This is a genomic window from Kribbella sp. NPDC048928 (assembly GCF_043197975.1).
Taxonomy (GTDB): domain Bacteria; phylum Actinomycetota; class Actinomycetes; order Propionibacteriales; family Kribbellaceae; genus Kribbella.
Window position 1 is genome coordinate 1 of sequence record NZ_JBICUC010000014.1, and the last position, 100928, is coordinate 100928.

At 67.6% G+C, this 100928-nt stretch carries 104 protein-coding genes and 2 pseudogenes; 64 read left to right on the forward strand and 42 right to left on the reverse strand.

Annotation, left to right across the window (positions count from 1 at the left end):
• A pseudogene (locus tag ACGFI6_RS40185) lies at nt 1-724 on the reverse strand (hypothetical protein); the annotation flags it as partial.
• A gap of 219 nt (nt 725-943) precedes the next feature.
• Between ACGFI6_RS40185 and ACGFI6_RS40190 the strand changes: the two are divergent.
• The 5 genes from ACGFI6_RS40190 to ACGFI6_RS40210 all read left to right on the forward strand — a co-directional run bounded on the left by ACGFI6_RS40190 (nt 944) and on the right by ACGFI6_RS40210 (nt 4142).
• Nucleotides 944-1093, forward strand: coding sequence for a hypothetical protein (locus ACGFI6_RS40190; protein WP_393127964.1), 150 nt, complete (start codon nt 944-946; stop codon nt 1091-1093).
• Nucleotides 1094-1149: 56 nt separating this feature from the next.
• Nucleotides 1150-1314, forward strand: coding sequence for a hypothetical protein (locus tag ACGFI6_RS40195; RefSeq protein ID WP_393127965.1), 165 nt, complete (start codon nt 1150-1152; stop codon nt 1312-1314).
• 283 nt (nt 1315-1597) lie between these two features.
• Nucleotides 1598-2710, forward strand: a complete 1113-nt coding sequence (locus tag ACGFI6_RS40200; protein WP_393127966.1) for an SAM-dependent methyltransferase — start codon at nt 1598-1600, stop codon at nt 2708-2710.
• Complete coding sequence (locus ACGFI6_RS40205) at nt 2707-2901, forward strand: hypothetical protein (protein WP_393127967.1); 195 nt, start codon at nt 2707-2709, stop codon at nt 2899-2901. Before ACGFI6_RS40200 ends, ACGFI6_RS40205 begins: the two co-directional genes overlap by 4 nt.
• A 323-nt stretch (nt 2902-3224) precedes the next feature.
• Nucleotides 3225-4142 (forward strand): hypothetical protein, encoded by a 918-nt coding sequence (locus tag ACGFI6_RS40210; protein WP_393127968.1) that lies wholly within the window; start codon nt 3225-3227, stop codon nt 4140-4142.
• 213 nt (nt 4143-4355) lie between these two features.
• Here the strand turns inward: ACGFI6_RS40210 and ACGFI6_RS40215 are convergent, their stop codons facing one another.
• A complete protein-coding gene (locus ACGFI6_RS40215; RefSeq protein WP_393127969.1) occupies nt 4356-4655 on the reverse strand; it encodes a hypothetical protein in 300 nt (99 codons plus the stop codon).
• 89 nt (nt 4656-4744) lie between these two features.
• On the opposite strand from ACGFI6_RS40215, the gene ACGFI6_RS40220 reads away from it, so the two are divergent.
• Entirely contained in the window at nt 4745-5860 is a 1116-nt protein-coding gene (locus ACGFI6_RS40220) for a calcium-binding protein (protein WP_393127970.1), read from the forward strand.
• 344 nt (nt 5861-6204) lie between these two features.
• Here the strand turns inward: ACGFI6_RS40220 and ACGFI6_RS40225 are convergent, their stop codons facing one another.
• Nucleotides 6205-10887 (reverse strand): hypothetical protein, encoded by a 4683-nt coding sequence (locus ACGFI6_RS40225; protein ID WP_393127971.1) that lies wholly within the window; start codon nt 10885-10887, stop codon nt 6205-6207.
• Nucleotides 10888-11604: 717 nt separating this feature from the next.
• Between ACGFI6_RS40225 and ACGFI6_RS40230 the strand changes: the two genes are divergently transcribed.
• The 8 genes from ACGFI6_RS40230 (at nt 11605) to ACGFI6_RS40265 (ending at nt 22753) form a co-directional block, all read left to right on the forward strand.
• Nucleotides 11605-12606 (forward strand): LacI family DNA-binding transcriptional regulator, encoded by a 1002-nt coding sequence (locus tag ACGFI6_RS40230; protein ID WP_393127972.1) that lies wholly within the window; start codon nt 11605-11607, stop codon nt 12604-12606.
• Nucleotides 12607-12853: 247 nt separating this feature from the next.
• Nucleotides 12854-13762, forward strand: a complete 909-nt coding sequence (locus ACGFI6_RS40235) for a carbohydrate ABC transporter permease (RefSeq protein ID WP_393127973.1) — start codon at nt 12854-12856, stop codon at nt 13760-13762.
• Nucleotides 13759-14670 (forward strand): carbohydrate ABC transporter permease, encoded by a 912-nt coding sequence (locus tag ACGFI6_RS40240; RefSeq protein WP_393127974.1) that lies wholly within the window; start codon nt 13759-13761, stop codon nt 14668-14670. Before ACGFI6_RS40235 ends, ACGFI6_RS40240 begins: the two co-directional genes overlap by 4 nt.
• Nucleotides 14671-14681: 11 nt before the next feature.
• Nucleotides 14682-16034, forward strand: coding sequence for an ABC transporter substrate-binding protein (locus ACGFI6_RS40245; RefSeq protein WP_393127975.1), 1353 nt, complete (start codon nt 14682-14684; stop codon nt 16032-16034).
• 97 nt (nt 16035-16131) lie between these two features.
• Nucleotides 16132-17874, forward strand: a complete 1743-nt coding sequence (locus tag ACGFI6_RS40250) for a glycoside hydrolase family 35 protein (RefSeq protein ID WP_393127976.1) — start codon at nt 16132-16134, stop codon at nt 17872-17874.
• 66 nt (nt 17875-17940) lie between these two features.
• The gene (locus ACGFI6_RS40255) at nt 17941-19911 is read left to right on the forward strand and encodes a family 43 glycosylhydrolase (RefSeq protein WP_393127977.1); all 1971 of its coding nucleotides are present in this window, start codon (nt 17941-17943) and stop codon (nt 19909-19911) included.
• A 405-nt stretch (nt 19912-20316) separates the two neighbouring features.
• Nucleotides 20317-21381, forward strand: coding sequence for a recombinase family protein (locus ACGFI6_RS40260; protein WP_393127978.1), 1065 nt, complete (start codon nt 20317-20319; stop codon nt 21379-21381).
• 40 nt (nt 21382-21421) lie between these two features.
• Nucleotides 21422-22753, forward strand: a complete 1332-nt coding sequence (locus tag ACGFI6_RS40265) for a helix-turn-helix domain-containing protein (RefSeq protein ID WP_393127979.1) — start codon at nt 21422-21424, stop codon at nt 22751-22753.
• A gap of 131 nt (nt 22754-22884) precedes the next feature.
• On the opposite strand, the gene ACGFI6_RS40270 is transcribed toward ACGFI6_RS40265, so the two are convergent.
• Nucleotides 22885-23292: a hypothetical protein gene (locus tag ACGFI6_RS40270; RefSeq protein WP_393127980.1), complete on the reverse strand. Its 408-nt coding sequence runs from the start codon at nt 23290-23292 to the stop codon at nt 22885-22887.
• A 350-nt stretch (nt 23293-23642) separates the two neighbouring features.
• Between ACGFI6_RS40270 and ACGFI6_RS40275 the strand changes: the two genes are divergently transcribed.
• Nucleotides 23643-23846 carry a hypothetical protein gene (locus ACGFI6_RS40275; protein WP_393127981.1) on the forward strand — a complete coding sequence of 68 codons (204 nt, stop codon included), beginning with the start codon at nt 23643-23645 and terminating at the stop codon, nt 23844-23846.
• Nucleotides 23847-23884: 38 nt separating this feature from the next.
• Here ACGFI6_RS40275 and ACGFI6_RS40280 read toward each other — a convergent pair whose 3' ends face one another.
• Nucleotides 23885-24499: a hypothetical protein gene (locus ACGFI6_RS40280; RefSeq protein ID WP_393127982.1), complete on the reverse strand. Its 615-nt coding sequence runs from the start codon at nt 24497-24499 to the stop codon at nt 23885-23887.
• A 95-nt stretch (nt 24500-24594) separates the two neighbouring features.
• Between ACGFI6_RS40280 and ACGFI6_RS40285 the strand changes: the two genes are divergently transcribed.
• Nucleotides 24595-24759 carry a hypothetical protein gene (locus ACGFI6_RS40285; RefSeq protein WP_393127983.1) on the forward strand — a complete coding sequence of 55 codons (165 nt, stop codon included), beginning with the start codon at nt 24595-24597 and terminating at the stop codon, nt 24757-24759.
• Here the strand turns inward: ACGFI6_RS40285 and ACGFI6_RS40290 are convergent.
• From ACGFI6_RS40290 to ACGFI6_RS40310, 5 genes are all read right to left on the reverse strand, one after another.
• On the reverse strand, nt 24756-25052 hold the full coding sequence (locus tag ACGFI6_RS40290) for a DUF6372 family protein (protein ID WP_393127984.1): 297 nt from the start codon (nt 25050-25052) through the stop codon (nt 24756-24758). The two genes, ACGFI6_RS40285 and ACGFI6_RS40290, sit on opposite strands and share 4 nt — an antisense overlap.
• Nucleotides 25049-25675, reverse strand: coding sequence for a bifunctional DNA primase/polymerase (locus tag ACGFI6_RS40295; RefSeq protein ID WP_393127985.1), 627 nt, complete (start codon nt 25673-25675; stop codon nt 25049-25051). The genes ACGFI6_RS40290 and ACGFI6_RS40295 overlap by 4 nt, the downstream gene beginning before the upstream one ends.
• Nucleotides 25672-25941 carry a hypothetical protein gene (locus ACGFI6_RS40300; protein WP_393127986.1) on the reverse strand — a complete coding sequence of 90 codons (270 nt, stop codon included), beginning with the start codon at nt 25939-25941 and terminating at the stop codon, nt 25672-25674. The genes ACGFI6_RS40295 and ACGFI6_RS40300 overlap by 4 nt, the downstream gene beginning before the upstream one ends.
• 569 nt (nt 25942-26510) lie before the next feature.
• Nucleotides 26511-26999, reverse strand: coding sequence for a hypothetical protein (locus tag ACGFI6_RS40305; RefSeq protein ID WP_393127987.1), 489 nt, complete (start codon nt 26997-26999; stop codon nt 26511-26513).
• A 334-nt stretch (nt 27000-27333) separates the two neighbouring features.
• Nucleotides 27334-27684 (reverse strand): hypothetical protein, encoded by a 351-nt coding sequence (locus ACGFI6_RS40310; protein WP_393127988.1) that lies wholly within the window; start codon nt 27682-27684, stop codon nt 27334-27336.
• On the opposite strand from ACGFI6_RS40310, the gene ACGFI6_RS40315 reads away from it, so the two are divergent.
• From ACGFI6_RS40315 to ACGFI6_RS40325, 3 genes are all read left to right on the forward strand, one after another.
• Nucleotides 27683-28243 carry a hypothetical protein gene (locus ACGFI6_RS40315; RefSeq protein ID WP_393127989.1) on the forward strand — a complete coding sequence of 187 codons (561 nt, stop codon included), beginning with the start codon at nt 27683-27685 and terminating at the stop codon, nt 28241-28243. The two genes, ACGFI6_RS40310 and ACGFI6_RS40315, sit on opposite strands and share 2 nt — an antisense overlap.
• Nucleotides 28244-28594: 351 nt before the next feature.
• Nucleotides 28595-31906 (forward strand): helicase-related protein, encoded by a 3312-nt coding sequence (locus tag ACGFI6_RS40320; protein WP_393127990.1) that lies wholly within the window; start codon nt 28595-28597, stop codon nt 31904-31906.
• Nucleotides 31903-34689, forward strand: a complete 2787-nt coding sequence (locus tag ACGFI6_RS40325; protein ID WP_393127991.1) for a class I SAM-dependent DNA methyltransferase — start codon at nt 31903-31905, stop codon at nt 34687-34689. Before ACGFI6_RS40320 ends, ACGFI6_RS40325 begins: the two co-directional genes overlap by 4 nt.
• A gap of 128 nt (nt 34690-34817) precedes the next feature.
• Here the strand turns inward: ACGFI6_RS40325 and ACGFI6_RS40330 are convergent, their stop codons facing one another.
• Nucleotides 34818-35630, reverse strand: a complete 813-nt coding sequence (locus ACGFI6_RS40330; protein ID WP_393127992.1) for a recombinase family protein — start codon at nt 35628-35630, stop codon at nt 34818-34820.
• 397 nt (nt 35631-36027) lie between these two features.
• Here ACGFI6_RS40330 and ACGFI6_RS40335 point away from each other — a divergent pair, with 397 nt between their 5' ends.
• Nucleotides 36028-36243: a hypothetical protein gene (locus ACGFI6_RS40335; RefSeq protein ID WP_393127993.1), complete on the forward strand. Its 216-nt coding sequence runs from the start codon at nt 36028-36030 to the stop codon at nt 36241-36243.
• The gene (locus ACGFI6_RS40340) at nt 36240-36989 is read left to right on the forward strand and encodes a hypothetical protein (protein WP_393127994.1); all 750 of its coding nucleotides are present in this window, start codon (nt 36240-36242) and stop codon (nt 36987-36989) included. Before ACGFI6_RS40335 ends, ACGFI6_RS40340 begins: the two co-directional genes overlap by 4 nt.
• Here ACGFI6_RS40340 and ACGFI6_RS40345 read toward each other — a convergent pair.
• The 12 genes from ACGFI6_RS40345 to ACGFI6_RS40400 form a co-directional block, all read right to left on the reverse strand.
• Nucleotides 36986-37600, reverse strand: coding sequence for a hypothetical protein (locus ACGFI6_RS40345; RefSeq protein WP_393127995.1), 615 nt, complete (start codon nt 37598-37600; stop codon nt 36986-36988). The two genes, ACGFI6_RS40340 and ACGFI6_RS40345, sit on opposite strands and share 4 nt — an antisense overlap.
• Before the next feature lie 15 nt (nt 37601-37615).
• Nucleotides 37616-37915 carry a hypothetical protein gene (locus tag ACGFI6_RS40350; RefSeq protein WP_393127996.1) on the reverse strand — a complete coding sequence of 100 codons (300 nt, stop codon included), beginning with the start codon at nt 37913-37915 and terminating at the stop codon, nt 37616-37618.
• An 89-nt stretch (nt 37916-38004) separates the two neighbouring features.
• Nucleotides 38005-38709: a hypothetical protein gene (locus ACGFI6_RS40355; protein WP_393127997.1), complete on the reverse strand. Its 705-nt coding sequence runs from the start codon at nt 38707-38709 to the stop codon at nt 38005-38007.
• 190 nt (nt 38710-38899) lie between these two features.
• Nucleotides 38900-39868 carry a hypothetical protein gene (locus ACGFI6_RS40360; RefSeq protein ID WP_393127998.1) on the reverse strand — a complete coding sequence of 323 codons (969 nt, stop codon included), beginning with the start codon at nt 39866-39868 and terminating at the stop codon, nt 38900-38902.
• A 53-nt stretch (nt 39869-39921) separates the two neighbouring features.
• A complete protein-coding gene (locus ACGFI6_RS40365; RefSeq protein ID WP_393128067.1) occupies nt 39922-40998 on the reverse strand; it encodes a transposase in 1077 nt (358 codons plus the stop codon).
• Between the two features lie 1015 nt (nt 40999-42013).
• Nucleotides 42014-42880 carry a DUF4158 domain-containing protein gene (locus ACGFI6_RS40370; RefSeq protein ID WP_393127999.1) on the reverse strand — a complete coding sequence of 289 codons (867 nt, stop codon included), beginning with the start codon at nt 42878-42880 and terminating at the stop codon, nt 42014-42016.
• Between the two features lie 194 nt (nt 42881-43074).
• Complete coding sequence (locus ACGFI6_RS40375; protein ID WP_393128000.1) at nt 43075-43338, reverse strand: hypothetical protein; 264 nt, start codon at nt 43336-43338, stop codon at nt 43075-43077.
• Nucleotides 43335-43574, reverse strand: coding sequence for a hypothetical protein (locus ACGFI6_RS40380; protein ID WP_393128001.1), 240 nt, complete (start codon nt 43572-43574; stop codon nt 43335-43337). The genes ACGFI6_RS40375 and ACGFI6_RS40380 overlap by 4 nt, the downstream gene beginning before the upstream one ends.
• A gap of 3 nt (nt 43575-43577) precedes the next feature.
• Nucleotides 43578-44078: a hypothetical protein gene (locus ACGFI6_RS40385; RefSeq protein ID WP_393128002.1), complete on the reverse strand. Its 501-nt coding sequence runs from the start codon at nt 44076-44078 to the stop codon at nt 43578-43580.
• Nucleotides 44079-44118: 40 nt separating this feature from the next.
• The gene (locus ACGFI6_RS40390) at nt 44119-44613 is read right to left on the reverse strand and encodes a hypothetical protein (protein WP_393128003.1); all 495 of its coding nucleotides are present in this window, start codon (nt 44611-44613) and stop codon (nt 44119-44121) included.
• A 50-nt stretch (nt 44614-44663) separates the two neighbouring features.
• Nucleotides 44664-45218 (reverse strand): hypothetical protein, encoded by a 555-nt coding sequence (locus tag ACGFI6_RS40395; RefSeq protein ID WP_393128004.1) that lies wholly within the window; start codon nt 45216-45218, stop codon nt 44664-44666.
• Nucleotides 45218-46675 (reverse strand): hypothetical protein, encoded by a 1458-nt coding sequence (locus ACGFI6_RS40400; RefSeq protein WP_393128005.1) that lies wholly within the window; start codon nt 46673-46675, stop codon nt 45218-45220. Before ACGFI6_RS40400 ends, ACGFI6_RS40395 begins: the two co-directional genes overlap by 1 nt.
• A 996-nt stretch (nt 46676-47671) precedes the next feature.
• Between ACGFI6_RS40400 and ACGFI6_RS40405 the strand changes: the two genes are divergently transcribed.
• The 4 genes from ACGFI6_RS40405 to ACGFI6_RS40420 all read left to right on the forward strand — a co-directional run bounded on the left by ACGFI6_RS40405 (nt 47672) and on the right by ACGFI6_RS40420 (nt 50408).
• Nucleotides 47672-47905: a hypothetical protein gene (locus tag ACGFI6_RS40405; protein ID WP_393128006.1), complete on the forward strand. Its 234-nt coding sequence runs from the start codon at nt 47672-47674 to the stop codon at nt 47903-47905.
• Nucleotides 47905-48840, forward strand: coding sequence for a helix-turn-helix domain-containing protein (locus ACGFI6_RS40410; RefSeq protein WP_393128007.1), 936 nt, complete (start codon nt 47905-47907; stop codon nt 48838-48840). Before ACGFI6_RS40405 ends, ACGFI6_RS40410 begins: the two co-directional genes overlap by 1 nt.
• Before the next feature lie 184 nt (nt 48841-49024).
• Nucleotides 49025-49702: a hypothetical protein gene (locus tag ACGFI6_RS40415; RefSeq protein WP_393128008.1), complete on the forward strand. Its 678-nt coding sequence runs from the start codon at nt 49025-49027 to the stop codon at nt 49700-49702.
• A 136-nt stretch (nt 49703-49838) separates the two neighbouring features.
• Nucleotides 49839-50408, forward strand: coding sequence for a hypothetical protein (locus ACGFI6_RS40420; RefSeq protein WP_393128009.1), 570 nt, complete (start codon nt 49839-49841; stop codon nt 50406-50408).
• A gap of 189 nt (nt 50409-50597) precedes the next feature.
• Here the strand turns inward: ACGFI6_RS40420 and ACGFI6_RS40425 are convergent, their stop codons facing one another.
• From ACGFI6_RS40425 to ACGFI6_RS40435, 3 genes are read right to left on the reverse strand one after another with little or no spacing between them, the layout of a single operon-like run.
• Complete coding sequence (locus ACGFI6_RS40425; protein ID WP_393128010.1) at nt 50598-51275, reverse strand: HAD family hydrolase; 678 nt, start codon at nt 51273-51275, stop codon at nt 50598-50600.
• Between the two features lie 46 nt (nt 51276-51321).
• The gene (locus ACGFI6_RS40430) at nt 51322-52419 is read right to left on the reverse strand and encodes a zeta toxin family protein (RefSeq protein ID WP_393128011.1); all 1098 of its coding nucleotides are present in this window, start codon (nt 52417-52419) and stop codon (nt 51322-51324) included.
• The gene (locus tag ACGFI6_RS40435; protein ID WP_393128012.1) at nt 52419-52778 is read right to left on the reverse strand and encodes a hypothetical protein; all 360 of its coding nucleotides are present in this window, start codon (nt 52776-52778) and stop codon (nt 52419-52421) included. Before ACGFI6_RS40435 ends, ACGFI6_RS40430 begins: the two co-directional genes overlap by 1 nt.
• A 142-nt stretch (nt 52779-52920) precedes the next feature.
• On the opposite strand from ACGFI6_RS40435, the gene ACGFI6_RS40440 reads away from it, so the two are divergent.
• From ACGFI6_RS40440 to ACGFI6_RS40465, 6 genes are all read left to right on the forward strand, one after another.
• The gene (locus ACGFI6_RS40440) at nt 52921-53205 is read left to right on the forward strand and encodes a type II toxin-antitoxin system Phd/YefM family antitoxin (protein ID WP_393128013.1); all 285 of its coding nucleotides are present in this window, start codon (nt 52921-52923) and stop codon (nt 53203-53205) included.
• Nucleotides 53202-53453, forward strand: coding sequence for a type II toxin-antitoxin system RelE/ParE family toxin (locus ACGFI6_RS40445; RefSeq protein ID WP_393128014.1), 252 nt, complete (start codon nt 53202-53204; stop codon nt 53451-53453). The genes ACGFI6_RS40440 and ACGFI6_RS40445 overlap by 4 nt, the downstream gene beginning before the upstream one ends.
• A gap of 352 nt (nt 53454-53805) precedes the next feature.
• On the forward strand, nt 53806-54342 hold the full coding sequence (locus ACGFI6_RS40450; protein WP_393128015.1) for a hypothetical protein: 537 nt from the start codon (nt 53806-53808) through the stop codon (nt 54340-54342).
• The gene (locus ACGFI6_RS40455; RefSeq protein WP_393128016.1) at nt 54318-54623 is read left to right on the forward strand and encodes a hypothetical protein; all 306 of its coding nucleotides are present in this window, start codon (nt 54318-54320) and stop codon (nt 54621-54623) included. Before ACGFI6_RS40450 ends, ACGFI6_RS40455 begins: the two co-directional genes overlap by 25 nt.
• 513 nt (nt 54624-55136) lie before the next feature.
• Nucleotides 55137-55772: a hypothetical protein gene (locus tag ACGFI6_RS40460; protein WP_393128017.1), complete on the forward strand. Its 636-nt coding sequence runs from the start codon at nt 55137-55139 to the stop codon at nt 55770-55772.
• A 106-nt stretch (nt 55773-55878) separates the two neighbouring features.
• A complete protein-coding gene (locus ACGFI6_RS40465; RefSeq protein WP_393128018.1) occupies nt 55879-56106 on the forward strand; it encodes a hypothetical protein in 228 nt (75 codons plus the stop codon).
• A 210-nt stretch (nt 56107-56316) separates the two neighbouring features.
• Here the strand turns inward: ACGFI6_RS40465 and ACGFI6_RS40470 are convergent, their stop codons facing one another.
• Nucleotides 56317-57564, reverse strand: coding sequence for an IS256 family transposase (locus ACGFI6_RS40470; protein WP_393128019.1), 1248 nt, complete (start codon nt 57562-57564; stop codon nt 56317-56319).
• 451 nt (nt 57565-58015) lie between these two features.
• Here ACGFI6_RS40470 and ACGFI6_RS40475 point away from each other — a divergent pair, with 451 nt between their 5' ends.
• The 3 genes from ACGFI6_RS40475 to ACGFI6_RS40485 all read left to right on the forward strand — a co-directional run bounded on the left by ACGFI6_RS40475 (nt 58016) and on the right by ACGFI6_RS40485 (nt 61374).
• Entirely contained in the window at nt 58016-59236 is a 1221-nt protein-coding gene (locus ACGFI6_RS40475; RefSeq protein ID WP_393128020.1) for a DUF932 domain-containing protein, read from the forward strand.
• A 522-nt stretch (nt 59237-59758) separates the two neighbouring features.
• Entirely contained in the window at nt 59759-60703 is a 945-nt protein-coding gene (locus ACGFI6_RS40480) for a hypothetical protein (RefSeq protein WP_393128021.1), read from the forward strand.
• A gap of 131 nt (nt 60704-60834) precedes the next feature.
• Nucleotides 60835-61374, forward strand: coding sequence for a MucR family transcriptional regulator (locus ACGFI6_RS40485; protein WP_393128022.1), 540 nt, complete (start codon nt 60835-60837; stop codon nt 61372-61374).
• 192 nt (nt 61375-61566) lie between these two features.
• Here the strand turns inward: ACGFI6_RS40485 and ACGFI6_RS40490 are convergent, their stop codons facing one another.
• Complete coding sequence (locus tag ACGFI6_RS40490) at nt 61567-61734, reverse strand: hypothetical protein (RefSeq protein WP_393128023.1); 168 nt, start codon at nt 61732-61734, stop codon at nt 61567-61569.
• 340 nt (nt 61735-62074) lie between these two features.
• Between ACGFI6_RS40490 and ACGFI6_RS40495 the strand changes: the two genes are divergently transcribed.
• The 13 genes from ACGFI6_RS40495 to ACGFI6_RS40555 all read left to right on the forward strand — a co-directional run bounded on the left by ACGFI6_RS40495 (nt 62075) and on the right by ACGFI6_RS40555 (nt 74809).
• On the forward strand, nt 62075-62368 hold the full coding sequence (locus ACGFI6_RS40495; protein WP_393128024.1) for a hypothetical protein: 294 nt from the start codon (nt 62075-62077) through the stop codon (nt 62366-62368).
• Between the two features lie 548 nt (nt 62369-62916).
• Nucleotides 62917-64284: a ParB/RepB/Spo0J family partition protein gene (locus ACGFI6_RS40500; RefSeq protein ID WP_393128025.1), complete on the forward strand. Its 1368-nt coding sequence runs from the start codon at nt 62917-62919 to the stop codon at nt 64282-64284.
• Entirely contained in the window at nt 64281-65072 is a 792-nt protein-coding gene (locus ACGFI6_RS40505; protein WP_393128026.1) for a ParA family protein, read from the forward strand. The genes ACGFI6_RS40500 and ACGFI6_RS40505 overlap by 4 nt, the downstream gene beginning before the upstream one ends.
• Nucleotides 65073-65511: 439 nt before the next feature.
• Nucleotides 65512-66267, forward strand: a complete 756-nt coding sequence (locus ACGFI6_RS40510; RefSeq protein ID WP_393128027.1) for a hypothetical protein — start codon at nt 65512-65514, stop codon at nt 66265-66267.
• A 472-nt stretch (nt 66268-66739) separates the two neighbouring features.
• Nucleotides 66740-67819: a hypothetical protein gene (locus ACGFI6_RS40515; RefSeq protein ID WP_393128028.1), complete on the forward strand. Its 1080-nt coding sequence runs from the start codon at nt 66740-66742 to the stop codon at nt 67817-67819.
• Between the two features lie 101 nt (nt 67820-67920).
• A complete protein-coding gene (locus ACGFI6_RS40520; RefSeq protein ID WP_393128029.1) occupies nt 67921-68151 on the forward strand; it encodes a hypothetical protein in 231 nt (76 codons plus the stop codon).
• A 299-nt stretch (nt 68152-68450) separates the two neighbouring features.
• A complete protein-coding gene (locus ACGFI6_RS40525; RefSeq protein ID WP_393128030.1) occupies nt 68451-70439 on the forward strand; it encodes a hypothetical protein in 1989 nt (662 codons plus the stop codon).
• A gap of 122 nt (nt 70440-70561) precedes the next feature.
• A complete protein-coding gene (locus ACGFI6_RS40530) occupies nt 70562-70723 on the forward strand; it encodes an Arc family DNA-binding protein (RefSeq protein WP_393128031.1) in 162 nt (53 codons plus the stop codon).
• Between the two features lie 88 nt (nt 70724-70811).
• Nucleotides 70812-71147, forward strand: a complete 336-nt coding sequence (locus tag ACGFI6_RS40535; protein ID WP_393128032.1) for a hypothetical protein — start codon at nt 70812-70814, stop codon at nt 71145-71147.
• Nucleotide 71148: 1 nt separating this feature from the next.
• Nucleotides 71149-71379, forward strand: coding sequence for a hypothetical protein (locus ACGFI6_RS40540; RefSeq protein WP_393128033.1), 231 nt, complete (start codon nt 71149-71151; stop codon nt 71377-71379).
• Between the two features lie 85 nt (nt 71380-71464).
• Nucleotides 71465-72217 carry an HNH endonuclease family protein gene (locus ACGFI6_RS40545; RefSeq protein ID WP_393128034.1) on the forward strand — a complete coding sequence of 251 codons (753 nt, stop codon included), beginning with the start codon at nt 71465-71467 and terminating at the stop codon, nt 72215-72217.
• Between the two features lie 216 nt (nt 72218-72433).
• Nucleotides 72434-72670 (forward strand): hypothetical protein, encoded by a 237-nt coding sequence (locus ACGFI6_RS40550; RefSeq protein WP_393128035.1) that lies wholly within the window; start codon nt 72434-72436, stop codon nt 72668-72670.
• A 432-nt stretch (nt 72671-73102) separates the two neighbouring features.
• Complete coding sequence (locus tag ACGFI6_RS40555) at nt 73103-74809, forward strand: ParB/RepB/Spo0J family partition protein (protein WP_393128036.1); 1707 nt, start codon at nt 73103-73105, stop codon at nt 74807-74809.
• Nucleotides 74810-75037: 228 nt separating this feature from the next.
• Here ACGFI6_RS40555 and ACGFI6_RS40560 read toward each other — a convergent pair whose 3' ends face one another.
• Both ACGFI6_RS40560 and ACGFI6_RS40565 read right to left on the reverse strand, forming a co-directional pair.
• Nucleotides 75038-75820, reverse strand: coding sequence for a hypothetical protein (locus ACGFI6_RS40560; protein WP_393128037.1), 783 nt, complete (start codon nt 75818-75820; stop codon nt 75038-75040).
• A 276-nt stretch (nt 75821-76096) separates the two neighbouring features.
• Nucleotides 76097-76438 carry a hypothetical protein gene (locus tag ACGFI6_RS40565; protein WP_393128038.1) on the reverse strand — a complete coding sequence of 114 codons (342 nt, stop codon included), beginning with the start codon at nt 76436-76438 and terminating at the stop codon, nt 76097-76099.
• A 296-nt stretch (nt 76439-76734) separates the two neighbouring features.
• Between ACGFI6_RS40565 and ACGFI6_RS40570 the strand changes: the two genes are divergently transcribed.
• From ACGFI6_RS40570 to ACGFI6_RS40580, 3 genes are read left to right on the forward strand one after another with little or no spacing between them, the layout of a single operon-like run.
• Nucleotides 76735-77121, forward strand: a complete 387-nt coding sequence (locus tag ACGFI6_RS40570; RefSeq protein WP_393128039.1) for a plasmid mobilization protein — start codon at nt 76735-76737, stop codon at nt 77119-77121.
• Nucleotides 77121-79454, forward strand: coding sequence for a relaxase/mobilization nuclease domain-containing protein (locus ACGFI6_RS40575; RefSeq protein ID WP_393128040.1), 2334 nt, complete (start codon nt 77121-77123; stop codon nt 79452-79454). Before ACGFI6_RS40570 ends, ACGFI6_RS40575 begins: the two co-directional genes overlap by 1 nt.
• An 8-nt stretch (nt 79455-79462) precedes the next feature.
• On the forward strand, nt 79463-80812 hold the full coding sequence (locus ACGFI6_RS40580) for a hypothetical protein (protein WP_393128041.1): 1350 nt from the start codon (nt 79463-79465) through the stop codon (nt 80810-80812).
• A gap of 68 nt (nt 80813-80880) precedes the next feature.
• Here ACGFI6_RS40580 and ACGFI6_RS40585 read toward each other — a convergent pair whose 3' ends face one another.
• On the reverse strand, nt 80881-81024 hold the full coding sequence (locus ACGFI6_RS40585; protein WP_393128042.1) for a hypothetical protein: 144 nt from the start codon (nt 81022-81024) through the stop codon (nt 80881-80883).
• A 203-nt stretch (nt 81025-81227) separates the two neighbouring features.
• Between ACGFI6_RS40585 and ACGFI6_RS40590 the strand changes: the two genes are divergently transcribed.
• The gene (locus ACGFI6_RS40590) at nt 81228-81692 is read left to right on the forward strand and encodes a helix-turn-helix domain-containing protein (RefSeq protein WP_393128043.1); all 465 of its coding nucleotides are present in this window, start codon (nt 81228-81230) and stop codon (nt 81690-81692) included.
• Nucleotides 81693-81797: 105 nt separating this feature from the next.
• Here the strand turns inward: ACGFI6_RS40590 and ACGFI6_RS40595 are convergent, their stop codons facing one another.
• Nucleotides 81798-81995, reverse strand: coding sequence for a hypothetical protein (locus tag ACGFI6_RS40595; protein WP_393128044.1), 198 nt, complete (start codon nt 81993-81995; stop codon nt 81798-81800).
• Nucleotides 81996-82164: 169 nt separating this feature from the next.
• Here ACGFI6_RS40595 and ACGFI6_RS40600 point away from each other — a divergent pair, with 169 nt between their 5' ends.
• The gene (locus ACGFI6_RS40600; RefSeq protein WP_393128045.1) at nt 82165-82947 is read left to right on the forward strand and encodes a sigma factor-like helix-turn-helix DNA-binding protein; all 783 of its coding nucleotides are present in this window, start codon (nt 82165-82167) and stop codon (nt 82945-82947) included.
• Nucleotides 82948-82979: 32 nt separating this feature from the next.
• Here the strand turns inward: ACGFI6_RS40600 and ACGFI6_RS40605 are convergent, their stop codons facing one another.
• Nucleotides 82980-83348 (reverse strand): hypothetical protein, encoded by a 369-nt coding sequence (locus ACGFI6_RS40605; protein ID WP_393128046.1) that lies wholly within the window; start codon nt 83346-83348, stop codon nt 82980-82982.
• Between ACGFI6_RS40605 and ACGFI6_RS40610 the strand changes: the two genes are divergently transcribed.
• Nucleotides 83340-83840, forward strand: coding sequence for a sigma-70 family RNA polymerase sigma factor (locus ACGFI6_RS40610; RefSeq protein ID WP_393128047.1), 501 nt, complete (start codon nt 83340-83342; stop codon nt 83838-83840). The genes ACGFI6_RS40605 and ACGFI6_RS40610 overlap by 9 nt on opposite strands.
• Nucleotides 83841-83881: 41 nt before the next feature.
• Here the strand turns inward: ACGFI6_RS40610 and ACGFI6_RS40615 are convergent, their stop codons facing one another.
• Complete coding sequence (locus tag ACGFI6_RS40615; RefSeq protein ID WP_393128048.1) at nt 83882-84211, reverse strand: hypothetical protein; 330 nt, start codon at nt 84209-84211, stop codon at nt 83882-83884.
• Between ACGFI6_RS40615 and ACGFI6_RS40620 the strand changes: the two genes are divergently transcribed.
• Together ACGFI6_RS40620 and ACGFI6_RS40625 are read left to right on the forward strand one after the other, a co-directional pair.
• Nucleotides 84204-85376 carry a hypothetical protein gene (locus ACGFI6_RS40620; RefSeq protein ID WP_393128049.1) on the forward strand — a complete coding sequence of 391 codons (1173 nt, stop codon included), beginning with the start codon at nt 84204-84206 and terminating at the stop codon, nt 85374-85376. The two genes, ACGFI6_RS40615 and ACGFI6_RS40620, sit on opposite strands and share 8 nt — an antisense overlap.
• Nucleotides 85373-85597 carry a hypothetical protein gene (locus ACGFI6_RS40625; RefSeq protein ID WP_393128050.1) on the forward strand — a complete coding sequence of 75 codons (225 nt, stop codon included), beginning with the start codon at nt 85373-85375 and terminating at the stop codon, nt 85595-85597. The genes ACGFI6_RS40620 and ACGFI6_RS40625 overlap by 4 nt, the downstream gene beginning before the upstream one ends.
• 66 nt (nt 85598-85663) lie before the next feature.
• On the opposite strand, the gene ACGFI6_RS40630 is transcribed toward ACGFI6_RS40625, so the two are convergent.
• The 3 genes from ACGFI6_RS40630 to ACGFI6_RS40640 all read right to left on the reverse strand — a co-directional run bounded on the left by ACGFI6_RS40630 (nt 85664) and on the right by ACGFI6_RS40640 (nt 87976).
• Complete coding sequence (locus tag ACGFI6_RS40630; RefSeq protein ID WP_393128051.1) at nt 85664-86338, reverse strand: hypothetical protein; 675 nt, start codon at nt 86336-86338, stop codon at nt 85664-85666.
• A 236-nt stretch (nt 86339-86574) separates the two neighbouring features.
• Nucleotides 86575-87618, reverse strand: coding sequence for an NlpC/P60 family protein (locus ACGFI6_RS40635; RefSeq protein WP_393128052.1), 1044 nt, complete (start codon nt 87616-87618; stop codon nt 86575-86577).
• Between the two features lie 7 nt (nt 87619-87625).
• A complete protein-coding gene (locus ACGFI6_RS40640) occupies nt 87626-87976 on the reverse strand; it encodes a helix-turn-helix domain-containing protein (protein WP_393128053.1) in 351 nt (116 codons plus the stop codon).
• A gap of 123 nt (nt 87977-88099) precedes the next feature.
• Here ACGFI6_RS40640 and ACGFI6_RS40645 point away from each other — a divergent pair, with 123 nt between their 5' ends.
• The 8 genes from ACGFI6_RS40645 to ACGFI6_RS40680 are packed head-to-tail and all read left to right on the forward strand — an operon-like array spanning nt 88100 to nt 96740.
• Entirely contained in the window at nt 88100-88762 is a 663-nt protein-coding gene (locus ACGFI6_RS40645; RefSeq protein WP_393128054.1) for a DUF6668 family protein, read from the forward strand.
• Nucleotides 88759-89100: a hypothetical protein gene (locus ACGFI6_RS40650; RefSeq protein WP_393128055.1), complete on the forward strand. Its 342-nt coding sequence runs from the start codon at nt 88759-88761 to the stop codon at nt 89098-89100. The genes ACGFI6_RS40645 and ACGFI6_RS40650 overlap by 4 nt, the downstream gene beginning before the upstream one ends.
• On the forward strand, nt 89100-89894 hold the full coding sequence (locus ACGFI6_RS40655; protein ID WP_393128056.1) for a hypothetical protein: 795 nt from the start codon (nt 89100-89102) through the stop codon (nt 89892-89894). Before ACGFI6_RS40650 ends, ACGFI6_RS40655 begins: the two co-directional genes overlap by 1 nt.
• Nucleotides 89891-91354, forward strand: coding sequence for a hypothetical protein (locus tag ACGFI6_RS40660; RefSeq protein ID WP_393128057.1), 1464 nt, complete (start codon nt 89891-89893; stop codon nt 91352-91354). Before ACGFI6_RS40655 ends, ACGFI6_RS40660 begins: the two co-directional genes overlap by 4 nt.
• Before the next feature lie 43 nt (nt 91355-91397).
• Complete coding sequence (locus tag ACGFI6_RS40665) at nt 91398-92894, forward strand: SCO6880 family protein (protein WP_393128058.1); 1497 nt, start codon at nt 91398-91400, stop codon at nt 92892-92894.
• Nucleotides 92891-94486 (forward strand): ATP/GTP-binding protein, encoded by a 1596-nt coding sequence (locus ACGFI6_RS40670; RefSeq protein WP_393128059.1) that lies wholly within the window; start codon nt 92891-92893, stop codon nt 94484-94486. The genes ACGFI6_RS40665 and ACGFI6_RS40670 overlap by 4 nt, the downstream gene beginning before the upstream one ends.
• Before the next feature lie 2 nt (nt 94487-94488).
• On the forward strand, nt 94489-96255 hold the full coding sequence (locus ACGFI6_RS40675) for a type IV secretory system conjugative DNA transfer family protein (protein ID WP_393128060.1): 1767 nt from the start codon (nt 94489-94491) through the stop codon (nt 96253-96255).
• A complete protein-coding gene (locus tag ACGFI6_RS40680) occupies nt 96252-96740 on the forward strand; it encodes a DUF4913 domain-containing protein (RefSeq protein ID WP_393128061.1) in 489 nt (162 codons plus the stop codon). Before ACGFI6_RS40675 ends, ACGFI6_RS40680 begins: the two co-directional genes overlap by 4 nt.
• A gap of 744 nt (nt 96741-97484) precedes the next feature.
• Here ACGFI6_RS40680 and ACGFI6_RS40685 read toward each other — a convergent pair.
• Entirely contained in the window at nt 97485-98048 is a 564-nt protein-coding gene (locus tag ACGFI6_RS40685; RefSeq protein WP_393128062.1) for a hypothetical protein, read from the reverse strand.
• The gene (locus tag ACGFI6_RS40690; protein ID WP_393128063.1) at nt 98041-98196 is read right to left on the reverse strand and encodes a hypothetical protein; all 156 of its coding nucleotides are present in this window, start codon (nt 98194-98196) and stop codon (nt 98041-98043) included. The genes ACGFI6_RS40685 and ACGFI6_RS40690 overlap by 8 nt, the downstream gene beginning before the upstream one ends.
• Before the next feature lie 87 nt (nt 98197-98283).
• Here ACGFI6_RS40690 and ACGFI6_RS40695 point away from each other — a divergent pair, with 87 nt between their 5' ends.
• A complete protein-coding gene (locus ACGFI6_RS40695; protein WP_393128064.1) occupies nt 98284-98526 on the forward strand; it encodes a hypothetical protein in 243 nt (80 codons plus the stop codon).
• 64 nt (nt 98527-98590) lie between these two features.
• Here ACGFI6_RS40695 and ACGFI6_RS40700 read toward each other — a convergent pair whose 3' ends face one another.
• The 3 genes and pseudogenes from ACGFI6_RS40700 to ACGFI6_RS40710 all read right to left on the reverse strand — a co-directional run.
• The gene (locus ACGFI6_RS40700) at nt 98591-99229 is read right to left on the reverse strand and encodes a hypothetical protein (RefSeq protein ID WP_393128065.1); all 639 of its coding nucleotides are present in this window, start codon (nt 99227-99229) and stop codon (nt 98591-98593) included.
• A gap of 89 nt (nt 99230-99318) precedes the next feature.
• Complete coding sequence (locus ACGFI6_RS40705; protein WP_393128066.1) at nt 99319-100065, reverse strand: SDR family NAD(P)-dependent oxidoreductase; 747 nt, start codon at nt 100063-100065, stop codon at nt 99319-99321.
• Between the two features lie 133 nt (nt 100066-100198).
• Nucleotides 100199-100928: pseudogene (locus ACGFI6_RS40710) on the reverse strand (XRE family transcriptional regulator); the annotation flags it as partial.

The following is a 100928-nucleotide window of genomic DNA, read 5'->3' on the forward strand; positions in this document are numbered from 1 at the left end:
TCAGTACGTCGGCGCGCAGCCACCAGGCGCCTGCCTGTTCGGCGTACCGAAGCCCGACCCGGAAGTACTGGTCGGCCTCGGCGTGACAGCCGGCGTCGAACTGCGACCAGCCGATGACGTTCGCGAGGCGGCCGACCGCGACCTGCATCGCGGTCTGGGTCGCCCGGTCGGCCTTGGCGTCCAGCAGGCGCAACGCGTGCTGCAGTTGCGCGGCCATCGCGACACTGGAGACGGGGTGCCCGGCGTGATCGGCGGCCCGGAACACATTGGCCAGCTGGGTGACCTGATAGACGTCCTCGGGGCCGATCCTTTGCGGGACGACCGGGTTCGCGGGTCCTGGGGACCTGGTGCTGGCGATCGCCGGCGGAAGCCCGACCGCGGTCGGGGTCGAGGTCAGGCTGCGCAGGAACTCGACCCTGCGGAGATTCTCGTCGTCGGCTTCGCTCTCGAGCTCGGGGCGTGGCCCGGAGCGTTTCGGCCGGAAACCGGCCTCGGGTGGCGTCACGCCGAACACGGCGCAGATCGCTTCCCGGTACGGGCGGTGCGGCCAGGTCACCTCGCCGCGGACCAGGCGGCGGATGAGCTCCTCGCGGTAGCGGCCGGGGCGGCCGGTGATGCGCTCGTACTCGGCGTTGATCAGCTCGGCGGCGCGCGCCTGGGTCCATCCCTGCTCGGCGATCAGCCGCTGCAGCCGGACGTTCGGCACTGCCACTTCGGAAGGCATCGGATTCCCTCCCCGGGTCTTCGCTCACCGTCAACGCTAAACCACGATCCGTACAGCCGGTGGAGCGTGGAGGGCTGGAAAAGGGGGGTTTTTCGGGGGGTTGACTGTCCTGTCGGGCATGCGTGTAGAGCCGCGAGGATCGGTATCGAAGTGGTGAGGACCAGATTCCGCCTTTGAGGTGAGCAGGCAACAGCTCGCCGGACAACGGGGAGAAACACCATGCTCTACTGGGAGATCGTCAGCCGTACGGCAGCCCACGCTGCCGGGATGCCGGCGTGGATGGTCGTGCTCTACGCGCTGGTCGCGACGTCCGTCGTCGCGTACGCGCAGATCCTGCGCGAGATCAACGCCGAACTGGCCGGCCGCTGATGTCGACCGCCGTAGAAACCGGCGGCGCCGGCGCTGGGGCTGGGGGCGGGCGCCGCGTGCGGGTGTGGCTCGGCGAGCACGCGTTCATCGACTACCCCGCCGTCGACGCGAGCAACGCCGCATGGTTCGAGGCGGCGATGCGCCGCCAGTTCCGTGCCTGCAGGGTCACCAACGATCCGGATCCGGCCGTCGGCACCGTCGCGGTCGCCGGCAGCACCTAGACCGGGGGCGGGATCGGCGGGTCTCCTCACCCGCAGTCGTCCAACTGGCTCGGTGGCCACCTCACCCGCTGAGCACGGTCCCTCCCCCTGCCGGGGTCCTCGGCCCAGGCCAGCCAGCCCTCAAAGGCGAGCTGGTCCCTCCCCCGAGGGTCGAGGACTCCTCCCCTGCCGGCGCGGCGGGCGTACGAGCACCTGCCTCGGCGTCCGTCGCGCCGCACCACTTCCCCAACCCCCGTTTCCCCACCCGATTGGCCGACTCCGTCCGGTCCGAGAGGAGAACCACGTGGCCCCGGCCAGCACCCCCACACGGCGCAGGCGCGCGGAAGGCAGCGGCCAGGACGATCGGCTGAACTGGGCGCACTTCCGCGAGGCCGCGCTCGGAGGAAAGGACGCCCGGGCGGTGGAGCGCGAGCTCGTGGCGAAGCTCGAGAAAGAATTCCCCGAGCAGCGGCGGATGTTTCGGCGCATCGAGGCCGGCCAGGCCCAGGCCGTCGCCCGGCTCGCTCGTGATGCCCGGCTGCGGCAGTGGATCCACTGCGGACCCGGATACCCCATGACCGCCGCAGCGGAAGACACCCACGAGCTCGTGCTGCCGCGGCACCCGCGCCGCAAGGTGCTCTACGTGACCGACGACCAGGTCATCGCGGCCCACAGCCGCGCCCTCCGCAAAGTCGGCGAACCTGACCAGATCCGGGTGATCAGCGCCGACCTCGGGCAGCCCGAGGAGATCCGCCGGCATCCCGAGATCGACGGCTGGCTGGACTGGTCCCAGCCGATCGTCTTGCTGCACGGTGACGCCTGGATCCACTACGCCGGCACCGGCGAACAGGCAGCAGGCATCATGCAGCGCTGGGTCGACCAGCTGGTCAACGGCTCGTACACCGTCTCGACCCATCTCCTGCGCCCCGACGACGAGACCGCGAGCAGACGTGCCGCCGTACTGACCGAGAGGCTCGAAGGCACCCCGGTCGACACGCTGCAGTTCCGGACTCGCGAGGAGATCGCGGCCCTGTTCCCGAAACAGGAGATGCCCGCCGGACTCAGCCACGATCTCGACACGCGCCTGCGGCGCGGTCCCAGCGTTCAGTCGATGCTCGACGCGTGGGTCGTCGACGGCGTCGGGCACGTCACGGAATCGGTCGCGCCGGAGCCCGCATCGCACTGGATCGGCACCGACGAGGCGTCCCGGATCACCGGCTACACCAAACGCCAGCTGGCCTCGCTGGCGCGCAAGGGGCTCGTGCCGTCGAGCAGAGATCCCCGCGGCCGCTACGAGTTCGACCCCGACGAACTCCTCGAGCTCGTCGCGAGCTGGAAGCAGCTTGCCGCCCAGAACCTCAAACCTCCCGCACCACTCCCCCAGCCCGCCCCGGCGCCCACCGTGGATCGTGCATGACCGACGCCGACAAAGGTGCCGAGGTCAACCACATACTTGACGACCCCGACAGGACGCCCGAACAGAAACTCGACGCCATCCGCGAGGTCCTGCGGCCCCGGCAGTCCAGGATCCGCGGAGACTGGAACCCCGACGACGACCCGGCTGCCAGCGGCCGAGGCCGAGCCTGGCGGCCACCGCACCAGATCTAACCGTCCAGAGACACGATCGGGCCGGCCTACGGCCGCTAGACGTGCCGACGTCGTCGGCGCTGCGAGAAGCGTTGTTTCGCCCCCTCCTGGCTCCTCCATCATGACCCGACGCGGCCAGGGGTCAACCGGCTGCTTCCCCGGGCGTGTGTTCTCCGCTCCACGCTCCTACGCTGCGCTCCGGTGCGCTCCCGCGGAGCCCACACGGTCGCCGCCGGTGGACCCCTGGCCGCTTACGGCTCAGGACTCCGTCTCGCCAGGAGGGGGCGGGAAACGGTCGGGCACCACAGTCCGACGGCCCACCATCCGGCGTCAGGAGCACCTTCATGTCCACTTCCACAACCGGCCAGATCTACCCGCTGAACCGCGACCAGTCCGCCGAGCTCGTACGCCTGAGCACAGCCGCTGTGGCTGCAGCCGGGATCGCGGTCACCTGGGACGGAGGACACACGCTCGAGACGACCGACGAGGGCGGGCCGGTTCTGGGCCTGAGCAACCTGGCCCGGACCCTCGCGAGCCAAGACAAGAAGGACTGGCCTGGCCTGGTTGTCGAGCACTTCGCCGTCGTCTTGGAGCAGCTTCGTCAAGGCGCGCCCGCGGCACCGGCCGATCCCGAGCGTCAGCTGATCCAGCGCCTCATCCCCCGCGCCGCGCTGCCCGCCGACTGGACGGCCGACCGTCCCGACTTCGTGCCCGGCCTGGTGTCGGTTCCCTCGGTCGTATCCGAGAGCAGCGTGACGATGTACCTCGACCCCCCGGCCGGCCTCGGCCTGACCTGGTCTGCTGCCGAAGGGTTCGGTCTGGCCAACCTGCGTGGTCTGACCTGCGACGTCGAGTACATCGATCACGACGACATGCGGGTCGCCGTGGTCACCGGTTCGCCGTCGGCCGCGTCCAAGGCGCTCACTCTGGACGACGTCTTGGAGAACTGCCTGAACGTGGATGCCTCGAAGTACGGCGTTCTCGCGGCGCTGCCCGCCCGAGACGCCCTGATGATCCACGTGATCGAGGACCTGACCGTCATCCCGGCCTTGGGGTTCCTGCTGGGCGCCGCGACCCGCTACTTCCACGCCGCACCCAGCCCATTCACCCCGGACGTCTACAGGGTCACTCCCGACCAGACATGGCACCCGGCCACCGCCACCCGGCCAGGCCGCGCCACGCAACTGCTGTCCGCACACATGGCCGATCTCGTCCAGGAGATCGCGGCCCGGGAGGCAATGAACGCGGCTTGGCGCGAATGACGATCAGCAGTTAGCAGCAGGGCCGGGACGTCCGAAGCGTCCCGGCCCTGCTGCTTCGGACACTACTCCCCCAACCATCGGTCGGTGCCCGGTGTCGTACTCGTCGGGCGGGGCCACGGTTGAGGGGGCGTCGAGCCCCTCAACCGCGCAGTATCGGGTCCTCAGGGCATCGAGCCCTTCGGATCCGTGCTGTCGCGCAGGTGGCCAGGTTGGTCAGACGCTGACCGACACGATCGTGAGCGGCCCCACAGCAACGATGCCCTGACTGCCGAGGGTCGACAGCACCGCCGCCGTGCAACGCTCGACCTCGGCCTTTGTATCGGCGTGCAGCTCGAGGTAGGCCGTCACCGGCCCCTCGTGTCCGGCCGGCACGTCGAGGGGCCGGCTGAGGGACGGCTCGCGTGGAACGCTGACACTGTTCGCGGCCAGGGCTTTCTGCAGCGCCAGTACGGCCGCCGCGTCGTCGAGACCCGACGTCCGCAGCGGCACCGTCACGGTGTACTGCCGGCTCATAGGTCGACGGTAGCCGATCATCCGCGCGGGCCCTGTAGCTGATTGGTCACCGACGGTAGGCTGCGGCGCAGTGGCCGGCGAACGGGGCGATGGTGCACAAACTGCGACTGCTCGGGGTCCTCTCCGCGCTGCTCCTCGCAGCCGCGGTCGCGTCCTGCGGCCCGACAAACCCCAAGGCAGGAACCCCCAACACGACCGGCACGGCCACGAGCTCGTCGACGACCAGGCCGACCGATCCGGGCTGGACACCGCCAGCAACCGGCGGCACGTTCAACCCGCCCCGAACCTCGCCGGCCCCGACCACAGGAGCCGAGACCGAGCAGCCGACCGATCACCAGTACGGCCCGTGCGAGCAACACAAGGACTGGAAGAACTACAACCGCCACGTGATCATCGGCACCGAAGGCGACGACGTCATCAACGGGACCGCGGGCGACGACGAGATCTGCGGCATGGGCGGCAACGACACCATCAGCGGAGGCGGGGGCAACGACCTGATCTGGGGCGGACCGGGCGACGACGTGATCCACGGAAGCCCCGGCGTCGACACCCTCGAAGGCAACGACGGCAACGACCTCATCTACGGCGGCAACACCAGCCTCCGCGGCGAGTACGACACGATCTACGGCGACACCCACGACCTGTACGGCCGGTACGCCGACACCGGCGACGACGTCCTCATCGGCGGCACCCTCTCCCTCGGCGAACTCATGTGGGGCGGCCCAGGCAACGACATCCTGATGCCGACCGCGATCCGGACGCTGTCGAACTTCCTCAACGGCGGCGACGGCAAAGACGTCCTGATCGCCCTCAACTTCAGCACCGGGCCCAACACCGACCACGTCGACCCCGACGGCAAACCGGACACCACCGTCACGGCCAAGCTCACCAACAAGTGCAAGGTCAAACGGCAACTGTCCTACGACCCGAACGCCAACCAGGCAGCCGGATCGGTCGACTGCGACATCCCCTGGCCGTCCCGCTTCACCAAGCTCAAACGCCTCCTGCCAATCGCCGGCTCCATCGACACCAAAGGCCACCTCTCGCTCGACATGACGCTCTACCAAGGCCTCGCGAAACTGTCCGTCGATAGCTGGCACAACATGGTCGCCTGGCAAGCCACGCTCGTCGATGACGCCTGCATCTGCGACCCCGTCACCGAGATCCCACCCGAAGACCCCCGCGAGCCGTACGACGTCCCGTAGGCGGACCGAATGCATTGATGCGGACCGAATGCATTGATGCGCACCGAATCGACCAGCTTGATGTCGGTTGGCAGGAACCGACGGTTCCTCACGAACCCATTTGATCGCCAGGCCGGCCAGCGTGCTCGCGCCACGGAGCCTTCTCGTCAGCGCGAGTGTCGAGCATGAACTCGCACCACCCATTGGATGTGTTCCAAGACCCGGTTCTGATTCGGCCTTCCGGGTGGGTGGCGCCGCGGCGTGGGTGTGAAAGCAGTCGGCACCCGGAGCTTGAGGGAGCCACGGGTGCCGAGCGCTGGTTTCCAGTTGTGGAGCTAATTAGTCAACTTGACGGGCGTCCTGGGCTACTTGCCTCCCTTGACCAGCTTGGCTGCGGCTGCGTGCAGGTTGGCTGCGGCTGTGTCCGCCCGTTGTTGTGTCTGCGGGTGCTTCTGGACCTTTAGAGCCTGGTCCAGGGCGAGAGCGAACGGTCGCCATGAGATTGCGGTGTAGTCGGCGGGCGTCTGCGTCTGAGCTGCGGCGTTGGTCGCGTCCAGCTTCGTGGTGTCGATGGCGGCCGGCGCGCCGGGCTTCTCCTTGAGCGCAGCGATCGCGTCGGTGATGGCCTTGGTGGCGCGATCGATGTCCTTCTGCTTCTTGGCTGTCTTGACTACCGCCTTGCCCTTGTCGACGGCCGACTGCAGCTTCTTGACCGACGGTTTCGTGTAGTTCGAGGAGTCGGCCAGCTTCGCTTCGCCGGCCTTGATCGCGGCGTTCAGTGCCGAGAATTCGAGCGATGGCACCGAGCCCCTCGGGATCAGTCCGTTGATCGCTGCGTCGAGCTTGGAGCTCGCCGTGTCGATTTCGCGCTGGGTGTGTGTGGTGGCCTGCCCCTCCGTCAGAAGTGCTTTGTACAGATCCTGTGCGGGTACGAGCGCATCGTTCAGCTTCAGGAGACTCGCCGCCGTGTACCTGTCGAAGAAGGTTGCCAGGACCTCGGCCTGGTTGATGTTGTTCACCAGCGCCGTGACGTTCAGGCCGGTCTTGACGGTCTTGGTGGCGCTGACTGTCATCTCGTAGAGGCCCCGCGACCAGGCTTGTCCAGTCTTGCCGTGCGCCATGTCGACGTTATCGCTGTTCTCCCACTTGATGTAGCGGTAGCTGACGCCGTCCAGGTTGTGCCCCTGGAAACCGGGGGTGTTGTTCTGCTTGTTGTTGACGATGGCCTGCCAGTTGGTCGGGTTGCCGTTGGCGTCCACGTCGTTCGTGGCGTAGATGCCGTAGCGGTGCGCGTTGTCGGAACCACCCACCGACTTGAACGACAGGCCGATCGTCTTGAGGTCGCGCTGCTGTCCGAGGTCCAGCGTGATGTACATGTTGTTGCCGGTGCCCTGGTACAGCTCCTCGTTGCCGTCGTAGTTGTCCAGATCCCAGTCCTTGCCGTCGAACGCGGTCTTGATGCTGTAGTTGCGGACGATATTTGCGTCCTTCAGCGACGACCGCTTGATCAGCGACTGGTCAGCAACCTGGCTCGGGTCACGGATGAGGTTCCCGTTGGCGTCCTTGAGGGGTTGCCCGTCGGTGCCTAGCAGGTAGCCGGCCCCGGTGGTCCAGGTGGCTGCGTCCGCCTTGCTGGTACCGGACGTACCGTCGTAGCAGGTCTGCCAGCCGCCGGTGTTGGGGATGTCGCATTGCTGCGGGGAGTACTGCTGCTCCTGCTGGTAGCCGATGACGCGCGGTGTGTGGTTGTCGGGATTGGCCTTGAACTCGGGCGTCTGCAGGTCGGCGTAGGTGTTCGGGACGTCGAACTTGATGTTCTCCTCGGTCGGGTCCGTGGTGACCTTGCCCTTACCGTCCGCGTCCAGCGTGATGAACACCTTGCCGCTGTACTTGACAGTGACGCGTCCCTTGTCGGATTGATACACCGGGAAGCTCGACGTCGCGGGTTTGCCTTGATCGCCGACGCCAGCGACGCTGACCAGCTGGTCCGAGGCCTGCGAGCCGGGGCCGTCCGCGTCATCGTCGATCGTCAGCGGCAACCAGATCGTGAAAGAGTCCTCGAGATCGCCGACGACCCAGTGGCTGCCGCTGAACAAGTAGTTCGGTTCGTCCTTCGTGCCCAGGTTGTAGACGCCGCCGACCTGACTGTTGTAGGTGGTGTCGTCAGCGAAGGGCTGCAGATTGGTCCAGGCGCCGCCGCCGTCGCGGTAACCGTACTGGTTGCGTGGGAACTTCGAGTTGTCGAAGCCGTCCGAAATGAAGTTGCCCTTCGTCCGCTGGTACTGCGCCTGGTTCTTGTACCAGCCCGACTGGCCCGACGTCAGCATGTAGAGATGTGTACCGTGAGGCCCTCGGATCAGCTGCGGCGCTTCGCGGTGCTTGCCGATGTCGAGGTCGTACTCCTTGTTACTGACGACGGCGGTCATGTTGTCGTTGAGCTGCCAGACACGCATGAACTGGTCGTCGGCCGCAGTGACGAAGTAGGCCTTGCCGTCGCCGCCGGACGCAACGGTGTCGTTGATGAGCGTGTAGTCGCGGCTGCCGTAGCCGAGGTTCTGACCGTAGCGAGCCGGGGTCGGGGTGGAGCCGTCCATCGTGTAGTACACCTCGGTGCCGTACGTCGGCTCGAAGACCTTGACCTCCTGGTAGCCAGGGAAGTTCTTGTAGCTGCCGGCAGGATGCGACGACACCGGCTTGAAGATCGGAACGCTGTCGTATTCGGCCGTTCCCTGCTTCGCGTACCGGAAGGTCTGCGAGACCACGCCCGAGTACTTCAGGTCGCCGGTGTCCGTGCTGCCCGTCTGAGCGGCAGCCTTGATCGTGAACTGCCCGTCTACCAGGGAAGTGCCGTTGTTGCCCTGGGTCACAACGATCGGATACGGGTTCCACCGTGAGTTGTAGGCAATGCGGTTCGCGTTGCTGGGGTCGGTGGGATCTGAGCCGTCGTTCGTCAGCCAGATCGTGCTGTCGTACGTAGCCGGGGTCGTGTTCGTCGCGTAGATCGCGTCCGCCTTCTGCGGGTCAGAGTTGCCGCGCAGCACCAGGACGCCGTCGGTGTTGTTCTCACTCAGCTGGGGCGAGAGCAGTGGAGCCGCGGGCTTGGCGGCGTCGGAGCCGTCAGACGGCTTGCTGGTGTCGAAGGACACCACGTTGCTCATCGTTGTGGAGGCGTCGATCGGACCGACCTCGGGGAAGATGCTGTCCTTGACGTTCGGGTCGTAGGCGCCCGCACCCGAGGCGTCCTTCTTCGCGAAGCTGACCGTGTACGTCTTCACCAGGGAGCCGTCGGCGCTTTTCACGGTGATCGTCGCGACATAGTTGTTGGCTTGCGTCGGCTGATCGACCGTCGCCGTGCCCTGCGGGTTGACTGCCTTGACCTCACCGATGGACGTCAAATCAGCGACGGTGACCTTGTAGGTGAGCGTCGACGGGTCGAACCCGGGGACCGAGGTCGCATCGGCGCCGTAGGTGATGCCGGCAACAGACACCGGACCGATGGCCGTGGCGCCCGAGAAGGTGATCTCATCCGCCTTCATCCACTGACCCTGCATGGTCACCCGGGCCTGGTCGAAGGCGATCGAGGGATCCAGGGTGACGTCGTACGTGCCGAGCTTCTTCGCGACACTCGTGGTGCCGACCTGCTTCCACTCACCACTTGCCGTGAGCCCTTCGACGAGAATTCCGTCAGGTGCCTGCTCCGAGAAGTGCACGGTAGTCTTGCCGCCCTTGACGTATCCCTGCCCGAACTTGAAGGTCGCCGCGGCATTCGCCTGCGGGTAGGTCGACCATCGCGACGAGTCGGTGTCGATCCCGTCACAGACGAGGTTGCCGGAGGTGCCCTCCTGGTAGGACACGTTGTAGGACAGGTTCGCATCTCCGGCGCACTTCGTGAAGGTCAACGGACCCGAGCCGCCGCCGGGAGGAGGAGCATCCTGCGGGTAGACGACGGCATCGACCCCGTCTGTCGTCTTACCCACGTAGCCGCCACCGTCGACGCCTGCCGCGAACCGTCCTACGTCGGCCGGGTTGTCGGTCTTCACGGCCGGGTAGCGCTGAACATACGTGCCGGTGGACAGATTGCCGTTGCTTCCGTTCGGGTCCTTCTTCGCCTGAGCAGCCGTCCAGGCGCTGGTGTCCCATCCGGTCATCCGCACGGCACGGGCGTTGAGGTAAAGCGGGTCCTTGAGGTCGTTGAGCTGGTAGGTCCACCAGTTGCCGGCGCCGCCGGTGGCGGCGGTGCCGAAGGACGCGTCGCCCGAGAGGTTCCAGCCGGCCTTGGTCGCCCACGTCACCGGGCTGACGCTGCTGCCGCTGACCTGCGGGCTGCCGCCGTTGCTGGTGTTGTAGAGCTTCATGGCCTCCGGGTAGCTGGCCTGTGCTGGCTTCTCGAGCTTGTTGCCATCGGCCCCGACTGTGTACGGGTCGGCGATGAGCTTGCCCTGCCTGTCACCGAACGCGTCGGCGTTGTCCGTGTTGAGGTCTGCGGCAGGCAGGACGCTCTCGTCGAGGCTCTTGACGTTGTGGCCCCCGTCGGCGTCCACCGAGCTTGCCCCCGGGCGCTGATGGTTCTGATACACCCGGTACGGCCCGGTGACCTGGTCGGCAATCAGGCCGAGGGTCTCGGAGGCGTTGTAGTCGGCGTTCATCTCCCAGTGCACCCATACGATGAACTTGCCGTTCGGTGTCTGCGAGAAGGCAACACGCTCGGTCTTCGCATTGGCGAACGGGTGGATCTCATCACCGGTGTTCGGATCGGTCAGGTGCGTGTCCGGCCCGGCAATGACGATCTCCTTGCCGTTCGCGTCCAGGACCGGTTTCTTGTTCGTCCAGTTCTTGCCGCCGTACAGCACCAGATTCGACGACCCCCCGGCCGAAGCAGCGATTGCGCTGCCACCGATCGAGTAGTAGGTGTCCCCGACCTTCACGCCCGGCGACGCCATCGGAGCGCCGTCCTGGGTCTTGCCGGTCGAGTTGTCGACGACGAACGTCTGTCCGGTGCCATCGACAGGGACCGATGCCTGTGCGAAGGACGCCAGCGGCACGGTCATCACCAAACCTGAGAATGCCGCGATGCTTGTTTTGACGAACCGAGCCCTCGGCCGTCGGTCACGTATGGACTGATGACTCACCGTGGTTCCCTTCCTCAATTCCAGTGAACGAATGCAGCGCAACGGACCGCTGAATCGCAGAGCGACGACGCCGTCCGGCCCCCGGGGATCGCCGTGCGCCCTGTGGCGCCCGGCTTCGGTGGGACCTCCCTTCGGTGGCGCTGGACGTAGTTGTGTTGGTTCCGGTGGATCCGTCCTCTTGAGGACGTCTCCGCCTTACGTGAACGTCAGGTGCACGGCACGTCTTCGCACGCCTGGGCGCGACGACCGGGCTGGGCAAGGGATCGCTGAGGTGCACGAGCACCTCAGCGTCGACCAGTCGGCGACCGCGGCAGAACTGCAACGACACCTGTCGTCAGCATCACGGCAGCCTCACCGACATGGTCACCTCACGACGATTCTTGGTTACGTAAACATTCCGGTCAGTTTTGCCAATACGAACCGAACGTTTACGCAAACATCGTGGGGCGCGCCAACAGGGTTGTCAATACCTCGGGAACCCAAGCTGTGCCTGGCCGTCGAGTCGAGAGGCATCGAGAAACTCTCCAGCGAGAGTGGACTGGATACCCCACCTATGCTGACTTCATGTCGAACGAGACTAGGCCACAGCCCCGGGGCGTGAAGGGCCACCCAAAGTCGGGCCCCTCCATCGGAGACGTGGCCCGGTTGGCGGGAGTCTCGGCTCAGACGGTGTCTCGAGTGTCCACCGGCTCGGAGCCGGTGCGCCCTGAGACGCGGGAACGGGTGCTCGATGCCATGGGCCAACTTGGGTACGCGCCGAACCTCGCGGCGCGAGCACTCCGACACGGGAACTTCCGTTCGATCGGCCTGATCGCTCACCAGGTCATCCGCACTGGCGAGTCAAAGACCATCGAAGCAGTGATCGAGGCCGCGCGACGGGAGGGATACTCGGTAAGTCTGGTCGACGTGCAGAGCCCCTCGCCGGGCGATGTCCGTGATGCAGTACAGCATCTGAGTCACCAAGCGATCGACGGACTGATCATCATCCGCGCCGAGACCGCGACGCCGGCGACATTGGCACTGCCATCAACCTTGCCGGTCGCAGTCTCGGATTCTCGCTTCATCGGACATCACCCGGCCATCGGTGCTGACCAAGTCGGAGGCAGCCGGGCCGCAGTCCAGCACCTTCTCGACCTTGGGCACACAACCGTTCACCACATCGCCGGCCCCAGTGACTCCGGCCCCGCGGATCTGCGCGCCATGGCGTGGAAGGACACCTTGCGTACCGCTCGCCGCAGAGTACCGGCCATCCTCAGGGGCGACTGGTCCGCGGACTCCGGCTACGAGCTCGGACGACGCCTGGCGGGGCGCAGCGACGTCACCGCAGTGTTCGCGGCGAACGACGAGATGGCGTGCGGGCTGCTCCACTCGCTGCACGAAGCCGGCCGAGAGGTCCCCTACGACGTGAGCGTCGTAGGCTTCGACGACATCGAGGTCGCCAGGCATCTCTGGCCGCCGCTGACGACCGTCCGGCAGGAGTTCCAGGAAATCGGCAAGGAGCTCGTCGAGCTCATCATGCGACAGATGCGAGACCGGACAACGATGGTCGACTATCACGGGACGGTTCCCGCGCCCCTCATCATCCGCGGGAGTAGTGCGCCGCCGAGAGGTTTCGCTATGCGCGCAGCGGGCGCCTGAGCCCGTGCCTGAGATCGTTGGCAACACCCCAGATCGCCTCGTCGCCAGGGCCGGATGAGCCTCCGCCGCTGATGTCAACGATGTAGTCAACCTGCCGCCCGGGCGGGTATGGACATGGCCAGGCAAACGAGCTACCGTCACGCCATTAATGTTTACGTAAACAGGTGATAGGAGGTCATCGGAGATGGCGGAGTCGGTGGCCCAAGCGGAGAGTGCGGGCCTAGTGACAGCACCAGCGGCGCATGGGTTGCCCCGGCCTCATCGGGACCGAGGCCGGAGAGGACGGGGCGCGGCGTGGGACGGCAAGGGCTGGCTGTTCGTCGGCCCGTTCCTGGCCGTGTTCGCGCTGACGTTCCTGGCCCCGATCGGGTACGCGATTTATCTGAGCCTGTATCGCAACCAGGCCTTCTTCGGTGGCAGCGTGTTCGTGGGGCTGGACAACTACACCGAGGCGCTGCAGGACCCGAAGTTCTGGGAGGCGTTCGGGCGTGTGGCGGTGTTCCTCGTGGTCCAGGTGCCGATCATGCTCGGGCTGGCGCTGCTGGCCGCGCTCGCGATCGACAGTGCACGGCTGCACGCAGCCGGCTTCTTCCGGATCGTGATCTTCCTGCCGTACGCCGTCCCGGGCGTGGTCGCCGTTCTGATGTGGGGCTACATCTACGGCGACAACTTCGGTCTCGCCGCGAACCTCAACCACCTGCTCGGCACGACCGCGATCAAGCCGCTCAGCAGCAGCTGGATCCTGCCGTCGATCGCCAACATCGTCACCTGGGAGTTCGTCGGCTACAACATGCTGATCTTCTACTCGGCCCTGCGCACGGTGCCGGGCGAGCTGTACGAAGCTGCCGCGATCGATGGTGCCGGGACGTTCCGGACGATCCGGGCGGTCAAACTTCCGGCGCTGCGCGGCGCGATCGTGATCGCGACGATCTTCTCAATCATCGGCAGCTTCCAGCTGTTCAACGAGCCGAACATCCTGCGCACGCTCGCACCGAACGTGATCACGACGTACTACACGCCCAACATGTACGCCTACAACCTGTCCTTCGCCGGGCAGCAGTTCAACTACTCCGCCACGATCGCGATCGTGATGGGCGTCATCACCGCGATCATCGCCTACGTCGTCCAACTCCGCGGATCCCGGGAGGCATTGTGACGACAACTGTGGACAGGCCCCGCGGCACCGCGACTCGCATCGCCAAGAGGAGCGGGACGTCACCGTTGCGGCCGAAGCGGTCGTCGCTGCTGACCGGCGTGATGGTGCTCTACCTGATCTACACCCTCGTCCCACTGGTGTGGCTGGTGCTCAGCGCGACGAAGACGCAGGACGACCTCCTGTCGACGCCCGGACTGTGGTTCGGTAAGAGCTTCGCGTTCTTCAGCAACATCCAAGACACGCTGACCTACAACGACGGCATCTTCCTGCGATGGCTCGGCAACACTGTTCTATACGTGGTCGTCGGCGCCGGTGGTGCGACGCTGCTCGCGACCGCAGCCGGCTACGGGCTGGCGAAGTACAAGTTCGCCGGACGGCGCGCCGTGTTCGCCGTCCTGCTCGGAGCGGTCGCAGTCCCCGGGACCGCGCTCGCCGTGCCAACCTTCCTGATGTTCTCCAACCTCGGGCTGACCAACACAGTCTGGGCGATCATCATCCCGTCCCTGGTCAGCCCCTTCGGCCTGTACCTGATGTGGGTCTACTCGACCGAAGCGGTCCCGCCGGAACTGCTGGAAGCAGCCCGGATCGACGGCGCCGGCGAGGTCCGGACCTTCTTCACGGTGGCGCTGCGGCTGCTCAGCCCCGGCATCGTCACCACCTTGCTGTTCGCGATGGTCTCGACCTGGAACAACTACTTCCTGCCACTGATCATGCTCAGCAAGCCGAACCTGTACCCGCTCACCGTCGGGCTCACCCAGTGGAGCAACCAGGCGACCGGAGTGGGCGCCCGCCCCATCTACAACCTGGTGATCACCGGATCGTTGCTGACGATCGTCCCGTTGGTGATCGCCTTCCTCCTTCTCCAGCGCTTCTGGCAATCGGGCCTGAGCGCCGGCAGTGTGAAGTGAAAGGAAAGAGCATGAAGTCACACCTTCACGGCCTCCGACAGTTGGTGGTTGCCGGAGCCGCCCTGATGGCACTCGCGGTCGTCGCGGCGTGCGGCGGCGGGTCGTCCAACGACAACGCGAGCGGTGGCACGTCCACCGGCTCGGCCGACGCGGTCGACGCTGCGCTCAAAGCCGGCGGCGAGCTCACGTACTGGAGCTGGACGCCGTCGGCGCAGGCCCAGGTCGCCGCGTTCATGAAGCAGTACCCGAACGTGAAGGTGAACTACGTCAACGCCGGGACCGGCAACGACCACTACACCAAGCTGCAGAACGCGATCAAGGCCGGCTCGGGCGCACCGGACGTCGCGCAGGTCGAGTACCAGGCACTCCCCCAGTTCGCACTGCCGGGCTCCCTCGTGGACCTGAACCAGTACGGCTTCTCGCAGTACGAATCGGCATACACGGCCTCCACCTGGGCATCGGTGCACGCAGGCGGCGGACTGTACGGACTGCCGCAGGACTCCGGGCCGATGGCGCTGTTCTACAACAAGGAGGTCTTCGCCAAGTACGGCATCGCTGTACCGAAGACCTGGGACGAGTACGTCGCGGCCGCCAAGAAGCTGCACGCCGCCAACCCGAAGGCCTGGATCACCAACGACTCCGGTGACGCCGGCTTCACCACCAGCATGATCTGGCAGGCCGGCGGACAGCCGTTCAAGACCGACGGCAAGAACGTCAGCATCAACCTGCAGGACGACGGCTCGAAGAAGTGGACCGCCACCTGGAATCAGCTCGTCGAGGGCGGCCTGGTGTCGAGTATTCCAGGTTGGACCGACGAGTGGTTCAAGGCCCTCGGCGACGGCACCATTGCGACTCTGGCGACCGGCGCGTGGATGCCCGGCGTGATGGAGTCCTCGGTCAAGGCCGGCGCCGGCAAGTGGGCGGTCGCTCCCCTGCCGACGTACGACGGGCAACCGGCCACCGCGGAGAACGGCGGCAGCACCGAGTCCGTGCTCAAGCAGAGCAAGAACCCGGCACTCGCCGCGGCCTTCGTGCGCTGGCTGAACCACGATGAGGGGGTCAAGCCGTTCCTCGCCAGCGGCGGCTTCCCGGCGACCACGGCCGACCTCAAAGACCCGGCATTCGTTGACAAGGCGAGCACATACTTCGGCGGCCAGAAGATCAACCAGGTCCTCACGGGCGCGGCCGGCAACGTCGTGAAGGGCTGGACCTACCTGCCGTACGAGCTGTACGCGAACAGCATCTACGGCGACACCGTCGGCAAGGCGTACCAGTCGAAGTCCGACCTGAACGCCGGTCTCACGGCGTGGCAGGAGGCCCTGGTTACCTACGGCAGCCAGCAAGGCTTCAAGGTCAACAGCTGACCGGTTCCGACCAGGTGGCAGTGGCTGGGTCCCGACCGGCCACTGCCACCTACTCCATTTTCCGCCTGCAGCACCCTCTGCCCAGAGACGAGATCCCATGCCTGACTTTGCGATCGGTGAAGCCGACTTCCTCCTGGACGGCCGTCCCTTCCAGATCATTTCCGGTGCGCTGCACTACTTCCGGGTACACCCGGACCACTGGTCGGACCGGATCGAGAAGGCGCGGCTGATGGGGCTCAACACCATCGAGACCTACGTCCCCTGGAACCTGCACAGTCCGAGTCCCGGTGTCTTCGACACCTCCGGAATGCTCGACCTGGGCCGATTCCTTGACGAGATCGCCGCGGCCGGGCTGTATGCGATCGTCCGACCGGGGCCTTATATCTGCGCTGAGCTGGACAACGGGGGCCTGCCCGCATGGCTCCTCCGTGACGAGGGCATCGGCGTACGTCGGTACGAGCCGAAATTCATGGCCGCAGTCACGCAGTACCTGCGGGATGTACTGGAGATCGTCTGGCCGCTACAGATCGACCAGGGCGGGCCGGTGCTGCTCGTCCAGGTCGAGAACGAGTACGGCGCGTTCGGGAATGACCAGACCTACTTGAAGGCCCTGGCCGACGTCATCCGGACCGAGGGCACGACAGTTCCCCTCGTCACCGTCGATCAACCGACCGACGCGATGCTCGAAGCCGGCGGACTGGACGGCGTTCTGCATACCGGATCGTTCGGATCCCGTGTCACGACGCGGCTCGAGACACTCCGTCGGCACCAGCCGACCGGACCGCTGATGTGCATGGAGTTCTGGGACGGCTGGTTCGACTACTGGGGTGGACGACACCACGCCACCAGCGCCGCCGACGCCGCCGCGGAACTCGACGCACTGCTCGCAGCCGGAGCCTCAGTCAACATCTACATGTTCCATGGGGGAACGAACTTCGGACTAACCAGCGGCGCCAACGACAAGGGCGTGTACCGCGCGACGGTGACGTCGTACGACTACGACGCACCGCTCGACGAGGCCGGCAATCCGACAGAGAAGTACCACGCCTTCCGCGCGGTGATCTCGCGGTACGCACCCGTGCCGGAAACCTTGCCGTCACCGGCCCCACCTGTCCCAGCGCTCAGCGCGGCGCTTGCCGATCCCATCCCGCTCCTCACGAATCCGGGCGGAACCTGGTCGGAGTATCACCAGTTGCCGACCCTTGATGCCCTGGACGCCCGGCTGGCGATCTTTCGCGTCGAGCTGCGTCAGGGCGGTCCGTCGGTGCTGACCTTCGGCGAGGTGCGCGACCGCGTCCAGGTGTTTCTGAACGGTGCACCGGTAGGCATCCTCGAGCGCGAACGTCACGAGCGGACGATCATGCTCCCGCACAGCCAAGGACGACTCGAGCTCGTGGTCGAGGACCAGGGACGCGTGAACTACGGCCCGCGCATCGGTGAACCCAAAGGCTTGATCGGCCCGATCCTTCTGGGGCCGGACGAGCTCACCGGATGGTCAGCCTGCGCAATCGACCTCGACAGGCTACCCTCCGCGTGGAATTCGGCCCGTCCGACTCCGTCCGCCCTCGACATCGGGCCGCACGCGTGGCGCGCGACCTTCGAGACCGACGGGCAGTCCGACCTGTTCCTGCGAACCGATGCCTGGGGCAAGGGCTTCGCCTGGATCAACGGCTTCTCCCTCGGCCGGTACTGGCGCCGCGGCCCCCAGCACACGCTATATGTCCCCGCGCCCGTCCTCGTCAATGGCTCCAACGAACTCGTGGTACTCGAGCTGGAAACCCTCGAAACCCCGACCGTCACCTTCGCCCCCGGCCCCTGGCTTGGCCACACCGACCTGTAACGGAGTTCCTGCAGCTCGGTGTCCGGGCCAGGGATCAAGGCTCGCTGAACCTGAAAGGACGATGCAATGAGACCCAAATCTCGCAAGGGCTGGAGCCATCTCGTGGCGGGCGTTGCGCTCGGCACCCTCGGCCTCAGTCTGCTGGCTGCACCGGCGGACTCATCGCCGCCACCAGCGAACAGCAGGTACAACTCCTTCCGACCCGGACAGCCTTGGCTGGATACGAGCGGCAAGGCGGTCCAGGCCCACGGCGGACAGGTTGTACCGGCCAAGGACCAACGCGGTAGACGCATCTACTACTGGTACGGAGAGGACCGCAGCAACGGGTACTACAACAGCCCAGGCGTACACCTGTACTCGTCGTACGACCTCTACAACTGGAAGGACGAAGGCCTCGCGTTACGGGCGATGAGCTCGGTCGACCAGTTCAAGAACGACAAGTACTTCGCCAAGCTCTACAAGAAGTACACCCCCGAACAGAAGGACATCGTCTGGCGCGACCTGTCGACCAACAACGTCCGCACCGACGGATGGGCGACGTCATCGATCCTCGAACGCCCCAAGGTCATCTACAACAAAGCCACCCGCAAATGGGTCATGTGGGTCCACTCCGACGGCCCGTCATCACCGACCAGCACCTCGAACTACGCCCGCGCCGAAGCCGGCGTGGCGATCGCCGACTCCCCCAAGGGCCCGTTCCGCTGGATCGACTCCTACCGCCTGGACCACGTGCCGAGCGACTCCGTCCCGTGGTGCGGGACCGATCCGGCGTTCGACCCGGCAGGAGGGATGGCGCGCGACATGAACCTGTTCGTGGACGACGACGGTACGGCGTACATCATCTACTCCTCCGAGGAGAACCGCACGATGTACATCTCCAAGCTGAACAAGTCCTACACGTACCTGTCCGCGTCGCCCGACAACGCCGTCCAGGGCAAGGACTTTGTTCGCACGCTGGCGTGCAACCAGCGCGAAGCGCCGGCGATGTTCAAGTCGGAAGGCACCTACTACCTGGTGACGTCGGGAGCCACCGGCTGGGATCCGAACCCCGCGCACTACGCGACCTCGCAGAACATCCTCGACCAGTTCACCGATCGCGGAGTCCCAATTACCGGTGACGGCGCCGCGACCACCTACCACTCGCAGAGCACCAACGTGATCGCGGTCGACCAGAAGCAGAACAAGTTCATCTTCATGGGCGACCGCTGGACCCCGGACGATCTCGCGAACGCGCCGTATATCTGGATGCCGATGAAGTTCGGGGAAGGCGGCGCGCTCGCCATCGGCCCGGACACCGAATGGACCCTGAAGGACCTGACGCCGTACAAACGCTGGACCGTGACGAGCACCATCCCGAACCACGTGTGGCTCAACGACACGAGCACGCTTCCGGCCACCGTCACGGTGACGACCGCACAGGGAACCACACAAGCCGCGGTCACCTGGGACGCCGCGAGCATCGCGCACCCAGGGCCGGCGACACTGCGTGGCACACTGGCAGACGGCCGGACATTCACCCGCTCGGTCGCGGTCGTGCCGCACGGTTTGCGGTACGCCGTGAACGCCGGCGGGACCGCGACGCCCGACTGGACCCGCCTCATCCAGGTCGCGGCGACCGAAATGCCACTGCTCAACTCGGCGCCGGAACAACCGTTGGGAACCGACCCCGGCACCGGAGCGACATGGGGCTACACAGGTGCGAGCGGGACGGAAGGCACCGCGGCCGGCGATCTCTACACCACGCTGCGGTGGGCGAAGAACCACGAACCGCTCATCTACACCTTCGGCGGCCTCGAGCCCGGCACCTACACAGTCCACGCGGGCTACTACGACCCATGGCCCTGGGCAAATCGCGCGGCGCAGGTAACGGTGAACGGCTCGGTGGTGGATCAGCAGCGCCTGTTCACTAGTACCGGAGTCGCGGCATCGTACGGCGGCATCCAGGTCGGCCCCGACGGCAAGGTGAGCGTCTCCATCGCACCGACGCGTTCGCCCGACATCCAAGTCAGCTGGCTGATGGTTGCCCGCAACAGCTAGACCCAGCCACCAATGGCCCGTGCCGCCACAGCGGCATGAGCCTCACCCGCCTAAGCGCTACTCGACGAATCAGCCGTGCACCACTCACCACCTTGCCGTCCGACGACGTCGTACACCGAACGGTTGGTCGCGTCGGCTCAGCCTTCCAGGATCCAACCCCAGCAGACCGCCCTCGAAACCCAGCCCGGCCGCGATCATGAGCACGTCGAGAGGCTTCACCCGCCGCCGCAACTCCTACTGCGCCTTCGGCATCCAATGGCCGTGTAGAGAAATGATCGATTCTCAACACCCCACCCCTTCAAGCCGGCCGGACCTCGACACGCCACGCTCCAGGTGTCGAAAAACGTGTTGCAAACTCGGAGTGTCCAACAACTCCGAGCACACCGTTTTTCATACAGTCGGGGCATGACGACCACCGAGCTCGACCGCCGGCCCGCCCTGTCGCTCGATCCGGACCCGCTCGGCGTCATCGGCGGCGGCATGCAGCTCGGGTATGCCCGGGTGTCCACCCGGGAACAGAACCTGCACCGCCAGCTCGACGCCCTCACCGCGGCCGGCTGCGACCGGATCTGGCAGGAGAAGCTCAGCGGCAAGAACGTCGACCGTCCGGAGCTGCAGGACTGCCTGGGGTTCGCGCGGCCCGACGACGTCGTCGTCGTGACCGAGCTGTGGCGGCTCGGCCGCAACTTCCAGGACCTGATCCAGATCGTCAGCGGGCTGCGCCAGCGCGAGATCGGGTTCAAGTCGTTGCACGAGGCCCTCGACACGACCACGCCCGGCGGGCGGATGATCTTCCACGTCTTCGCCGCGCTCGGCGAGTTCATCCGCGAGATGATCGTCCAGGGCACTCGCGAAGGTCTCGACGCCGCGAAGGCCCGCGGCACTCGCCTCGGCCGGCCACCGGCGATGTCCCCGGAGCAGGTTCAGCACGCCAAGGACCTGCTCGGCAACCCGGACAACACCGTGTCGTCGATCGCCCGGCTGCTCGGCGTCAGCCGCGCCACGATCTATAAATACGTCCCCGAGCTCCGCTCCCCCGCCGTACCGGCTGGACCGGTTCTGCCCGAGCTCCAGGGCGCCGCGGAGTCGGGCGGTACGGCGGAGAAGCCGTTGCCGATGCCGAAACCACCACGTGCGGCCGCGTGCCCAACCTGCGGCCACCGGCCATCGAGCAAGCACGAGCTGCAACTGCACCGCGAAGGCCTCGAAACCGTCTGGCTCCTCCCCGACCCTGACTATCCCGGTACGGCGGTCGTCGAGCGCTGGCACTGCGAACGATGCCAACCCCACCAGGCGCGCATCATCATGTGCGATCTGTGCAGCTCGACGGTGATGCTCGGCGGCGAACTCGCGGCCGACCCGGCACGAACCGCCGAGGCCGTCGTACTGTGGCTCGGCAGCCGCGGATGGAGCCGCGCCGGCGAGCGATGGGTGTGTGGGGGACACGGCCAGGAGGTTCCTCATCCGTAGCCAGTCCGACGAATCAGTGCTGGGCAGGAAAGGACGAAGCGTGTCGGTTCTCAGGTCACGCCGGCTCGAGCAGGTCTTCGGGGTACCCCTTGACGCAGTCGGTGCGGAGCATGTTGAGGCCCTCGTCGACGACAGCGTCCAGGAGGCCCTCGATCTGGAATTCAAACGCGAACTCCTGACTGACGGCACCAAGCTCGCGACAGTGGTCGCCGCGCTCGCCAACACGGCCGGCGGAGTGATCGTCTTCGGGATCGATGAGGAGAACGACGGCCAAGGCCGCGCCAGATCACACCCCGGCGTACCGGTGAGCGACGCCGAGGAACGTCGGATGCGGCAAGCGATCGCCGCCAACGTCTTCCCCCTACCCCGATTCGACATCATCGCGGCCCCGAACGCGCCCGGCTCCGTCACCGGCTACTTCCTGGTCGTCGTTGCCGCGGACGGGAACACCCCGCACGCGGTATCGGCCGGCGCCGGTTTCCGGTACCCGCGACGCAACGGCGCCTCCACGCTCTACTTGTCCGAGGCGGAGATCGCAGCGGCCTACCGCGATCGGTTCCGCAGCCGTGGCGAACGGACCCTGCGCCTGGCCGATGCGACCGCGGAAGCAACCCAGCAACTCGATCCTGAGTCGCCGTGGATCGTGGTCGCTGCTGTGCCCGACGTCGCTGGCGACGTCACCATCACCAACGAGGTGTTCCAGGAATTTGAACGCGAGTGGCGCGGCCGCCAGCCGTGGCCATTCGGCCCACGACGCGACTCGCTGCACTTCGGCCACTGTCGCGTCGGCTTCGGCAAACTGCACGCCGACGATGCCAGGACCGAGGTAGGCAAGCCCGCGAAACGTGCACTGGCGGAGTTGCACACCGACGGCGCCGGCGTCCATGCCCTCGCCATCACCTACGCCATGCCCAGCGGCGGCACCGGCCAGATCTTCACTGTCATCCCCCAGGAGCAACTGTTCTTCGGGATCGCGCTCGGCCTGCACCAGCTCGGCCTGCACGCGCAGAACCGAGTCGGCACTACCGGGCCGACGACCGTCACCGCCACGCTCAATCCAGCCGTTCTCGCCTTGTCTCCAGGCCAACCACCCCGAAAGGTGCCGATGGTCCTGTCCGGAACCCGGGCCGTCGGCGACACCGACCTCGCCAACCTCGCCATCACAGGTCCCACGCCGACGGCGGTCACCGTCGCTGACCTTGACGACCTTGCCGCACCGGCCGGGCCGCTGCTCGCAGTTGCTGGGCGGCTGGCAGACCAGATCGCCAACGTGTTCGGTACGCCGGAGCTGAACGTCGTGAACCGCGAGGGACAGATTCAGCTCTTGCCTCTCGACGAATGGCGCCAGGGATTCGAAGCCTGGCTCCAGTGAGGCCTGACCAGACCCAGCAGCCGGGCGTCAGGCGTCGGCTGGAAACCTCACTGCAGGGCGCCGGCCCGTGAGCAGGAGCGCATCATCTGATCCAACTCCCGGACGTGGACCACTGTGTGGATGCCCTCCTTTCAGAAGGGCGGTTCCTCGGCCGCTGCCCAGGGGTCGCGCATCGGTACCGCGGCAGCGGGTTCTTCGTCGAGCATGAGGTTCCAGAGGGCCTGAAGGTGGCTCTTCCGCGTCACGGTGCGCTCGTTGTGGAAGTTGTCGTCGGGCCACCGATCGGCGTCGACGTTGAGGTCGGCCAGTGCGCACAGCGCATGCAGGATGGCTTCCGCGGTAGGCCAGCTCGGTTGAACTTTGCCCACCAGAACCCGGCGGACAGTCTCGGGGCTTGCTGTGCCTGCGAGTTGCTCGTTGCCGGCGATCCATTCCGCGACCACGCGCAGCGTCGGGCGTCCCGCGCTCCGGTAGTACCAGAACAGCTCGTCCACGAAGTCGCGGTGGGCGCCGCGACGTAGCACGCTCTCGGTCGGCATCCTCAGCACCTTCGGCATCCGCAGTTCACCTCTCCTTGACACTCTTTGTCCCATCAAAACTACCAAGAACAGCCTTCGTTATGGCTGTGTCAACCGCTTGTCCCGCGGAGACATCGCGTGACACCACGTCGACTTTGTGGGTCAACCACTCCTCCGGGCCCGCACGATTGAGGAAGTGGAAGGCGGGTGATCGAGCCCGTTCGGGCTGAGGTCGCGAGCAGGTGTCGCGGGTTCGTCGTACGGTCCAGCTCTGCTGAACAGGCCTTCTACGAAAGGGCGGGGCAGCCCGGTCGGACGGGCTACCCCGCTGAACAACCAGATCCCGAAGCACACGAGACAGGAGTTCTCCCATGAGCGTAGACACCTCCACGACCAGCGCACCCCCGACCAAGCACCTCCAGGTCGTGTTGCTCGTCTTGGCGGTGACCGTGATCGCCTTCGCGGCGATCGTCGTACTGGCCCTGACCGGCCACGCGGCCGCCGCCGTACTGATCGGCCCGGTCTGGGCGACCAGTTGCGGGGTCCTCGGCTTCCGCAAAGCCAGAACGGCCTGACCGATCTTCGCCCGGCTCGGTTCGGCTTGCTGCCGAGCTCACCGCGTCTCTGGAGTCGGCCCACCCGGGCCGCGCGGCGGGGAGTCCAGCAACGCGATGCGCTCGGCAGAACTTCCCAGTTGACCCGTGCCACGACGCCGGCGGGAGGGGCGCGGGTCAACGTCGAGTTCGATGCGAGCGACGTCGACCAGGTGGTGGCGTCGCTTGTTCATCTTCTGCACGAGATCCTCGAGTTGGTCAGGCGTCGTGTCACCGGCGCCGATGGCGGCGCCCAGTTCGACGATCACGTCGGCACAGAGGTCAGCCGCGTCGACGACCTCCTTGCCACCGATGAACCGGATCACGGTCAGCGCCTCACCGGCCTCCCGGAGCGCGCTCTGGATCGGGACCGCTTGCTGCAGCACACGGAGCGGCGCCAAGGGAGCCAGCCGCCGCGGCTTGCCGTACTTCGCGACGATCTCCTGCATCGCCAAGGCGACGTCGCTGAGCCGGGTCCACGCGGTCGTGTACGCGGCCAGCCTCTGCTGATGCCATTGCTTGCGGTCGGTCCTCTTCGAGAGCCGACGGTCGTTCAGCAGGGCTGTCACCGCGGTCAATACCGCACCGACGGCAACGCCGATCAGGCTGCCCCACTGCTGCAGCGTGTCGCTCATTCTTCCTCCAGATCGTCAAGGCGTTACATCGTGACGAGCCCGATGTAACAGTTGCCGAGGGCATCGCGATACCTCCCAGGGGAGGAAGTGATCTGATGCAACGACGCTGCCGGTACCGGCCGGCCCGTACAGGGACCACGGATCCGTATGCCGCGGATCTGGTACGGCGGTTACGAGGGTTGCTGGCGATCGTCACCAGGCCGGCGGCGCGCTGTCAGGACCCGGTACGGCGCGACGACGAGCTCCTGGATCGGCTCTAGCCGGTGGCCGGTGGCGTACTCGCCAGTGGGGCGATCGCGGCGTAGCAGGCCGCGCAGATCTGCAGGAGCTCGGAGATGTCGGCCGGGACCACTGGGTTCGCCGGCGCGACGACGCGCAGTAGGTAGCCGGGTTCGGCTGGTTCCAGACAAACGCCGGGGTCGTCGTGGTAGAGCCTGCAGACGCACCTGCAACCGCCCGACGCGTGCTGCTGCCAGGTGTACACGGCGTCCTGCGCCAGGTACAGGACCGAGAGGGCGGGCCGGCCGGTGGATCCGTCTGTGGATCCGCTCACCGGTGGCCTTCTACAGGCACGTCGTGGTGGCGGGTGGGTTGGTTGCGGTGGCCGATCAGTGCAGCGATCCAGCCGGGAAGTCGGGCGATCGGGACGTCGACGTCGATCACGTATTCGCGGCCGTCGACGACCGACCCGGGACCGGCGAGGTAGCCGCCGAGGGTGCGGCCGGTGCCGCGGATGTCGATGCCCGGTCCGAGCCGCGACGTACCGCCGGACACCGATGCCACCATCAGCCCGGGCGGTACGCGGAACAGCAGGTGGCGCCCGTCGTGCGGCGTACGGACCTCGAGTGTGACCGGCCTGGCCTGGCCCCACCGTTCACACACCGAGGCGAACTGCGCGACGCCGTCGGCGCCGGCGTTCGCTCCTGTCTGCTGACTGGCGGTGTGCCGGTCCAGGTCGATGCCGACGATCCCTGAGGCGCGGCAGGCGATCCCGACGTTCGCCCCGGCCGGCCAACCTGGAAGGTGTCCGTCGACGGCCTGGTCACCGGTGACGATGGTGTGCTGCCAGCCTTTCGTCGCGGCCTTCTGGCCGGGCGGGAGCGGGAACACCGCGAGCCCTCGCGCGAGCAGCGGAGCAGGATCCGGTCGGGAGTCCGGCCGCAGGTTCGCAGTCATGCCGGCTGTACTTCCGCGCACTCTTCCGCGCACTCGCAGCCGTAAGGGGTGCCCGGGTTGCCGCCGCACTCCTCGCAGACTTCCTCGTACTCGGCAGCGGGATCTTCGTCGCCGAGTGCGAACTCCAGGTGTCGCCACCCGGTGCATACGTGGTTGTAGCAGCCGCATCCGGGGCATTCCGGGCAGATCATGCCGACCGTCCAGCCGCATTCCTCGCACAGGAGCTGGTTGGCCGGGTCGTTACGTTCGGCCTCGAGGTGCGCCACCGCGTCCTTGTACGTGTTGACGCCTCGACTGTCGCCAGGTACTCACACAACAAGTACCGGTCGACGGCGACGGGGTGGTCCAGGAGCGCGATCGCGTCGGCGTGCTTGACGCCCAGCTCGTTCTTCAGCGCGGCGAGCCGGTTCTTGCGTGCGTGGTTCTTCGGCATCTCGAGCTCTCGTTTCCGCGGGCGCGGTGATCCCAGATTCACCGGCCGCCAAGAGCGAGGGCCAGCAAGGAAGTTGCGTGGAGATGGATGGGGCTCGGTGCGGAGCACCTTCGGTGTGCTCGCCTGGTCTGGGCCAGACGAACCGGGCCTTGAGCCGGGCCCGCGGTCTTGGTGACCGCAGACCCGACTGTATGACAGGGCGCCGACAATTCAGCGCGGCTGTGCGCTGGTGTCGTAGTTGTCGGGGCTTCTTGTGGCTTCGGGTGCGGCGTCGAGATTGGGGTGCCGGTAAGAAACGTGTCACCAGCGGCAAACGGTGAGGGGCAGCGCTGGAACCGTAAGCATGGCCAGTTGGAGATGGTGTGGTGGCCGTTGACGAGCTGGTTGGCTCAGCGCTGTCGATTACTCGTGGTCCAGATGGATTGTCGCGCGTGCTTTGGCAGCATACTGGCGTGCTCGACCGTCCACGTCGGATTCCGTCATGGCATCCCAGTACGCTACGAGTTCGCTGATGACTGCCGATGCGACTTCGTGTGCATCCCATCTCTGTAGCACGGGTAGCGGACCCGCGCCAGCTAGGCCGGCCATCTTGTGCAAATCGTCCGTCAAGGGATCACCAGTCCGCTCATCGACGAAGACGTCGAACGTGATCCACCCGCCGGCATGCATCTGTACGATGCGGTAGCTGTTGTAGTTGAGTCGTACGCGAAGAACGAGGGCACGTCCGAGCTTGACAACCTCCGGCGCGGTCACCGGGGCGTCCCGATGCAGCAGATTGCAGGCGCGCACCAGGGTAGTCAGTTGCCGACGGCGTCCAAACATGCTGAACCTCACTACTCTGGTCGAACTGAACGACATGGCGTCGCCGACGGCCTGTTGGATCGTACCCACGGCCTAGGCGAGGATCGCACAAGGAGCCGATATCGGGGAACTGGGAGACACTGCTGGCATGGCCACACACCGAATAGACCTCGAGGCGCTTGGCTTCGACGGTTTCGTTCGGTTCGAGGAGCTGCCATCGCGCGACGTCCCCGCTGTGTCCGGGGTGTACTCCGTGGTCCGAGTCGCTGCGCCGCCACCAGAATTCTTGCCGGAGAGCCCTGCAGGGCGCCACAAGGGGCGGAACCCTACCGTCGACACAGCGACTCTCACGGCCGCCTGGGTCGATGATGTGGAGGTCGTCTACTTCGGCAAGGCCACTGCGGGTGCTGACGGGCGCCGGGGGCTACGCAAGCGCCTTGATGAATATCGTCACCATGGTGCTGGTGGAGCGGTAGGTCATTGGGGTGGCCGCTATATCTGGCAGCTCCGTGACTCCACCGAGCTCCTCGTCGCATGGCTTCCAACGGACGAGGATCCAGGCGACGTCGAAGCGCTGCTCCTCACCGCTTTCCAGGCTCAGACCGGCGCGTTGCCGTTCGCGAACCTCAACCGTCGTCGCGTTCGACCAAGCCATCTCTAATCTGACATCGGGAGGGACATAGCTGATGGTGAGCCTTGCAGCGAGTGTGCCGGTCGGCGCTGTGCTCACGGGGATGGCTTCGCGACGGCCGGTCTTCCACTCTGAAGCCGACATGCAACACGCATTCGCCTGGGAAGCCCATAGCCTCGACCCGCTCCTGCAAGTTCGCCTCGAGACTCATCCCGAACCCAACGTCCGCCTTGACCTGCTCGTCTCGCGTCCCGATACCGACCGGCACACGGCTGTCGAGCTGAAGTACCTGACAGCGGCCTGGGCCGGGGACACCGACGGTGAGGACTTTGCTTTGAAGAACCACGGTGCGCAGGACATCAGGGCCTACGACGCGGTGAAGGACATCAGCCGGCTCGAACGCTTCGTTGGCCGGCGGCCGAATTGGAACGGCGTGTTCGTCGCCATCACCAACGATCCGATGTACTGGCGGCCGGCGACCCACGGCCGCACCACCAATGCCGATGCCTTCCGCATCTACGAGGGAACCGCCCTGACCGGGAAGCGCGCCTGGGGACCCAACACGGGCGCCGGCACTATGAAGAACCGGACCGATCCGATTGAACTGACCGGAACCTATCCACTGCAGTGGCGGGATTACTCCCGCGTTCCGGGCTCGCGGGGCCTGTTCCGACTCCTTCTCGTGGAGGTCGGCCAGCTGTAGTCGCCGCGCGCTACCACTATTCAGCGCTGAGGGGCGAGCGTCGCAGGATAGCCGTCAGCTCGGCATTGGTGCCTGTCGCGAGCCAGCAGTTCTGCTCGATCCGTTCGGTCGTCCGCGCAGGAGCTCCGGCGCCAGCTCCCGCCTGGCCCCCGGCTCCAGCATTATCTGCCAACGCAGGAGCGCCTCGGGCACCTTCGTAACGTTCGGCGGAGACGATCCGATAAATGGACGAGTCCCCGTGACGTGTCGCCAGGCTGTCGGTGGAGGCTACCGGACTCGGCCCGCCAAGTGAGGGCGGTTTCTCGGTTAGTGTCGAGAGACACGATTGGGCCCGCGCGGGGGAGGACTTGAGTGCCGAGCATCTTCGACAACATCACGGATGAGAGCCGTCTCGGTCTGGCCCTGCAGGGCGACCTGAGCAACTTCGACTCAGTGGATGTCGCGACCGGCTATCTGGACTTGCGCGGCTGGAGCGGCTTCGCCGACATCATCGACTCCAAGCTCCAGGAGGCGCCCGAGGGCCCGATCGCGCGGGTGCTGGTCGGGATGGTGATGCCGTCGGAGGCCGCGGCGATGCTGAGCGCCCTGCAGGAGCAAGTGCAGCCGGCGGCGTACGGCGCGGACATCAACAGCCTCGAGAAGGCGCTGGCGGCCAAGGAGCAGCTGGTGCGGCACCTGCGCACGCAGCTGATGCGCGGTGTTCCTAACCAGGCCGAGCAGCGCGCGCTGCAGCAGTTGCGCGCTCAGCTGGCGTCTGGGGCGGTGCAGATGAAGGTCTTCACCAACGCTCCGTTGCACGGGAAGACCTACATCTTCCACGCCCCTGGGAACCCGTACCTCGAGAAGCGCGGCTACGTCGGCTCGTCGAACCTGACCGCAGCTGGGTTCTACAAGAACCTCGAGCTCAACATCGACGTCGTCGACGCCCAGGCCACCGGGCTGCTGGCCGGCTGGTTCGAGGACCGGTGGAACGACCGATTCTCGCTGAAGATCACCGCCGAAATCATCGACCTCATCGAGGACTCATGGGCCTCCGAGCAGCAGCCGACGCCCTACGAGGTCTACCTCAAGGTCTGCCACAGCCTGTCCGAGGACGCCCGCGAGGGCATGGGATACGTGCTGCCGCCCTCCATGCAGAATCTGCTCCTGGACTACCAGGAGACCGCCGTGCGCACCCTCGCGCGCCGCATCGTGCGCCGCGGCGGGACAATGCTCGGCGACGTGGTCGGTCTCGGCAAAACACTGACCGCGGTCGCGACCGCGCTGATGCTCGAGGCCGCGGAGGACTACACCACACTCGTGCTGTGCCCGAAGAACCTCGAACGGATGTGGGAGGAGCACCTCGAAAGGTACGAGCTCACTGGCGCCCGGGTGATCCCGTACTCGATGGCCGACAAGAAGCTGTCAGAGCTCAAGCGGTTCCACTTGGTCATCTGCGATGAGTCGCACAACCTGCGCAACAACACCACCAAGGCCTCCGAAGCAATCAGGGAGTACGTGCGGCGCAACGGGTCGAAGGTGCTGTTGCTGACCGCGACGCCGTACAACCTCGCGTTCGCCGACGTGGCCAACCAGATCGGCCTGTACATCGACGACGACGAGGACCTCGGGATCCAGCCGACGGTGGCCCTAGGCAAGGACGCGACCCTGGCCGACAAGGTCGACGGGAAGATCACCACACTCGCGGCGTTCCGGCGCTCGGAGGAGCCCGAGGACTGGAAGCGGCTCATGTCCGACCACCTGGTGCGTCGCACCCGGTCGTTCGTGAAGCGCACCGCGAAGAAGGAACGGGTCACCCGGCCTGACGGGACTGTGGCGGAGCAGGAGTACCTGCAGTTCGCCAACGGGCAGCGGTTCCACTTCCCCACCCGCGTCGCCAAGCCGCTGAGCCACTCGTTCTCCGCCGATGACCCGGCACGGCTGATGGAGGACGACGACACCCTGGACGCGATCCGGGATCTCACACTCCCGCGGTACCGGCTGGCCGACTACGACGACCCCAAGGCCCCGCACTCCGAGCAGGACGCCAAGATCTTGGCCGACATCCGCTCAGGGCGCGGTAACGTCAGCGGGTTCGTCCGCGTCGGGCTGTTCAAGCGGCTGTCGTCTTCGGGGCATTCGTTCATCCTCAGCCTGCAGCGGCAGCGGGCCCGCAACGAGCTGTTCACCTACGCCATCGACCAGGGCCTCGACGTGCCGCTGGGCAGCTTCAGCGACCACCAGTTCATAGTCAGCGACCGCGAACTCGACGACGAGACCGACCTGCACGGCAGCATGGAGACCCGCTACAACGAACTCCAGCGCAAGCTCCCGGCGGCGACGAAGTGGCTGAGCACCAAGGTCTTCAAGAAGACGCTGCGCAAGGACCTCGAGCGGGACAACCGGATCCTCACCGGGCTGCTGGAGCGGTTCGGCTCCTGGGATTCGAGCAAGGACTCCAAGGTCAATGCCCTGGTTGACCTGCTGCGTGCCGAGCATCCCGGCGAGAAGGTGCTGGTCTTCACCGAGTATGTCGACACCGCCGAGTACGTTGCCGAGGCGCTGCAGGAGTCCGGCATCGAGAACGTCGGGCTCGCGTCCGGACAGACCGAGGACGCCGCCGGCATCGCTCGCCGGTTCTCCCCAGACAGCAACCGGCTGCCCGGCGAAGAAGGGGCGCGAGCCGAGATCGAGAATCCCATCGACGTGCTGGTCGCCACCGACGTGCTGTCGGAGGGCCAGAACCTGCAGGACTCGCACATCGTCGTCAACTACGACCTGCCCTGGGCGATCATCCGGATCATCCAGCGGGCCGGCCGCGTCGACCGGGTCGGGCAGAAGGCCGAGGAGGTCTTCATCTACCTGATCACACACGAAAAGGTCGAGCAGGCCACCCGGCTACGACACCGGATCCGGCAGCGGCTGGGCGACAACGCCGCAGCGTTCGGATCCGACGAGCGGTTCTTCGGCGACGAGGACGAGATCAACATCCTCGACGACCTCTACAAGGGCAACGTCCCCGACGAGGACCAGCTCGACGCCGCCGAGGGTGAGGCCGACGCCGTCAGCGAGGCCTGGCTCGTGTGGTCGCGGGTCAAGGACGACAAGTCCGAGCTGGCGCAGAAGGTCACCCGGATGCAGGACATGGTGCACAGCACCCGAGATCCCTACGACCACGAGGTCCGCAGCGGAGTCACCTGCTACGCCAGCACCACGTCGGGAGTCGACGCGTTCGCGACCTCCTACCACGACCAGGACGGCAACCTGGTCGAGCGGCTGCTCACCCCGCTCGAGGCACTGCACATCTTCCGGGCACAGGAGTCCACGCCGACCGCTCAACTGCGGGCTGACCACTTCGAGCGTGAGGCTCGGCTGGTGCGGGACAAGCTGACCACGGAGATGGTCGCCGTCGGCAACCTCAGGGGCATTCGCAAGTGGGCGGTCGAGCGGCTAGGCGGCACGCTCTTCGGGGCCGACGCGAGCGACGCGCTGGCCGCAATGATGGACCGGCCGCTCACCGAGCATGCGAGCATCCGGCTGCGGCAGGCCCGCCGCAGCAAGTACGGCGATCAGGACCTCGCAGACCTGGTCAGGCAGCTGCACGAGGAGGATCGACTTGTGATTGGCGCAAGCGAGAGGGACGAGATCAAGATCGTGTGCTCGATCGGGGTGACCGACCGATGACCCATGAGCTGGTCGGCAAGTCGGAGAAGCGCGACTACGGCGACCTCTTCCGCCACGACCTCAACTGGGGCGCTCCTGACCACCCCCCGGTGGCCTTGCCCCTCGAGGACGGCACGTCGCTAACTGCCACCAACATCTCGTCCTACAAGGGCCTTCGGGTGTGGGAAGTGCCAGCGTTCCCCGGATCAGCGGTGGAGGCGCGGATGGACCATCTGATCGCGAAGACCACCACGAACCGGTTGGTGATCTTTCATGAGGCCGACGTGCAAGCGTGGCGGTGGCCCTCTCGCAGCAGCAAGGGTGCTGGCGTCACCTCTCGGTCCGCACGTCACGTGCACAGAACGGGGTCGAGCGACCCCCGCTTCGCAGACAAGCTAGAGGCCATCCGGCTGCCCGATGACGTTCTGCTGGACGTCAACGCGGTGCTGGCGAAGGTACGCGGCGCGTTCGACGTCGAGAGCAAGAACGAAACCAAGCGGGCATCCAAGCTCATGGCCGGGATGTACGCCGCGGTGGAGAAGGCCTACCCGGCCGGCTACGACGCCAAGAAGCGCGACCATGAGATCTCCGTCAGCCTGGCTCGGGTGCTCTTCCTGCTCTTCGGCGACGACACCGAGATGTGGACACCGGATCTGTTCCAGGACTTCGTTAAGGATCACACCGCCCGCGCCGGTTCCGACGTCGGTCAGCGATTCAATGAGCTGTTCGAGGTTCTCGACACCCCGCAGAGCAGCCGGGCCGGTGTGCCTGCGGAACTGGGGTCGTTCCCGTACGTCAACGGGGGCATCTTCGCAGAGAAGATCCACCTACCGGCGCTCAATCAGGACTTCCGCGACGCCATCCTGGACGCCTGTGCGGTGGACTGGTCGACGATCAGCCCGGCGATCTTCGGCTCGATGTTCCAGTCTGTTCGCGACGCCCAGACCCGACGCGAGCTCGGGGAGCACTACACGTCAGAGGAGAACATCAAGAAGACCCTCGAGCCGCTCTTCCTCGACGAGCTCCGTGCCGAGCTCGAGGCCGCGCTCGCCAGGGACACCAACCGGAAGAGGCTCAATGCCCTGCGGGCGCTGTGGGACAAGCTCGGCGCGATCCGGTTCATGGACCCCGCGTGCGGGTGTGGAAACTTCATCATCACCGCCTACAAGCAGCTGCGTCTGCTCGAACTCGACGTCATGCTCGCGCTCCAAGAGCTTGAGGGCTTCTCTCAGCTCTCCTTCGATCCCACCCTCGACCTGAAGGTCACCCTGGACCACTTCTACGGGATCGAGATCGACGAATGGCCGGCCAGGATCGCCGAGACCGCGATGTTCCTCGTCGACCGTCAGTGCGACCTGCAACTCAAGGAGCGGTTCGGAGACGCGCCGCAGCGGCTACCGATCCAGCGGGAAACCCGGATCGTCGTCGGAAGCGCGCTGCAGATCCCATGGGAGGAGGTGTGCCCGCCGTCGAGCAATGTAGTCGTCGCAGGCAACCCTCCATTCTTGGGGCATGCGACAAGATCAGAGGCCCAAGCCCAGGAGCTACGTGACGCATGGGGCCGTGACGACATCAGCCGCCTGGACTACGTCACGGGCTGGCACGCGAAGGCGCTGCGGTACTTCGCCACGACGGACGGGCTCTGGGCTTTCGTCACGACGAGCTCCGCCACCCAGGGAGATCCGGTCCCGCACCTGTTCCAGCCAATCTTCGCTGGGGGGTGGCAGATCAAGTTCGCCCACCGCACGTTCGCATGGGAGTCTGAGGCCGCCGGCGCTGCAGCCGTTCACTGCGTGATCGTCGGGTTCGCACGCAGCCCCGCGAACCCGCTGCTGTACGACTACGACAGCCCGAAGGCGAAACCCACCGTCATCCCCGCGAAGCGCATCAACGGTTACCTCGCCGACGGCCCGATCGTCTACGCAATCAAGCGCTCGCAGCCCATCTCCCCAGTGCTCACTCCGGTCACATTCGGGGCGATGGCTCGCGACGGCGGTCACCTGATCGTCGAGCCAGAAGAGGTAGACCAGGTCCGCGCAGACCCCATCGCGCGCAAGTACCTCCTCCGTTTCATCCAGGCACGCGAACTGCTCCACGGTGAGGACCGATGGTGTCTGTGGATGGTGGACCTCGACCCAGCCGACATTGCGAAATCACCCGTCCTGCAACAGCGCCTCGATGCCGTACGTGAACTCAGATCACAGAGCCGAGCTGCTTCAACCGCAGCGATGGCCGCAACGCCCCACCTCTTCGGCCAGCGCCCAGCAGTTCACGACGTACCCTTCGTCGGCATTCCCCGACACGTGTCCGAAGATCGGCACTACTTCTTGGTGGCGCGGTTCGGACCCGATGTCATCTGCGGTGACGCGAACTTCATGGTCTCAGACCCCGACGGGCTGGCCTTCGCGCTCCTGTCCAGCTCGATGTTCCTCGCATGGCAGAAGACCGTGGGAGGCCGGCTCGAGTCTCGCCTGAGGTTCTCGAACACCATCGTGTGGAACAACTTCCCATTGCCGGCGCCAGATCCACACGTTCGGGATGCAATCGTTGCCGCAGGACAGGCGATTGAGAGCGTACGAGCAGAACTTGGCAACGATGCGCTCGCCGATCTCTATCCGCCCGGTGACCTCGATCCACGGTTGCAGACGGCCCACGACGCGCTCGATTCAGCAGTCGACGCAACGTTCGGCGTATACGACAGGCCAGGCATGTCGGAGCTCGAGCGCGTAGACATCCTGTTCGATCGCTATGCGGAGATGACGGCCGATCTCCTCTCTGAACCGCTCCGGCGCCGGCGGCGCTGATGTTGTAGATAAGCGGCAACTTACGATGAGCTACTCCACGGGTGCCCGGTAAGGGCTGCCAGCAGCAGTGAAGGGGTATGACGAGCATCCGAACGAAAAGTCCCGTTAGCAGGCCTCGGTTCGGCGGCTTACCGTGACTTTCCGTTCGGACGTGCCTCGCTGATGGTTTCTGCAGCCTGAGGGGCTGCTGTCTGTTCGTCGTGCTCGCGTAGCATCCGCAGCACGGTGGCGGGTGAGGGGTGTTGTCCCTTCTTTTTGCCGGCGGTGATGACCAGGCGCTTGGCGACGTCGCGCAGGCTCGCTCCCTGCTCCCGCAGGTGCAGGGCCATGGACAGCATGTCCGGGTCGGTGACGCCGGGGCCGCCGATGGTCTTGCCTCGCTTGCGGGCCGACTCGTGGCCTTCGAGGGTGCGGTCCCGGATGTATTCGCGTTCCATACCTGACAGCGCGGCCAGCACGGTGAACACGACCCCGGATGGGTTGTGCGAGCCTTGGAGTTCACCGGTGAGGAACTCCAGGCCGATGTCGCTGGCCTTCAGTTCCTCGGCCAGCGCGGCCAGTTCGATGCCGCGGCCGAGCCGCTTGTGCTCGTGAACAACAAGGGTCACCCGGACTCCGGAGGCGCGGATCTCGCCGGCGAGCTTGGCTGCGGCTTCGAGCTCGGGCCGCCGGGTTGCGCGGGTGGAGATCTTCTCGGAGAACACGCGAGTGACGCCGGTGTCGTTGAGGGCATCGAGTTGGGAGTCGAGCGACTGGCGCGTCGTCGACGCCCGTGCGTACCCGATCCGGACATGCCCGGCAGGATCGACACCGGCCTCGACCGGCCGTGGCAGCTCGGTCCACACCGCCCCTGGCCGGCGTATCGCCGGCGTCGCCACGCTCAACACCTTCGCCAGCGCTGGCACGAGCCGGAAGCGGGCCGTGTGGTACTGCACCGCCACCTTCCTCTTCGTCGTACGGCACGGAGACCCGGGCGAGACGGCACAGGTCGACATCGGGCAGGCGTGCTCTTCCACGCGCCGGTAGTCCTGGCGATCGCTATTCACAAGGCCAGAGCGTTTCATGAGTGCGGTTCACCCGTCCAGTCGTTTGCAACAACTCATGAAACGCGGTTCGCCGTGTACCACCGGCGCCCGCGGACGTGTTTCATGAGTGACCACCTATGAAACGACATCCCGAGCGCCCGCACCGGGCTCAGCTACTTTGCGGCCGGGGACAGCTTCCGGAGTCCTGGGCCAACAAGGGGGCCGAACGATCCCGGAACCGCTACTTGTCACTTGGGGCCAGCTTCGGGAGTTCTGGGCCAATCTGTCGGTGGCGTAGCGCAGACTGCTGTCCATGAACACCGAGAGGCTTGCGTACGACGCAGCCGCAGAGAAGCGCGACACCTTCGGCGTCGCAGAGGCGGCGATCTCCATCGGCACCGCTGTGGCGGCCGGTGGGGTGAAGATCGCGTCCGACATCATCAAGGACCGTGGCGAGACTCTGCGGGAGCGGATCCGTCAGGACGGCAGGACGGAGCGGGCTCTGCTCGGGAAACCGGACACCGAATGATCACCGGGTCTTCCCGATGGCGCGACTATCCCGCCGCGATCGCCTCCGGCCCCAGGCATGGCGACCGGGGCGTGCGCGACGCGCTCGCCTGGCTGATGGCGCAGGCCAAGGCTGTGGGTGGCCAGCCGCTGGTGTACGCGCCGCAGAAGAGCACCGTACGGGACCATGCCATCCTCGGCGAGTTCGTGAAGCGTCCGGGAGTTGTGCTCGGGACCTGGAAGGCGGGTACGACGTTCGGCTGGGGCGGCGGGCCGGTGCTTGCCGCCTGGCCGGATCGGGTCAAGCTCGGCGAGATCGCCGATGACCCGCGGACGCGGGCGCTGGTGGTCGTTCCCTGGGTTGAGGGAGGGAGCGATGCGTGGATCTCCGCCGTGGATCCGGAGCGACTGGGTCCTGCGCCGAGCGTACCGGCAGCGCCCGACCTTGACCCGATCGTCGTCCAGGGACTGCTCGCGCTGACGGGCATGGTCAATCACGCCAATAACCTCGCGGGATCGCTCGACCGGCGTGACGCTGTCGCGGTTCTCGGTGTCTTGAAGCGGGCCGGCTACAGGATTCCGCCGGATCAGGTGCTCAGCTGGGCGATGAGCCACGGTTGGCCGGCGCGGGGCGCAGAGCGTCTTCGTGAACTCGCGGCGGCGTTCGAGGCCGGACGTCGGCCGCAATTGAAGGGCCCGAACCCGCTCCGGGTAGACATCATCGCCAGTTGGCAAGCGACGGCCGCCACGAATAGCGGCGAGAGCTAGGCCGCGTCCGTGAAGAGCTTCCTCTGGACCTCGAGGTAGCGTCGCAGGTCGACAACCGTGCCGCCGTCTGAGGCCGGTACCTGCTCCAGAAGCTCGGTCAGGTGAACGGAGTTCTCTTCGGCAAGCTGCCTCGTGGAATCGAGCACGAGCTTGACCAGTAACTGTGCCTGCGAGGTCGAGAAGTCGAGCACGATGCTGCCGTTCTCGTCGTACGCGACGACAGCGTCGAGAGCAGTGATGAGCCGCTGGATGATGTCCGCATCAAGCCGCCCTTCGTGGACGGCCTCCAGATAGGTGCCAAGGGTGGCGTTGTAGGCCCGGACGCACTCGGGCACCGCTGCGCGCTTGTGCTTCTTCGCAGCGGCGAAGGCGGCGCCACCCGCAGCAACGGCGCCAACCACGAGGGTTGGGATGAGCATTCGCGGGTTCTTCAACGCCGCCGCAACTCGTGCCGCTGCGGCCTTGTTGCCCACCGGAAGTTGGACTTCTTTCAGGTGCTTCACGATGTGCCCGAGCTGGTTGCGAATGACGCCGCCGTACTGGATGAGGTCGCCGCTGGCGAGCCCGGCCTGAATCTCAGGCGGGATGATGAACGTTGACTGGCTAAGCACGCTCGTTCTCCGGGATCAGAAGGTGTTGTGGTAGCCGCAGGAAGGGCACCGCACATAAGCCTCGCCGTTGTCGCTGTCTTCCCCCGCGGCACTGAACTCTCCGCCGCCGCTCATGGCAGCGCCACAGCTCATGCACTCCCGCGCCGAACGCTCACCTCGCCGCGAGAGCCCACGCTCCACCATCTTGCCGTCCTCAAAGACGAACTCCACGTTGCAGTTCGTGCAGCCAAAGCCAGTGAGTGACTCCCCGCAGTACGGGCAGTGGTCGAGGTCGCTGGAACCACCGCCCCCCAACAGCTTGTCGAAGATGCCCATCGTCCGCTCCCTTGTACCTACGTCATCCGCCGAACCGAGACTGTACAAGCGGGGGACCGACAGTCCTGGATACTCGCAAAGATCCAGGCCTAGACGGTCGGCGGCTGGCCGTGATTGGTTTGGCCGAACGCGGCCTGGAGCCGGGGCATGTGGTAGCCCTTGAGTTTCTTCTGGCCGGACGACTGAACGCACTTCAGCGAGCCGACCACACCACACGTCGGACACTCGGTGTCGGTGAGCTTCTGCAGATTGACCTTCCGCGTCTGCTCGGCCCGGATCGCGTCAAGCGCCGCGGTCTGTTGCAGTTCTGCGAGCCATGCCTCGCCACCGGCTGAGACCCGCCCCTCGAACTCGACAGCAGCCGTCGTCGCGTTGTCGTGGAGATGGCATCGCTGGGTCAGCAAGCGCCGAAGCTGTTCGGCCGCCCGGGACCCATAGGTCTCGCGGCTCTCCACGAGGAACGCCCCGGCCCGGGCGGGACCCGGGTTATCCGGGGTGGCTGGCTGCAGGCAGCGGTAGCCGGACTGGGTGGTCGCAACACACTGCGGCCATGACTCCCATCGGATCGTGTGGTGACCGACCCGGATCACGAAGGCGTCGTCGAGCGGATCGACGACCTGTGGCGGGGGTCCGCCGAAGCTCAGTGGCGGGGCAGCGGTGTAGCCCGCGGCCGGCCCGCTCCAATCGCTGACCAGCAGGGAATCCAGGCCGCCTGGCACCCCGGACCGGGAGGCCGGCGATGGGGCAGAAGCCCTGACACCCTTCGTCTTCTTCCGGACGCGACTCTTTGGCATGAGCGTAGGTTCGCAGATCAGAGCCACGTGAAGCGGGAGGCGCAACCGTCAGGGGGCACAGTCTCGTCAGCCGCGTTGCCCACCAGCCGACCCGTCACCTTCTCACTCGGCGGGCCTGCTACACCGGCCCCCGGTGACAAGGGCCGGGAGTCCAGCCCCATGATGGCTGCTCCGTAGCTCCCCCGGGGCACTACCTGCCCCGCTGTGCCCAGTATGTGCGCAGCGGCCCCCGCAGCACGTGGGCGAACTCGCCGCGCAGCCGTGCCAGGTCGGCACGATCGATGGGGTGTCCGGCGAGCTGGGTACACAGATCGATGATGGGCCATGCCTCGAGGTGACCGAACCGTACGGCGTAGATCGCCACGGTGTGCAAGGCGTAGCGGTCGGAGTAGTCGAGCAGCGTGTAGCCGAGGAGCTGGTCGAGGTCGGCGCGGGCCAGCGCGGCAGCGCGGGTACCGTCGGCGCGGGGCTTTCCGCCCTGGCCGGCCTTGAAGTCCACCAGCATCCCGCCGGCGATCACGTCCCCGTCGGCGTTCAGATCAGCGCTGCCCTCGAACGTCATCCCGGACGTGACTGGACCGTCCGGCAACCGCGGCAGCAGCTGCTTGCAGGCCAGGTCCCGCATCGCGATCAGGTCAGCGACCTCAGCGTCATTCGCCAACGCGAGCAGATCCCCGGCCCGGCTTGCCGCGGTGAGGCTCATCAGGCGGGAGTGCTCTAGCGACGCCGCCCGGAACAACTCGCCCAGCAGCGCCAGGGCGTAGCAGACCCGCGCCCACCACTCATCGGGCCGGTCGGCGAACCGGGCTGGTGCCAGCGCCCCGACCGTGGGCCTCGCGCCGGCGGTGTCCACCTGTGCTCGGCGGCCACCGAGCTCGGACAGTAGCTCCAGCCCAGCCGCCATCCACGGTCCAGACCGCTTCATCAGCCCGCCGAGCGGCAGCCGCAGCGCCACGGACTCGTCGACGAGCATCCGCAACCACCAGTCGATCGCCGCGCCCTGCGTCCCCGGCACGACCGTGGCCGGCATCAGCAGCTGCTGCGGGCCCGCGGCAACCCGGAACGAGGCCTGAACCTCCTTGTGCCCGGGGAACGTAGCCCGCAGCCACAGCGCAACCGGGCTGGCCGGATCGCGCACTTCGTCAGTCAAGGCAGACATGTCGGCAAGCTACCGGCGCCCGCCGACATTTCCCGTGGCGGGCTGTACGGGCGTCAGGCGTCGGCGCGCAGGCTGAGCCGACGGTCCATGTTGAGCCGGACTTCGCCGTAGGGGGCGACGTGGGTCCAGAACAGTGGGGTAAGGCCGCGGTGGTCGACGTCGGTCATCCGGCCGGCCCACTCATCGTCAGCGAGGACGTCTTGCACCATGAGCGTGTTCACGTACACCAGCGCCGACTGCAGGACCCGCAGGCACAGCACCGACAACTCCTGCTCGTCGCGCCGGTTGGAGGCGATATCGCCACCCTTGCCGAAGAAGATGACCTGGTTGCCGCCGTTCCAGGATTCGACCACGTTCAGGCCCTCGTTGATCTCACGCTGCAGGTCACGGTCGCGCAGGTAGCGGGCAACGAACAAAGTCTTCTGGGCGCGGCCGAGCTCGACCATCGCCTGGTAGGTCGGGTGGAGCGCATTGGCCGTGCGAAATCGACGCAGGATCGCCTCGGTCGACGCGGTACCAGAGCGGATCGCTGTCGCATAACGCACCATCTGGTCGTACTGCTCACCGATGACGTCCCACCGGATCGGGCGGGTGAGCGCCGGCACCAGCCGCGGATAGGCGTCCGGTTCGCCCGCGGCCGGCCGGTACAGCTTCACCACGTTGATCCGCTTGATCCTCGGTAGCAGGTCGAACCCCAGCAGCCGCGTGATACCGAACCCGATCTCGGACTGGCCATGGGAATCGACATAGTTGCCCTCGACCTCCATCGAGGTGCCGTGCCGCATCGCACCCTCGACCATCGCCGCGACCTCCGACGCCGAGCAGCTGATCACCTGAGAATGGATCGCCATCGACTTCTTCTCCACATGCCAGTAGATCAGCACCCCGCGGCCGCCGTACCGCGAATGCCACTCGGTGAAGATGTTCTGATCGAACGCCCCGAAATGCGTCGAGTCCGACGCGACCGCCGACGACCCCGCACCCCAGACCCGGCGACGCCGTACGGCGAACGTGGCGTTCGCGATCTGGGTCGCCATCGCCCGCGCAACGTCGACCGACAGGTACCGGCGGCGCACGTAGCGCAGATCGTCTTCGGAGTGGCCGTGCTCGCCGCCGGAGATCGCGCGGATCCCGGTGTGGTGCCGTACGCGTACACCGCAAGCAGAAGCCGTTGGGCCAGCACCTCACGGTCAAGGTCACCACGTCCCGCCGTACCGGTGATCTGGTCCAGGCAGCCGGTCCGCAGCACCGCCTCCTTCAGCATGTCGATCAGCGGCACCGTGCCCCAGCGGGTCCGGATCTCGGCCTTCAGCGCGCGCAGGTTCTTCGGTTCCGGCGCGGCGTCCAGCGGCGTCAGCTTGATCGCGCCCTGCTTACCGCGGTCGCGGAATTCCACCCAGCTCAGCTGGTCGGCCTGCTCGTCGAGCGCGCTCAGCTCGGCGCGCAGCTCGGTCTGCATCTGGTCGATGAACGCGGTCGGGTCCAGCGGCTTGCGCAACGCCGAATAGTGCTCCAGGCGGCGAGCCTCGAAATCACGAGGCAGGTCCTCATCCGGGTTACGCCACCGGTCCGCGCCGACCACCCAGATCTCCTTGCAGCGCAGCTGATCCCGCAGCGCCTGGAACGTGCACACCTCGTACGCCGAGCGCACCACCTTGGTCCGGCCCTTGCTGTCGGTACGGCGGACCAGGTCCGCCCAGTTCCCCAGCACCCCCTTGTGGTCCGGCACGTACTCGCCGGCCGGGTAGAACGTGAACCGGCCGTCCTTGTGCCGGGCCACCAGCTCCAGCGCGTCCAGCACCGGGCGGTGCGCGGTGTTCGACGAGCGGAACTCCAGCACATCGAGCAGCTCGATCAGGCCGCGCCGGTAATGGTTGGTGTAGGACGCCTTCAACGTCGTCTGCACCGTACGCCGATACACCGGGCCCTTCGTCTTGTGCTCGTGCACCAATTCCCGCAGCGTCTGCTCGCCACCGCTCACCGCCGGGAACACGACATCGCGCACCGCGTCGTCCGGCGCGCCGAGCGCCGCCTCGGCGATCGAGAACAGGATGTTCTCCTTACCGGTCACCTTCTTGAAGGCGTTCACCAGCTCCTGCGTCACGCGCTTGTCCGCGCGGGCATTGATCCGGTGCACCGTGGAAATCAGCAGATCAACCAGGGTGTCAGTAATCTCCCGCTCCCTGGCACGGAACAGCGCCGCCAGCAGCGCCAGCTGCAACGCCTCCGGATGAGCGCGCAGATGCGACGGCGACTCCACCGCCGCCCGGGCACGCCACTCCGCCAGCACCCGAGGCGCCACATCCGCAAACAAGCCCGGCGGAAGCCCGATCCCCGAACGACGCGGAGCTTCCTGATCTCGGTCAACATCGATTCCAGGCTCACGTTGCCCGGATCCGACTTCACCAACGCCAGCACCGAGTCCTCACCATCCTCGCCGCCGTCCCCGGCGTCTTCGGGCGCGGCGACCAGCGACCTGAGCCGCTCAGCCGTCGACGACGACAAGCGGGCAGCGATACGGGACGTCATCGCGACTTCCGCTTGGTGCAGCGCCGAACGGACAACCCGGTCGACCCGACCAGACGTCGGAGGCTCGATCCGCTGGTCCCGGCACCGGATCAGGAACTGCTCCCGGACCCGGTCCCGCCGGCGCTCGTCCTCACACACCTCACCCGCCAACCAGGCCGTCAGCTTTTCCGCATCCTGAACCGAGCACTCCCGGAACCCCAGGAACTCGCGGATCTGCGCCTGGTGGTACCGATTCGTCCGACCGGCCCACTCGTACAGCCCCAGCTCTGACGCCGGTACCTTCACCTGCTCAGCGACGAACCGGACCGCGTCATCTGGCAGCGCGCTCCGACCGCGAGGAAACTGGCCATGCTGAAGATAGAACTTCAGCAACAGCACGAACCCGAGCCTGGTCGTGCCACGCTTACCAGCCACCAACTCCTGCTCGTCATCCAGCAGCGTCCACTTCTCGACCAGCTCGTCGAGTTCGATCGACCGATCCACGATCGGCGATCCTCCCGCCCCCACAGCTCCAGCGCTACCCCTCGCCGTTTGCCGCTGGTGACACGTTCCTTACCGGCACCCCAGATTGGCGTCGATTCCGGCGTTATCGCTGTGGTCGACGGCTTCCGCGACGGGCGATCCGTGCGGCGGCCGCTCCCGGCCTCGGCTTTTCGGCCGGCGGTTAGCGCGGCCGGTCACTGCTCGGTCTCCTCGTCCACTCCGAGGAGTTGGGACGGGTTGGTGAACTCGCCGGCCAGGTATTCGCCGGTGGGGTCACCGGCGGCGGCCAGTTCGTTGATCCGCTGGAAGAGCTGTTGCCGCGAGGCGATCATCCGCTGATGGCACTGTGCCTCGCTGGTGCAGCGCTCGATCTGGGCGTAGAAGCACAGGTGTCCGAGTTCGGCCGGGAGGTCGGGTCCGTACACCTCGCAGGCCCAGCTGTTCGCTTGCTCGCTCATGCCAGCCGCCGAGCTGGAGCAACAACGAGGGTGAAGGTTGACGGCGCCGTCAGGTCGTCGCCGGCGCCGTGGATTACTTGCATGGTGAGGATGCGTCCCAGGCAGCGCTGGCAGAGCAGGGTGGGGCGGATGTGTGCGGGCTGCGCGGGCTCTTCGATCAGTTGAACGTCTGCGTCGTGTTCGCGGCAGGCCACGTAGTCGTTGCGGGTGTGAGGGTATGGCAGCTGGGTGGTCATCGTTCAGTGCCCCGGTTCAGTGCCCGGTTCAGTGCTGCGCTCGGTGCTCCGTTTGGTGAATCCGCTGGCCGGCGGCGGGTACGCCGCGGCGCCGGGGCCGGTCAGGTGCTCGGGGTAGGTGTAGTCCGGTTCGTCGCTGACCTGGCGCGAGATCTCCAGGCGACGGCGGTCCTCGAGGACCGCGTCCTCCCGCGGCACGGCGGACTCTTCCTCGGCACGCTGCTGGGCCTTCTCCGCCATCGGCCGCATGATCTCCGCCAGGCGCCGTACGTTGCCCTCAAAGTCGCGGCCGAGCGTGCCCCGCTCGGCCAGATCGATCTTGGTCGCCCAGGCCTGTACATGCGCCGCGCGGTCCAGTTCTTCGCGGTAGTACTCGGCCGCCCGGCGCTCTCGCTCAGCGACCGCCCACGGGTGATCGGACAGGAACCACTCGTAGGCATCGGCCTTCAGGGTGTCGTAGTTGCTGAGATCGGGCGCGGGGCCCAGATCCGGCGAGCTGGTCATGGTGAGGTCCTCTCGTAGTGTTGGCGAGAGGCCGGGGCCGTTAAGGGCGGTCCCGGCCGCCTTCTTCATCGTTCACTGTCCCTCGCCGGGCCGACAGTCCGGCCGGTCCACCGGGGAGGGCCCGCAGCCGCGGGGCCTCGAACTCCAGACCGAAGCCTTCGAACGCGGCCCGGTCCAGATGCAACATCCGCTGATCGGACAGATCCCGGCAGGCGTTCTTGTCGGTCCTGCACACCAGCACTTGCTCGATGCCGTCGTCCACCGTGCCGACGTCGTCGACGGTGTCGGCGCGGTCGCCGTACGGGGTCTGCCCGAGCGGCGGGATGGTGAGGATTTCCAGGTCGCGCCACCGGCCACCGGGGTCGGTGGCGGGGCCGCGGTCGCGTTCGCACAGTGCGCACACCGGCGGGTCCAGGTCGTGGTCTGCGGTCAGGGCCGCGTCCGCGCGCTCCTGACTGGCACGGGGCGTGGTGCCGTAGCCGCACGAGCAGTACGCCCGGACCTTGGAGCCGCTGTGGCCGTATCCGTCGCGCATGTGCACCGGTCCCCGCGGCCGCGCGCTGTCGGGGGTGTCGCTTCCGCCGGTCACGTCGCTGTTCCGGGCTGATGGTGGCGGGCCGGGGCGTCCGCGGCGGCGGGGCCTGCGGGGCGGCGCGGGTGGGGCGGGTAGCCGGCGGCGGCCGCGTCGCCGGCCCACCTGCGTGGCCGGATCTCGGAGGAGTCGCGCAGGCAGGCCGGGACCCAGTCCTGGCCTGGGTCCTCGAGGACGCGGTCGTCGTCGACGGCGACCTCCCACTCGTCGGCCGCGACCTGGCCGAGGATGTAGCCGGTGTGCCAGTGCCACGTGTCGCGGTCGTGCTCGTCGTCGCCCGGGCCCGGGTACAGCACCCACACTTCGGAGTCGTCGGGGTAGTGCCCGTCGTTGCGGTCCACCGGCCACCAGGCGCTTTGGCGGCGTTCGGCGGCGGGGATCCAGTCCACGTCGCCAGTGTTCAGCCGGTCGGTGAGGATCGCGGCGTCGAGCTTGCCCAGCTGGGCGGGCCGGATGAACTGGTCCCATTGCTTGTCGTACGGCGCCCAGCTGAACGGGTCGGTCGCGGTCTCTTGCCGGAGTGTGTAGCGAGGGGTCGGGCCGGGCATCACTGGCCTCCGTCTTCTTGTTGCGTTACGCGGTTTTCGAGACGTTCGAGCGGCGTGCCGGGAAGGTCGGCCGGGCTGGAGGTGGCCTCGATCGCGGCCTCGATCAGGCGGTCCTCGACGGTCCAGCCGAGCCCACGCCCGGTGTCGGTACCGGACGGGGCGTTGCTGTCGAGGACGACCTCGACGGGGACCGTGAGCCCGGACAGGGCCCGCGGTACGGCGGCTTCGATGTGTGCCTTGAGGGCCTGGCCGTAGTCGATCCACTCGCGGCGCTGCTGCTGTTCCAGACGCTGCAGGAGCGCGTCATACCGCGCGTCGCGGGCGGTGTCTTCGTCCTCCTGGCGCCGCAGCGCGGCCGCCGCCTCCGGGCTCTTCGTCAGGTACGTCGTGTTCACCTCGCCCGCCTCGCCGGAGAACAGGCCGACGCCGGTACGCAGGCTCTCCTCGACCTTCTCGATCAGCTCGGGATCGACCTGATCGCGGACCAGCTCGGCACGCCACGCATCCCACGACCAGGCCGGCGCCGCCGGGTCACGCGGAATCCACTCGCCGCCCTCGCCGCCGGGGCCGCGGTCGTAGTACCAGAGGTACGCGGAGTCGTCGAATGCCGCCCGGGCCGCCTCGTCCGCGGCGTCACGGCGCCGCTCGATCTCGTCCTCTGCGTCGAGGTACTCGGAACCAGCGTCGGTGCGGTCGGTGAGGATGTCGTCGACGTACACGGTGATGGTCAGCGGCTCGGTGCGGTGCTCCCACAGGTACTCCTCCTCCGCCCCGACCGTGCCGAGCACCAACTGCCGTACGTGGTCGGCCTCCCACGACCCGGACCGCCCCGACAGAGCGGTCTCGATCCCGCCCACGTTGGCCGCGGCCGCGACCAGCGCCTGCGCCACGAACTCGGCCCAGTCCGCCGGCTCGGTCGCGTCAGGATCCTGCTCGACGCCGCCGCCCTCGGCCGGCCGGTACACCGGCCGGCGTCGCCGGGCTGCTTCGGTCAGGACCCGCACGGCGTCGGCCATGACCTCGCCGCCGTCGCGCTGCCGGGCGACCTGCTCGGGGAACGCCGACGCGGGCATCGTCCGAACCAGGCCGTAGGCGATCGGGTTGCGGGAGTCGTTGTGGAGCGGATCGGGCCCGCCGATCAGCGGATGCGTCGGCAGCGGCCGGCCACTGATCGCCACACGGTCCTCGTGGAACGTGACGCCGTTGACCGTGCCGACCATGACGACCTGGCCGTCGACGGCCAGGATCGCCAGATCCGACTCCGCGATCGCGGCGACCTTCGCCTTCCACACTCCCCTGCCCCGCTCCCACAGCTCGGCCGGCGCCAAATCCGCGGCGTACCCGATCAGAGCGCGGCCGAGCGGATCAGGCTGGGGCGCCGTACGTCCGGCGCCCATCTTGACCCGGACCGCCGACAACTCCACGACCTCGCCGTACGGGACTCTCGTCTGCGTCATGACCTCAGAGTCACACGAACACGAGACGTCGTCAATAACTAAGCGCTTAGTCTCTAACTACCGCATTAGTTAGAGACTGCCGTGCAGGCGGCCGTTGCTCGTGTACGTACCGGCGGCGGCCTCGTCGTTGTCGACGAGCCATTGGTACCGCGGGTGGTGCGGCTTTGTCGCCTCCCGGGCTGGCGATCACGTCCCGGCTTCGCGGCAGGCCGGACCGACAACCGGGGTTCTTCCTTGCTGATGTAGGCGGCTGGGTTACGGCAGATCTTGCCGTCTTTCCACAGATCTGATGTACCGGCGCGGCGTACGGTAGGCGTACCCCGCGCGTTGGTACGAAACCTGTGGACAACTTCGATTTCGTTGCGGTGAGCAACGGCGTTGTGAGGTTCAGCCCGTCAGGCGCTGTCACCGTTTCGTGACCGTTTGCCGTGGTTGATGGCAAACCGAGGCGCCGGACGGGAAGCGCCGTCCGGCGTACGCCGTTGGTGCGAAACACCTACACACTTTGGTACAGAGTTTGGTGCGAGCCCCGCTGTCAAGCCATGGTCCTGACCTGCAGGTTTGCCCGGCGAATTGTCCGGGATTGTCCGGTCGGTGCGATATCGGTTCCGGACAAGGGGGGTGGGATCTTTGACTTCGTACTACACAGGTGGCAACTTGCCATGTGTCACGCCAACCGTTTAAACGGCGCGTGTGCCCCCGGGACAGCTGACCTCGCAACGGCAACCGACTCGGGACCTCGCCGGGCCATCTGCTACGAACAGATGGCCCGGTTTTCGTTGTCATACCACCGTGTTGTCCGGTCCGGTGGGGAGTCGTCTCCGAAACTGTGCGAGGGACCGCTTACAGTGTCCTTTGGCCGGTGGTTACACGGGTGTAAGCAGTACTTGGTTCGTAGCCAGGAGCACCCACGGAACACCGGTGAAGGTTGCCGTTGCGCCGGTCCCACAAGGGACCGGATTGGTTAGCTGTTTCCCGAGAGGATCCCAACGTCCCATGCTTGTTGTACCGACTCCTGCCCTGCCCGCACGCCCGGTCCCGCCGACTGTCGTGATCATCATCAAGATCGTCATCTTCGTGACGGTGCTGGGCTTCGCGATGCTCGTCCTGAACACCGGCCTCCCCGTCGCTGCTGCCGGCGGCTTCGTCTCCCTGGCCGTCCTGGCCGCGGTGCGGGCCGGCGGCCAGATCGTCAACCCCGCGCAGAAGACTCTGGGGGTGGGTGACTGATGCCCCGGACCGAGTCCGACCTGGATCCCACGACTGGCCCGGTCGCTGAGTTCGCCAGCTACCTGCGCAACCAGCGCAAGCGCGCCGGCATCACCTATCGCGAGCTGGCGGCTCGCACGGTCCGGCCGGACACGAAGCGGCCGTACTCGCATGCACATATGGTGCGGGCGGCGAAGGGTGACGAGCTCCCGAGCTGGCCGGTGGCCAAGGCGTACCTGGTGGGCTGCGGCATCTCCAGTCCGCGGTTCCTGCGGCTGTGGGAGGCGCTGTGGGATGCGGCGAACAGCGCGGTTGCCGCGATCAAGGACCCCGACCACGGCAACAGTGGTTCGCTCCAGCACGTCACCACCCTGCTGGGGTTCGGCGAGCATCTGCGCGCGCTGAGCGAGCGCAGCGGTCTGCCGACCCTGCGCGCCCTTGAGGACAAGACCGGGATCCCGAAGAGCACGCTGTCGGAGTGGTTCAAGGGGCAGCGGCTTCCCACCGCCCAGCGGCTGTACGACTTCGCCGAGGCTCTGGGGACCACGCCGAAGGAGCAGACCGAGCTCTGGCAGGTGCGTGACCGGCTTGCCCACGGCGACGAGGACAGCACGCGTGGCCTGCTAAACCTGCTCCGAGAACAGTTCGACCGGACGAGTCCCACACAGGCCGACGAGACGTGGCGGATCGCGCGCTCAATGTTCCAGGCCGGCGAGCAGCGCCTGCACAACGATCGCGTCCTCGTCGGCTGGGCCGCCGGGCACAGCAGCACGATGCAGGTCTCCGACGGCCGGCACCGTGCCAGCTCGCGGACTGCACTGGACGCCGCGCGCGAGCGCGCCGAACACTTGGCCCGGCGGCTCGAGGCGAACCGGTCCCGGGCGATCGAGGCCGAAGCCGAACTCGTGGAAGCGATCGAGCTGCTCGAAACCCTCAAGCTGCAGAAGGCGATCTGAGCGCACCGAAATTTCGTATGACGGCCAGTTCCGCCCACCACCGGTTCACGCCGTGGTGGGCAGGGGCAGGGCCGGGGCGAGATACCGCTGAGTTGACGGTTGGAACCCTGGGTGTAACTATTGAGCCCTAGCTCCCCACCGTCCTCCGGGACTGGTGGGGTTTTTTTGTCCTGAGGGGGGGCCGATGGGCGCTGAGCTGCGGACGTCGATCATCGTTGATTACCAGAACGTGCACCTAACCGGGCACGGATTGTTCGAATCGACTCGCGACTTGGGAAGACACGAGACGCTGATCGACCCGCTGTTGTTCGCGACCCGGCTGCTCCAGGTTCGCAACGCCCGCAAACCGGCCGCAATGCCGCAGGCGGTTCTACGCAGAGTCCAAGTCTTCCGTGGCCACCCCTCTGTCGATCATGACCCCGACGGATACGCCCGGAATCTCGCTCAGCAGGCACATTGGGAGCGTGATCGACGAGTTCAGGTCACGCTGCGCCCACTCAAGTACGAGTACGAACGTGCTGCCGACGGAAAGCCGGCGACTGATCACGCAGGCAAGAGGATCGTGAAGGGCAAGCCGAAGGAGAAGGGCGTCGACGTCATGTGCGCCCTCGCGGCGGTGCGAGCAGCCGCCGACCCAGCTACCGACCTGGTCATCCTGGCGACTTCGGACTCTGACCTGATCCCGGTCTTGGACGAGGTGCTGGACCTGAAAGCCGCCCGGATCGAGACGTTCAACTGGTACTGCGAGCTAAAGCGCAAGGGATTCCAACTGTGGCCCACGGACCGGAGCATCCGGATCTGGAACACCCGGCTCAACGAAACCGCCTTTCGTGCAACTTGGGATCCAACCCAATACGACTGACAGGCTGGCGGCACCAGCCGCAAACGAGCTGAGCGCGCGCTGACTACTGGGTGCGGTCCAGGTAGAGGCTGTGGCTCTGTCGGTACCGCCGCCCTCTCGTGATCTTTTGTCGGTCGGATGCCTCACAGTGCGAGGCATGAACGACTTATCGCTGTGGGACGGCTTGATCGGCGCGCTGGTCGGAGCGGTGATCGCACTCGTCCCGTCGTACCTCATGCTGCGTGCTGCGCGCGCCGCCAACCGCACCGCCACGGCTGCCCTCGAACAGGCGAAGCAAGCGAACGAAATCTCCGGCCGAGCGGTCGAGGAGGCGCGATCGGCGCGGAAGATCCAGTACGCAGACTGGCACCGGCAAGCAGAACCAGAAGTCGTTCTGGAGAAGGGGAAGAGGCACAAGGGCACTCACGGGTACGAGCTGAAATTCAGCTGCAACCGCGACATCGAGGCAGGCTCGATCATGCTGGTGCCTGGCTACGACCCGAAGGCGGTGACCGGTCTTGGTGCAAGCCCGGGCGAGGAGGTGTTCAACTTCGGGGAGGCGGTCAGCCTTCCGGCGATGGCTGCCGGCATGACCGCGGTCAAAGGAATCTGGGTAGACAACGCCAGGACGCAGATCATCAGCCTCCGCTGCGAGGTGACGATCGGCAACGACACGTGGCCGATCATCCGAACGGTCCGATTCCCTTCACCTCCCCGGGTCTTCTGAACGGCCGGTCCTGTCGGTGCTGGCGCTGATTCCGCCGATACCGGCAAGGGCGGTGATGATCGCGCCCGGCGACCACCCAACCAGCGACGATCGAGATCGACGAGATCCAGGCCGTGCTCACCTGGCTGCTGACCATCCCACCGCCGACCGCTCGACGGCGAGATGATCCCCGGCGATGGATGAGGCTCGTTAAGCCCTTGGCGCGACGCCGAGAAGCGCGGGGAGCTCGGCGAACGAGCCGATGGTCTGGCCGGTCCAGCTGGGGTCGCTGTCGGAGTGTTCGGTCGTGCGGATCGCGTGCATGCCGAGCTGTGCCGCGGCCTGGAGTTCGTTGTCGCTGCCGTCCGCGACGTAGAAGCACTCGGCCGGTGTGACGTCGAGTGCGCTGCAGGCGGCCAGGTAGATCGCTGGCTGTGGTTTGGCGGCGCCGACCTCGGCAGAGAACGCCGTGGTGTCGAAGTACTGCGCCAGGGCGCTGCTGGGCCACTGCTGCATGGTTTCGGAGGTGATGTTGCTGACCAGCCCGGTGCGCCAGCCGGCCGCGCGCAGCTGCGCGAGCGCGTCGAGCGTGCCGGCGGGTGCGGCGCCGACGAGCTGCCGGGCGAGCTTGCTGCGCAGTTCGGCAGCGGCCCGCAGTTGGCCGGCGGTCGGGTCCGCGCCGCACCGGCGCGCGAGGGCGCTCAGGGTGCTGGTGAGATCGCCGTACGCGCCGCTGAACCGCTCGTACAGCGTCTCGTCGAACGCGCGGGCGAGGTCGTCGGGATCCACGCCGACGATCCGGGCCATCTCGCGATGCACCGCGGCCCGCTCGGCCTGACCGCCGGGGATGAGGGTGCTGAACAGGTCAATGATCACGGCTCGTCGCACGCCCCAAAACTATCCCGGACGCCGTACTGGCGCCGGGTCCGCGCGGTCAGAACCCCTGGTCTTCACCGGTCCGATCGACCTCGGCCCGGCGAGGTTCGGCCGCCGTACCTGCCGCGGGACCGGTGACTGGCCGGGCGGTGCCCGGGCCGATCGATGCGACGGCCCGGTTGGGGCCTGCGGAGTGGCTCATGGCCAGGAGGCCGATCGCCGTGTCGCTGTCCGGCTGCGGCATACCCGCGGCCAGTTCGGCCGCACGCACACGTGCCGGGGCCTCGAGCAGGCGACCGGCCAATTCGACGACCGCGGCGGCCTCGGGCCGCGCGAAACGCTGCGCGGCATCGGGCAGCTGACCGGCAAGGACCTGCAGCCGTTGGAGATTTCCGAGGAAACGGTTCGCCTCGGCCTCGGTCCAGGTGCGGCCGCGTTCGGTCTCGACGGCGGTCCGGGTGCCGGCCGGTTGTGCCCAGGTTCCGTCCGCGCCGAGGTGGTTGGCGTAGACGATGTCCCCACCGCGCCGGGACACGAACACGTGGTCGGCCAGACGTTCGGTGTCGATCGCGTCGGCCGACCGCAGCACGCCGCGGTAGCAGGCGTCGTGGATCGCCGCGTCGATCACGCGGCCGGCGCCGAGGTCTTGTGTCTGCTGCAGGTACCGGTCGAGCGCGCCGAGCCTCGACAGTGACTCGTCGACCGCGACGATCACGACCTCGACCCGGTAGCCCGCGGCACGGAACCTGCGCGCAGGTTCCTCGAAGTCGCGCGGATCCCGCATCGCCGATTCCATCACCACGTCGAAACGCTGCTGGATGGCGTACGCCTCGGCCTTCTCCATCCACTTGTGGCCGTCGATGCTCGTGTACGCGCCGGCGGTGGCGTCGTCGTTGTCGACCAGCCACTGGTACCGCGGGTGGTGCGGCTTGTAGGTGTCGAGGTCGATGTTGACCGCCTCGCCGCGGCGCGCCAGCACGCCCTCCACCAGCGCCGTCACCGCCGACTTCCCGGCACCGGTCTGCCCCGCGACGAACACCACCACCGGATCCCGCTGCGACGTGCCCGGCAGTTCGGCCGGGACGATGTCCTCGCGGAAGATCCGTTCGTTGTGTTCCTCGGTCAGCAGGTACCTGCTGCGATCGACCTCTGCCATCAGCGCTGGGAGTGTCCGGTGAGCGCGCGCACCAGGTCCGCGGCCTCACGGCGTACCGCCTGCACGGCGGCCGCGTCGCCCGGCGACAGTGCCCGGCGCCGCGCAGCCCACGCCAGCTTCGCCTCACGCCACCCGGCGATCTTGCCGGCGTCCGGCGCGGCCGCGTTCTCCTCGTCACCGATCAGCCCGGAGTAGGCGCCGACCACCCGGTTGATCGCCTCGACCGCGACCTCGTACGAAACGCCGTCGGCGTCGGACAAGTCCGCCGGCCCGACGCCGTCGAGCACGCCCCGAGCCATCCCCGGCCCGGTCGGTGTGGCATCGGGCTGATCGTGCTGATCGGGCGTGCTGTCGCTCACTGACCGCTCCCCAGGGTCCTGGGCGCCGGGTGCGCCCGCGTCGTCTTCGACTCTACGGACGGCCCGGCCGGTCTGCGCCACGCCACGCGGCGCAAATTACGTAATCTCTGTATTTTGCGGTGAACGGCGTATGGTGGCGTGCATGGCGACGACGTACTCCATGACCGAAGCAGCTCGCAACACGAAGGAACTGGTGAGCAGGGTGCGCTACGGGCACGAGCTGATCACCATCACCGACCACGGCAAGCCGGCCGCGGTGGTGATCTCTCCGGAGGCCCTGAAGCGGTACCAGGCCCTCGAGGAGGCCGCCGACCGCGCCGAGATCGAGACGATCAACGCCCGCGGACCGCAGTGGATCCCGGCGCAGGAAGGCTTCGCGATGATGGAGCAGATCCTGGCCGAGGCTGAAGCGGTCCAGGAGCAGTGAGCGAACCTTCGCTGCCGCTGGTCCTCGAGCTCGGCTTCATCGAGGCCTACCGGGCGCTGGCCGCCGAGGACGTCGTCGCGGCGCGCCAGGTGATGACCGCGGTGAAGGCCTTGGTGAAAGACCCGGCCCCGCCGGACAGCGTGCACTGGGGCGACAGCCTGCTCTACCGGCTCCACGTCGGCGACTACCGCGTGCTGTACGAGGTCGACGACGGCGTGCGGGTGTGGTCCCTCGGCCGGATGCCGTGACGGCACCCGCGACCATCCGCTGACCGAACCACCCAGACCACCCGATCACACACTGACTGCCCGGCCTGCAGCCGGGCAGTTGGCTTGTGCAGGGACATGATCCGGCCGGCCTGCGGCCGCTGGTCGAGCCGACCGGGGTCGGCGCTGTACAGGTGCTTCCTCCCCCTCCTGGCACTCCACTATGGCCCGACACGCCAGGGCCGCAACCGCACCGCCTCCGGCGGCCCCTGCGGGGACAGCAGTTGCACCCCTGTCGCTTACGGGCCCTCCGCTTCGCTTGCCAGGAGGGGGAGGAAGAAAGTCGGTTAACCAGGGCTGACACTCTCACCGCCGGACAGGACGGAGTGCCGTGATGGGCACACCTGCAGTGCTACGGATGACCAGCAACCACAACAAGGGCCAGGACCAGAGCCGCCAGCAGGCCCCGCACCCAGGCAAGCGCGGCACGACCAGCGGCGGTACCAGCACGGGCAGTACCGGTGTCACTGTGAACCTGGATGTCGTGGCCGCCCTCGTCCGTGAGCAGGGAGTGTGGGCATTCGTGGACGAATCGGGGTGTGGGGTCGTGACGCTGTATGCCGGGGCGCAGTACGCCGACCCGTTCGATGAGGACCGCACCGCGTACGCCGCTGTCGCCGGTCCGGGCACGTACGGGTGGGGACGAGGCCCCAACACGGCAACCATGGCCGAGTTCTTCATCACCCGCGACGACACCGAAAACCCGGACGGCATCGACTGTTCCGAACTCGACGTGCGGTGCGAAGGCGACGTTGCGGCGCTGATCGTCGCGCAGACCCGGCGACCGCTCGGCGCGGTCTTGACCCAGCGGCAGGCACGCCGGGTCCTGCGACGCACACACCGCAGGTGGCCGCACCGGAGCCCGCAGTGATGTGCGAGGTGATGCCCGGCGACCCGGCGCTCGACAGTCATCCACGAGATCCTGAATCGGCCGAGATCGAGGCATTCAGGTCCCTCGTGAGGCAGGCCGATCGACTCGGCTACATCGTCGCCGTGTGGCCCGACGAAGTGCTCCCGGGCCCGGTGACGGCCGATCACGGTGCCCACGTCATCGACGTCGACGCCGAGGCCGACCTGGGCGAGGTCATTGCGGCTTTCACGGCTCTCGTCGGCGCGATCGCGTCCGGCGCCCACCCCAGCTCATCCAGCTGATCCTGTCGCCTGACAGTTGGGAGGGGTGCCGCGTGCCGATCGGAACGCGGCACCCCCTGGTACCGGTGCGCGGGGTGCCGCGTTCTCGGGCATCGAGCCCTCGACCGCGGTCAGCGCCCGGGTATCGCGCACCGGACCCGTGTAGCCGGCGCCAGCGGTCCGAGGTGATGGCGGGTGTCCGGACATGATCCTCCCGGCCTGCGGCCGGGAAATAGGAGCCGACCGGGGTCGGCGCTGCGCACAGAGTTTCCTCCCCCTCCTGGCCCTCCAGTCTCGCCCGCCGCGACCTCCGCGCAACTCCCGCGCCCCAGGGCGCCGCCCGGCCGGTGAACAACTGCACCGCGGTCGCGAAGCTCCCTTATTTCGGTGAAGTTCTCCCCCGCCCGGCCGGTACCGGCAGTTGCACTCCAGCCGCTCAAACGGGCGGGACATTCCGGCGCCAGGAGGGGGCGGAAAACAGTCGGTCAAACCAAGAACCGGCGGCCCGTCACCTGGCAGAACCGGAGTCTCCCGATGACCGTTGCCAAGATCGCCAGCAACACCACCAGCAACACCACCAGCAACACCATGGACACGCCCGACGCGTTGGCCGAGCTGTTGCCGGAGTTGAAGACGATTGAGTCCCTGTTCGGGGCGATGGAGTGGGCCGAGGACGAGATCAAGCAGGCCCAGCGGCGGCGCCCCGGCGCGGCGGACGCGATCTGGCACAGCTTCAGCCTGCTGACCCCGGTGCATCCCCTGATGGACGGGAGCGAGTCGCTGTACCGGGCGTACTGCCGCGAGATCCTCGACCGGGTCGCGGCAGGGGCCGACACCCGCCCCGGAACGTCGGCGGAGATCTGCTGTGTCGCGAGCGACGCAAGCAGGAACGCCCCGCTCACCTCGCCCGCGTTCGGGCTGTACGCCCGCGCGTTCAGGGTGGTCATGCCCGGGCAGCAGTTCCCGGGCGACGAACTCGCCGCCGCGCAGTACATGGACCACGTCGAGGCGCTGCACGGCACGCAGATCGACGACCTCGAGGCCGACACCCGGCGCCGCCTGACCCGCAAGGAACGGACGCTGACCGGGATCGAGTGCGCCGGGCGGCATCACGGCGAGCCGGTCGACTGCCGCTACCGGCCCGCGCAAGACAGCTTGTTCGCGGCCTGACCCCAGGCCCTGACGGTGACCCCTGGCAGCGTCTCGGGGTCACCGTCGACCCGGCGGAACCAGACGCCGACAACCTGACAACCACCCCGGCAGAACGGAACAGGCGATGAGCGACGACGACAACACGACCGAAACGGGCACCTTTGTCCTCTACCCGAACCCGGCGTTTGGGCACGGACTCCCGTCCGGGGAGCGTGGCACGGTCACGATCGAAGGCCGGCGGCTGACAGCTGTGCGGCAGCCGGGCCGGATCTGGGTGCAAGTGATCGGCGAACCCGACGTGTGGTTCGCGCCGTACTCCGCTCTGACCCGCGCCACGTTCGAAGCGCAGTAGTAAGACCCCGGCTCCTCCTGCTCCCAGCGTGCAGGAGGGGTGCGGGCCGGTTCCCGCGTCATCGGGCATCGAGCCCTCAACCGCGGCCAGCGCGCCGGTACGGCGTACCGAACCCTGCGCCGGCGGCCGAAAGTCCGGGACGAGCTGGGGTGTCCGGACACGGTCAAGTCCCTGGAAGTGGTGTAGTGCTGCGTGATCCTGGGGTGGGGTTTAGGCGGTGAGTGCTGGGAGGTCGTCGGTGTCGATCTCGGGTTGGGTGTTGGTGTGGCTGGTTAGGCGTGAGCGGGCGAGGACGTCGAGTCCGAGGTAGCGTCGTCCTTCGGCCCATTCGTCGGTTTGTTCGGCCAGGACGGCGCCGACGAGGCGGACGATCGCGTCGCGGTTGGGGAAGATGCCGACCGCGTCGGTGCGGCGCCGGATCTCCTTGTTCAGGCGTTCGGCGGGGTTGTTCGACCAGATCTGGGTCCAGACGTCCTTGGGGAATGCGGTGAACGCCAATACGTCCTCGCGGGCGCCGGCGAGGTGATCGGCGACGGCGGGCAGCTTCTCCGCGACGTAGTCGAGCAGCCGGTCGAACTGGGCGTGCACGGCGGTGGCGTCGGGCTGGTCGTAGACCGAGTGCAGCATCGCCTTCACCGCCGGCCACATGCTCTTGGGACAGATGCTCATCAGGTTCGCGGCGTAGTGCGTTCTGCAACGCTGCCAAGATGCGCCGGGCAGGTTGGCTGCGATCGCCTCGCGCAGGCCGGCGTGGGCGTCGGAGGTGACGAGCCGGACGCCGGCCAGGCCGCGGGCGACGAGGTCGGCGAAGAACTCGTTCCAGGCCGGCCCGGTCTCGCTGGTAGCGACGCGCAGACCGAGGACCTCGCGGTGCCCGTCGCCGTTGACGCCGGTCGCGAGCAGCACAACAGCGTTGACCACGCGGCCGCCCTCGCGGACCTTCATCGTCAACGCGTCCGCGGCCACGAACGTGAACGGCCCGGACGCGTCGAGCGGCCGGTGCCGGAAATCCTCCACGACCGCGTCGAGGTCGGTCGCCATCCTGCTCACCTGGGACTTCGACAGCGAGTCGATGCCGAGGGTCTTGACCAGCTTGTCCATCCGCCGGGTCGATACACCGGCCAGGTAGCAGTCGGCCACCACGGTGATCAGCGCCGACTCGGCACGTTTGCGGCGCTCCAGCAGCCACTCAGGAAAGTAGGTGCCCGTGCGCAGCTTGGGGATCGCGACGTCGACGGTTCCGACACGGGTGTCGAGGTCGCGGTGCCGGTAGCCGTTGCGCTGCGCCGTACGACCCGGAGACGGGCGTCCCCACTCGGCGCCAACTACCGCGTCGGCGTCGGCGGACAGCAAGGCGTTGATGATCGACTGCAACAGCGAGCGCATCAGATCAGGGCTGGCCTCGGCGAGCGCCTCGCCAAGCAGCCCGGCAGGGTCGACAATGTGTGGTGCGGTCATCGTGATGGTCCTCGAGGATTCTGTGGAAGGTTGACTCGAAGGATCACGCGGTGACCGCTTCCTCGTCCACGACGAGCTCGGCGACCGCGCTACACCACTATCAGGGACTCAACTCCGGACACGATCCGGCCGGCCTGCGGCCGCATCAACGAGCCGACCGGGGTCGGCGCTGCGAGAAGCGTCTTTTCGCCCCCTCCTGGCACTTCATCATGGCCCGACACGTCTTGCGGTCAACTGCCTCGCCTGCGGCGCCGCCCGGTCACCGAACAAACGGCTCCTCCGGCGGTCGCGATGCTCCCTTCTCCCCCGCAGTTTGCCCGGCACCCGGCCGGACCGGCAGTGGACCTCCAGCCGCTTACGGGCCCGGATTCCGCTTGCCAGGAGGGGGCGGAAAACAGTCGGCCAACCCAAGGACCGGCGGCCCGTCGCCTGGCAGAACCGGAGTCTCCCGATGACCGTTGAGCAGACCTACCCCACCCCCGACGAGACCACCCTGCGCAACAGCGACCTCAGGTCGCTGATGGGCATGCTGCAGTCCCAGCACACCGAGAAGCTGGACTTCGTTGCACCGGCGGCGAACATCCGCGCCGAGGAGGGCTTGATCGTGGTCAACGGCTCAGAAGCCGAGCTCACCGAAGACGGCGTGACCCAGGTCAACGGCACCTACCGGCCGACGTCGACGTTCCTTAACGGCCTCGCCGGAAAGCTTCAAGTACCGGTCGGCTACCTGAAGAAGATCCACGCGGAGCGCCCGGACCTGTTCGACGCCAACGTCAACGGCTGGCTGCAGGGTGCCCGAGCCAAGACCCGGCTGCGCAACGGCCGCCACGAACTGATCCGTGAGGGGTTCCCGGGCATGGACCGGTCGTTCCTGATGCGGACCTTCCAGGGCACCGACGGGCCGGGGCTGGGCCGGGCGTTCCTCAGCGAGCACTACAAGATGCTGGACAACCTCGACGCGCTGATGGCGATGCTCGACGGAGTCCGCAAGGCCGGAGTAGAGATCGACATCCGAGGCTGCGACCTGACCGAGTCGCGGATGTACGTGCGGATCCGCGCCCAGGAGATCAAGGCCTACGCGCCGACCCTGCTGAAGGGGTACCGGTCCCCGTTCACCGGCGCGACCGGTGACGAGAACCCGACCGTGTTCGCCGGGTTCGTGATCTCCAACAGCGAGGTGGGCGGCGGCGCCTACACCATCGCTCCCCAACTGGTGGTCCAGGTCTGCGACAACGGCATGACGATCACCAAGGACATCCGCAAGGAGGTGCACCGGGGCGGCCTGCTCGCCGACGGCCTGATCCGCTGGTCCGACGAGACCCGCCGCAAGGAGATCGACCTCGTCCGCGCCAAGACCACCGACGCGGTCAAAACCTTCCTTGACGTCGACTACGTCACCCGCACCATCGAGGCCCTGGAGCACACCGCGACCAAGCCGCTCAACGGCGCAGCGGACAAGGTCGTCAGGACGGTCGGGAAGAAGCTCGCCTTCTCCGAGGACCAGATTGCCGGGATCCTCGACCACTTCATCGCAGGAGGCCAGCGCACCGCAGGCGGCGTCATGCAGGCCGTCACTTCCTACGCGCAGATCATCCGGGAAACCGGCAGCGCCGACACCGCCAACGAGGTAGAGGCCCAGGGCATCCGCGCCATGGAACTCGCCGCCGCCTGACCCTCGCAACGCAACCCCGGGGAGACGCGACCCGTAACCGCGCCTCCCCGGGGCCCGCGCACGCCGGGACTCGAATCTGCAGGGCATCGAGCCCGCAGACCCGACGCTGTCGCCCGGTGCCCAAGCCCCGCAACGCACCCCACCACCGCCGCACCACCCGCCCGGCGCCCAACACAGCAGGATCGTCACGCGGACCCGCCGGTCAGCCCTCCTCCTCACCCGCTGCACGACGCCGCCGCACGGCCGGCACACCGGCTCCCGGATCGGGCACACCAACCGGTGACCTCCGATGCGGACACAGCCGGTGATGCTCCGGAACCGCCGCCCCATCACACTTCCCACAACGCAGAGCCGACGGCACGGCTCCGATCAACACATCGTCGGCCGCGCCGGCAGGCATCTCGCCAGCCTCTCCGCTCACCACCCACCCAGCATGCGCCGGACCCTCCCCGCAGTCACTCCCCTGCAGGCAGCTGCGGCGGGCGTTGCCGTCGGCCCGGCCGCGCACGCATGGTGGAGGACATGGACGTCACCGCGGCCGCGCTGCAGCTGTACGGGTTGCCGCCCGAACAGTTCACCGCGGCCCGCAACCAGTACGTTCAACAGGCCAAGGACGCCGGCGACCCCCGCGCCGGCGCCGCCCTCAAGACGCTGCGCAAACCCACACTCGCCGCCTGGCTCGCCAACACCCTCGTCCGGGCCGACCCCGCCGGCGTCGACGAGCTCACCGAGCTCGGCGAACAACTCCGCGAAGCCCACCGGACCGGCAACGGCCGCCGGCTGCGCGAACTCACCCTCACCCGCCACGGACTCGTCCGGCGACTCGTCCTCGCCGCCCGGACCCAAGCCCGCAACCAGAACCACACCGTCAGCCAGGAAACCGAACAGCGCCTCACCGAGACCCTCGACGCCGCCGTCATCGACCTCAGCGCCGCCCAACTCCTCCGCACCGGCCAACTCACCAGCGCACTGCGCCACGTCGGCTTCGGCGTCGTCAACGAGACCGGCGAACCCGCCGATCTCACCCCCGTCCCACCCCGCGTCGTACGCAGCAGCACCGCACCAACCGTCAGCCAGGGCGCCGACAAACCCGCCGCAAAACACCCCGCCGGACCCGCCGGTCGCCGTACGTCGACGGCGCGTTCACAACAGGCCGCCGCGCAACGCACCCGCAAGGCCGAGCTCCGCGGCCGCGCCGAGCAAGCCGAACGCGACTACGCCGACGCCGAGACCGAACGCGCCCAGGCCCAAGCCGACCTGGACGCGCACGAACACCACCTGGCCGACCTCGAAGCCACCATCCAGCACCTCACCGAGCAACTCGACCAGGCCCGCCAGCAACTCCGCGACAACCAGCGCCGCACCCGCGCCCTGGCCGTCGAGCTCAACCGCACCACCCGCAACGCGACCGCCGCACAGCAACGCCGCGACGCCAGCCAACACCGCCTCGCCAACCTCGACCAGTAACCCAGCCCGCGGCCGGCTCGCCCCGGTCGAGCGCACGATTCCGCCGGAATCACCTGACAGAATCACACCGTCCCCGGGCAGGCCCCGGCACCACTCCCCCGGATCCGAACGAGAAGACCTGAAGGACACGGATGCAGTACGGCGACCGCGACGGGCACGGCCACTACGGGAAGCTCGAAGAAGCCAGCGGAGGCCTCCGCTGCCACGAATGCGGCCACACGTTCCACCACCTCGGCCTCCACGTGTGGCGCCGCCACGGCATCACCACCGCCGCCTACCGCCAGACCCACGGGCTGCAACGCCGCCGCGGACTCGTCTCCACCGAGCTCCGGACCCGGATCCAGACCAACGCCACCGCCCGCATGGACACCCCCGCCGGAGCCGCGTTCACCGCCGCCCGCGACCCACAACTCGCCCAAGCCGCCCGTCTCAGCCAGAGGCTCAAACCCGCGGCCGCCGCGATCGAGAACAACCGCATCGCCCGCACAGGCACCGGCCGGCTCGGCACCGAGGTCACCTGCCAAAACCCTGACTGCCGTGCAGTGTTCTGCCCCCTGCACTCCGCCCGCCGACGCCAGTTCTGCAGCCGACGCTGCGCCAGCATCCACGCACGAAACCTCAAGCGAGCGGCCGCGGGTGACAATCCCGGCCCGGCTGCCACACCCACGTAAGCCCAGAAACCGGCCGCTCGTACGACAGCGGCCAACTCGCCGGATGGCCGATCGACCGGCCATGCAACCGGCCCATCAACTGCGCAGCCCGGACACAATCGAGGAAATCCTGCTCGTAGTACTGCCACCGATCCCGCGGACCGTCCTGGAGCCGGATCACCGGACCCCTTCTCGCGGCATCCGAACCGGCCATCAGAACTGGCCCGCCCGACGCAGCTCGGTGCCCGGGATCCACGAATACCTGCTGGCGCGGTCCTTCACCCGGGCCACCCACACCCCCCGCTCGAGAACCCACGCATCGACAAACCCCACCGGCACCCAAGCCGCATCGGCCCGCTCGACCGCCACCGGCGGATCCACCTTCCGAACATGCGCCGCCGACCGCGGACCGTACACATCGAACTGCAGCTCCAAATCAGCCGCCAACCGATACGCCGCATCCTCCGACAACCCCGACCCACGGTTCCCGCCCGCCGCGTTGTCGAAAACAGCCCAATCCGCCGCGCCGGCCGTACCCGCACACACAATGAACCGTCCCACCATGCCCCCAGAATGCACACAGTCGAACACATGTTCCCTTAAGCTCCGAAAGAATTTCGGTGGGCGACCTGGGCGGTTGCGTCGTGGGTGGTGTGTGGGACACCCGCACACACCAAGAACGCCCAGGGCACAGAGACCCGCGTGCCAAGGTCGGGATCAGGTGGACCTCACGCGGTCCCCAGCTGACCCGGTCCCAGTCGCCCAAAATCACCCGAGGGCCCGGGGGGTCCGCTACGGACGCGACGAGGCCTGGATCCAGGACTTCGTCCAGCACTACGGCTACGAACTGCGCGACTGGGCCGGTTACCGGACCCTGCTGACCATGCGCGACCTCGCACAGATCCCCGGCCCGCTGCGCCGCTCCTCCGACAGCCCGCCGCACGCGGCGGCACTGCGGCAACGGCTCGACGCGATCCGCGCCGGCGCCCGCACCTCCACCTGGATCGCCCCGTAACCGGCCGTGCAGCTCGCGCTGTACCCCCGCGCGAACGGACCAAGGTATAGCTGCGGTCAGTGGGCTGCGACGAACTCCTGGAAGTCGTTCTCCACCTGCTGCGCGGCCGGGGTCATCACGACCACTCGACAAGGGGAGCTCGTTCCCTACGTCGTACAGAACCCCAACAACGCCGGCTACGTCCTCGACCCCACCCCACGCACAACCCGAGACGCATGGGCCCCGGAACCGCTGCCGTACGACGACTGCGGATAGCGCGCCGCAGTCCTCGGCTGGGGGGTGATTCCGCCGGAATCACCCCCTCTGACGTAAACCCCGGGAGCGCCTCCAGCCGTTGATCCAGCGGAGCCCTAGGCTATTGCCTGCATTGGAGGTAATAAATGGCTAAGAGGTCCCCCGGGCTCCCCCAGGGCAAACTTGTCCTGACGCGAGATGGAGCAAGCCTGACCCCAACACAAGATCAGCCTGGCAGCGAATCATCTGGTGATTCCACCGGAATCACCGCCGCGCCGAGACCCAGCCTCGTCGCTGCGATGCGCGCCGGCGGGATGATCAACGAGATCGCACTCGACCAGATCTCCTGGCACCCAAAGAACCCCCGCGACGAGATCGGCGACGTCAGCGACCTGAAGGCGTCGATCCCGAAGGTCGGTCTTCTCCAACCCATCATCATCACGGGGACGGCCGCATGGCTCGCCGCAAACCCCCAAGACGCCGAAGCTCTCGACAGCCGCCCGTGGGTCGTGCTCGCCGGCCACCGCCGTCTGGCGGCAGCTCTCGAACTCGAGATGCTCTCACTGCCAGCGATCATCAGGGAGGACCTGTCTGATCCAGTCTCCTCGGCCGCGACCTTCCTGCATGAGAACCTTCCCCGCAAGGACTTCTCGCCGCTGGAAGAAGCCCGCGGCTTCCAATTGCTGATCGACCTTGGCAGAAGCCAACGCGACATCGCCAACGACTACGGCCGCGCGCAGTCGCACATCTCCAAACGCCTGGCGCTCCTGGGCCTGTCTCCGGCACTCCAAGATGAGATCCGCGCTGGGCGCCTATCGCTCGTCAACGCGAACGTTCTCGCCTCGGCGGTACCTCGCGAGGACCAGGACACCGTCTACGAGATCGCCCGAGATCGACAGATCGCGATCGAGCAAGCCCACCGCCTCTTGACGCGCGAGCGCGAAAGCGAACGCGTCACCGCAGAGGCGATCGCCACAGCTGCCGCCGAAGGCATCAGCCTCGTAGACCCAACCACCGCCTTCACCGAAGCCGCTGCCCACCGCCTCTACGAACCTCAGGCCATCGCAGATGCCAAGGCCGTCGGAGACCTGGTCGCTCAGGCCACCCCCCGCGGCCTCGAGTACTACACCCGAACACTCCCCACCAGCGCCGAGCAGCCGGCCCAGCCAGCCGGACAGGAGTCCTCGGTCCGTGAATCCGCGCCGCCGCCGGCCGACGCACCCGCGCCGGATCCTCGCCGAGCAGAACGCGAACGGCGAGCGGCATCCAAACGCCGTATCGAGGTCGCCGAAAAGCTGGTTCAGTCACTTCCCGCAGCTGGCACGGTCCGCGCTGACCTCGCCCGCGGGGTCCTCCGAGGCACAGAGATGGCTGCGGTCAAAATCGCTCATCAATGGCTCGGCAGCAGTTTCGGAGTACGCACGGCGAACGCGGCAGAGTGGCGCGACAGCATCATGAACACCAGCCACGAAGTCCACGCCGCATGGGCGATCGCCTTGGCGGGCTGGGAAGTCTCCACTCGCGGTGCCCACGACCAGTGGCCGGCACTCGCAGTCGAATGGGTCCAGCGCCTGCAAAACGAGGCCGGATACAAGCCCACCGAGTGGGAGCAGCACTGCATCAACACCAGTGATTCCAGCAGAATCACCCACTCACCAGATGAGACGCAGGTGCCGACGTGACCTTCATCCTCCCGATCGCCAACCAAGCCGGATCGGCCGGAAAGACCACCACAACAATCGGCGTCGCCGGCGGTCTGGCCAAGCTCGGCCGCAACATCGTCATCGCTGACGGCGACGGGCAAGCGAACGCCTCGTACCACCTCGGCATCGAAGACCCCAAGTACACCCTGGGCGACTTACTACTCGGCCGATGCACCCTCGAAGAAGCCATCGTTCAGACGAAGATCCCCGGGCTGTGGATCATCCCCTCTGCGGAGCGCCAGGTCACGGAAGTCACCGAGCTCGCCCGCCAGCCTGTCGGTGCAGAACAACGCATGAGACGAGCATTCGAGCCGCTCATCGGCGGCGTCGATGGGATCATCATCGACTGCCCCGGCTCACTGGACATCATCACGGTGAGCGCGTTCGTCGCGGCCAAGGGCAAGAAGGACAACGACGCCGCCAACGTCGTGACCGTCATCGCACCGCAAGTCAAAGAAGTCCAGGGGATCCCAAAGATCGAGCGCACCATCGAAGACGTGCGCAACGCCTACAACCCCAGGCTCCAGCTCGCCGCCATCATCCCGTGCATGATCCCGTCGTCGCAGGCCGGGAAGATGTACGAGCAGGTCGTCGAGCAGGCTCGGGCGCTGTATGGCGACAAGGTGAGCCCAGTACTCCGCCGAAGCGTACGTGTGCCCGAGGCCTACGCCTACCAGCTCCTGATCCAAGACCATGCGCCTGACGACGCCATCACCAAGGACCTCAACACCCTGACCGATTGGTTTATCGAGAAGGACATCGTGTGACCGAACAACGGGGGAGACGTTCGCCGTTCTCAACTCAAGTTTCCGATGCGATCCAGGACCGGGTGAGAGCCGTAGTCGATGGCGTGACAGCAGCCACCGGGGCCGAGTACACACTCGCATCGTTGACCGAGGACGCCCTCGAGGCCCGCTGCAGATACCTCGAGAATCTGTACAACGACGGCCAGCCCTGGCCAACCGTGGCGCCCAAGCTGAGACCAGGCCGCCGCAGAACCATCAACCAGTAGCCGGGCGAATGGGGGTGATTCCAGCGGAATCACCCCCATCGGCGCTGGCGCCCACTCGCCCCGCACAGCTCCGCCTCAGCCAGTGATTCCATCGGAATCACCTCCTGGGCCTCCGTGTGATCCACGGGAATGATTCCGCTGGAATCGAGCCGGTAGCAATAGTGACGCTAGGCGTCAGTGAAATACTGACGGGTATGTCGACGCCCCCCAAGACGCCACGAGAAGAGGTCACCCGAGCGATCGCCCGGATCGTTCAGCGGCGTGCCGATGTCGACGACCGGAACCGGGATCTGCTGCCTGACGCGCCCGACGCCGAGCCGCGCGACGTCCTCACATACTTGATGCGCTACAGCGGCAACAACATCCCAACCCGGGTCAAACACGCAGACGCGAAGGACGCGCTCGTGCTGTGCAACCACCTGTGGTGGGAGCAGCGCCGGCTCGAATGGCACTTCCTCAAGGCAGGCGTCGCTAGCGGCGTCTTCCTCGCCGAACTCGGCCGCCTGGTCGGCGTTGGGAAGCAAGGAGCCAAGGATCGACTCGACCGGCTCACGGCCTTGCTCCAGCACGACGAGGGGCCGGATGAGAAGTACATGCGACGCCGGCGCCGTGAAGCGCACGACGGCCAACACAGAACCGACCAGTTGTCTCCAGAGATGCTCTGGCTCACCACGCACTGGGACGAGATCGTTTCCGTGGCCACCGGGCTCGACGCCGAAGCCAGCCGGCTCAATCTCGACCAGGAGGACCGCGACTGGCTCGACGAGCTGATGCGCGAAGTAGAGGAATACAACCTGAGCCGCCAGATCATCACCATGCTCGGGATCGCTACCGCCGACCTCCGCGTCGCAGATCCCGTCGTGGCGTTGCCCACCCGGCAGCCACACCGCATCCACCGGCTTCTGGCCCAAGCCGACACGCTACGCAGCGCCTTCGCCAAGATCGGCTGAGACCGAAGCCCACCTCCCGGACAACCATGGAGCTCACCCGCGCGCCATTGGGGGAGTGGCTACAAACGCCGCCACCTGGCTACCCGCCAAGCGGGCCTGGCCCGGCGGGAGACCCCAACCACCCAAGCCCACACAGTCACCCCAATTCCGACGAGCGCCGCCTACCCCAAACCCGCAGGTCACAGCGATATTTGTTGTAGCCCTCCGCGCGTTGACAGTGCGCGGCCAGCTGTCGAATTGGGGTGCTGTCCTTGGGGTGCATGGGCAGTCCTGATTTGGGGTGTCCGATCCGGACGCTTTTGGGGTGGGGGGACCAGCCCACTGAGACCTTGTTGAAGCCCCCGTTTCGGGTGGTCGTGTCGATGCAGAGCCGACCGATATTGGGGCGCGGCAAGCACACCTTCGTAGGCCCCAAGAACACCCCACCTAGGAGCCAATCACTCGGGAGCCGATGTGGGACGACGGTGGAACCGTGCCCACCATGGTCGTCGGCTCGACCGGCGGCGGGAAGTCCCAGGCTGCCAATATCCTGACGACCGCGGCCCTGTCCACTGGGCTGCTGAACCTGCTATACGCGGACCCCAAGGGCAACTCGTCGACAGCTCTGGCCTCCAGGGCCCGGCTGGCCGTCATCGGAGAGAGCAACGTTCTCAAGCTTCCATGGCTCGTCACGGCCATGCTCGCCGCCCGCGGCGAACTCGCGGCTGAGCTCGCCGCGGACCAACTCTTCCCCACGAACGAAGTCCCAGGGTGGATGTTCGTGCACGACGAATACTCCCTTATCGCGAACGACGCCCTTGCTCAACGGGTCTGGACCAAGAGCGTCAACATCATCCGTGCCTACGGCATCTGGGGCCTTGCGCTTAACCAGTCACAGGGCCAACCCCAATGGGGAAGCGACCACCCCCGATCCGCCTGGGCCAGCCAGGTCATCGCATTCCGCGTCAACTCGAAGTCCGGATCAGACCTCGTCCCCGGACTCATGTTCGACCCCAACGAGCTCCCGGGCGACGAGAAGGGCCGGCCGGTGCCCGGCATGGCAGTACACGCCCACTACGACACCCCGACGCGCTGGGACCACCTCCCATCCGAAGCGAACGCCGAACGCATGGCCGCTCAGGGACTGCCGGCGCCGCCGTACACCACCACGACCGCCTTCGACACCTTCTTCAACCAGCCGGACATGCACGAGTTCGACGAGAAGGCCATCGTGTCTATCCTCGGGCCGTCGATCGACGGCCGGTGGCAGGTCGGCGGTCGCGGCGCCACCCACGAGTTCCCAGAGGACCTCGAGGAACTTATGGCCCCCGGCAACAAGCCTCAACCAGCCAAACTCCCATGGGGCCACCGCCCCGAACCCGCAAGACCCGCACTGACTCCCGTCCAGACCGAAGTACTCGGCATCATCCGAAACGGCATCACGGCGACAGGCGACATCGTCGACGCCGCCACAGCAGCCAAGAGCAGTGTTGCCGAGGCGCTCAACGTCCTCACCAGGGCAAATCTGATCCGCAAGTTGGCCCACGGCAACTATCAAGCCGTCTCCGCCTAACCGACGGCAGGACCCCGCTGACCTGCAACAAGTTGCAGATCTGCATGCAAACTTCGGCGTGGCGCAGTGACTTTGCATGCAGATCTCGGCAGGGTCGAGCCATGGCGAGTAAGCGAGGTCGGAAGTACGGCGAGCAGGTCGGGCGCACTGCTCACCTGCAGGTGCGCGTACGCCCGGGCATCTCGGTCAAGGCCAACGCGGTCGCGGACGCGGCCGGTGTGAGCCTGGCGGCCTACATCGACGCTCTCCTCGAGCGCGAAGAACTCGACGAGAACGGAATCCCCATGTGGTGGCCGAAGCAAGAGGTGATGGATTTCCCTCAGGCTGGCTAACGAACGAACCCAGCACAACCGCATAAAGCAGGCGGCCCGCCCCAGGTGGGGCGGGCCGAAGTCCAGAACCTTCACGCCAGAGCTTGGCCGGCGACAGCGTGAGGGCCTGATCACTACACCCCAAGAAGGGGCATCGCTATGTCCAACATGGTAGCTGCCTTCCCCGGCAGCACCACAACCCCCACCGTCGCGGTCCGGCGTGTCGTACCTGACACCGCACCGATCGCAGCATCGCGCACGGTCGCGGTCACTCTCCGTCCCAGGCTCTCCACCGTGATCACCCTCGCCAGGAGAGGGCGGTGACCGGCGCCGATTCGCTCGCTTGGAAGTTCGCAACCATCGTCTCCGCGCGGACCCACGTCCGAGTCGCAATCGCGGACGTGACCGGGAACTACCAAAACAGCTACCCGACCCTGGCCCCGATCGACGGACCCGAACCGCACGGCCCGTACGCCGTCCAGCTCGGTTCCCGTAGCGGCGACAGCTTCGCCGTACTCGGCTTCGACCTCGACGCCAACCGCGGCGACGTGACGCGCGATCTGGACGTTCTGCTCGGCCTGCTCGACTCAGCTGGCATCTCCTACCTCGTAGCTGAATCCGGACCGAGCGGCGGCCGCCACGTCTGGGTCCGCCCGACGTCCCCGGCACCAGCTGGCCTCATCAAGCAGCTCGCCCACGGCCTGCGCTACCAGCTACCGACCCTGGACATCACTCCGCTGACCAACCCGGCCACCGGGGCACTACGGCCCCCTGGAGCGCCGCACCGCTCCGGAGGTCGATCCAAGCTGCTGGACGGCGACCTGAACACATTCCTCACCGCAACCGCGACCTCCGAGCAGCTCGAGGCGCTGACCCAGACCATCGCGACCGCACTGCCCCCCGTCAGCCGTGACGCCACCGTCCGCATGGTCGCGTGCGATGCCGCCGGACACCCGCACCTGCCGGGCCCGAAGAGACCGCTCCCGCAGGGATCGCGCCAGGCGCTGCAGCAGGTCGTCGAAGGCCCCGTCGACGGAAACGGCGTCCTGTGGAGCATCCTGCTCGGCGCCGCCCGAGCGCACTGGACACTCGCGGACGTACGAACCCTCCTCACCACGCGAGCCCCCGGCCTCGAACATCTCCGAACGACAGTCCTCAAGACCCCAGGCAGCACGACACGAATCCCGCGGACTGACGGCGAGACCGAAGCCGTACTGACCCGGCAATGGGCACGTGCGGTCGCCCACATCGAAGCCGCCGGCACGGGCTCGAACAACGACGACGGAGAGTTCGTTGAACGCGCGGCCGCGCTCGCATCCGGTATCGAGGCGGCACAGCACCGCGCGGACGCTGCACCAGGCCGTTGGAGCCAATCAGGCGGCGCTACCGACCGCCTGGTCTTCGACCAGCTCTGCATCCTCCACCTCCAAGCCGTCGCCCCGGCTGTAGAGGCCGACCAGCGACGCCTCGCGATGCTGTGCGGACTCGGCCGAGAGACCGTACGGCGGGCCCTCGAACGGCTCAGTCACGACGGCTGGATCAACCAGACCGCCACCGCTACAGGGCCTAAGGCAGCCGCCTGGGCGGTCGCCATCCCCTGCGTCGCTGAGGCTCCTAGCTCAGATTCAGTCGACGGGCGGGACAGTGTTTCCACAGATAACCAAATACCCCAGGCACAAGCGGACCCGCGCCCCCCGCACCTAGCCCTCACCCTGCGTACCGAACTCCTCGCCCGTCTCCAAAGCCACATCGCGCTCCAGGCTCACGACGTCTTCACGCCCCAAGGCCTAGGGCACGACGCCGGAGCAATCTGGGCACAACTAGCTGAAGGAACAGACCTGGCTGAGCTGACGGCCAAGACCGGGTACGCCGAACCCCGCGTCACTCGTCAGGTCCACGAACTCCACGAACTGGGCATGTGGCACTGGGACCCGAACCTGGGGACAGCAGCAACCGAGCCCGACCGCCGAGATGAAGTCGCCGGCCTGCTCGGTGTACGGGGAGTCCTGGCTGAGCGGGAACGCAGCTACCACTTCGAGCGTGAACTGTGGTCGTGGTGGCTCGAACACGTCGACTGGCTGAAGACTCCGGGCAAAGACAAACGCCGGATCCTGAGCCAGCGCTGGCGCCGTCGGCAGGACCCAGCACAGCTCGTCATCGCGGTACCGGGGTTGACCCGGACACACAAGTACGGCCCGTACCCCCGGCGGGCCGGCCGCGGTGCACACACGCTCGCCCGCCAGGTGATTGCAGCGGCCGAGACCGCGGCCGCCACCGTCGTTGCGGCTGAAACGAGCCGAGCCGCGTGACCTGACGGCGCTGACACCTGAGCTCAAGGCGGCTCGGGGAGGCCAGGTCCGCGAAGGTCGACCGCAGGCCCGTGGGCATCGAACGATTGTCGGTGCCACCATTTTGGTTGCATAATGGTGGCATGGCATCCCTGACGCTTCGCCTGCCTGACGATCTGCACGCAACGGTGAAAGAACACGCCAATGCCGACGAACGATCTCTCAACAAGGAATTGGTCGTGCTGCTACGTGAGGCAGTCACAGCGCGCGAAGCAGCCAAGGCACGCGAACAGGCAGAAGGCTGACGCAGAAAAAGACGACGGCCGGACCACGGATTAGGCCCCAGGTCCGGCCGCCAAACACCCACCCGCTACAGGTAGGAGCACCTCCATCATGCACGACACCTATGGAGCTGTGATCCAGCTCCCCGACCTTGTCCCTCAAGAGCACCGCATCGATGGCCGCAGAGTGTTCGGTCATCGAAGGCCGGGGCATCGCGGCTGGCTGTGGACCGTCGACCTTGATGGAACCCGCTACCTGACCGACCGGAGCGTCACGCTGCGCACCGATCGGCTCGAAGGCCTCGACGTAACCGAGTTCGACCAGCTGCACGCCGCACCGCGCGACGTCGACCAGGTGCTGGCCGCGCTGACTGCGCCGCTCGCCCGCCGCCAGGTGATCGACCGGTTCGATCTGTTCACCCTGGCCGGTCTGCACTCTGCTGGCTGACATGTGCCGCGATGAGCACACCATCAAAGCCGAGGCGATCCGCGAAGCAGTTGCTGCCCAGCGGCAGCTGGCGAGGGACAGCGCGACCCGGGACGGCCGCTACGAGCACGAAGAGGTCGCCGACTGGCTCGACGAGTACGCCGAAGCCATGGACTCTGCGATCCAAACCTCGGACAACGACGCCGTCGACCCGGCGCACGATCAGGAAGAGGCGACCCGATGCGCATCATGACCGTGCCCCAACGAATGATCGTGCGGTCAGCCGATCCATGCGACCGAGAAGGGCACCGTGCGCTGTGGCAGTAAAGGAGCAGGTGGTGAGACGCCCGGTCCTGGCAACAGCAGCCGCGGTTGCTGCGGCGGTCCTGGCAGCCGGGTGCACCTACCCGGCCGCCGGCGCCCGGCCGGGAGCCACGGCCTCGCCGTCCGTGCGTCCCACGGTTGCGACGACGTCGACCATGCCGAGCGGGGCCTCCGACACAGCGCGGGCGATCCGTGCCGAGCTGGCCCGGGCCAAAGTCGTTGCTGAACGCCCGCATGTGCCCGGCTACGCCCGCGACCGGTTCGGGAAGCGCTGGACCGACCAGCACAACGGCCTGGGCGGCCACAACGGCTGCGGAACTCGCGACGACATCCTCGCCCGTCAGCTGACCGACGTCCGGCTGCGCTCCGGATCCCGTTGCGTGGTGGAATCCGGGACGCTGAACGACCCCTACACCGGTCGGCGGATCGCGTTCACCAAGCAGCAGGCCTCGAAGGTCCAGATCGACCACATCTACCCACTTGCACGGGCCTGGGACCTGGGCGCCGCGAAGTGGACGGCCCAACGGCGCACCGACTTCGCCAACGACCAGGCCGCCAACCTGCTCGCCGTCGACGGCGCGACCAACGCCTCGAAAGGTGACAAGGGGCCGGGGGAGTGGATGCCGATCGCGGCCGGCTACCGCTGCACCTACGTCCTGCGCTACCTCGAGGTCGCCAACACCTACCAGCTGGCGATCACCCGCAACGACCGAGACGCCGCCCAAACCATCACCCGCACATGCGCGAGGAAAGAGAACGGTCGATGACCGCCCATGATCGCGGCTTGGTCGTCCCCGCGCACTACCAAGCCCGCCGTCGACGCCTGCTCCTGGAGCTCGCCCCCACGAGCCCTGGACCGGATTGGGTCGCCGGTAGGCCTTGGACTTCGCCGAGGTCGTCTCTACCTGCACGCACACGCCAGTGCATGGAAACCCCGAGGCCAACAAGTACGAAGTCGACACCGACCAGACAGGAGACCAGCAGTGAGCAACCAGACGGTGTACGTCCTCACGATCAACGAGCCGAACACTCCGGGAACGACCTTCACAACTACCGCCTACACCAACCCCGAAGCCGCCGAGCAGGACGCAGCGACCTGGCGGCAGATCGACCAGAACCAGGGCAAGAATACGACGTACCGGGTTGTCCCACTCGAGCTCGTCGACCACGCCAAGTGGAAGCCAGCTCCCGACGGCAAGTCCGGTGTACCGAACAAGTAGCCAGACTTTGAGCACGACGGCCCTGACCCAACTGGTCGGGGCCGTTCTGGTCGTTGAAGAGATGCCGGCGAAGCACAGGGAGTGCGGGGCAGCGCGAGCTGAGGGACATGATCCGGCCGGCCTGCGGCCGCATCAACGAGCCGACTGCGTCGGCGCTGTGAAGAGCGTTGTTTCGCCCCCTCCTGGCACTTCATCATGGCCCGACACGTCTTGCGGTCAACTGTCTCGCCTGCGGCGCCCGGCCTCCCGTCAACAGCTTCACCGGCGGTCGCGGGCTCCCTGATTCCGGTGAAGCTGTCGCCGAACCGGCCGGTACCGGCAGTGGACCTCCAGCCGCTTACGGGCCCGGATTCCGCTTGCCAGGAGGGGGCGGAAAACGGTCGGGCACCATGGTCCGGCGGCCCGCCACCTGGCAGAGGTGGAGCAGGTTCGATGGTTGATGTCAGCACAGAGCAAACCGCCGAGCGAACTGCAGAGAACACGACCGGGACGGCGTTGGTTGTGGAGTGGATGGACCCGGCCGAGTTGGTGCTGGGCGAGAACATCTGGGAGGTCCGGCCGGATCCGGCCATGGTCGCGAGCATCCGCGATGTCGGGGTGCTGGAGCCGGTCACGGCGGTCCGGACTGCCGAGGGCCGGATCAAGGTCCGGCGCGGTGCGCACCGGACGGTGTGCGCGATCGAGGCGGGCGCACAGATTCCGGTGATCGTGGTGGGGGATGAGGGGACCACGACCGAGGACGAGGTCGATCGGATCGTGGCGCAGTACTCGGAGAACAAGTACCGGCGGTTGATGAAGCCGAGCGAGGATGCGGCGGTCGCGGTGCAGCTGAGCATCAAGGGGCTGAGCGACACCAAGATCGGGAAGCGGCTGCGGATGTCGCGGCCGCAGGTGAAGGCCGCGAAGGCGGTGGCTGGGTCGGAGGCGGCGAGCGCCGCGCTGGACGAGTACGACCTGGACATCATGCAGGCCGCGATTGTGGCCGAGTTCGCCGATGACCCGGAGCGGGTCGAATCGTTGGTGTGGCGGGCGCGGAACAGCGGCAGCCTGGAGCACCTGGCGGCTCACTACCGGCAGGCCGACAAGGACAAGGCGGCCAAGGCCGCGTACGTCGAGGATCTGGAGACGCAGGGGCTGCGGGTCGTTCAGACCGTGCCCGGTTCGGTCGGGTCGCTGCAGTATCTCGAGTACCTGGCCGACGCCGACGGTGTACCGCTGGACCAGGAAGCGCACCTGTCGTGCCCTGGGCACGCCGTGCGGGTCGACCAGGCGATGGTGTGGGTCGCGCCGGACGGGCGGGTCTTCGAAGACGACGACGACATCCCCGAGGAGTTGCGGGGCGAGGTCCAGGACGACTACGTCTGGCGGAGCATCCCGGTGTGTGACCAGGCGGGCCTGCACTCGCGCCGGACCTGGAACCAAGACACCGGCAGCACCGGTAGCGGGGATGGTGAGGGGTTCGCTGCGCCGACGCTGGACGCCGAGCAGGTGCGGGAGCAGAAGCGCGTGGCGCGGGCGGCGGTCATCGCGGGTAACAAGGAGTGGGACGCGGCGGTCACCGTTCGGCGTGAATGGGTGTCGGGCTTCCTCCAGCGCAAGACGATGCCCGCCGGGGCGGTGGAGTTCCTGACGCGTGAACTGCTGACCGCGCATTACGCGGTCGCCGATGCGTTCCGCGACGGGCACCCGCTCGCGGCGGATCTGCTCGGCATCGATCCTGTCGGCACCGGCGAGTACGTCGACAACCATTGGTTCGGCGCTACGGCGCTGGGGTTGCGGAAGGCGGCCGACCAGGCCAGCGACAAGCGCCGCCTGGTGCTGCTGCTGGGTGTGGTGCTGGCGGGCAACGAGAAGGCTCTCAACCGGCAGTCGTGGCGCAAGGACGACCACCGCAAGCAGGTGGGGTGTGCGCAGCGGGACTACCTGCGGTTCATCGTCAGCCAGGGCTACGGAGCGTGCCCGGTCGAACTGCAGGCGGCCGGGCTCCCGACCGGACTCGACGCCGATCTGGAGACCGGCGCGCAGGTCGCCGAGCAGCCGGGCGAGGAAACCGGAGACGACCAGGACGCCGACGACCAGGACGCCGACGACCAGGATGGCGAGGGCGAGTCGCCGGAAGAGGCTGAGCAGGTCGCGTGACGGCTGGCTGATCTGCTGATCGGCGGCTGAGGTTAGACAAAGCCGAAGGGCCGGGACACCCGTAATGTCCCGGCCCTTCTTGGTGTCTCCACCGTATCGCAGGCCGCGAGGCGGGCGGGTTGTCCACAGTGCGTGGCGTGTGCCGCGTCCTCGGGCATCGAGCCCTCGCCCGCGGTGCTGTCGCGTGGTGGTCCCGCTGGGTTGGCTGGTGCCTGGCGGCTGTCCTGATCAGTAGCCAATTACTGCAGGTTCGCCGAGCGGCGTACTGCGCGACGGGCGCGAGGCGGTCCCGGGGGCCGGCTTGGCCGGGTCCGTGTCCTCGCGGTGGAGACCGGTGATGCGGTGCACGTTGTAGGGGCCGATCCGGCCCTGTTCGTACGCCGCCCGGGTGAGTTCGGTGAGGTACTTGCGGGCGCCTTCGTAGTAGGTGAAGTCGGCGCCGACGTTGCGGGTGGAGAACGCCTGGGCCCGGGTCTGGACGAGGTTGGTTCTGGCCGCTTCGAGTTCCTCGACGGTGACGAGCCGCACCGGCCGTGCGGCCTCGCTGGGCGGGGTGACGGTGGCCAGGGTGAGCAGTTTCAGTGCGGCGCGGGTGTCGGCGTCCGCGACGGCACCGTGCGGGAACGGCACGTGGTCGCGGCGGGTTGCCGGGTCGGGCGCGGGAAGTTGTGCGAGTTGTTCGGCGGTGAGGCCGGGGGCGGGGTCGGTGTGCCAGGGCTGGTGTTCGGCGAGCTGGTCGCGCAGGGACAGGTTGGGGTCTTGCAGCGCGATGCAGTACACCGGGCGGGGGAGTTCGGGGATGACGTCGGCCGGCACGCGTCCCGGGTACACCGGCACGGCGTAGTGGTCGCTGTCGCGGTGTGGTGCCCGCCGGTTGGCGGGGGTGTCCGGGGCGTTGTTGTCGGGGTCGAGCTCGAGGGCGGTGGTGGGCCGGCGGGCGATGATGAGATGGGTGGCGCCGTCGTTCTTCGCGTCGAGTGCGTACTGGGCGAGCCTGGTTCGGGTGAGCATGTGCGGACTCCCGCTTCGTGGTGGCCGTTTGAGGTAGCGGCAGGCGTTGTGTGCCTGCCGGTAACGGCCGCCTGGCGGGCCGCCTAGAGGCTCCGCGCAAGCTCCGGAGGGAAAAGTTCTCGGCGAAATAAGTGAGCGCCCGGGCGCTGTTTGCCCGGGCGCTCGCGCGTCGAGAAGTTTTCGTGGAGGGGCTTGCGTGGAGGGGGCGGTCTGCTAGCCAGGTCACCACCCGGCACCGAAGGTGCCGGTTACAGCGCGACCGAAGGCCGCTCCCAATCAGGTGGTAGAGCCAGTCACCGGCGAGGACGCCGGCGCAGCAGACCCGGATGCCGCCGGAGTCGTGCTGTTGTCTTTCTTGGTGTTGCGCCGGCCGCTGCCGCGGCCGGGCTTCGGGGTGCCGCCGGTCAGGTCGAAGCCGATCGTCGTCAGCTCCTGGTCGGTGTAGCCGGCCTTCTTCGCGGCCTGCAATTTCTGGCCCCAGTGCGCCTGCGCCGCAGTCAGCTGGTCGTTCAGGTCCGCGATCGTTTCGGTCGCGTCGACGAGGGCGCCGAGGGCTTCCTCTTTCGCTGCCGCGAGCCGCTTCGCGTTCGCGAACAGATCCTCACGTAGTTGCGTCATGCCGGACACCTTAGAGGTTGCCGGAGTCAACGCACGGCCACCCAGCGTGAACGCTGCACCTTCCTGAAGAAATCGAGTCCGAGACCGAGCAAGCTATAGCTTTATGACCCCATAAATGAGGGCACCTGTCGACAGGTGCCCTGGGGTCTGGACAGACTGGGGTCTGGTTCCGCCGTACGACGGGGCGCTGCGCTGGGCTGGAACGACGAAGGGGAGTGACCGACGTGACCGTTCCGTCGTCGTCTTCGTCGCAGTCTTCGCCGTCGCCGTCCGGGTCGGGGAACGCTTCGCGTTCCGTGCGGCGCCGGCGACAGCCGAACGCGCCGGGGCGTTCGAAGTCGCGGAAGGTGACGTTGACGCCGGAGCAGGATGCGGCGTTGCAGTTGAAGGCGCGCCGGTTGAAGGTGTCAGTGGCGCGGCTGCTGGTGGAGTCGGCGCTGACCGATCAGGAGACGGCGACTGATCGGCGCGAGCTGCTCGAGACGTTGTTCGGGCTGCAGCGGTTGCTGGGGAACGTGGCGAACAACGTGAACCAGCTGGCGCGGAAGGCGAACATCGAGGACGAGTTCCCGGAAGCGGCCCGGCCGGTGCTGCTGCAGATGCTGCGGTTGATGAAGCGCCTGGACCTGGCCGTCGACGAGCTCGGGATGCCGGGCCGATCGCAGGGCGGTGGTGCCCGGTGATGCCGAACATCGTGAAGGGCAGCCGCATGTCCGGCCTGCTCGTGTACTTGTGCGGCCCGGGCCGGGCGAACGAGCACACCGAGCCGCACCTGGTCGGCGGCGACGGGTTCTTGATGTCGTGGTACGACGACGCCGAGCTGAACCGTGATTCGGCGCTGGCGATCGCCGGGTACCTGGACAAGCCGCGCCGCAAGTACGGCGTCGAGATCACGGCCCCGAAGCGGGACGCAGCCGGGGTCGAGATCGGCCGGAAACTGGCGCACGTGTGGCACTGCTCGCTGGCACTGGAACCGGGCGAGGGCCCGTTGAGTGACGAGCAGTGGAACGCGATCGCGGGCGACTTCATGGACGGCATGCAGTTCACCGCGGCCGGGTCGGGGAAGTCGCCGGCGCGGTGGGCCGCGATCCATCACGGCCTGACCACGAGCGGCGGCGACCACATCCACATCGCGGCGTCGCTTGTGCGTGAGGACGGCACGAAGGTGTCGACGCACCAGGACCAGCCGCGGGCACAGAAGTTGTGCAACGAGCTCGAGCACAAGTACGGGCTGCGGGTGCTGGTTTCGCGCGAGACGGGCGCAGGGATGCCGGGGGTGAAGCCGGCCGAGCAGCAGCGCGCAGCGCGGCTCGGCAGGCCGGAACCGGAGCGGCTGACGATCGCCCGGACCATCCGGGCCTGCGCGGCCGGCGCGGCGAACGAGGCCGAGTTCGTGCGGGCCTGCCGCCGCGAGGGCCTGTTGCTGCGGGCCCGGTTCGCCGACGGCCGCGGCGACGTCGTGGTCGGCTATTCGGCCGCACTGAAACCGGTCAAGGGTGAGCGGCCGCTGTACTACGCGGGCGGGCGCCTCGCGAAAGACCTGGCGCTGCCCAGGCTGCGGGAGCTGTGGCCGTCGACGCCCGAGCTCGCGGCCGAAGCGGCCGCAGAATGGACCGCTGCCAAGCGCGGCCGCCGGCCGAGGAAGGCGTTCGTTGCGGACCGCCGGGTCGTGCCGCCCAAGGTCTGGGAGAAGCAGGCCGACGAGGTCGGCCGGCTGCGGGAGTACCTGCGGTCGGTGCCGGTCGACGACCGGCACGGCTGGGCGGTCGTCGCGCGTCAGACCGCCGGTGTTTTCGCGGTCTTGTCACGGCGGACCGAGCCGGAGCCGGGACCGCTCGCGGCGACGTCGGACGCGCTGGTCCGCTCGGCGCAGATGCACTACCGGTTGCCGCGGCCGAAGCACACCCAGCCGGTCGCGCTGACCGCGGCCGCGCGGATCATCCTGCACGCCGCCGCCCCCGGGATCGCGGGCCAGCTGGTGCTGCTGCGGCAGCTGGCGAACACCATGAAGGCGATCCACGACATGCACGTCGCACGGGCCGACCTGAAACAGGCGCTCGTGCTGGAGTCCGCCGCCCGCGGCCAGCTCGCGCAGGTCCTGGAGATCGCTGCAGCGTCCTCGCCGCTGTACGGCGAACCGGCCGTTGACGTGACATCTGCGACGGCTGTGACGGCCGAGCAGGAGGCTGCTGCCGACGTCGCGGTGGTTGCTGCGGTCGGTGAAGCCGAGGCGGCCCGGTGGCGCGTGGATCCGGCGTGGCCGGCGCTGCAGCGACGCGTCGCCGACCTGGCCGAGCAGGGCTTCGATCCGGTCGCGACGATCCGGGCTGCGCGGGACATGTACGAGCTGTCCAGTGCGGTCTCGGTCGTCGAGGTGATGACGTGGCGGATCGACAAGCTGGTCCGTGACGGCGCCGCGCCGCGACCGGGTACGGCAGGCGGGATCGGGGCAGAGGGTGATTCCGCGGGCATCACCACACCGGCTCTGCAGCTCGACGGTGCGACCGCGGCGAGTGCGGCCGTGGTTGCGGTCGTCGGTGAGCCGGAGGCGGCCACCTGGCGCGCGGATCCGGCGTGGCCGGCGCTACGGCAACGCATCGTCGACCTGGCCGACGGCGGGTTCGACGCGGCCGCGACGATCCGCGCCGCGATCGACATGTACGAGCTCGACACCGCCGCGTCCGTCGTGCAGGTGATGACGTGGCGGATCGACAAACTGGTCCGCGACGGCAACGCCCCCCACGTCACCGACAGCACCGCTGCTGCCGATCCGGCTGCCGCGCCGGGTACCGCCTCGAGTGCGGATCCGGATGTCGCGGCCGCGCTCGACACGCTGCGCGCGGCCAGCGCCGGCACGCCGGACAAGGCCACCAGTTCACCTCTGCCGAACCCGCTGCCCGAGCCGGGCAGTACGACCAGGACGACCAAGACAGCCAAGACGGAACAGTCCGGCCAGCGGGCCGGTACATCGACCCCATCCGGGGACGGCGGCGCAGATGCACAGATCGGAGACTGACACCCCTCATGGACCAGCACAGCGACGGCATCACCGAGGAGTTCACCGCGATCGTGCAGTTGTCGGTCGCGCAGGCTTCGCTCGTGGTCGAGGAGATCATGCGGCGCCTCGAGCGCCGCGCCCGGGTCCTGGAGGCCGAGGCCTCCGTACGGCGGGCAGAATTCCAGCGCCGGCATGACGCCGAGATCGCGGCCATGCGCGCCCAGGTGCAGCCGGTGATGCGCGAGGACTGGTGGCGGCGGGCGAGTCCGGAACGGATCGGTGCGACGTACGAGCTCGCCGCCGGATTCGAGCCGTTCGACCGTGTCGCCGCGGCCGCAGCGGAGCGGATGCGCGAAGAGGTCCAGCAGCGGTGGGGAGTCGACATCGCCGCCGTGGCCAGAGACGCACGCCGCGCCGAAACGCTGCGGGCTTCCGCGGCCGGCAAAGCCGTCGACGAGATGACGCCCGACGAACGGCACGTGTCCTACCTGGACGCACAACGGTTCCTGGCAGAGGCCGACCCCGAACTGCACGAGCAGCTCGGTCAGCGCCTGGTCGAGGCCTCCGCCGAGGAGGAGCGTCTGACCGCCGCCCAAACCGCGGCGGCCGAAGGCCTGCCGCGGTTGCAGGCCGAGCAGTACGCCGCTCAGACCGAGGCGATCGAGGCGCGCCGCCGGATCCTGTACGAGCAGCACGTTGCCCAGCAGGCCCAGCAGAACGCCGAGACAGAACAGGGCCAAAACCAGGACCAGGACAGTGACCGGCCGGTGCAGGTCGACGTGCCCCTGGCCGAGGCCAAACTCGCGGCCGCCGAAGCAGCCGATCGCGCTGCGGCCGACCGGGCGGCAGGAGACTTCGAGCGCGTCGACCAACTGTTCGAGCAAGCCGACACCGACCGCGACCAGCGCATCGGCAACGACATCTCCACCGACGCTGCCACCGGAGCGGCGACATCGTCGCGGCCGCGGGACGAGGAGGCGGTGACGTACGACGAAGCCATGGCATGGCTGTCGGAACAGGCGCCGATGGCCGCGGAGGCGCTGAAGGTCGACGTCGAGAACGCCGCCGTGACCGGCGGCCAGCGGTACGCCGAGGAGAACGTGATCCGCACCTACAGGCACCTCAAGCAGGCCGACACCGCGGCCGGCGTGCAGGACGGGCCGGTCGCGTACGACACCCGTGAGCGGCGTACCGGGACCGAGCACTCGCTGCGGGCCGCCGGGGCCGAACCCGAAGCGGTCGAGGCGCGGATGCTCGACGACGTCAGCAACGCGCTGCCGCCGTCGGCGGCGGCCAGACGCGGCCGGCAACCGGCGGCCCGCAAGGGCCGGGCCGCACAGGACATGGGTCGTGAGCTCGGCGACCACGGTCGCTGACGGAGATCGCGCGCCGAGCGGACCTGACCACGCGGGCGACCGTCGAGTCCAACGTCTGGTTTGTTGGGTCACCGGGCGGTATGGATGAGCAGCTGCTCGCACAGCACCCGGAGCTCTTTCTGCTGCTGGCGCACGTAGGCACGGAGAGCTTTCCACGGCAGCAGTAGCCCAACGATGCCCAGCACCACGAACCAGACGACCAGCAGCAGCACCGCCGCCATCGTGAGGGCGGCTCGCCACGCTCGCGGCGGGAGGAACAGCCGGCGAGAACGGCCGTGCTTCTGCGCGGGTGAGGCGTGAAATGGTCACCTTGTACATAGGGGTGGGTCCGGCGGCCGTTTGTGACGTCCAGCCACCAGCAAGTTCGGCTGGAACGGATCGCGGCGCGGATCCGGCTCCTGACTAGGGTGACGGCATGCCCGACACTCCTGGCCCCCGATTCCTCAAACTCTCCGACGCCGCGGAGGAGCTGGCCATGAGCCAGAACCAGGTCTACGCCCTGGTGCGCAGAGGCGACATCGAGGCCGTGAAGATCGGCGGCCGCGGGCAATGGCGCATCGAGCGGGTCAAGTTCGAGGAGTACATCGCGAAGACCTACGAGGAGACGCGTCAGTTCATCAAGGACAACCCGTTGCCGCAGGAGGCCGAGCAGGATGCGCGGCCGCGCGAACAACGCGATGAGCACGCCGCGGCCGAACCACCGGCTGGCCGCGAAGCCTCGATTGATCGGAGCCATGACGATGTGACGGCCCTGGCTGCGATGTCGAACCCGCGGCCGCCGGCGGCCGCGGTGAGCGCTGCAGGCGGTCCGCAGCCGCCCGCGCAGCCGTCGGGCGTGGCCAAGGAGGCGGAACCTTCGGGGACCGAAGCCGGGCTGTGATTGTCGACGATGAGTTCCTCTCAAGCTGCGCTCGCAGCCGAGCGCCGATAACAGCTGGCGCCGACCGTTCTTCGCTGTGGCCGGTCGCCCCGTAGTAGCGGTCAGTCAGTCCTTCCCGATGATGGTGTTGAAGAAGATGACCGCGGCCGCCCAGGCGCCACCACCTGTGAGAACAGCGCCCGGGAGGGAATGGTTGGACAGGTAGGTGAGCAGGCCGGCGCCGATGGCGGCGATCAGTGCGAGCGCCATGATGAGCGCCGACCTGGTGGAGATCAGCTTGGTGTCGGCCTGTTTCGAGCTCATCGCTCCGGCCCTCCTCTACAGGATCGAGTTGTTCCTACACCTCAATGAAAGGTGCGAAACTCGACGCCTTCCCCCACCGCCGACCAGAGAAGAGAATCTTCTGCTGGGCGGGGGGACGTGGGGGGTGTGTGGACCTAGAAGCGGGTGATTCCGTTCAGGGAGGGGGGAAGTGGTCGAGGAGGAACGGTCGGTGGAGCTCTCACCGTCAGGACGGTCATCGGAGACGACCGGCGCCGACCTACAACAAGACACGTCGGCACACGGCGACGCATCTTTGGACCAACAAGCGGTACGGGAGGCGCAGCTCGAGGCGGAGGATCAGCTAGTGGTCCGGCTTCGAATGCAACGGTTCAAAGGTGAGGAGTACGACCGGTTCGAGGCGAGGCTCGTGCGGTATGCGCTAAGGGTTCTGGATGGATGGCTCCGGCATGGCCGGATCTTCCACTCATGTGCGGCGATCGGGCGGGGACTGTCGCCAACCGATCGCGAGAGGGATCGACTGCACGACAGCCCCGAGGACCGCGAGGACCTCGCCACGCTCGTCGTCGGCTGCGCGATTCTCAGGTTCCGGCAGGACGCCTTGATCGAAGGCGGCTGGAAGCGCTCCAAAGGAGCAAGCATCGCGACCTATTTCATGAACTGTGTGATCCGCGAGTTCCCGAATCACTTTCGGGCCTGGCAACGCGAAGAACAACGCTGGAGGCCGCCACCAGCAGCAGTGCCGAAGGAGCAGTGGCTCAGCGACCCCGGCGAGCTCGCCGCTCAACGTGCGGCAGTGATCGCCGCATTGCAGACACTGCCATCGAGTAGCCAGGCGATCGTCGCCCTGCACTTCGATGGCTGGTCGAATGCCCAGATCGCCGAAGTTGAAGGGAAGACCACCAAGGCGGTCGAACGGGTGTTGGAGCGATGGCGAAAACAGCAGCGCCAGCTGAGGACGAAAGGAGCATGATGGACGACTTCGACCGACTCCTGGACAGAACCTCACTCGGAACCGATGGGGCGAACGAGCTCATCGCCGCCGTATCCGACAGGGTTGTCGAGCGGACGATGGCGGTCGCTCGAGCCGAAAGAGCCAAGCTGGACCAACTCATTGTCAAACGGCTCGCTGTCGGCGTTCACGCGGTGGGTGCGGTTGCTGTCGGATTCGGTGGTCGAGCGATCGCTCCAGCTGAGTTCGATTCCCAGCTCGATACTGAACTGAATGCGACGCTGCCGGAGACCTCCGGTGATGCGGCAGACGATGACCGCGCATGGTCGAGCGTCGAACTCAAGGATCTTGCCGTGCTGGCCGGCGACGGGGACCGCACAGCTCTGGACGATCTGCTCACCAGGGTGCGCGCTGTGGCGCACCGTTACGTACGGTCCCGTATGTGGACCTATCCCGGCGGCGCCGACATGGTCGACGACGTCGCGCAAGAGGTCTGCGTCGAGGTGTTCGGTTCGCTCGGCCGGTACCGGGACGAGGGGAGGCCTTTCGAGGCTTTCGTCTACGGCGTCGCGGCCCGCAAGGTCGCCGATGCCCAGCGTACGTTCGCGGTCGCCGACGTCTCGCCGCCGGACCCGTCGGACCCGTCGGACGGCGCGGACGACTCACCGACGCCTGAGGAGCGCGAGTTTCGGCAGTCCGAGGTTCAGCACATCGTGAGCTTGCTCGACAGGCTGCCGCAGGAGAAGCTGCGGGAGGTGCTGCGGCTCCGGGTGATTGCGGGGATGTCAGCTGAGGAGACCGGCCGGGCGCTGGGGATGACACCGGGGGCGGTGAGGGTCGCACAGCATCGAGCGCTGAGTACGCTCAGAGGATTTGTGGGGCGCGAAGCTCGCGGACCCGTATGGGGTCGCTAACAAGGAGCTTCACGGCCAACTACCTCCGCTGAACTGGCTGCTCAGCGGCGCCGCCGGAAGGTCTGCCTGCGAGGCCTACCTGGCGGCGACAGGTGTGACCCGTCCGTGACGGTCCCGTCCGGGTGAATGATGAGCGGCCAGGTGCTCTCTGCCTCGTACGCCGTGACCCGCACCGGCCGGCCGAGCGCGGTGGCGGTCTGGGCGATCCGTTTGATCGCGTTCTCACGCAACTCGACCAAGTCCTGACCGGTCAGCGGATGTTCGGCCCCGGCGACCACCAGCCGGGGCCGGTCGTCGTTCAGCACGATGTCGATCTGCGGGAACGGCAGCACCTGGCCCTGGCCGGCGTGAGGTGGTGGAGGCGTGGTCATCGTGCTCCAGTCTGACTCCTGCGGCCAGATCCAGCCCTTGGAGTCTGGCTTCGGCCCTGCCGCGAGAAAATTCTCGAATGGGCGAAGGCCTCGTTCTGCCTCAAGGATGTTCGCCGCTCTACCGGTAGTGGACCTGGGACCTCACATCGAACTCGCACCGGAACTGTCATCCGGAACTCGCATCGGGTCCTCTCAGATACCCGCTCCAGCGGCAGTTGAGCATCCCTGGTTCGTCGGTTTCGAGATCGACCTGACGCCTAATGTGGGAGGCATGACACAGCACGACTCTGAGGACCCGAGCGGTTCCTCACCGCCGCGGCCGAAGGCCACCGCGGCGGACATGCGCAAGCTCGCGCCGGCAACGCGCGCCGAGCTACTGAAGCGGGCGAAGCGCACCACGACGCCGATCCGGAAGACCTTCGTCCAGAAGCCCAAGGGGGCAACCGAACGGCGCAGCGTACTGAGCACGTTCGTGAAAAACGCCGACGAGCGAGGTCTGAAGGCCCAGCTGTTCCTGTGGGCGATCATCAGCAGCGGCAAACACCAGGATGGCTGGAGCAAGACCTTGCCGCTCATCGTGTGGGCCCGGGCGTTCGACACTGTCCAGACCGCCGAGCTGAGCTCCGCCACGTCGGCAGTCTCGAAGATCTTGACGAGGCTGGAGCAACGCCGGCTGATCGAGCGGCACCGCACCGGCCGCGAACGGAAGGTGCGCGTCACCATTCTCCGCGAGGACGGGTCCGGCGATCCGTATACCCACCCAGCAGAAGTCAGACCGCGGGACACCTACCTGAAGCTGCCTCATGCGTACTGGACCGAGGGCTGGCACGAGAAGCTCGACTTGGCCGCGACGGCCATGCTCCTGGTTGCACTGCACGAGAAGCCGGTGTTCCGCTTGGCGACCGAGCACATGGAGGAGTGGTACGGCTGGTCGCCGGACACGGCCGAGGCAGGGTTCAAAACGCTCGAGGACAACGGACTTCTGGATAAGACCCGCGAGCGAGAGGACCAGCCTCTCTCGCCGCTCGGCTTCACCTTCTACAACCTCTACGAGCTCACTGGACCCTTCAAGCGTACGAGGCCCGCGGTGAAGACGCCCGCGGTCAAGAGGGCCACACGGCGCCGCACGAGCGGAGCCAGCACCGGAAAGAAGACCCAGCCGTGACCAACCTCAATTCTTCGTACGGCAACTCGCCGTCCGGTCCGCAGCCGCCACGCAGTCTGTTCAGCCTGCGGACTGTCGTCATCCTGCTCGTTGCCCTGCTCGCAGGTCTGGTGGTCGGCGCCCTCACATTTCTGGCCGGCCAGAACGTCGCCGCTGCTGTCCTCGCCGGACTCGGCGCATCGGGGGTCTCTCTGGTGGGAGCCCACACGCTTGTCCAGTAGCGGCCCGAGCCCCCTCCGTTCAACCAGACCCCGAAGTGGAGAAGTGCCGGGCTACGGGCGGGCGGGCTATTCCTGGACCTGGAGTTGGCTGACCCGCCAGGGCGCGGCCGCGCCATCGCGGGTGAGCGTGATGAACAGGACGTATTGCTGCGGAGTGCCGTGCCATCGGTCGCGGCCGATCGGGGTGACGGTGACGGCGATGGAGCGGTCGGCGCGGGTCGTGGTGTCGGGTGGGGCGCCGTCTTCGGTGGCGTCGACCGCGGTACTGGTGGTGTAGGCGCGGTGCTGGGCCCAGGTGTTCCATTCCGCGCCGGGGGCGGCGGCTGGGCCGCCGGTGAGCTGTGCGGCGTACGCCGGCGTCAGCCAGGGCGTTGCGCGGCGTTGGGCGTCGCTGGGCGAGTTGTCGATCGCGGTGTCGTACCGGTACGTGACGGCGGCGACGGTGGCGGCGACCGCGGAGGCGTTCAGCGAGTTCACCTGGGCAGGGCGGGGCAGCCCGCCGGCCGGGGTCTTGGTGGGGTTGCCCGTAGGGATCGGATCCGGAGTGACCGGTGTCGCCGGGACACTCGGCGGCCCCGGCGTACCCGTGACGGTCGCGGCCGGGGGCGATGCCGCGGGTTCGCTGGGCTGCTGGTTCGCCGTTCCGTCGTTCGAGCAGCCGGTGGCTGCCAGTACGACGAAGCCGAGCGCCGCCAGCACGGTGCGCCGGACGGGTCCGGAGCGGCCTGGGGTCGTCGTCACTGTAGGTTCCGATCCGATTTGTCGCCTGGCGAAGTAGCGACCTGCGGTTCTGAGCATCTGTCCAGACGGCTTGTCGTCGGATCTGTCCGGGTGATCCGACGAATCCCTCGGGCATACTTGCCCGGACGGGTGCCACCGACAGATCGTTTGGACGAGCTGACCGACGGTTGCTCGCGCGGACGACAACTCGGCGACAAACCGTTGAGACGAACGACAAGTGTGATCGGAAGCTACAGTCACATGAACCTCCGCACGGTCCAGGTCAGCTTGGACCAGTAGGCGTCGGTGAGGTCGACCTGGTCGACGTTCTTCCCGGTCCGCGGCGCCTCGATCATCGTGCCGTTGCCGGCGTAGAGGCCGACGTGGTCGATGCCGCCGCCGTGGATGGAGAAGGCGATCACGTCGCCGGGTGCCATCGAGGACAGCACCGGCGGGACAGGTTTGCCGGCGACGGCCTGGTCGCGGCTGACGCGGGGGATCTGGATCGTGCGGCCGGACGCGATCCAGATCGCGTGCCGGGTGAGGCTGGAGCAGTCCCACCCGGGTCCGCGGCCGTCGCGGCCGATCCCGGTCGGCTGCTCGAGGTCACCGCCGCCCCACACGTACGGCGTACCGATCCAGCGGGCGGCTTCCTTGACCGCTGCTACGTTCCCGACGCCCCCGGACGGCGGGAGTTCGATGACGGCGTACCGGGTTTCCATCAGCTTGTGGATCCGGGCGATGTAGCCCTGGGTCTCGGCGGGCAGCCGGCTCGGGATGCCACCGACGGCCAGGACCTTGCCGAGGCCGGCGTTGTACGAGGCGAGCATCAGGTCGACCGGGTCCCCGGACAGGCGGCCGGTCTTGAGGTAGCCGTTGACCTGGGCGAGCAGTTGGCAGTCGTAGCGTGCCTGGGCGTCGATCGCGTCGGCCGGGTCGAACGGGCTGTTGACGCCGTTGTTGTTGGCGTCGCGGCCGAGCTGCTTCCAGGTGGCCGGGGTGAACTGCGACAGCCCTTCGGCGTTGGCCGGGGACACGGCCTGCTCGTTCCATGCGGACTCGGCATCGATCTGGGAGGCGATCAGGGGAGCGCTGACGCCCACGCACGTGTTGCCTGCGGCAAGCACGAGCGCGGCGTACTTCGGGGGTACCGACCCGATCTTGAGTGTGGCGTCGATCAGTTGGTCGGTGACGCTGCGGCCGTTGCCGGGTGTGCATCCGCCGGTGCCGATGATCGCGGCGACGAGTGCCACCGCCGCGGCCAGACGAGTGAGCCGGCCGCGGCTTGTTCCCCCGTGCATCCGGTACCTACTCCTCGCTGTCAGTCCTGTTGGGCCTGTTGGGCCTGTTGGGGATGTCGGGGCTGGTGGCAACGATCTCGGCGCCGGGTCGGGTCGGGTGGGCTTGTTCGCGGGGGTCTGGCTGGTTCCAGCGGCTGCGGAGCAGGGCGATCACTTCGGACTTCACGCACATCCATGAGGCTTTGGTGCCGGATCCGATGCGGTAGCCGGGGAGGTCTCCGGAGCGCAGCTGGCGCCGCACGGTGTACGGGGTTTGGCCGATCGCCTCGGCGACTTGTTCGGGGGTCAGGCGCTCGCCGGGGTAGCACGCGAAGAGGCTCTCAATCCCGGGGTCCACGGCAACCATCATGAAGCCCATCGACGAACGATGTGGACATATTGCAACAAGCTGCAACCTTTCACTCAAAAGCCCTCACTGCTGGGTATTGTGACGGCTTGTGAACACCGAGGGCTAGTCCGGTGATCGGGGATAGAGGAGTGGATGAGCGAGCCGGGTGCGAACCCTTGGGTAGATCCCGGGTCTGAGGAGTACGTCGGCCCGCAGTCTGATGCCGGGCGATCGCCGGTGGTTGCGACCGGCCCGACGCAGCCGCATCCGGGGCTGCGCTCGCAGCTCGGCGGCATGACCGGTCAGGTTCCGGCGATGGCGCCGTCGGGGCCGCGGGGGCCGGGGCAGGGCATCTGGGTGGTCGGGGTGCACGGCGGTGCGGGCGAGTCCACGATCGTCGCGCTGAGCCCGCATTTGCAGCAGGCCGATCACCGGTGGCCGCCGCGCCGTGGCCGGTCGGAGTGGTGCGTGCTGGTCGCCCGGACCAACGCCGCGGGGCTGCACAACGCCCGTGCGGCCGCGATCGACTATGCGGCCGGTCACGAGCCGCACGTGATGCTGCTCGGGCTGGTGCTGATCCCTGATGCCCCCGGCAAGCTTCCGAAAGATCTCGCCCGTGAGGTCACACGGACGGGCGGCGGTGTTCCGCGGGTGTGGGAGTTGCCGTGGGTCGAGGCCTGGCGGTATCACGCGGCCGGCTACACGCAGCTCGACGCCACTGATCTTCCCCGGCCGGTGAAGAAGATGCTCGCCGATCTGGCGGAGCTGACCATGCTCGACGTAGTCGACGGATCGAAGGAGAACCCCGCACGATGAGCACCCTTTTGATGCTGCAGTCGGCCGCGCACGACGTGCACACTGTGGTGCAGCACGTCCTGCCGATGGCCGATACGCCGAAACCTGGTGGCTACAACGGGCCCGCGATCGGGACCGGCACCCCGCCCGGCGCGGACAAGTTCTCGCTCATCCTGGGGTGGGCGAAGTGGATCTTCTCCGGGGCCGCCGTTCTCGGCATCATCATCACGGGAACCCAGATGGCGCTCGCGCACCGCTCGCACGGTGGTGGCAGTAACCACCTCGGCGGTCTCGGCTGGATCACTCTCGCGTGCGTTGTGGTCGGTGGCTCGTTGCAGATCGTGGGCGCGCTGAGCTGATGTCGTCGAGGATCACTCCGCCCAACGCCGACACCGGCCGCGGCGGCGGCCGTCGGTGGACCCTGACGCTGTCTGCGCTCGTGCTGCTGGTGATCGTGGGCTGTGTGTTGTTCCTGCTCGCGAACCGCGGCAAGAACAACGACACCACCAGCCCGCCGGCTTCGACGCCGCAGCAGTCGACCGGCCCGTCGACGGGCCCGTCCGGGGCGCCGTCCACGGGCCAGTCGAGTCCGGGCGGCCCGGCGACGTGCAGTCTGCCTGCGGGCAGCCAGCAGGTCCCGAACACCCCGATCCACGGGGCGTCGTGGAGCCTGGTGAACCAGGTCGCCGTCCCCGGTGCCGACGCCTATGGACCGCAGGTGAGCGACTCTGACGGGCTGCGGCGCTGCTTCGCGCACTCGCCGGTTGGCGCGGTGTTTGCCGTGTACAACCACATCGCCGCGATGTCGATCCCGAACGACTCGACCGGGGCGAAGACGTTCCCGATCCTGCGACGCATCATGGTGCCGGGCAAGAACCTGAACAGCTACATCGAATGGTTGAAGACCGCGCCGGACAGCGGCGACGGCACCGGTGTCCAGTTGGCCGGGTTCAAGGTCCTGGACGCGACCGCTGACCGGGTGACGTTGCTGGTGGCGGCCCAGGCCGGTGCCGGGTACGCGTCGTCGACCTGGACGATGGTCTGGCAGGGCGGTGACTGGAAGGTCGAGCCGCCACAGGCCGGCGAGATGGCCGGTGCCCCGTTCAGTCCGCTGCAGGACCTGACCGGATTCGTTCCATGGCGGGGCGCATGATGCTTCCGCTGATCCCGAACCCGCTCGACCAACTGGACAATGCAGCCAGCAACGTCGTGAAGGACTGGCTGATGGACCTGGCCGGCAAAGCCGGCCAGTCGACCCAGCTCCTGCTCGAGAAGACCGCCACGTTCTGGGTCACCGGTGTCGACACGCCACAGCTGACCGTCGCGACCTCGAGCAACGAGTACGCCCCGGCCAACACGATCGCTTTCCTGTGGGCGCATCTGCACTTCTACGTGGCCGGGCTGGCGGTGTTTTCGATCATTCTCGGCGGCATCAAGATGGTGTGGGAGCGCAACGGCCAGCCGGGCCGCGAGCTCGCCATGTCGCTGCTGCAGCTGATGCTGGTCTCGACGATCGGCCTGGCCGTGATCAGCCTGCTGATCAATGTTTCCGACCAGTTCGCGTCGTGGATCCTCAAGGATGCGTCGACGACCGCGGACGGAACGCCCACGACGTTCCAGACCGCGTTCGGCCTGATGTTCGTCTCCAACCCGGTGACCGTTCCCGCCAATGTCGTGTTCGTGATCTTGGCGATGCAGGTGCTGTTTTGGCTGTCGATGCTGCAGATGGTGCTGCTGATCATTCGCGGCGGCATGCTGTTCCTGCTCGCCGGGACCCTTCCGTTCGCGGCGGCCGCGGGTAACACCCAGATCGGGCGGCACTGGTTCCAGAAGTCGATCGCCTGGATCATCGCGTTCATCTTGTACAAGCCGGTCGCTGCGATCGTGTACGCGACCGGGTTCCAGCTGACCCGCGAGGGCGGGACGCTCGCGCCGTCCGCGGGCGACCAGGTCATCAAGATCGTCACGGGCATCACGATGTGCGCGCTGGCTGTTTTCGCGCTGCCGGCGCTGATGCGGTTCACCGTGCCCGCGGTGAGCGCAGCGGCCGGAGGCAGCAGCACGGCAGGTGTCGCCGCGCTCAGCGGCGCGGTCGCGATGGGTGCGAAGGCCGTGGGTAACCAGGGCGGCGGCTCGAGCAGCTCCAGCTCGGGCAGCAGCCAAGGCAGCACCCAGAGCAGCGGCGGCGGCCAGGACGGGCCGTCGGGCAACACCGGACAGTCGACCCAGTCCACATCCACACAGTCGACGCCGTCCAGTGAGTCTTCGTCCACGGGCCCGTCCGGGTCGGCGGGCGAGACCGGTTCGGCGGGCGCGGACAGTTCGTCCGGTGCGGCGACGTCGGGGTCGGCCGGGTCCAGTGCGGCTGGTTCCAGCTCGGGCGGGTCGGCCGCCGCCGGGGGCGGCGGTGGAGTGCCTGCCGCGGCCGCGGTGGGTGCTGTCGCGGAGGCGATCAAGAAGGCCGCGGCCGCGCCGGCCAAGACCACGACGCAGGCCTCGGGCGAGGACTCCGGCGCGGACGGTGCTGCACCGTCCGGCGGAAGTTCGTCCGGCGGGGCCTCGTCGGGGTCGAGCGGTCCGTCCGGATCGGGATCGCAGAAACCCAAGCAGTAGCAGCATGCGTTGGTTGAGGAACGGTTGAGGAGGAGGGAATCGGGTGGCAGAAGCGAGCGTGTCCCGCACGTACGGGAACTGGCGCAAGCCGGTGACGGCAGGGTTGGGCAGGCTCGGCACGATCGGTACGGGCGCGGTCTTGGTGCTGGGCATCGTGGCGATCCTGGCCTGGACGGCGGCCGGGGTCGGCGCCGGGCTGGTCGTGGTGGTGATCGGCGCGGTGATCGTGCTCGGACTGGTTCTGCGTGACCGGCACGAGCTGACCGCGGCGCAACGGCTCGGGGAACGAGTCGGCTATCAGCGGGCCACGGCAGCCAACAGCAGGCTGTACCGGTCCGGGCCGCTGGGTAAGGCCGGGTGGGGCACCTACCAGCTGCCCGGTCTGCTGGCCTCGACGCGGCTGATCGAGGGCAAGGATTCCTGGGACCGGCCGTTCGCTGTGGTCGCGTGGCCGTCGCTGGGGCACTACGCGGTGGTGATCTCGTGCGAGCCTGACGGCGCCGGCCAGGTCGACCAGGAGCAGATCGACAACTGGGTCGGTGGCTGGGGGCAGTGGTTGCGGAACCTCGGTCACGAGGACGGTGTGATCGGGGCTGCGGTCACCGTCGAGACGGCACCGGACACCGGCTACCGGCTCGGTGCCGAGGTACGGCACAACCTGTCGGCTGATGCGCCTGACGTCGCCCGGCAGATGCTGGCCGAGGTCATCGACTCCTACCCGCAGGGCGCGGCGCAGGTGAAGGCGTGGATCACGATCACGTTCTCTTCCCAGGTCCGCACCGGATCGCGCGCGAGTGAGGAGGACATGGTTCTCGAGCTCTCGACGCGGCTGCCGACCCTGACCAGTGGCCTGGCGTCGACCGGTGCCGGGCACGCCCGGCCGGCGACCGCGCAAGAGGTCTGCGAGACGGTCCGGATCGCCTACGACCCGGCGTCGGCGTTCGTGATCGACGAAGCCCGCGCGATGGGGCAGCGCGCCAAGCTGCGCTGGTCCGACATCGGCCCGGCCTCGCACGAGGCGTTCTGGGACAAGTACCGTCACGACGGTGCCTGGTCGGTCACGTGGGCGATGACGGTGGCGCCGCGCGGTGAGGTCTACGAGAACGTGCTGCAGCCGCTGCTCGCACCGCACCGGGCGATCGTGCGCAAACGCGTCACGATCCTGTACAAGGTGATGGATCCCGGGATCGCCGCACGGATCGTCGAGTCCGACCGCCGCAACAGCGACTTCCGTCTCAACAGCTCGAAGGTGCCGGCGGCGCGGCTCGAGGCCGAGCGGTCGATCACGGAGAAGACCGCCCGGGAAGAGGCCCGCGGTGCGGGTCTGGTCGACTTCGCGATGCTGGTCACCGCGACCGTCACCGACAAGGACCGGTTCCCCGAAGCGGTCGCCGTGGTGGAGCGGCTCGGGTCACAGGCCCGGATGCAGCTGCGGCCCCAGTTCGGGTCGCAGGACTCAGCGTTCACCGTGGCGCTGCCGCTCGGGATCGTGCCCGAGCAGCACCTCGTGGTGCCCAGCTCGATCCGGGGTGCCCTGTGAACCTGTCTGGTCTGTTCGGGCGATCAGCACGCCGTACGCCGCGACGCGGAGCGGGCCGGCTCGACCTGGTCGCGAAGCCGCTGAAGCGGCCGCAGCAGCCCGGCCCGCGGGGCTGGGCCGCGTCCGGCGCCGGCGGCGTCGCCTACCTGCAGGCGCCGCAGCGCTGGCGCGGCACCACGGTGCAGGTGTGTGGGCTGTGGCCGTTCCCGGTCGGCTCCGGGGCACCGATGACCGGTGTTCCACTCGGCCGGGCGCTGAACTCCGACGCCACCGTGTGCTGCGACCCGATCAGCTGGTTCGCGCGCTCGAGGCTGATCTCCAACCCGTCGGCTTTCATCCTCGGCAAGCCCGGGCTGGGGAAGTCGAGCGTGGTCCGCCGGATGGCGCTCGGCCTGGCCGGGTACGGCGTTCAGCCGCTGATCCTCGGCGACCTGAAACCCGACTACCGCGACCTCATCGAAGCCCTCGACGGCCAGGTCATCGACCTGGCTCCCGGCCGGGGCAACCTGAACGTCCTCGACGCCAGTGACGCGCTGGCCGCGGCCGACCGGCTCACCGGGTCGGCGCGGACCTGGCTGATCAACGACGCCCGGCAACGCCGCGCGAACACCATCTCCGGTCTCATCACGATCCTGCGCGCCGGTACGCCGCCGACCGACCGTGAGGAGTCGGTGATCACCCGGGCCCTGGACATTCTCGACGACCGGATGACGGGCCGTGTCCCGGTCCTCGCTGACCTGCTGCAGGTCGTGAAGGACGCACCGCCGGACCTGCGGGAGGCCGCGCTGGACCGCGGCAGCGAGGTCCGGTACCGCGAGATCACCGAAGGGCTCGAGGCGACGCTGCAGAGCCTGGCCACCGGCACGTCGCGGTTCGGGATGATCTTCTCCGAACAGACCACGCAGCCGATGCGCCGCGACAAGCCGGTCGCGTTCGACCTGTCCGGGATCGACGACGGCCAGTTCGATCTGCAGGCCGCCGCGCTGCTGGCGTGCTGGTCGACGGGGTTCGCCGCGGTCAACGTCTCGCAGGTCCTCGCCGACGCCGGGCTGGAGCCGCGCCGCAACTACTTCGTCGTCCTCGACGAGCTGTGGCGTGCGCTGCGCTCCGGGCGCGGGATCGTCGACCGGATTGACGCACTCACCCGGCTGAACCGGCAGCGCGGTGTCGGGCAGGTGATGGTGTCGCACACCATGTCCGACCTGCTCGCGTTGCCGACCGAGGAAGACCGGATGAAGGCCCGCGGGTTCGTCGAACGTGCCGGCATGGTGATCTGCGGCGGGCTGCCCCGCGCCGAGATGAGGCTGCTGTCGGAGGCGGTGCGCGTGGCCGACGCCGAGGTCGACATGATCACCGGCTGGCAGGACCCGCCCGCGTGGTCGTCGGACGAGGAGGACCCCACCCCGCCCGGTCTGGGGAACTTCCTGATCAAGGTCGGCGGGCGCACCGGCATCCCGATCCACGTCGACCTGACCCCGGTCGAGCACGCCCTCAACGACACCAACAAACGCTGGCGCGACGTACCCCTGAGTGTCGTCCCCGACGAGATCCTCGGGGACGGGGCCGGAGGAGCGCTGGAGGAGGTCTCCTAGCCATGGTGCAGCGCGAACGCGACCCGGCCCATCCGCTCGCGGGTCCCAACGGCGCCGTCCTGGTCCTGGCCGGCGTCGCCGTCGGGATCGGGCTGGTCGTGTGGGGTGCGCTGCGGCTCGGCACCGCTTGGGCCGGTGATTCCGCCGGAATCCCCACCAACCCGATCGCGCTGCTGTTCGGCCTCGCCGGCGGCGAGATCGCGTGGCCGCGGCAGTCCACGTACGCACTCGTCGGCATCCTCGTTGTGGTCGCGGTCCTGGCCGTGCTCGCCGGGCTCGCCGTCCGGCGGTTCCGTGGCGGCGGCCGGACCCGGGTCGACCCTTCCGCGCGGCTCCTCGGCCGCGGCCGCGACATCGAGGCAACCTCCAGGTCCGCGGTCGCCGCGACCGCGAAACGGCTCGGCGTGACCGCCGACAACCCCGGCGTGTTCCTCGGCCGCACCGTCGCCGGCGGCGCCGAGGTGTACGGGTCGTACGAGGACATGGTCATCGACATCGCCGGCCCCCGGACCGGGAAGACCACGACGCTGGCCGTGCCGGTGATCGCCGAAGCGCCCGGCGCGGTGATCGTCACCTCCAACAAGCGCGACATCCTCGACGCCACCCGCGGCCTGCGCGAGGCCGGCGGCCACGGCAGCGACGGGGTGTGGGTGTTCGACCCCCAACAGGTCGCCGCCGAAGAACCCACCTGGTGGTGGAACCCGCTCAGCTACGTCACCGACGACGACACCGCGCGCGAGCTCGCCCAGCACTTCGCCCACGCCTCCCGTGCCGTCGACGCCCGCGCCGACGCGTTCTTCGACAGCTCCGGCATGCAGCTGCTCGCCTGCCTGCTGCTGGCCGCAGCCCGCGGCGGGCAACCGGTCAGCCGGGTCTACTCGTGGCTGACCTCCGTCAACGCCACCCAGCCCGAGGAACTGCTGCGTGAGCACGGCGACATCACCATGGCCGAAGCACTCGAGGCGATCCGTTCCGCGCCCGACCGGCAGCGCGGCGGCGTGTTCGGCACCGCGCAGCAAATGGCGTCCTGCCTCGGGTCCAGCCGCGTCGCCGCCTGGGTCAACCCCGGGCCCGTCCCGCGGCCGGAGTTCGACCCGCAACAGTTCGTCCGCCGATCAGGCACCCTCTACAGCCTGTCGCGTGAAGGCGCCGCGAGTGCCGGGCCGCTGGTCACCGCGCTCACCGCTGCCGTCGTGAAAGCCGCCGAGGACTACGCCACCACCTGCCCCGGCGGGCGGCTGCCTGTGCCGATGATCGGCGTCCTCGACGAGGCCGCGAACGTCTGCCGGTGGAAAGACCTCCCCGACCTGTACTCCCACTACGGTTCCCGCGGGATCGTGCTCATCACGATCCTGCAGTCGTGGGCCCAAGGCGTCGGTGCCTGGGGCGACCGCGGCATGGAAAAGCTCTGGTCGGCAGCGAACCGGCGCATCTACGGCGGCGGCGTCGACGACGCCGCGTTCCTCGACCGGCTCGTGAAGATCATCGGCGACCACGAACGGCTCCGCGGTTCGACATCCACAGGCAAGGAAGGAACCTCGGTCAACCGGTCGCTGCACCGCGAACAGATCCTCGACGTGTCCGAGCTCGCCGCGCTGCCTGCCGGGCGAGCGATCGTGTTCTCCTCCGGGTCGCGTGTGACGCTGGTCCGGGCGATCCCCTGGATGGAACGCCCGTACGCCGACCAGATCCGCGTCTCCTTCGCGCGGTTCGACCCCGGCACCCGCCGCACCGCCGTACCGAACACGCCGACAGGAGAACCCACGTGACGCTGCCCGACACCGAATGGGAAGACGACACGTACCCCGAGGACCCCGGCCACCACGACCAGGCCGCGCAGCTCGAGGCCGAAGCCGCCGCGGCCGGCGACGCCCTCGACGCCGCCGCGGACCCCGAGCCGCAGACCTTCTTCAAGACCCTGCCCGAGTTCGTCGACCAGTTCCTCACCAAGGCCTACCGGCGACCCATCACCGGGTCGCAGGCCTGGTGCCGCGAATGGTGGAAACACGGCGAAGCCGTCTGCGTCCTGTCCGCGCTCTGGCGCGCCTGGGAAGCGCTGCGCCTCGAACCCGGCACCGGCATGAGCGTGTGGTGGCGCGACCACTGCTACCCCCACATGAACAGCCTGATGAACCCCCAAGGCACCTTCACCAAGTGCACCGTCGCCGGGCACAACGCGAACGGCCAAGGCCTCGAAGCACTGCCCTGGAACACCCCGCCCGCCGAGCTGTACGACCCGCTCACCTACGGCTGACTCCTCCGCCTCTGGGTGCGTGGGGTGGCTGACCTATGCGCTTAGAAATATCGGAATCGTGGTGTGGGTCACACCGCTTCGTATGCCGATATTGCAACGCCGCCACGGCGGCCCGCGGCAGTTGCGAACAGCTGATCACCGAGCGCTATCCACAGGGCAGGAAGACAGTGGTACTGAAACTGTGCGGATGAGCAGCACGCTGCTAACGTGCGCTTGGGCCACCCCCCGACCGTGACATCTTGGCCGAGCTCGCGAGACACCAGCTGGGCCTCGCACGAAGCCCTGTCACGGGAAAGGAGGTAGTGACTGTGATGCTCAGCAAGTCGCCGGAAGGCGATGAACCGGGGAAGCGGAAAGGCCCGAACCAGCGCCAGTGGCGTCGGCTCGGGCCTTGGGTGCTCGCCCTGCTGATCCGCATCGTGGTCGACCGGTGGTTAGACCACCAGTAGCCCGCTGTGGGAAGGGCCGTCAGCGCTTGTCGGAGTGCTGGCGGTTCCCACGCTAGCGCGATGCTAAGCGGGGGTACGCCGCGCACGCTACAGCGATCACCGAACTGACACAACAATGCTCGGTGTCACCGGCACTCGTGAGGCGGCGCCATCGCAGGCCGAATTCTGACCGACGCACGGCGTACCTGAGCCCGTTGGTCCACGCGGCGACAGCCCTAGACGTCGGGATGCGGCGGCGTGTTCGGCCGCGGTCGGTCTTGGCGGGCCAGACAGCGGTTGAGGTCAGGCGACCGGCTCAGCTGGTGCCGAATGCCCTCGCGTTGTGTGCGGGGCTTAGGCAGTCACCGAGAACCCGGGGCAGGGGAGCTTCTGCCGGTCCGGGCACGGGGATCTTGGCTTCGCGCAGAGCGGTTCGGACGGGCGGGCACGGCCACGGCTCGACGTCGTCGCGATGGCACCAGATCTGGCCGTTCGCAGCGGTCTGCGTCCGGCTGCAGTCGACACAGACGCCTCCGAAGCCGCTGGACCATTCGTGCTGGGCGAGCACGGCATGCAGGACCGCAAGGTGCGCCGGTTCGCAGAGCGGCGGCACGATCGCCGGCGGCGCGGTCAGCAGCGGCACGGTGACTGTTGCGATGTCGCGGTGCTGGGCGCGCACGGTGAGGTCGGAACGGTCCTGCCCGTAGGTGATCCTGCCGCACTCGACAATGACCGGGCGCTGCGCGGTGGCTCGCTCGAGGTGGTTGTCTGCCATCCATTCGGTGACGGCGGTCAGGTCGGTCGCAGTGAGCCAGTGCCCGGCGTAGGCGTCCAGCCGCCAGACGATCCTGCCGAGTTCCAGCGAGACTGTCTCACTCATCGGTGGCCGCGGCGTTCTGCTGGGCTCGTGCGATGAACGCCGGCAGTGCCGCGCGGACGTCGGCCTGGCACAAGTCCAGCGGATACCCGCCACGGTCGATCGCGTCCGCGATGTCGTAGGCCAACAGGTCCAGGTCAGCGTCGGTCATGGTGATCATCCCCTCATTAAGTGGCTTGCCACTTAATGTACCAAGCTGCGCTTGTAAGTGGCAAGCCACTTATGTCAGGATTTCGGCATGGGAAGCCAACATGCCGATCCGGCACTGACCGTGAGAGCGCCGGCCGACGTCAAGGGCCGGGCAACCGAGGTACTGCAGGCCCGAGGGCTGGAGATGCGTGGGTTCGTGGTGGCATGCCTGACGGCGCTCGCGGCTGACCCTGACGCGCTGCTGAACCAGATCGAGCCGCACTGGCCGGCCGAGAAACCTCGTGGCCGTCCGCGTCGCGAACCCGCACCGCCAGACCGAAGCGCCGATTGACGGGCACGGCGTCAACCGTGGTCGTGTCACCGGTTCGCCTCGATCACTACCTGGGTGGCTTGCCCTAGTCGTTGGGATGCGGCGGCGCGTTCCGTGCAGCTCGTGCCGCGATGGCGTTGCGGGCCAGGATGACCTTGTCGTACTGAACACGCCAGCCGTACTCGTCGTGCTCGGCCGGCAGCCGGCCTTCGGCGGCCATGTGGTGGACCGCGCTGTACGTGACCCCGAGAACCGCTGCTGCCTCGGACAGTCCGATCCATCGATCCGGGTCGTGATCGACCAGCGTCGGGGCGAGTTCGACAGATTCGTCGACCGGGAACGGCCACGACACATCCGGTGGCCGTCGCCGGCGGCCGCGTTGGAGAACCGCGTCGAGTCTGCGTAGACGCCGGGCGGTAGGCACTGCGACCCGGTCGGGCTTGCAGCCGATCAGCACGGCGGCCGCGGTGACGCTGATCGGCTGGACGAGCTCCAGGACGTCGCTCAGGCGGTAGATCCGCTTCAGCTGGGTGTTCTCCTGGCGGGCCAGCCAGCCTTGGCGCTCCAGGCGCGGCACCTGTCCCCGGTTGAGGCCGAGTACCCGCGCGGCCTGCCCGCTCGTGATCAGCGGATCAGGGACCGCGATCAGCTCTCCGAGCAGCTGCTCGCACAAACTCCGCGAAAGGCCAACGGCCGTGTTCAGGAGCTCGTCGACCACAGACATGCCAGGCAGCGTACGTCGCTGCGGAGGCGCGATCCGCCGCGAGGCATCACGGTCAACGCCGTTGCTTTGGACAACGGCAGCTGGGCCGGTCAGCGGCTGCTTTCGGCGCCGCCGTTGACCTGGATCACCTGTGCGGTGATGTGTCCGGCGGCTTCGGAGGCGAGCCAGTGCAGTGTTTGGGCGACGTCGTTCGGTACGCCGACGCGGCCGGTGACGGTCTCGTCCCTGCGCAGCTGCAGCCGTTCGTCGGGTAGGGGTTCGCCGAAGAAGGGTGTCTGTTCGATCAGTCCGGGAGCGACGGCGTTGACCGTGATGCCTCGCGGCCCGAGTTCCCTGGCGAGCGCGACGACGTACGGGTGGATGGCGGCTTTCGCGGCGCCGTACTCGACCCGGCCGGATCCGCGGAAGGCCGAGATGCTGGTGATGAACAAGACGCGGCCGCCGGGGGCCCGGAGTTGGTCGCGGAGTGCCTCGGTGAGCAGGACGGCAGTCAGGACGTTGAGCCGGAAGTTGAGCGCCCAGTTGTGCGCGATGGTCTCCAGCGAGTCTCCGTGTTCGACCGGTTCCTCGAGGCCACCGTTGCCGCCGGCGCTGTGCACGACGACGTCGACCGTGCCGTACTCCTGCGCGATGAAGGCGGCGGCCTGCCGGGCGCCCTGCGGTTCGCTGAGGTCGGCGGCGCAGTAGCGCGCGCCGGGGATCTTCTCGGCGGCGTCCCTCAGGACGTTCTCCCGGCGTCCGAGCAGGACGACGTGGTCGCCGCCGGCCGCGAAGGCCTCCGCGGTCGCGAAGCCGATTCCGGTGCCACCACCGCTGATCACCACGACGCGAGCCATGCGCTGGATCTTACGAGCGCCGATTCGATACCCCGTCAGGTGGTCACCGCTGTTCGGGATCACCGGCCGACCCACCCGTGAGGGCTTCTACACTCCGCGCATGGACGCCTACTTACAGGCGTCAGGCCGGTGGTCAGGCCCTGGTGAGCTCTTTGAGGTTCCTGCCGCTGAGTACGGTCGCGATGTCGCGGCGCAGTGCGGCGACCCCGGCGTGCGAGCCGCGGAGCTTGGTGGTGGCGCGATGGACCTCGCCGAGGTCGTCCAAGACCCGCATCGAGCGGACCTTCCGGGATTCGGCCAGCGCTGTCTGTCCGAGATTGACGCCTTCGTCGGGGTCGCCCTGGTGCAGGGTCAGCGCGGCAAGCCGTGCCACGCAGAACAGGCGCGAGCGGGCGTAGCTGTCGGGGTAGCTGTCGATCGCCGTCGCGAGCCGCTGGGAGGCGTTGGCCGTTTCGAGGCCGTGCACGGCGACGGCCCACAGGCCGTGGCCGGTGTCGCCGTTGAGTTGGGCTTCGGAGAAGAACTCCGAGTACAGCTCCCAGTCGGGGTCGTCACGGGCGTCGACCTCGTGGAAGAACTGGACCGCGCGGTCGACCGAGCGGGCCGCTTCCCGGGCTTCGCCGAGCTCGCTGAACGCGCGCGCCTCGACGATGCACAGGCTCGACCGGCGCAGCGACGACAACCGGTCCTCGCGGATCTTGGCGGTGCCGATGAGTGTCAGTGCGTCGTCTGCGCGGGCCAGGTAGACGGCTTGGCGGGCCATGTGAGTCAGTACGTCGGCGCGCAGCCACCAGGCGCCTGCCTGTTCGGCGTACCGAAGCCCGACCCGGAAGTACTGGTCGGCCTCGGCGTGACAGCCGGCG

What these genes read in the sequence shown, in the direction of transcription:
- ACGFI6_RS40190 (WP_393127964.1), top strand. Translation starts at nt 944, where the DNA reads ATGCTCTACTGGGAGATCGTCAGCCGTACGGCAGCCCACGCTGCCGGG.
- ACGFI6_RS40205 (WP_393127967.1), top strand. Translation starts at nt 2,707, where the DNA reads ATGACCGACGCCGACAAAGGTGCCGAGGTCAACCACATACTTGACGAC.
- ACGFI6_RS40210 (WP_393127968.1), top strand. Translation starts at nt 3,225, where the DNA reads ATGTCCACTTCCACAACCGGCCAGATCTACCCGCTGAACCGCGACCAG.
- ACGFI6_RS40215 (WP_393127969.1), bottom strand. Translation starts at nt 4,655, where the DNA reads ATGAGCCGGCAGTACACCGTGACGGTGCCGCTGCGGACGTCGGGTCTC.
- ACGFI6_RS40220 (WP_393127970.1), top strand. Translation starts at nt 4,745, where the DNA reads ATGGTGCACAAACTGCGACTGCTCGGGGTCCTCTCCGCGCTGCTCCTC.
- ACGFI6_RS40225 (WP_393127971.1), bottom strand. Translation starts at nt 10,887, where the DNA reads ATGACCGTGCCGCTGGCGTCCTTCGCACAGGCATCGGTCCCTGTCGAT.
- ACGFI6_RS40245 (WP_393127975.1), top strand. Translation starts at nt 14,682, where the DNA reads ATGAAGTCACACCTTCACGGCCTCCGACAGTTGGTGGTTGCCGGAGCC.
- ACGFI6_RS40250 (WP_393127976.1), top strand. Translation starts at nt 16,132, where the DNA reads ATGCCTGACTTTGCGATCGGTGAAGCCGACTTCCTCCTGGACGGCCGT.
- ACGFI6_RS40255 (WP_393127977.1), top strand. Translation starts at nt 17,941, where the DNA reads ATGAGACCCAAATCTCGCAAGGGCTGGAGCCATCTCGTGGCGGGCGTT.
- ACGFI6_RS40260 (WP_393127978.1), top strand. Translation starts at nt 20,317, where the DNA reads ATGACGACCACCGAGCTCGACCGCCGGCCCGCCCTGTCGCTCGATCCG.
- ACGFI6_RS40270 (WP_393127980.1), bottom strand. Translation starts at nt 23,292, where the DNA reads ATGCCGACCGAGAGCGTGCTACGTCGCGGCGCCCACCGCGACTTCGTG.
- ACGFI6_RS40275 (WP_393127981.1), top strand. Translation starts at nt 23,643, where the DNA reads ATGAGCGTAGACACCTCCACGACCAGCGCACCCCCGACCAAGCACCTC.
- ACGFI6_RS40280 (WP_393127982.1), bottom strand. Translation starts at nt 24,499, where the DNA reads ATGAGCGACACGCTGCAGCAGTGGGGCAGCCTGATCGGCGTTGCCGTC.
- ACGFI6_RS40285 (WP_393127983.1), top strand. Translation starts at nt 24,595, where the DNA reads ATGCAACGACGCTGCCGGTACCGGCCGGCCCGTACAGGGACCACGGAT.
- ACGFI6_RS40295 (WP_393127985.1), bottom strand. Translation starts at nt 25,675, where the DNA reads ATGACTGCGAACCTGCGGCCGGACTCCCGACCGGATCCTGCTCCGCTG.
- ACGFI6_RS40315 (WP_393127989.1), top strand. Translation starts at nt 27,683, where the DNA reads ATGCAACACGCATTCGCCTGGGAAGCCCATAGCCTCGACCCGCTCCTG.
- ACGFI6_RS40310 (WP_393127988.1), bottom strand. Translation starts at nt 27,684, where the DNA reads ATGTCGGCTTCAGAGTGGAAGACCGGCCGTCGCGAAGCCATCCCCGTG.
- ACGFI6_RS40325 (WP_393127991.1), top strand. Translation starts at nt 31,903, where the DNA reads ATGACCCATGAGCTGGTCGGCAAGTCGGAGAAGCGCGACTACGGCGAC.
- ACGFI6_RS40335 (WP_393127993.1), top strand. Translation starts at nt 36,028, where the DNA reads ATGAACACCGAGAGGCTTGCGTACGACGCAGCCGCAGAGAAGCGCGAC.
- ACGFI6_RS40340 (WP_393127994.1), top strand. Translation starts at nt 36,240, where the DNA reads ATGATCACCGGGTCTTCCCGATGGCGCGACTATCCCGCCGCGATCGCC.
- ACGFI6_RS40350 (WP_393127996.1), bottom strand. Translation starts at nt 37,915, where the DNA reads ATGGGCATCTTCGACAAGCTGTTGGGGGGCGGTGGTTCCAGCGACCTC.
- ACGFI6_RS40355 (WP_393127997.1), bottom strand. Translation starts at nt 38,709, where the DNA reads ATGCCAAAGAGTCGCGTCCGGAAGAAGACGAAGGGTGTCAGGGCTTCT.
- ACGFI6_RS40360 (WP_393127998.1), bottom strand. Translation starts at nt 39,868, where the DNA reads ATGTCTGCCTTGACTGACGAAGTGCGCGATCCGGCCAGCCCGGTTGCG.
- ACGFI6_RS40375 (WP_393128000.1), bottom strand. Translation starts at nt 43,338, where the DNA reads ATGAGCGAGCAAGCGAACAGCTGGGCCTGCGAGGTGTACGGACCCGAC.
- ACGFI6_RS40380 (WP_393128001.1), bottom strand. Translation starts at nt 43,574, where the DNA reads ATGACCACCCAGCTGCCATACCCTCACACCCGCAACGACTACGTGGCC.
- ACGFI6_RS40385 (WP_393128002.1), bottom strand. Translation starts at nt 44,078, where the DNA reads ATGACCAGCTCGCCGGATCTGGGCCCCGCGCCCGATCTCAGCAACTAC.
- ACGFI6_RS40390 (WP_393128003.1), bottom strand. Translation starts at nt 44,613, where the DNA reads ATGCGCGACGGATACGGCCACAGCGGCTCCAAGGTCCGGGCGTACTGC.
- ACGFI6_RS40395 (WP_393128004.1), bottom strand. Translation starts at nt 45,218, where the DNA reads ATGCCCGGCCCGACCCCTCGCTACACACTCCGGCAAGAGACCGCGACC.
- ACGFI6_RS40400 (WP_393128005.1), bottom strand. Translation starts at nt 46,675, where the DNA reads ATGACGCAGACGAGAGTCCCGTACGGCGAGGTCGTGGAGTTGTCGGCG.
- ACGFI6_RS40405 (WP_393128006.1), top strand. Translation starts at nt 47,672, where the DNA reads ATGCTTGTTGTACCGACTCCTGCCCTGCCCGCACGCCCGGTCCCGCCG.
- ACGFI6_RS40410 (WP_393128007.1), top strand. Translation starts at nt 47,905, where the DNA reads ATGCCCCGGACCGAGTCCGACCTGGATCCCACGACTGGCCCGGTCGCT.
- ACGFI6_RS40415 (WP_393128008.1), top strand. Translation starts at nt 49,025, where the DNA reads ATGGGCGCTGAGCTGCGGACGTCGATCATCGTTGATTACCAGAACGTG.
- ACGFI6_RS40420 (WP_393128009.1), top strand. Translation starts at nt 49,839, where the DNA reads ATGAACGACTTATCGCTGTGGGACGGCTTGATCGGCGCGCTGGTCGGA.
- ACGFI6_RS40430 (WP_393128011.1), bottom strand. Translation starts at nt 52,419, where the DNA reads ATGGCAGAGGTCGATCGCAGCAGGTACCTGCTGACCGAGGAACACAAC.
- ACGFI6_RS40440 (WP_393128013.1), top strand. Translation starts at nt 52,921, where the DNA reads ATGGCGACGACGTACTCCATGACCGAAGCAGCTCGCAACACGAAGGAA.
- ACGFI6_RS40450 (WP_393128015.1), top strand. Translation starts at nt 53,806, where the DNA reads ATGGGCACACCTGCAGTGCTACGGATGACCAGCAACCACAACAAGGGC.
- ACGFI6_RS40460 (WP_393128017.1), top strand. Translation starts at nt 55,137, where the DNA reads ATGACCGTTGCCAAGATCGCCAGCAACACCACCAGCAACACCACCAGC.
- ACGFI6_RS40465 (WP_393128018.1), top strand. Translation starts at nt 55,879, where the DNA reads ATGAGCGACGACGACAACACGACCGAAACGGGCACCTTTGTCCTCTAC.
- ACGFI6_RS40470 (WP_393128019.1), bottom strand. Translation starts at nt 57,564, where the DNA reads ATGACCGCACCACACATTGTCGACCCTGCCGGGCTGCTTGGCGAGGCG.
- ACGFI6_RS40475 (WP_393128020.1), top strand. Translation starts at nt 58,016, where the DNA reads ATGACCGTTGAGCAGACCTACCCCACCCCCGACGAGACCACCCTGCGC.
- ACGFI6_RS40480 (WP_393128021.1), top strand. Translation starts at nt 59,759, where the DNA reads ATGGACGTCACCGCGGCCGCGCTGCAGCTGTACGGGTTGCCGCCCGAA.
- ACGFI6_RS40485 (WP_393128022.1), top strand. Translation starts at nt 60,835, where the DNA reads ATGCAGTACGGCGACCGCGACGGGCACGGCCACTACGGGAAGCTCGAA.
- ACGFI6_RS40500 (WP_393128025.1), top strand. Translation starts at nt 62,917, where the DNA reads ATGATCAACGAGATCGCACTCGACCAGATCTCCTGGCACCCAAAGAAC.
- ACGFI6_RS40510 (WP_393128027.1), top strand. Translation starts at nt 65,512, where the DNA reads ATGTCGACGCCCCCCAAGACGCCACGAGAAGAGGTCACCCGAGCGATC.
- ACGFI6_RS40520 (WP_393128029.1), top strand. Translation starts at nt 67,921, where the DNA reads ATGGCGAGTAAGCGAGGTCGGAAGTACGGCGAGCAGGTCGGGCGCACT.
- ACGFI6_RS40530 (WP_393128031.1), top strand. Translation starts at nt 70,562, where the DNA reads ATGGCATCCCTGACGCTTCGCCTGCCTGACGATCTGCACGCAACGGTG.
- ACGFI6_RS40535 (WP_393128032.1), top strand. Translation starts at nt 70,812, where the DNA reads ATGCACGACACCTATGGAGCTGTGATCCAGCTCCCCGACCTTGTCCCT.
- ACGFI6_RS40540 (WP_393128033.1), top strand. Translation starts at nt 71,149, where the DNA reads ATGTGCCGCGATGAGCACACCATCAAAGCCGAGGCGATCCGCGAAGCA.
- ACGFI6_RS40555 (WP_393128036.1), top strand. Translation starts at nt 73,103, where the DNA reads ATGGTTGATGTCAGCACAGAGCAAACCGCCGAGCGAACTGCAGAGAAC.
- ACGFI6_RS40560 (WP_393128037.1), bottom strand. Translation starts at nt 75,820, where the DNA reads ATGCTCACCCGAACCAGGCTCGCCCAGTACGCACTCGACGCGAAGAAC.
- ACGFI6_RS40565 (WP_393128038.1), bottom strand. Translation starts at nt 76,438, where the DNA reads ATGACGCAACTACGTGAGGATCTGTTCGCGAACGCGAAGCGGCTCGCG.
- ACGFI6_RS40575 (WP_393128040.1), top strand. Translation starts at nt 77,121, where the DNA reads ATGCCGAACATCGTGAAGGGCAGCCGCATGTCCGGCCTGCTCGTGTAC.
- ACGFI6_RS40580 (WP_393128041.1), top strand. Translation starts at nt 79,463, where the DNA reads ATGGACCAGCACAGCGACGGCATCACCGAGGAGTTCACCGCGATCGTG.
- ACGFI6_RS40590 (WP_393128043.1), top strand. Translation starts at nt 81,228, where the DNA reads ATGCCCGACACTCCTGGCCCCCGATTCCTCAAACTCTCCGACGCCGCG.
- ACGFI6_RS40595 (WP_393128044.1), bottom strand. Translation starts at nt 81,995, where the DNA reads ATGAGCTCGAAACAGGCCGACACCAAGCTGATCTCCACCAGGTCGGCG.
- ACGFI6_RS40615 (WP_393128048.1), bottom strand. Translation starts at nt 84,211, where the DNA reads ATGACCACGCCTCCACCACCTCACGCCGGCCAGGGCCAGGTGCTGCCG.
- ACGFI6_RS40635 (WP_393128052.1), bottom strand. Translation starts at nt 87,618, where the DNA reads ATGCACGGGGGAACAAGCCGCGGCCGGCTCACTCGTCTGGCCGCGGCG.
- ACGFI6_RS40640 (WP_393128053.1), bottom strand. Translation starts at nt 87,976, where the DNA reads ATGGGCTTCATGATGGTTGCCGTGGACCCCGGGATTGAGAGCCTCTTC.
- ACGFI6_RS40645 (WP_393128054.1), top strand. Translation starts at nt 88,100, where the DNA reads ATGAGCGAGCCGGGTGCGAACCCTTGGGTAGATCCCGGGTCTGAGGAG.
- ACGFI6_RS40650 (WP_393128055.1), top strand. Translation starts at nt 88,759, where the DNA reads ATGAGCACCCTTTTGATGCTGCAGTCGGCCGCGCACGACGTGCACACT.
- ACGFI6_RS40655 (WP_393128056.1), top strand. Translation starts at nt 89,100, where the DNA reads ATGTCGTCGAGGATCACTCCGCCCAACGCCGACACCGGCCGCGGCGGC.
- ACGFI6_RS40660 (WP_393128057.1), top strand. Translation starts at nt 89,891, where the DNA reads ATGATGCTTCCGCTGATCCCGAACCCGCTCGACCAACTGGACAATGCA.
- ACGFI6_RS40675 (WP_393128060.1), top strand. Translation starts at nt 94,489, where the DNA reads ATGGTGCAGCGCGAACGCGACCCGGCCCATCCGCTCGCGGGTCCCAAC.
- ACGFI6_RS40685 (WP_393128062.1), bottom strand. Translation starts at nt 98,048, where the DNA reads ATGAGTGAGACAGTCTCGCTGGAACTCGGCAGGATCGTCTGGCGGCTG.
- ACGFI6_RS40690 (WP_393128063.1), bottom strand. Translation starts at nt 98,196, where the DNA reads ATGACCGACGCTGACCTGGACCTGTTGGCCTACGACATCGCGGACGCG.
- ACGFI6_RS40695 (WP_393128064.1), top strand. Translation starts at nt 98,284, where the DNA reads ATGGGAAGCCAACATGCCGATCCGGCACTGACCGTGAGAGCGCCGGCC.
- ACGFI6_RS40700 (WP_393128065.1), bottom strand. Translation starts at nt 99,229, where the DNA reads ATGTCTGTGGTCGACGAGCTCCTGAACACGGCCGTTGGCCTTTCGCGG.
- ACGFI6_RS40705 (WP_393128066.1), bottom strand. Translation starts at nt 100,065, where the DNA reads ATGGCTCGCGTCGTGGTGATCAGCGGTGGTGGCACCGGAATCGGCTTC.